Source organism: uncultured Bacteroides sp. (assembly GCF_937912035.1).
Classification (GTDB): domain Bacteria; phylum Bacteroidota; class Bacteroidia; order Bacteroidales; family Bacteroidaceae; genus Phocaeicola.
Window position 1 is genome coordinate 1 of record NZ_CALDPF010000036.1, and the last position, 115,343, is coordinate 115,343.

Annotated in this window: 94 protein-coding genes and 1 pseudogene (1 of these 95 running past the window's edge); 35 read left to right on the forward strand and 60 right to left on the reverse strand. The window is 40.2% G+C overall.

The annotated features are described in order from the left end of the window. Positions 1-242: 242 nt before the first annotated feature. The 14 genes from nspC to galB form a co-directional block, all read right to left on the reverse strand. Entirely contained in the window at positions 243-1,406 is a 1,164-nt protein-coding gene (gene nspC, locus Q0486_RS10190; protein WP_299233053.1) for a carboxynorspermidine decarboxylase, read from the reverse strand. A 5-nt stretch (positions 1,407-1,411) separates the two neighbouring features. After that, positions 1,412-3,781, reverse strand: coding sequence for a UvrD-helicase domain-containing protein (locus Q0486_RS10195; RefSeq protein WP_299232645.1), 2,370 nt, complete (start codon positions 3,779-3,781; stop codon positions 1,412-1,414). 76 nt (positions 3,782-3,857) lie between these two features. Further along, on the reverse strand, positions 3,858-4,565 hold the full coding sequence (locus tag Q0486_RS10200; RefSeq protein ID WP_299232648.1) for a response regulator transcription factor: 708 nt from the start codon (positions 4,563-4,565) through the stop codon (positions 3,858-3,860). A gap of 4 nt (positions 4,566-4,569) precedes the next feature. Then, complete coding sequence (locus Q0486_RS10205; protein WP_299232651.1) at positions 4,570-5,892, reverse strand: HAMP domain-containing sensor histidine kinase; 1,323 nt, start codon at positions 5,890-5,892, stop codon at positions 4,570-4,572. A gap of 52 nt (positions 5,893-5,944) precedes the next feature. Further along, a complete protein-coding gene (locus Q0486_RS10210) occupies positions 5,945-8,488 on the reverse strand; it encodes a carboxypeptidase-like regulatory domain-containing protein (RefSeq protein ID WP_299232654.1) in 2,544 nt (847 codons plus the stop codon). A 32-nt stretch (positions 8,489-8,520) separates the two neighbouring features. Beyond that, entirely contained in the window at positions 8,521-9,330 is an 810-nt protein-coding gene (locus Q0486_RS10215) for a GLPGLI family protein (protein ID WP_299232657.1), read from the reverse strand. Positions 9,331-9,433: 103 nt separating this feature from the next. Beyond that, on the reverse strand, positions 9,434-10,999 hold the full coding sequence (locus Q0486_RS10220; protein WP_299232660.1) for an ATP-binding protein: 1,566 nt from the start codon (positions 10,997-10,999) through the stop codon (positions 9,434-9,436). Positions 11,000-11,297: 298 nt separating this feature from the next. Continuing rightward, positions 11,298-12,662 (reverse strand): PFL family protein, encoded by a 1,365-nt coding sequence (locus tag Q0486_RS10225; protein WP_299232663.1) that lies wholly within the window; start codon positions 12,660-12,662, stop codon positions 11,298-11,300. A 27-nt stretch (positions 12,663-12,689) separates the two neighbouring features. Continuing rightward, positions 12,690-12,962: an ACT domain-containing protein gene (locus Q0486_RS10230; protein ID WP_299232666.1), complete on the reverse strand. Its 273-nt coding sequence runs from the start codon at positions 12,960-12,962 to the stop codon at positions 12,690-12,692. An 89-nt stretch (positions 12,963-13,051) separates the two neighbouring features. Further along, the gene (gene mazG / locus Q0486_RS10235; protein WP_299233055.1) at positions 13,052-13,840 is read right to left on the reverse strand and encodes a nucleoside triphosphate pyrophosphohydrolase; all 789 of its coding nucleotides are present in this window, start codon (positions 13,838-13,840) and stop codon (positions 13,052-13,054) included. A 14-nt stretch (positions 13,841-13,854) separates the two neighbouring features. Continuing rightward, entirely contained in the window at positions 13,855-14,757 is a 903-nt protein-coding gene (locus Q0486_RS10240) for a LysR substrate-binding domain-containing protein (protein WP_299232669.1), read from the reverse strand. A gap of 193 nt (positions 14,758-14,950) precedes the next feature. Beyond that, a complete protein-coding gene (locus Q0486_RS10245) occupies positions 14,951-15,532 on the reverse strand; it encodes a DUF6621 family protein (protein WP_299232671.1) in 582 nt (193 codons plus the stop codon). Positions 15,533-15,646: 114 nt separating this feature from the next. After that, positions 15,647-17,236 carry a sulfatase gene (locus Q0486_RS10250; protein ID WP_299232674.1) on the reverse strand — a complete coding sequence of 530 codons (1,590 nt, stop codon included), beginning with the start codon at positions 17,234-17,236 and terminating at the stop codon, positions 15,647-15,649. 31 nt (positions 17,237-17,267) lie between these two features. Continuing rightward, the gene (gene galB, locus Q0486_RS10255) at positions 17,268-19,709 is read right to left on the reverse strand and encodes a beta-galactosidase GalB (protein WP_299232677.1); all 2,442 of its coding nucleotides are present in this window, start codon (positions 19,707-19,709) and stop codon (positions 17,268-17,270) included. 365 nt (positions 19,710-20,074) lie between these two features. Here galB and clpB point away from each other — a divergent pair, with 365 nt between their 5' ends. Beyond that, positions 20,075-22,663: an ATP-dependent chaperone ClpB gene (gene clpB, locus Q0486_RS10260; RefSeq protein WP_154043005.1), complete on the forward strand. Its 2,589-nt coding sequence runs from the start codon at positions 20,075-20,077 to the stop codon at positions 22,661-22,663. 36 nt (positions 22,664-22,699) lie between these two features. Here clpB and Q0486_RS10265 read toward each other — a convergent pair whose 3' ends face one another. The 5 genes from Q0486_RS10265 to Q0486_RS10285 are packed head-to-tail and all read right to left on the reverse strand — an operon-like array spanning position 22,700 to position 27,561. Then, complete coding sequence (locus Q0486_RS10265; protein ID WP_299232683.1) at positions 22,700-24,346, reverse strand: C69 family dipeptidase; 1,647 nt, start codon at positions 24,344-24,346, stop codon at positions 22,700-22,702. 24 nt (positions 24,347-24,370) lie between these two features. Then, entirely contained in the window at positions 24,371-26,005 is a 1,635-nt protein-coding gene (locus Q0486_RS10270) for a M23 family metallopeptidase (protein WP_299232686.1), read from the reverse strand. Positions 26,006-26,027: 22 nt separating this feature from the next. Then, positions 26,028-26,828 (reverse strand): twin-arginine translocase subunit TatC, encoded by an 801-nt coding sequence (gene tatC, locus Q0486_RS10275; protein WP_299232689.1) that lies wholly within the window; start codon positions 26,826-26,828, stop codon positions 26,028-26,030. Positions 26,829-26,830: 2 nt separating this feature from the next. Beyond that, positions 26,831-27,037 carry a twin-arginine translocase TatA/TatE family subunit gene (gene tatA / locus Q0486_RS10280; protein WP_299232692.1) on the reverse strand — a complete coding sequence of 69 codons (207 nt, stop codon included), beginning with the start codon at positions 27,035-27,037 and terminating at the stop codon, positions 26,831-26,833. 14 nt (positions 27,038-27,051) lie between these two features. Next, positions 27,052-27,561, reverse strand: coding sequence for an ECF transporter S component (locus Q0486_RS10285; RefSeq protein WP_299232695.1), 510 nt, complete (start codon positions 27,559-27,561; stop codon positions 27,052-27,054). Between the two features lie 384 nt (positions 27,562-27,945). Between Q0486_RS10285 and Q0486_RS10290 the strand changes: the two genes are divergently transcribed. The 7 genes from Q0486_RS10290 to Q0486_RS10320 all read left to right on the forward strand — a co-directional run bounded on the left by Q0486_RS10290 (position 27,946) and on the right by Q0486_RS10320 (position 33,493). Beyond that, positions 27,946-28,230 carry a LysO family transporter gene (locus tag Q0486_RS10290; RefSeq protein WP_154043010.1) on the forward strand — a complete coding sequence of 95 codons (285 nt, stop codon included), beginning with the start codon at positions 27,946-27,948 and terminating at the stop codon, positions 28,228-28,230. Then, on the forward strand, positions 28,220-28,846 hold the full coding sequence (locus tag Q0486_RS10295) for a lysine exporter LysO family protein (RefSeq protein ID WP_299232701.1): 627 nt from the start codon (positions 28,220-28,222) through the stop codon (positions 28,844-28,846). The genes Q0486_RS10290 and Q0486_RS10295 overlap by 11 nt, the downstream gene beginning before the upstream one ends. A 103-nt stretch (positions 28,847-28,949) precedes the next feature. Next, positions 28,950-29,978 carry a PhoH family protein gene (locus Q0486_RS10300; RefSeq protein ID WP_299232703.1) on the forward strand — a complete coding sequence of 343 codons (1,029 nt, stop codon included), beginning with the start codon at positions 28,950-28,952 and terminating at the stop codon, positions 29,976-29,978. Between the two features lie 39 nt (positions 29,979-30,017). Continuing rightward, positions 30,018-30,962, forward strand: coding sequence for a phosphoribosylaminoimidazolesuccinocarboxamide synthase (locus tag Q0486_RS10305; protein ID WP_204391103.1), 945 nt, complete (start codon positions 30,018-30,020; stop codon positions 30,960-30,962). 68 nt (positions 30,963-31,030) lie between these two features. After that, the gene (gene ubiE / locus Q0486_RS10310; protein WP_299233058.1) at positions 31,031-31,771 is read left to right on the forward strand and encodes a bifunctional demethylmenaquinone methyltransferase/2-methoxy-6-polyprenyl-1,4-benzoquinol methylase UbiE; all 741 of its coding nucleotides are present in this window, start codon (positions 31,031-31,033) and stop codon (positions 31,769-31,771) included. 18 nt (positions 31,772-31,789) lie between these two features. Next, positions 31,790-32,533, forward strand: coding sequence for a shikimate dehydrogenase (locus Q0486_RS10315; RefSeq protein ID WP_299232707.1), 744 nt, complete (start codon positions 31,790-31,792; stop codon positions 32,531-32,533). 9 nt (positions 32,534-32,542) lie between these two features. Then, entirely contained in the window at positions 32,543-33,493 is a 951-nt protein-coding gene (locus Q0486_RS10320) for an alpha/beta hydrolase (RefSeq protein ID WP_299232710.1), read from the forward strand. A gap of 166 nt (positions 33,494-33,659) precedes the next feature. Here the strand turns inward: Q0486_RS10320 and Q0486_RS10325 are convergent, their stop codons facing one another. Continuing rightward, positions 33,660-35,597 (reverse strand): NAD(+) synthase, encoded by a 1,938-nt coding sequence (locus tag Q0486_RS10325; protein WP_299232713.1) that lies wholly within the window; start codon positions 35,595-35,597, stop codon positions 33,660-33,662. Between the two features lie 176 nt (positions 35,598-35,773). On the opposite strand from Q0486_RS10325, the gene Q0486_RS10330 reads away from it, so the two are divergent. Then, a complete protein-coding gene (locus Q0486_RS10330) occupies positions 35,774-36,196 on the forward strand; it encodes a transcriptional repressor (protein ID WP_299232716.1) in 423 nt (140 codons plus the stop codon). Positions 36,197-36,244: 48 nt separating this feature from the next. Further along, positions 36,245-36,796, forward strand: coding sequence for an NADH peroxidase (locus tag Q0486_RS10335; protein WP_287677722.1), 552 nt, complete (start codon positions 36,245-36,247; stop codon positions 36,794-36,796). A gap of 91 nt (positions 36,797-36,887) precedes the next feature. On the opposite strand, the gene Q0486_RS10340 is transcribed toward Q0486_RS10335, so the two are convergent. Beyond that, positions 36,888-37,628 (reverse strand): UDP-2,3-diacylglucosamine diphosphatase, encoded by a 741-nt coding sequence (locus Q0486_RS10340; RefSeq protein ID WP_299232720.1) that lies wholly within the window; start codon positions 37,626-37,628, stop codon positions 36,888-36,890. A gap of 131 nt (positions 37,629-37,759) precedes the next feature. Continuing rightward, positions 37,760-39,541, reverse strand: a complete 1,782-nt coding sequence (gene lepA, locus Q0486_RS10345) for a translation elongation factor 4 (protein ID WP_299232723.1) — start codon at positions 39,539-39,541, stop codon at positions 37,760-37,762. A 227-nt stretch (positions 39,542-39,768) separates the two neighbouring features. Between lepA and Q0486_RS10350 the strand changes: the two genes are divergently transcribed. Both Q0486_RS10350 and Q0486_RS10355 read left to right on the forward strand, forming a co-directional pair. After that, positions 39,769-40,230: a hypothetical protein gene (locus Q0486_RS10350; RefSeq protein WP_299232725.1), complete on the forward strand. Its 462-nt coding sequence runs from the start codon at positions 39,769-39,771 to the stop codon at positions 40,228-40,230. A gap of 5 nt (positions 40,231-40,235) precedes the next feature. After that, complete coding sequence (locus Q0486_RS10355; RefSeq protein ID WP_299232728.1) at positions 40,236-41,222, forward strand: DNA/RNA non-specific endonuclease; 987 nt, start codon at positions 40,236-40,238, stop codon at positions 41,220-41,222. 71 nt (positions 41,223-41,293) lie between these two features. On the opposite strand, the gene Q0486_RS10360 is transcribed toward Q0486_RS10355, so the two are convergent. Both Q0486_RS10360 and Q0486_RS10365 read right to left on the reverse strand, forming a co-directional pair. Then, complete coding sequence (locus tag Q0486_RS10360; RefSeq protein ID WP_299232730.1) at positions 41,294-43,366, reverse strand: fimbrillin family protein; 2,073 nt, start codon at positions 43,364-43,366, stop codon at positions 41,294-41,296. 15 nt (positions 43,367-43,381) lie between these two features. Then, on the reverse strand, positions 43,382-43,540 hold the full coding sequence (locus Q0486_RS10365; RefSeq protein WP_299232732.1) for a hypothetical protein: 159 nt from the start codon (positions 43,538-43,540) through the stop codon (positions 43,382-43,384). A gap of 272 nt (positions 43,541-43,812) precedes the next feature. On the opposite strand from Q0486_RS10365, the gene hisH reads away from it, so the two are divergent. The 8 genes from hisH to Q0486_RS10405 all read left to right on the forward strand — a co-directional run bounded on the left by hisH (position 43,813) and on the right by Q0486_RS10405 (position 51,224). After that, positions 43,813-44,403 (forward strand): imidazole glycerol phosphate synthase subunit HisH, encoded by a 591-nt coding sequence (hisH, locus tag Q0486_RS10370; protein ID WP_299232734.1) that lies wholly within the window; start codon positions 43,813-43,815, stop codon positions 44,401-44,403. A 15-nt stretch (positions 44,404-44,418) separates the two neighbouring features. Further along, complete coding sequence (gene hisA, locus Q0486_RS10375; protein ID WP_299232737.1) at positions 44,419-45,156, forward strand: 1-(5-phosphoribosyl)-5-[(5-phosphoribosylamino)methylideneamino]imidazole-4-carboxamide isomerase; 738 nt, start codon at positions 44,419-44,421, stop codon at positions 45,154-45,156. 2 nt (positions 45,157-45,158) lie between these two features. Continuing rightward, positions 45,159-45,914 (forward strand): imidazole glycerol phosphate synthase subunit HisF, encoded by a 756-nt coding sequence (gene hisF / locus Q0486_RS10380; RefSeq protein WP_299232740.1) that lies wholly within the window; start codon positions 45,159-45,161, stop codon positions 45,912-45,914. 38 nt (positions 45,915-45,952) lie between these two features. Then, the gene (gene hisIE / locus Q0486_RS10385) at positions 45,953-46,564 is read left to right on the forward strand and encodes a bifunctional phosphoribosyl-AMP cyclohydrolase/phosphoribosyl-ATP diphosphatase HisIE (RefSeq protein ID WP_299232743.1); all 612 of its coding nucleotides are present in this window, start codon (positions 45,953-45,955) and stop codon (positions 46,562-46,564) included. A gap of 3 nt (positions 46,565-46,567) precedes the next feature. Further along, complete coding sequence (locus tag Q0486_RS10390; RefSeq protein ID WP_299232746.1) at positions 46,568-47,248, forward strand: ATP-binding cassette domain-containing protein; 681 nt, start codon at positions 46,568-46,570, stop codon at positions 47,246-47,248. A gap of 115 nt (positions 47,249-47,363) precedes the next feature. Further along, on the forward strand, positions 47,364-48,683 hold the full coding sequence (locus Q0486_RS10395; RefSeq protein ID WP_204507957.1) for an aspartate kinase: 1,320 nt from the start codon (positions 47,364-47,366) through the stop codon (positions 48,681-48,683). 103 nt (positions 48,684-48,786) lie between these two features. Beyond that, on the forward strand, positions 48,787-49,947 hold the full coding sequence (gene lysA, locus Q0486_RS10400) for a diaminopimelate decarboxylase (RefSeq protein WP_154043034.1): 1,161 nt from the start codon (positions 48,787-48,789) through the stop codon (positions 49,945-49,947). Between the two features lie 116 nt (positions 49,948-50,063). Next, a complete protein-coding gene (locus tag Q0486_RS10405) occupies positions 50,064-51,224 on the forward strand; it encodes a glycosyltransferase (RefSeq protein ID WP_299232754.1) in 1,161 nt (386 codons plus the stop codon). A gap of 17 nt (positions 51,225-51,241) precedes the next feature. Here the strand turns inward: Q0486_RS10405 and Q0486_RS10410 are convergent, their stop codons facing one another. Beyond that, entirely contained in the window at positions 51,242-53,377 is a 2,136-nt protein-coding gene (locus tag Q0486_RS10410) for a DUF5686 family protein (RefSeq protein ID WP_299232757.1), read from the reverse strand. A 181-nt stretch (positions 53,378-53,558) separates the two neighbouring features. Between Q0486_RS10410 and Q0486_RS10415 the strand changes: the two genes are divergently transcribed. Continuing rightward, positions 53,559-54,260: a Crp/Fnr family transcriptional regulator gene (locus Q0486_RS10415; protein WP_299232760.1), complete on the forward strand. Its 702-nt coding sequence runs from the start codon at positions 53,559-53,561 to the stop codon at positions 54,258-54,260. 295 nt (positions 54,261-54,555) lie between these two features. On the opposite strand, the gene Q0486_RS10420 is transcribed toward Q0486_RS10415, so the two are convergent. Both Q0486_RS10420 and Q0486_RS10425 read right to left on the reverse strand, forming a co-directional pair. Next, on the reverse strand, positions 54,556-55,800 hold the full coding sequence (locus Q0486_RS10420; RefSeq protein ID WP_299232763.1) for an ABC transporter permease: 1,245 nt from the start codon (positions 55,798-55,800) through the stop codon (positions 54,556-54,558). Positions 55,801-55,803: 3 nt separating this feature from the next. Next, the gene (locus Q0486_RS10425) at positions 55,804-57,006 is read right to left on the reverse strand and encodes a pyridoxal phosphate-dependent aminotransferase (protein ID WP_299232766.1); all 1,203 of its coding nucleotides are present in this window, start codon (positions 57,004-57,006) and stop codon (positions 55,804-55,806) included. Between the two features lie 168 nt (positions 57,007-57,174). On the opposite strand from Q0486_RS10425, the gene Q0486_RS10430 reads away from it, so the two are divergent. From Q0486_RS10430 to Q0486_RS10450, 5 genes are all read left to right on the forward strand, one after another. Then, positions 57,175-57,654 carry a DUF4494 domain-containing protein gene (locus Q0486_RS10430; RefSeq protein ID WP_299232769.1) on the forward strand — a complete coding sequence of 160 codons (480 nt, stop codon included), beginning with the start codon at positions 57,175-57,177 and terminating at the stop codon, positions 57,652-57,654. Between the two features lie 14 nt (positions 57,655-57,668). After that, a complete protein-coding gene (locus Q0486_RS10435) occupies positions 57,669-58,337 on the forward strand; it encodes a YggS family pyridoxal phosphate-dependent enzyme (RefSeq protein WP_299232772.1) in 669 nt (222 codons plus the stop codon). Positions 58,338-58,350: 13 nt separating this feature from the next. Next, on the forward strand, positions 58,351-59,325 hold the full coding sequence (locus Q0486_RS10440) for a dihydroorotate dehydrogenase-like protein (protein ID WP_299232775.1): 975 nt from the start codon (positions 58,351-58,353) through the stop codon (positions 59,323-59,325). 188 nt (positions 59,326-59,513) lie between these two features. Next, positions 59,514-61,172, forward strand: a complete 1,659-nt coding sequence (locus Q0486_RS10445) for an AMP-binding protein (RefSeq protein WP_299232778.1) — start codon at positions 59,514-59,516, stop codon at positions 61,170-61,172. Between the two features lie 3 nt (positions 61,173-61,175). Next, positions 61,176-62,426: a hypothetical protein gene (locus Q0486_RS10450; RefSeq protein WP_299232780.1), complete on the forward strand. Its 1,251-nt coding sequence runs from the start codon at positions 61,176-61,178 to the stop codon at positions 62,424-62,426. Positions 62,427-62,553: 127 nt separating this feature from the next. Here Q0486_RS10450 and Q0486_RS10455 read toward each other — a convergent pair whose 3' ends face one another. The 7 genes from Q0486_RS10455 to Q0486_RS10485 form a co-directional block, all read right to left on the reverse strand. Continuing rightward, positions 62,554-64,797: a glycoside hydrolase family 3 N-terminal domain-containing protein gene (locus Q0486_RS10455; RefSeq protein ID WP_299232783.1), complete on the reverse strand. Its 2,244-nt coding sequence runs from the start codon at positions 64,795-64,797 to the stop codon at positions 62,554-62,556. 36 nt (positions 64,798-64,833) lie between these two features. Next, positions 64,834-65,946, reverse strand: a complete 1,113-nt coding sequence (locus Q0486_RS10460; protein ID WP_299232786.1) for a family 16 glycosylhydrolase — start codon at positions 65,944-65,946, stop codon at positions 64,834-64,836. An 8-nt stretch (positions 65,947-65,954) separates the two neighbouring features. After that, positions 65,955-67,319 (reverse strand): hypothetical protein, encoded by a 1,365-nt coding sequence (locus tag Q0486_RS10465; protein WP_299232789.1) that lies wholly within the window; start codon positions 67,317-67,319, stop codon positions 65,955-65,957. A 17-nt stretch (positions 67,320-67,336) separates the two neighbouring features. After that, the gene (locus tag Q0486_RS10470) at positions 67,337-68,854 is read right to left on the reverse strand and encodes a RagB/SusD family nutrient uptake outer membrane protein (protein ID WP_299232792.1); all 1,518 of its coding nucleotides are present in this window, start codon (positions 68,852-68,854) and stop codon (positions 67,337-67,339) included. 26 nt (positions 68,855-68,880) lie between these two features. Beyond that, positions 68,881-71,991 (reverse strand): TonB-dependent receptor, encoded by a 3,111-nt coding sequence (locus tag Q0486_RS10475; RefSeq protein ID WP_299233061.1) that lies wholly within the window; start codon positions 71,989-71,991, stop codon positions 68,881-68,883. A gap of 242 nt (positions 71,992-72,233) precedes the next feature. Beyond that, the gene (locus Q0486_RS10480; RefSeq protein ID WP_299232795.1) at positions 72,234-73,937 is read right to left on the reverse strand and encodes a DUF6377 domain-containing protein; all 1,704 of its coding nucleotides are present in this window, start codon (positions 73,935-73,937) and stop codon (positions 72,234-72,236) included. Between the two features lie 100 nt (positions 73,938-74,037). Next, positions 74,038-74,889, reverse strand: coding sequence for a patatin family protein (locus Q0486_RS10485; RefSeq protein ID WP_154045015.1), 852 nt, complete (start codon positions 74,887-74,889; stop codon positions 74,038-74,040). Between the two features lie 139 nt (positions 74,890-75,028). Here Q0486_RS10485 and Q0486_RS10490 point away from each other — a divergent pair, with 139 nt between their 5' ends. The 7 genes from Q0486_RS10490 to dnaK all read left to right on the forward strand — a co-directional run bounded on the left by Q0486_RS10490 (position 75,029) and on the right by dnaK (position 86,209). Then, on the forward strand, positions 75,029-76,420 hold the full coding sequence (locus tag Q0486_RS10490) for an aminopeptidase P family protein (protein WP_299232798.1): 1,392 nt from the start codon (positions 75,029-75,031) through the stop codon (positions 76,418-76,420). A 23-nt stretch (positions 76,421-76,443) separates the two neighbouring features. Continuing rightward, complete coding sequence (locus tag Q0486_RS10495; RefSeq protein WP_299232801.1) at positions 76,444-77,643, forward strand: C1 family peptidase; 1,200 nt, start codon at positions 76,444-76,446, stop codon at positions 77,641-77,643. 195 nt (positions 77,644-77,838) lie between these two features. After that, on the forward strand, positions 77,839-79,560 hold the full coding sequence (recJ, locus tag Q0486_RS10500) for a single-stranded-DNA-specific exonuclease RecJ (RefSeq protein WP_299232804.1): 1,722 nt from the start codon (positions 77,839-77,841) through the stop codon (positions 79,558-79,560). Next, on the forward strand, positions 79,561-81,468 hold the full coding sequence (locus Q0486_RS10505) for an ATP-dependent DNA helicase RecQ (RefSeq protein ID WP_299232807.1): 1,908 nt from the start codon (positions 79,561-79,563) through the stop codon (positions 81,466-81,468). Positions 81,469-81,573: 105 nt separating this feature from the next. Next, positions 81,574-82,152, forward strand: a complete 579-nt coding sequence (locus Q0486_RS10510) for an XRE family transcriptional regulator (protein ID WP_299232810.1) — start codon at positions 81,574-81,576, stop codon at positions 82,150-82,152. Positions 82,153-82,168: 16 nt separating this feature from the next. After that, the gene (locus Q0486_RS10515) at positions 82,169-83,821 is read left to right on the forward strand and encodes an AMP-binding protein (protein ID WP_258321948.1); all 1,653 of its coding nucleotides are present in this window, start codon (positions 82,169-82,171) and stop codon (positions 83,819-83,821) included. A gap of 474 nt (positions 83,822-84,295) precedes the next feature. Further along, complete coding sequence (gene dnaK / locus Q0486_RS10520) at positions 84,296-86,209, forward strand: molecular chaperone DnaK (protein WP_299232818.1); 1,914 nt, start codon at positions 84,296-84,298, stop codon at positions 86,207-86,209. A 108-nt stretch (positions 86,210-86,317) separates the two neighbouring features. On the opposite strand, the gene Q0486_RS10525 is transcribed toward dnaK, so the two are convergent. The 17 genes from Q0486_RS10525 to Q0486_RS10605 all read right to left on the reverse strand — a co-directional run bounded on the left by Q0486_RS10525 (position 86,318) and on the right by Q0486_RS10605 (position 103,422). Further along, positions 86,318-87,010, reverse strand: coding sequence for a DUF3307 domain-containing protein (locus tag Q0486_RS10525; RefSeq protein WP_299232821.1), 693 nt, complete (start codon positions 87,008-87,010; stop codon positions 86,318-86,320). Continuing rightward, positions 87,003-87,662: an RNA polymerase subunit sigma-70 gene (locus tag Q0486_RS10530; protein ID WP_130085042.1), complete on the reverse strand. Its 660-nt coding sequence runs from the start codon at positions 87,660-87,662 to the stop codon at positions 87,003-87,005. Before Q0486_RS10530 ends, Q0486_RS10525 begins: the two co-directional genes overlap by 8 nt. Before the next feature lie 178 nt (positions 87,663-87,840). Next, on the reverse strand, positions 87,841-90,945 hold the full coding sequence (locus Q0486_RS10535) for a DUF3427 domain-containing protein (protein WP_299232832.1): 3,105 nt from the start codon (positions 90,943-90,945) through the stop codon (positions 87,841-87,843). Positions 90,946-91,313: 368 nt separating this feature from the next. Then, the gene (locus Q0486_RS10540; protein WP_299232835.1) at positions 91,314-91,748 is read right to left on the reverse strand and encodes a hypothetical protein; all 435 of its coding nucleotides are present in this window, start codon (positions 91,746-91,748) and stop codon (positions 91,314-91,316) included. Positions 91,749-91,938: 190 nt separating this feature from the next. After that, positions 91,939-92,823: a F0F1 ATP synthase subunit gamma gene (locus Q0486_RS10545; RefSeq protein WP_299232838.1), complete on the reverse strand. Its 885-nt coding sequence runs from the start codon at positions 92,821-92,823 to the stop codon at positions 91,939-91,941. Positions 92,824-92,830: 7 nt separating this feature from the next. Continuing rightward, positions 92,831-94,420 carry a F0F1 ATP synthase subunit alpha gene (atpA, locus tag Q0486_RS10550; protein ID WP_299232841.1) on the reverse strand — a complete coding sequence of 530 codons (1,590 nt, stop codon included), beginning with the start codon at positions 94,418-94,420 and terminating at the stop codon, positions 92,831-92,833. A 19-nt stretch (positions 94,421-94,439) separates the two neighbouring features. After that, a complete protein-coding gene (locus tag Q0486_RS10555; protein ID WP_299232844.1) occupies positions 94,440-94,994 on the reverse strand; it encodes a F0F1 ATP synthase subunit delta in 555 nt (184 codons plus the stop codon). A 6-nt stretch (positions 94,995-95,000) separates the two neighbouring features. Then, on the reverse strand, positions 95,001-95,501 hold the full coding sequence (gene atpF, locus Q0486_RS10560) for a F0F1 ATP synthase subunit B (RefSeq protein ID WP_154044669.1): 501 nt from the start codon (positions 95,499-95,501) through the stop codon (positions 95,001-95,003). A 10-nt stretch (positions 95,502-95,511) separates the two neighbouring features. Continuing rightward, a complete protein-coding gene (gene atpE, locus Q0486_RS10565) occupies positions 95,512-95,766 on the reverse strand; it encodes an ATP synthase F0 subunit C (RefSeq protein WP_299232848.1) in 255 nt (84 codons plus the stop codon). 36 nt (positions 95,767-95,802) lie between these two features. Next, entirely contained in the window at positions 95,803-96,873 is a 1,071-nt protein-coding gene (atpB, locus tag Q0486_RS10570) for a F0F1 ATP synthase subunit A (protein WP_299232851.1), read from the reverse strand. Beyond that, positions 96,870-97,250, reverse strand: coding sequence for a hypothetical protein (locus Q0486_RS10575; RefSeq protein WP_299232854.1), 381 nt, complete (start codon positions 97,248-97,250; stop codon positions 96,870-96,872). Before Q0486_RS10575 ends, atpB begins: the two co-directional genes overlap by 4 nt. A gap of 58 nt (positions 97,251-97,308) precedes the next feature. Next, positions 97,309-97,581 carry a hypothetical protein gene (locus Q0486_RS10580; RefSeq protein ID WP_154044673.1) on the reverse strand — a complete coding sequence of 91 codons (273 nt, stop codon included), beginning with the start codon at positions 97,579-97,581 and terminating at the stop codon, positions 97,309-97,311. A gap of 5 nt (positions 97,582-97,586) precedes the next feature. Continuing rightward, entirely contained in the window at positions 97,587-99,113 is a 1,527-nt protein-coding gene (atpD, locus tag Q0486_RS10585; protein WP_204400919.1) for a F0F1 ATP synthase subunit beta, read from the reverse strand. 190 nt (positions 99,114-99,303) lie between these two features. Beyond that, on the reverse strand, positions 99,304-100,488 hold the full coding sequence (locus Q0486_RS10590; protein ID WP_299233064.1) for an ABC transporter permease: 1,185 nt from the start codon (positions 100,486-100,488) through the stop codon (positions 99,304-99,306). A gap of 14 nt (positions 100,489-100,502) precedes the next feature. Continuing rightward, positions 100,503-101,147 (reverse strand): ATP-binding cassette domain-containing protein, encoded by a 645-nt coding sequence (locus Q0486_RS10595; RefSeq protein ID WP_299232859.1) that lies wholly within the window; start codon positions 101,145-101,147, stop codon positions 100,503-100,505. 12 nt (positions 101,148-101,159) lie between these two features. Next, positions 101,160-102,686, reverse strand: a complete 1,527-nt coding sequence (locus Q0486_RS10600) for a DUF4836 family protein (protein WP_299232862.1) — start codon at positions 102,684-102,686, stop codon at positions 101,160-101,162. Positions 102,687-102,720: 34 nt separating this feature from the next. Then, positions 102,721-103,422: a 16S rRNA (uracil(1498)-N(3))-methyltransferase gene (locus Q0486_RS10605; RefSeq protein WP_299232865.1), complete on the reverse strand. Its 702-nt coding sequence runs from the start codon at positions 103,420-103,422 to the stop codon at positions 102,721-102,723. 113 nt (positions 103,423-103,535) lie between these two features. On the opposite strand from Q0486_RS10605, the gene Q0486_RS10610 reads away from it, so the two are divergent. Further along, positions 103,536-104,552 carry a DUF4468 domain-containing protein gene (locus tag Q0486_RS10610; RefSeq protein ID WP_299232868.1) on the forward strand — a complete coding sequence of 339 codons (1,017 nt, stop codon included), beginning with the start codon at positions 103,536-103,538 and terminating at the stop codon, positions 104,550-104,552. A gap of 151 nt (positions 104,553-104,703) precedes the next feature. Here the strand turns inward: Q0486_RS10610 and Q0486_RS10615 are convergent, their stop codons facing one another. The 7 genes from Q0486_RS10615 to Q0486_RS10645 form a co-directional block, all read right to left on the reverse strand. Next, positions 104,704-105,078 (reverse strand): hypothetical protein, encoded by a 375-nt coding sequence (locus Q0486_RS10615; RefSeq protein WP_299232871.1) that lies wholly within the window; start codon positions 105,076-105,078, stop codon positions 104,704-104,706. Between the two features lie 69 nt (positions 105,079-105,147). Then, positions 105,148-105,468, reverse strand: a complete 321-nt coding sequence (locus Q0486_RS10620; RefSeq protein WP_299232874.1) for a hypothetical protein — start codon at positions 105,466-105,468, stop codon at positions 105,148-105,150. A 195-nt stretch (positions 105,469-105,663) separates the two neighbouring features. Then, complete coding sequence (locus Q0486_RS10625; protein WP_299232877.1) at positions 105,664-107,250, reverse strand: hypothetical protein; 1,587 nt, start codon at positions 107,248-107,250, stop codon at positions 105,664-105,666. A 20-nt stretch (positions 107,251-107,270) separates the two neighbouring features. Beyond that, positions 107,271-107,780: a hypothetical protein gene (locus tag Q0486_RS10630; RefSeq protein WP_299232880.1), complete on the reverse strand. Its 510-nt coding sequence runs from the start codon at positions 107,778-107,780 to the stop codon at positions 107,271-107,273. Positions 107,781-107,971: 191 nt separating this feature from the next. Further along, entirely contained in the window at positions 107,972-108,694 is a 723-nt protein-coding gene (locus tag Q0486_RS10635; RefSeq protein ID WP_299232883.1) for an ATP-binding cassette domain-containing protein, read from the reverse strand. Between the two features lie 118 nt (positions 108,695-108,812). After that, positions 108,813-109,439, reverse strand: coding sequence for an EcsC family protein (locus tag Q0486_RS10640; RefSeq protein WP_299232886.1), 627 nt, complete (start codon positions 109,437-109,439; stop codon positions 108,813-108,815). A gap of 260 nt (positions 109,440-109,699) precedes the next feature. After that, entirely contained in the window at positions 109,700-109,921 is a 222-nt protein-coding gene (locus tag Q0486_RS10645; RefSeq protein WP_299232888.1) for a DUF6140 family protein, read from the reverse strand. A gap of 1,027 nt (positions 109,922-110,948) precedes the next feature. On the opposite strand from Q0486_RS10645, the gene Q0486_RS10650 reads away from it, so the two are divergent. Further along, positions 110,949-112,400, forward strand: coding sequence for a hypothetical protein (locus Q0486_RS10650; protein WP_299232892.1), 1,452 nt, complete (start codon positions 110,949-110,951; stop codon positions 112,398-112,400). A 176-nt stretch (positions 112,401-112,576) separates the two neighbouring features. Here Q0486_RS10650 and Q0486_RS10655 read toward each other — a convergent pair. Then, positions 112,577-113,137, reverse strand: a pseudogene (locus Q0486_RS10655) (DUF4143 domain-containing protein); the annotation flags it as partial. Positions 113,138-113,523: 386 nt separating this feature from the next. After that, positions 113,524-115,343: the 3' portion of a DPP IV N-terminal domain-containing protein gene (locus tag Q0486_RS10660; RefSeq protein WP_299232895.1), read on the reverse strand. The gene runs 601 nt beyond the window's last position; only the last 1,820 of its 2,421 coding nucleotides appear in the window; its start codon lies beyond the right edge, outside the window — the gene reads right to left on this strand; the stop codon is at positions 113,524-113,526.

The window sequence follows — 115,343 nt, forward strand, 5'->3', positions numbered from 1 at the left end:
TCGCGACCCTAACCTTGGCAAGGTTATGCTCTACCAACTGAGCTATTTCCGCATTGTTTATTCAATCGTTAGTTGTTTTCCCGATTGCGAGTGCAAAGGTATAGCTTTTTCTGAAACTACCAAAACATTTGAGCACTTTTTTTGAAACTTTTTTCTCAAAAAGTCGCAAGTAGCTGATTTTCAATATATGTAAAAAAACATGGTTTGCAACATTTTTTGAAGCATGTTGCAAACCATTCCTATCAACACATTCTGTCTCTATAATCCTCGTATCTGAAAGTTCTGTATATTTCCAGATTTCCGTCTGTATGAAGTATAGCAATCGAAGGATGATGAATACCGTTGAACATACTTGTCTTCACCATTGTATAGTGAATCATATCCTCAAATACTATTCTTTCGCCCACTGACAATTCATGATCAAACTTCCAGCTGCCCATATAGTCACCGCTCAGACAACTGTTACCTCCCAGCCTATAGACATGCTCTTCCGGAGATGCAGTTTTTACAGCATCCGCAGGAAGCGACTCTGCTCCACGCACTGCAGGCTGATAAGGCATCTCCAGACAGTCAGGCATGTGACATGTAAAACTAACATCCAGTATTGCAGTACGAATTCCCCTGCTTTCCACAACATCAACCACCGAAGCTACAAGCGGACCTGTCTGCCATGCAAAAGCCGATCCTGGTTCAAGGATAATCTGCAGATTAGGATAACGCTGTCTCAATCCCTTCAGAAGACCGATAAGATGATTCACGTCATAATCCTTTCTTGTCATCAGATGGCCACCACCCAGGTTCAACCATTTCAACTGAGGAAACCACTTTGAAAATTTCTTCTCAATATGCTCAAGAGTCCTTTCCAGCTCGTATGAACTTGATTCGCAATGACAGTGACAGTGGAATCCTTCGATACCTTCAGGAAGAACATCAGGAAGCAGATCTGCAGTCACCCCGAAACGTGTACCAGGCGCACATGGATTATAAAGTTCCACCTCCACCTCCGAATACTCCGGATTAACACGTATTCCCAACGAAACATCCTCACCCGATTCTTTCGCCACAGGATAAAAGCGGTTGAACTGCGAAAGCGAGTTAAACGTGATATGACTGCTGTATTTCAGAAAAGCAGGAAAGTTTTCTTCAGTATACGCAGGCGAATACGTATGAGCACGGCTTCCGAACTTCTCAAAAGCCAGACGAGCCTCATATTCAGAACTTGCAGTAGTATAATTGATATACTCTCTGAAGATAGGAAACGACTTCCACATGGCAAAAGCCTTGAAAGCCAGAATAATTTCCACCCCTGCCGATTCAGCTACATTCTTTATCAGACTCAGATTCTTTCTGAGCAATTCCTCTTCCATTACATAGCATGGAGAAGGTACTTTAGTCAAATCCATAATTTTAATTATCCAATAATTTTAAAACGTGCAAATTTCAATAACAGCTGCTTGTCGCCGGCATTCTCAAACTTTACGGTAGCCTTGCAGTTATCGCCACTGCCTTCCAGGCGTACTACCTCTCCCCTGCCGAAACGTTCGTGTTCTATCAGTCGACCTACTTCCACGCCATGCGTATCAGCCTTTCCTGATGAAACGCCCTGACTTATTGAAGAAGCAGAAGATGCAGGAACAATCCTTTTCAGATTCCTTGGCGGCACAGGTTTTACAAACCTTACAGGCTCCTGAGGGATATCGCCACCATCGAACATAGAAGGTCCGTTGCTCCTGTACGAATCAGTCCTCTCATAGTTTCTTTCATAATTACGTTTGGTAAACCCGTCGTCACTGCGCACAGCCGTAAATCCACTATCGGCAGGCATCTTCAGGAACGCCGGATTAATATCCTTAAGGAAACGGCTCGGATTGCAAAACTCAGGCTTGCCATACTTATATCTGTTCTTGGCATAAGAAATGAAACAATTCTCCTCGGCACGGGTTATTGCTACATAAAACAGTCGCCTTTCCTCCTCCAAAGCCCTTGGCGAATCAGAAGACATAGGTCCGGGAAACAAATTCTCTTCCATACCTACTATAAAAACATTCCTGAACTCAAGCCCCTTGGCAGAATGAATAGTCATCAGAGTGACCTTAGGTACACTGTCGTCCTTTTCTCCATCCTGGTCTGTAAGCAACGATACCTCAGAAAGATAATCGGTCAGGAACATCCTTTCGTTACCCTCCTGACGGCGTATGTCACAGAAATCGTACATACCGTTCACCAGTTCGTCTATATTCTCACGCCTGCTCATACCTTCGGGCGAAGTATCCTGTATGATATCCGCCATAATGCCTGACGCTCCTACTATCTCCTTACCCAAATCGTAAGCGTTAGTAGTCTCAACCTTATTTACAAATCCCGCTATTATATCCTTAAAGACCTGCAGTTTTGCATGAGTACCTTTATTTATATTCAGTCCGTAATCAAGAGGCGACGAAATAACCGTCCAAAGACTCACCCCCTCCTGTGCAGCTGTAGCTATAATCTTATTCAGAGTTGTATCGCCTATACCCCTGGCAGGATAGTTTATAACCCTCTTCAGAGCCTCACCGTCATGAGGATTTACCGCCAGACGGAAATATGCTATAACATCTTTTATTTCCTTTCGCTGATAGAAAGACAGACCACCATATATTCTGTATGCCACCGCACGCTTGCGAAGAGCCTCTTCAAAGATTCTACTCTGAGCATTGGTTCTGTACAGAATGGCAAAATCGCTGTATGGCTGTCCGTTCTTTACGTGCATGGAAGTAATCTTGTTTGCAACAATCTCGCCTTCCTCCACATCACTATAGGCACAGGTCACCGTAATAGGTTCTCCCTCAGAATTTTCCGAAAAGACCTCCTTCCTTATCTGCTCGCGGTTCTTCTCTATCAGGCTGTTGGCCGCCTTAACAATCAATTGTGTTGAACGGTAATTCTGTTCCAGTTTGAACAGACGTGCATCGTTATACAACCTCGTAAACTTCAGTATATTGTCAATGTTTGCACCACGGAAAGAATAAATACTCTGTGCGTCGTCACCCACCACACAAACACGCTGATACTTGCTTGTGAGCTGAAGAACTATGCTATGCTGCGCAAAGTTAGTGTCCTGATACTCATCCACCAGAACATACCTGAACCTTTCGGCATACTTGTCGCATATATCCGGATTATTTTTAAACAGAAGATACGTATTCACCAACAGGTCATCGAAATCCATCGCGTCGCTCTGCTTGCAACGTTCGCAATACCTTATATATATATCCCTCATAGCAGGAATCTTCGCCTCCGAGTCACTTCTGAAAAACTCACCGCTGGCAGCGTATGCCTGAGCTGAAATAAGATGATTCTTGGCATTGCTTATCCGCGACTGTATCAATCCCGGTTTATATACCTTCTCGTCAAGGTTCAGTTCTTTCAGAAGGGATTTTATCAGACTCTTTGAGTCAGACGAATCATATATTGTAAAATTCGAAGAATATCCCAACGCATCAGCCTCAGTACGCAATATTCGTGCAAAAACAGAATGGAAAGTACCCATCCACAAATACTTTGCCTTTTCCGTACCAACAGCACGCGCTATACGTTCCTTCATCTCACGTGCCGCCTTGTTAGTAAACGTAAGCGCCAAGATGGACCACGGTTCATAACCATTGTCCAGCAGATATGCTATCTTATACGTAAGCACCCTCGTCTTTCCAGAGCCTGCCCCGGCTATAACCAGCGAAGGCCCGTCATTGTAAAGCACGGCAGCACGCTGGCTTTCGTTGAGTTCATCCAAATAATCTGTCATCTTTTATATAAATGTATAGATAAATCAATAGGAAATTTCAGGTTACAAAGTTATATAAAAGATACGACATTCATAATCATATTTCCATACATTCATCTATAGCAAGTTTATATCCATTCCCCCTTATATTAATAATCTGTACACGTTTATCCTTCGACAAGCGGTGCCGTATCCGCGTTATCAGAACCTGCATACTTCTGGTACAGAAAAAATCATCGTTTCCCCATAATTCCAGCAATACATTCTGCATTGGAACTATAGAACCGAAATTCTGACAGAATCTTTTCAGGACCTCTGTCTCTCTATTTGGAAGTTGCTCTGTTTCACCAGTAGGTATATATAAAAGAATCCCCTTGTCAGCATCAAACTCATAATCTCCAATATTAAATATCCACTGTTCCGATTCTTCTTTTGAAGAAACACGTCCAGAAAGAGCTTTTATGCGTACTATAAGTTCTTTCATGGCAAACGGCTTACGGATATAGTCGTTGGCACCTGTTTCAAATCCTGCCACTACATCGTCCACCTCTGTTTTTGCCGTCAGAAAGATTACAGGTGTAGTCTGGTCTGTTTTTCGTATTCTTTGTACCACTTCCAGTCCCGATATTTTCGGCATCATTATATCCGAAATCAGGACATCGGGTTTTGATTCAAAGAAAAGTTTCAGTCCCTCCTCACCATCGTATGCAAGACAGACGTCGAATCCAACACTTTCCAGTGTATCTTTTATTATCTTCGCCAAAGTTATTTCATCTTCAATAAGCAATACTTTTATCTTTCCCATACCATTAAATTTCAATTGTAAATGTACTTCCCTCTCCCGGAGTACTCGTTAATGAAATCCGTCCTCCATGTCTTTCCACAATCGTTTTTGCAAAATAAAGGCCTATACCATATCCTTTCACTTCATGTACATCACCATGAGGAACACGATAGAATTTCTCAAATACATGTTTCTGTTGTTCCGGAGCTATTCCAATCCCGTTGTCCGATACTGAAATAAATAACTTATCTGATTTTCTGATTGCCTTGAGCAATATCCTCACCGGTTCACCTGAATACTTTACCGCATTATCGACTAAAGTAGAAACCACGCTCGACATCAGTTTTGCATCGAATACAGCAGTCAGATTTTCATCGGCCTCTATCTGTATATCACAGGCTTTTGTAGTACGTAACCTGGTTTCCTGTGCTATTTTCCCAAACATATCTCTAATATTTGTCTCCGATACGTCCAGCCGGAAATTACCTCTTTCCTTCATTGACATCGACAGGATACGTTCCACAAGGGCACTCAGTTTTTCCAGCTGTTCCTTTGTGTCAAGCAGGTATTCCTCCCTTTTTACAGGATTGTCTCCCAAGCCATAATTCAGCAATGCATCATTTGCCGCGTATGCCACTGCAATAGGAGTCTTCAGTTCGTGAGTGATATTGCTTGTAAAACTGCTTTTCATCCCGTCCAGTTCCATCTGCTTTTTCAGAGTACTTATGAAAAACCAGAAAGAGAATATCACTATGACGACAACCATCAACGAAGTGATTATAATGCCGGACATATTCAACAGTATATATCCGGTCATCAGCCCAGTATCAAATGAATAAGGTGTTTTACCAAAAGTTGATTTAACTATGATATATCCATTTCGAACAACAGAATCGGGATTTACATTAGATACAAACTCCTGTGTATCCAGCGGACGGAAGATTTCATCTATACCAGCCTCCTTAAAATTCTGAAAAAGTATGGAATCCATCATTTCATTAAATTCCGGAGAAGTCACTGAAGATGCCACCTGTTTATTAAAGTCGTCACGCCTATATACACTTATTGACCTTATTTTATTATCAAAAGAAGAGTCTCTTTTTATTGATACAATCTTCGACAAATTATCAGGACTCAAAAATGCTATGGAGTCTGCCAGTTGCTCTCGTTTTAACTGAAACGAATAAGCTGTTAGCTCAGACTTGGAAATCAATGAACTGATTTGTACCTCCAAAGATTTTCGTTGAGACTTGTAAAGCCCCGAAAGCCAATACCCCTCATAAGCAGTAATCATGACAACTGAAATTACCGTAATAATCAGGAATCTATGTTTATTGTCAATCTTCATACCAAATAAATCCGTTTAACAGAACAAAAGTAATAGTTTTAAGGCAATATAATCACAAATCCACACTCAACTTCATGAGATATTCACGTGGTCTGAGTCGGGTCATAGAGTAAAAACGGGTGATTGAACTTACATTAACCTGCTCATAAACAGAATTGCCGATAATATTGTCTGCCACAAGCGACAATTCCCACTTCTTTGATTTATACCCTATTGAAATATCACAGAAACAGTTCACACCAAAAGATTTTTCATTGCTGTGATATATTTCATTATTCAGCGAAAACATCCATCCGCCTGCGGGATTGAAATTTATCCCAAGCGAGTGTGACCAGTCAATTACACCACTTTCATTGTATGGAGCTGTTTTTTCCAATCTATTGCATATCATCATTTTTGACTTACCCTGTATTGATATACCTTTCACAGGATTCAATGAATAATCAAACGACGCATTATACACATTCATCCTGTTTTTAGCCAACACTCCGGAAACCAACATCTGCGATTCGGATGAGTTTACTCCCACTCCAATCCCAAGAGAGGTATTTGCCCAAAAGAAATTCTTGGCTATACGTCCGTCAACTATATATGCATCAGTACTATAACGCCCGGATGTAGCCACCATATTATACACTCCGGAATCCAGCTCTCCACTATACAGAATGTTACCTTTATTATGAATATACACAGGTCGCAGATAGGCGAACAGACCGTAAAGAGGATTACGATAAGTAAACGAAGCGCTCAGAGAATGTGCAAATTGGGTTTCAGGCTCTCCTATTCCTACAGTACATTGAGCATACGAAATGAAAAGAGGTTCTGTAACAAGTTTCTTTGCATCATACGGATCAGCCGTCAGACGGTAATCAAGAATAAGTTTCGATGTGGGAGACATTTCCCATCTCCAGTTCAGATTAGGCTCAATCCAGAAGTCTGAAGAACGAAGCTTATCAGTACCCTCATTCCCCGAATTATCCAATAACTGATTCACATAGCTTACCTTGGCTTTTGCCGTTATCTCATGCCCCTTATGTTTCAGACTCACAGACGGACTCCAATATAGCTGTTGAAGTTTCCAGTCAGTACTGTTTATCTTCTGATAACGGCTGTCAAAGCCCATCATATTATCAAAATACAATGCTCCGAACTTCTTTTTATACTGCATATAATTTTTCGAAGAGAATAAATCCATATCAAGCAACTGCCTGCTACCGTTTATCGTGAGCAACTGTCCCGGCAAACGGGTATAACCGGTAGAAGAATTAAACAGAATGACATTGCCCCCTGCCGTAGTATGCGACAACATTAAATCTTCCGAAACCATACGTTTATAAGGTTTGACCGAAAGAGCGGTAAGCCTGTCGTTATAAAGCATATTGCCCTGACTTACATTCCAGTCGGAATACACTTTTGAAATGCTTTTCAGATATGTCCTTTCCTTATTCAGCGTATATGTTATTTCTCCCTTTGCCTCCTTTCGTCTGCTTTCCACATTCCAATCCTCCGTAATTACCGGCGAACCGTCCAAATCCAGATATGTAGTAGTACTCTTTCTCAGTTGTTCCTCACTGTCAAACAGTCCGCTTGCCTGTATTCTCAGGTCTGAATCTTTTCCAGTCCTCCACAGCCAGTTACCGGAAAGAAGATGACTTTTATTGAATGTATATCTTTCGGCATCAAAGGCAGGACCGCCCAAATCGAGCAAACTGATAATATTCGACTCTCCACGATATTCCAACAAGTCGGAAAGGCTTAAAATCTCATCTGCAATATTCGTCCCTGTATTTGCATTTTTATAAAGCAATAATGTCTGGAAATTCTTCTTGAAATTCATCCCCATCAGACGGTTCTCGTAAAGGAAGCCATCACTCTTTTCCGCCAATCCCAATCCTATATCAGCCAAACCCGTCCAGACAGACTTGGTATCATCTTTAAGAACTATATTCAAGGCTGCTTTATCACTGAACTCAATATCACGCAATGACCTTACAGCCTGATGATTTTCCAAGACCTGAACACTCTCCACCTTGTCTGCCGATATATTATTGCTGGCCTGGGCATATTGGCTTCCCATCAGATCAAGCCCCTCGATGTAAAAATGATTTATCGACTTTCCCTGATAGGATATACTGCCGTTAGGCTTTACTTCCAGACCTGGCATTTTCCTTATCACATCGGCTATACTGCGGTCCTGTATCTGCTTGAAGCCTGCCACGGAATATGTCAGAGTATCCCCACTCTCACTTATACGTTCGGCTTTCACAGAAACCTCACACAGCTGAAAGCTTGTCTCTTTCATCCTGACAACAACCTTATTTACCGCAGGATTATACTTCACTGTCTTTGTTTCATACCCCAGAAAGCTGAATCTGATATATGCAATTCCACCTACGGGTTTAAGAGTAAAGTAACCCTCAGCATCCGAAATGGCATAACAAAGTTGCTTGCCGGATTCATTATAAGCCACAATATTCACTCCATACATTCCTTTTTCGGATGTATCAACCACCCTACCAGAGAAAATGGCAGAAGATTGCGCAGGCAGAAATAAAGAAACAGCAAGAGAGAAACACAATAGAATGATTCTTACCATAACCATACGAACTATGTATTTTTCAAATCATATTATTCCAAGTCAAGATAATTACTTGTTGGCTTGACTGTATTAGTAATATCTTTACCGTTGATATCAACAGCCTTTACCAGGTTGATACCCAATTCTTTTACCGCTTCTCCATAAGTCTTCCCTTCCTCGGATTTTCTCAGTTTCAGAAATTTCGAACGTGAACACTTCAGAGCCTTGTCCTTTTCGAACAACTCTATTCTGGCATCAGAAACATTCTGTTCCAGACCTACCGCAACAAAATGAAAAAGATTGTCAGCATCGCATGCCTCAAGAATAACACCAGGCAAACCTTTCAGAACATAAGGACCTGCCGAAACAGGGATATCGGGTGTGTACCACACAGTCCATGTTCTGCCATAAACTGTCGCTACGGCCTTCTTGCACTGATAATAACAAATCGTTTTGGTACTGTCTGATAATTCCCACTCCATTTGCGGAAGTTTCTCTGTGTATATAAACTTATTTGTCTTGATATACCTCATATAGGTATATTCATCAGACGATGGCGCACCCGTAAGAACTTCAAGAGAGTTCTTGTTTCCATACTTTTTATTTGCATTCTGTGCCCTCACCAAGGCTGTTGCAATATCCGTTTCTTTGGATATATTATCATATTCCGACGCCCATGCCCTGTTATTCGGGTTGTAGAAAACGGATTGGGTTTTGCCTACATCAAGAAACCATCTGTAGGTCTTGCGTGTTTTACTGTACAAAGCATCACAATCGTATGTGACGCGAAACAAGGCTGTTTCCTGCGCATTCAGCACAACAGCCGAAAGAAATAGAATAAAGGTAATAATCTTTCTCATAAATACATTCATTTAATGTTTATATGACAAAGATCGTATGTTGGAATCAGATTTGCGGTTAACTCATAGCTAACACTCGGTTAACTAGAGTTAACTGAATCCTCTACTCTACCTTCCACTCCTCTATAGTCCCTGTCTCTGACGAGAACACAGCACCTATCTTATATACTCTACGGCAGTCAGACTCATATTCACGGACATAACCCTTCTCGTCTATCTGACGCATAGCCTCATCGGCAGTTCCGTCAAGCTTGAATTCAAAAATATATACATAACCCGTAGTTTCCACGATACAGTCCACACGGCCATGGCTCTGTACCTTCTCTGTATAGACTGTATAGACACTGATAAGGCGCATTATAAGATAGAATGTATAGTGGAAATATCTTTCCTTTTCACGCTCGTTCTCTTTGCGTCGCATTGTATAGGGAATACTTGCAAGGAAAGCAGTCATACCGGTACGGAAATCGTCTATCTCACCTTTTTTCAATTGTGAGACCGCTTTCCTTATCCATGATGCAGTCTCCATTTTATCGCCAAAATAGGATGAAGCCACCATCGTAAGAAACCCACGTTTTACCTCATTGTTTGGGAAATCAAGCAGGAAAGTCATTTCTTCCAAATCGAATTTCTTTATAGTGAGATAGCCGCTCTGATATATCATAGGCAATGGCTGCTCAACATTTGCTTTGTAGTCTATAAATTCTTCAGGAAAATAATACTTCCCTGTTATCTCGTTCATATTCTCATCTGAATGCGACAACAGGCGGATAAGATATGTCGGAGTACCACTCTTGAACCAATAATCATTCATTTCACCTGAATCGAATGCATTAAGCAGACTGAAAGGATTATACACATCTGTCATTCTTTTACTGAAATGATAACCGTCATACTGCGATTTCAGTTTATTCATCATTTCATCATACGAACAACTGTATTCATCAGCCATCTGTTCTATAGGCTCTCTGAAATAACTCTCAAGTTCCTCCTGAGATATACCGCAAAGTGTCTCATACTTTGCATGCATACTTATATCCTTAGGCTGATTGAATCCGCTGAAAACACTCACCTGCGAGAACTTGGTTACCCCTGTCAGGAATACGAACTGAAGGTATTCATCGGCTCCCTTGAAAGTGGAATAAAAACCTTTCAGGATGTTGCGATGTTCTTCCTCCAAATCTTTGTCATAATCCAGAACATCAAGAACAGGCTTGTCATACTCGTCAATAAGTACCACTGCACGGAGACCGTTTTTTTTATAGGCTGCCTCGAGTATTCTCTTGAACCTGAAACCCAGATTAAGTTCTTCTTCGCCATTTTCTATTTCGTACAGTTTCTCCCAATCTGTGATATAGCTTAGGATAGCACTTCTCAATGCGCCTTTGATTGTATATTCCCCACCATTGAAATCAATATGAAATACCGGATATACCTTCCAGTCCTTCTCCAGCGCATCAATCTTCAATCCCCTGAAAAGCTCCATTCTGCCAAGGAAATAGTTCTTCAGTGTCGATACAAGAAGACTCTTACCGAAACGGCGCGGACGGCTTAGGAAATATATTGAACCTTCCTGCACTAAGCTATATACCATATCAGTCTTATCGACATAAACATAATTGTCCTCTATTATACGGTCAAAACTCTGTATTCCTATAGGGTATTTCATGCAATTCAATTAATAATTAATAATTAAAAATGGACAAAGGCAATTTTGTGAGTGTCGCACGTCTTTTACAAAGATAGTGAAAGTTGAGAGCAGAGACAAATGAAAAATAAAGTTTTTCAAATTCAGACTATGCAGAAAGGCATCGTAGCTTATCAAAAGATAGCGCAAACAGAGTGAAGTACAAAGCGAAAACGAGGTTTTCAGACTTTTAAATCCGAGGTGAAGCCTGAATATAAAAAAAATAACGAGTCATCCTCTTAAAGAGAAAGACTCGTCATATATAAAAAACAATTTCTTTTTAATTCTTGAAACTATGTATCGGAGCAGGAATTCTTCCTCCTCTGTTTACGAAAGCATCGCAACTGAAACGGTTGACAGGCATAACCGGAGCATAACCCAAAAGACCTCCGAACTCTACTGTTTCGCCCACTGTCTTTCCCACTACAGGAATGACACGTACCGCTGTTGTCTTCTGGTTTATCATTCCTATGGCAGCCTCATCGGCTATCATACCTGCAATAGATGTAGCCGGTGTATCACCTGGAATTGCTATCATGTCAAGTCCCACAGAGCATACACATGTCATGGCTTCCAGTTTCTCTATTGTAAGGGCTCCTGCCACTACAGCATCAATCATTCCCTGGTCTTCACTGACTGGAATAAATGCTCCACTAAGACCTCCTACGTATGATGACGCCATCACACCGCCTTTCTTAACCTGATCGTTAAGCAATGCAAGGGCTGCTGTAGTTCCCGGTGCACCCGGATACTCAAGACCGATCTCCTGAAGGATTTCAGCAACACTGTCGCCAACAGCCGGTGTAGGTGCCAGCGAAAGGTCGATAATACCGAAAGGAATACCAAGACGATGAGACGCCTCCTGTGCTACAAGCTGACCTACACGTGTAATCTTGAATGCTGTACGCTTGATTGTCTCGCAAAGGACTTCGAAACTTGCTCCACGTATCTGCTCGAGTGCATATTTCACTACTCCCGGGCCACTTACTCCCACGTTTATAACGGCATCGTCTTCAGATACTCCGTGGAATGCACCTGCCATGAACGGATTATCGTCAGGAGCATTGCAGAGAACTACCAGTTTGGCACAACCCAGAGAGTCACGGTCTTTTGTCATCTCTGCAGTTTCCTTTATGATATCACCCATAAGACGCACAGCATCCATATTGAGTCCAGTCTTTGTAGAACCTACATTAACGGAACTGCATATTCTCTCAGTACATGCCAGTGCCTTAGGAATAGAACGGATGAACAGTTCATCGCTATGGCTCATACCCTTCGATACGATAGCTGAGTAACCTCCTATGAAGTTCACTCCCAATTCGGCAGCCACACGGTCCAGAGTCTGAGCTATCTTTACATAATCATCGGAAGTCTTGCATGCTGCTCCCCCTACAAGGGCTATAGGAGTGATGGAAATACGTTTGTTCACGATAGGAATACCGAATTCCTTTGATATTTCCTCGCCTGTACTTACCAGCTTACCGGCAAGACGTGTTATCTTGTTGTATATATTCTGACAAAGGACATCAAGATTGCCGTCGGCACAATCAAGAAGGTTGATACCCATAGTGATGGTGCGGACATCAAGATTTTCCTTTTCAATCATTTTGTTGGTTTCAATAACCTCGGATATATTTATCATGAGTTTGTAAGTTTTTGAGTTTATGAGTTAGATACGATGCATCTTATCAAAAATTTCCTCTCTCTGACATTTCACCTGCACTCCCATTGTCTCTCCAAGACTTGACATTTCTGTAGCAATCTGTTCGAAAGGTTTTTCAATAGATGACATATCAACAATCATCATCATATTGAAATATTCCTGAACGATAGTCTGTGAAATGTCGAGTATGTTTACATTGTTTTCTGCCAGATATGTACACACTTTGGCAATGATACCTATAGTATCTTTTCCCACTACTGTGATAATTGATTTATTCATCTTTAATTGATTTTAATAACTAATTTGTCGGCAAAGATAGTTAATTGATTTCAAAATGAAAGAGTTTCAATCTAAAATATCACAAAAATCTACAAGCCTTTACTTTTGGCCTCATTCCATAACTCGTCCATCTCATTGAGTGTCATATCATTGAGGTTTCTTCCGGCCTTGATAGTGTGTTCCTCCAGATAGTTGAATCGGCGGATGAATTTCTGGTTGGTATGCTCCAGGGCATTATCGGGATTTATCTTGTATAATCTGGCTGCATTAATCAGACTGAACATCACATCACCAAATTCGGCTTCGGCTTTCTCCTTATCCATATTGCCGACCTCAGACTCAAACTCGGTGATTTCTTCCTTCACCTTTTTCCATACATCTTCCCTGTCTTCCCAGTCGAAACCTACATTGCGTGCCTTATCCTGTATGCGGTATGCCTTGATCAGTGAAGGAAGGGCAGCAGGCACTCCGCTCAATACGGATTTGTTTCCATCCTTTTCCTTAAGCTTTATCTGTTCCCAGTTTTCTGAAACTTTCTCGGCTGTATCCGCTTTAACCTCTCCAAACACGTGCGGATGACGGAATATTAGTTTGTCGCATAGTTTGTCGCACACATCCTTTATATCGAAATCGCCGGTCTCACTACCTATCTTTGCATAGAACACGACATGAAGCAGTACATCACCCAGTTCCTTACAAATGTTCTTCTTATCATTCTGAATCAAAGCGTCGCAAAGTTCATAAACTTCTTCTATTGTATTGGGGCGAAGACTTTCGTTTGTCTGCTTTCGGTCCCACGGACATTTTTCACGCAATTCGTCCAGCACATCAAGCAGACGGCCGAACGATTTCATCTGTTCTTCTCTTGTACTCATTATTATATATTGTATTGTTATTTGTTTTCTTTACCAAGACTGCTGCGTACAAAACGCATAAACAACTGTGCAGCCTCAATCTCCTGACCTTGTGCTGACACAAAGCAGAAATGACGTGTAAACTGAAGTCCTGACACGTCAATCACCCGGAACACTCCTTCTCCCAACTCCTTCACCAAGGCAGCTATCGAAATTATTCCCATGCAATCGCTGCATGCCAGAAAAGACTTGATACTTTCAGTACTTCCCAAATGCATTCTCACATTGAGCGACGATAGTTTCAGACCTTCCTCGGCAAGGACTGTCTCGATTGCATCAAGTGTACCCGAACCTCTTTCTCTCAGGACAAGTGGGATCTTGCAGAACTCTTCAAGGGTTATTTCCTCTACATCGGCAGGAAATGCTGACGAACGTACAACCGGAACAAGTTCATCACAGAGAAACGCTTCGTATTTCAGATTTGGAGTACGGAACACTCCTTCCACCATACCAAGATCTATAGTATGTTCCGACACGGCATTCTCCACATTACGTGAATTGGTATCTATAAGCGACACTTTTATCTGAGGATATTTCTCAGTAAACTTAGCAAGTATCGGAGGAAGGATATATTGGGCTATTGTAGTACTTGCCCCAAGACGGAGTTCTCCCGCATATTCGTTATTAAGCAGATGCATGTCGTATTCCATCTTGCGATACTCCGTAAGGATACGCTCACAATGCTCCATCATCACCTTTCCTGCTTCGGTCAGGGTTATCTTATTGTTCATGCGATTGAACAAACGAACATGATACATGCTTTCCAGTTCGTGCACATGTTTTGTAACTGCCGGCTGACTGACAAACAGCTCCTGCGAAGCCTTCGTGAAACTAAGGTTCTTCGCCACACTATAAAATACTTTTAGACGGAAATCGGACATGGCTATTATATTGATCTACGGCATTAAATGGTGTTTAAATACCGTTTAAACGATATTAAAATGCTGTTTAAATATTCATATATTTTCTGATGTCGACTGTAGTGAGCAGAGCTGCCGACTATAGTGGGCAAAGGTGTCGACTATGGTCAGCAGTGCTGTCGACTATAGTCAGCACCAAAAAAATACATAGACGTTACAGTTCTTCCGCTTTTATACCTAATGACTGAAGAACAGCAAAACCTAACATCTCAAATGAATATGAAGCCTCATCCTTGGGAGGATTCATTCCGAAAAGTGTAACGCTGTCTTTTCCTTTTATCTTGTTGAGTGTAGAATGAGTTTTCTGCTGATAAGAGTCTTCATCAGCAACCGCTATAACACGCTTCACATCCTTGGATTCTCCTGCAAGCATCAGGGCCTCGTTGAACAATTCCTCACATGTCGCCATATCCGACGGCTGGAAAGAATAGATGGAAAATTCGCCAAGCTGACTCTTGAAGGCTACATTATTTAATTCTTTATCCAAATCGGAAGGGGTGCAGAACGACATACGAGGTTCTGCAGAATCATATATAAAAATAACCTGAACGGCATTATCTCCTAACACTACTCCTGCATCAAGCGCCAGGCATTCAAGCAATGCGGCAAGATCTGCCTTGGGCAATTCTCTATTCAATATAGGCGAAAAATGTTCAGCCATATCACGACCTACCCTATCAAGATATGATGCGTCGATGAGCATCACGTTTGGTGCAAATTCTATTTTCTTTTCCATAATAATCAAATTGTCGGGTAAAGATACGAAAACTTTAAAGACAAAAGAAATCACCCTTAACACTTTTTAGTATCAAGGGTGATTTCTAGCTCTATGGGAATTAATAAACTATATTTAATCCACCGTTGTCATACTTTTCCACCAGTCCGCATTTGGCTGCCAATCTTTCTGAAGCATTTTTTTTCTATTCTTCTCTTGTACATCCAATGTCTTTGTTCGCCAATTTTTCTTGACTTCAGCCTCTTTTTGTGGGTCGTACAATGGATCTGCAACCGGTTTACGCGCATCCACCTCGTCAAGCCATGCCATAAGTTCACCTTCCAGTTCTTTTACCTTATCTGGATACTGAATATTTAAAGGTTCACTCTCTGACAAATCCATAACTAGATTATACAATTCGCTATGATTACTTTCATAATAATAAATCAGTTTCCAGTCACCTTTACGGATAATAGACGAAGGCTCACCTCCCTGATTTCCATAATGAGGGTAATGCCAGAATAAGGAACGTTCAGGTTTTACACCACTTTTCAGAACTGGCATTATACTGATACCGTCCTTATGCTGCTCAGGATGCATTTTTAAACCTGCATAGTCCAATATTGTTGGATAAAAATCTGTACCAATAATAGGTACATCACATACACTGCCCGCATTACAGCCTTTAAAATACATCAGGGCAGGTACACGTATTCCTCCTTCCCACTGGCGTCCTTTGCCGCCACGCAAAGGAAGTTGCGACGAAGAATATGCGTCACCCGAAGTCACACCACCATTATCGCTGGTAAAAATCACCAGTGTATTTTCCTCAAGGCCAAGTTTCTTCAATTCATCCAACACTATGCCAATGGCATCGTCCATCTCTTTGATTACACCGGCATAAACCGGATTATCTTGAACCTGACGTACCGGTAATGTACGATCTACCTCGAATGCCTTGTACGCAATACCCATTTTTTCTGCTTTGTCTCTGAAATAAGACCAGTTTTCTTTTGTTGTCTGAAGTGGGGCATGAACAGCATAGAAAGACAAATATGCAAAGAACGGTTTATCCTTATGCTTCTTATTGTGTTCACGGATGAAATTCACAGTCTCATTACCCAACCTGATAGAAAGATTCTCCCCTGCAGGACCGTCTTCAAGTTTAGGATTCTTATAAGGTGAAAAATACCCTCCGGTAGGACTTCCGGCACTCCACCCACCTTTATTAATCATAAAACCATGATCTTCAGGCCATGAGCCCTCTTCTCCAATATGCCATTTGCCTGCAATAAAAGTTGTATATCCGTTATCACGAAGACATTCGGCTATTGTATATTCTTCAGCAGGCAATTTCCACGCATAATCAGCCGGCAGTAACTTACTGTGGCGGTTCATTTTACGCCAGTCCTCGCCAGACATCTCTCCTATCCAGTTTGTCACTCCATGACGTGGAGTATATTTTCCTGTCATTATGCTTGCACGTGAAGGACTGGAGACCTGGCACGCCGAATAAGCATTCGTAAACTTTACTCCTTCCGAAGCCAACCGATCCAAATTTGGTGTCTCGTAATATTTACTACCCATACATCCCAAATCCATCCAACCATAATCATCAGCCAAGATAAAAAGCACATTAGGATGTTTCGGCTTTTTAGCCTCAACTTGTGATGATGCAGCCAATAATGCCGCAGTCATCAATACTCCATTGACAATTCTTTCCATGATATTTTTTATTTAAGTTACTTAATCAAGCTTATTTTATAATACTTATTTCCTGTACGGCAGGTCTGAGATGACCTCCATAAACCTTGAGTTTGGCCTTTCCGGCTTTAGTCGTAGATTGCAATACAACTACCAGTTTCCCATTAAAGACACGCATATAATCGGATGCGAAAGAGGTCTGGTCTGTAGGATCGCCATTACATACGGCTTTCAGTGTGGCATCGCCTTCGACATCGAAAAACAACAGGTTATCGGCCCTGGGACAAAGATTTCCATCTTTATCAAGTACCTCTACGGTAACGAATGCCAAATCCTTTCCATCTGCAGATATTTCCTTACGGTCAACCGTAGTTTTTATCCTGAACGTGCATCCCGCAGTCTTTATGGTTTCAGTATCGGCAATACTACCATCTTCATGATAAGCCACTACCTTGATTTCACCTGGTTGATATACCACATCATTCCACATGAGCCTATAGCGTTCGTACTTACTGTTTTTGTTTTTCTCACGAATTCCCATACTTGTCCCGTTTACAAACAATTCCGCTTTCGGATAATTGGTATAACAATAAACAGGGACATTCTGTCCGATACGTTCTTCCCAGTTCCAATGAGGCAATACATGAAGGACAGGCTTATCGCTCCATTTGCTCTGGTAGAGATAGAAACGATCTTTCTTCAAACCTGCCAAGTCCACAATGCCGAAATATGAGCTGCGTGCTGGTGTACCTTCATTGTAGGGAGTAGGCTCGCCCAAATAATCGAATCCTGTCCAAACAAATTCACCGGCAATGAATTCACAATCGTCCTGCTGTTCAAATTCAGTATCAGGAGTAGATGCCCAACCTGGATATTCCAAATCGTAGGAAGAAACGTGATAGTCATCATAATAAGCACTACGCCATTCCTTTACAGGAAACTTATATTCACCACGTGAGCTGACGGTAGACGCAGTCTCACTGCCATAAATAGTAAATTCAGGGTATTCCTCATGTTTCTTTTTATAATCACGGGCTTTATAGTTGAATCCCACCAAATCAACTTCTGCAGCCAATCCGTTCCTGATAGCATCATTATGAACATTGAATCCTGCTGTAACGGGGCGTGTAGGATCTTCCCTATGACAGATTCCGGTCAGGAAACGTGCCACTTCTGCTCCGTTTACATCCTTCTGTTCCCTGATTTCATTTCCTATACTCCACATAATGACACAAGGATGATTACGGTCACGATGAATCATGGCCATAAGGTCACGTTCTGCCCACTTGTCGAAAAGTGTATTATATCCGTTGACATTCTTTCCTATACGCCATTCATCGAAAGCCTCAACTTGAACCAGAAATCCCATTCTGTCGCAAAGTTCCAGTAGTTCAGGTGTAGGAGGATTATGCGAAGTACGGATAGCGTTACATCCCATATCCTGCATTATCTGAAGCTGACGTTCCAAAGCACGATAGTTAACAGCAGCGCCCAAAGGTCCCAGGTCGTGATGAAGACACACGCCTTTAAGTTTTACATGTTTGCCATTCAGGAAGAATCCTTTTTCTTTATCGAATTTTATGGTACGGAAACCTACCGGAGTATCGTATGTGTCAACTAATCTGTTATCCATATATACATTAGAGACCAACTTATACATATACGGATTCTCAACACTCCACAATTCAGGATTACTAATAGTAAACTTATGAGTGAATGTGAGTTCCTGAGATGAAATGTTTTTTACTGAAGATACCTTCTTTACCGTTTTTCCATCGGCATCCAACAATAATGATTCAAGTTTCACCTTGACACTCTTTTCTGTGGCATTGGCAACCCTCGTCCGAATATCCATACTTGCCTTTCTGGATGAGACGCTTGGAGTAGTTACATAAGTTCCCCAATGGTCTACGCTTACAGGGTCTGTAATAACAAGACGCACATTACGATAAAGTCCCGCACCAGGATACCAGCGTGATGACTCCGGCTTGTTTTCCAATCTTACAGCGATAATATTTTCACCGGCATAATTCCATTTGTCAGTAATATCAAAAGCAAACGAAGAATATCCATATGGCCATTCACCTACAAACTCGCCGTTAAGATAGACCTTAGCGAGGCTCATTGCACCATCAAACTCTATCCGTATCCTTTTTCCGGTCATATCTGCATGAGACTTAAAGACAGTACGATAATATCCGATACCAAAAGCAGGCAAAGCACCTGTCCTTCCTGTACGAATTTTCGGAACCTCATCGCCATCTTCCAGTACTTGTACGGATTGCATATCGATACGCATATCGAATGGCTTGTCAATTGCCCAATCATGAGGAACAGTTACATTCTCCCAACCTGTATCATTAAAATCACTTTCAACAGCTCCGGCAATTTCACCAAAATGAAATTTCCATTTTTCCAACGGCTTGATTTCCCGCGCTAAGGCAGAGAGAGAGAACAAAACAGAAAACAATAATATATTAAACTTATTTTTCATAGGTAAAACATTTTTATTTTATGATACAAAAATACCTATTATATCCACAATGAACAAAAAATTCTATTCATTATAGTTTATTCTTTATTGCTAACCGTTTTCGTATAATATTTTCATCTAATTATCTCTCATATAAAATCATGACAAATTGTTCACGAAAAGGACAAAATTGCAGTCTTAAACGCTAAGTATCTGACATTTAGACATATAATCATAGAAAAAATTATTTTGGCAAGAATTTTGGAGTAATATAAGCGTAATAAAAAAACGAAAGGTAAAAACAAGGATAACAACAAGGTATTGGAACAATAGGTAAAAAGATTCTTGGATAACAATAAAGTATAAAATAAGAAAGGAGAATATATATGAATTTCAACAACTTTACAATCAAATCGCAAGAGGCTGTTCAGGAGGCTGTGAACTTGACACAAAGCCGAGGACAGCAGGCCATAGAGCCGGAACATATACTTGCGGGCGTATTGAAGGTGGGCGAAAACGTAACCAACTTCATATTCCAGAAGCTTGGAATAAACGGCCAGCAGGTAGCTACAGTTCTTGACCGTCAGATTGCATCTCTGCCTAAGGTTTCAGGTGGTGAAGCTTATCTGAGCCGCGATACGAACAATGTATTGCAGAAGGCAGTTGAGTACTCAAAAGAACTTGGCGACGAGTTCGTTTCACTTGAAGCTATACTTCTGGCTTTGCTCAATGTGAAGAGTACAGTGGCAACTATTCTGAAAGATGCCGGAATGACCGATAAGGAATTGCGTGCCGCAATCAACGAACTGAGACAGGGACAGAAAGTTACTTCGCAGTCAAGCGAGGACACTTATCAGTCACTTTCAAAGTATGCGATAAACCTGATTGAGGCTGCACGTACAGGAAAGCTGGACCCGGTAATCGGTCGTGATGAGGAAATCAGACGTGTACTTCAGATTTTGAGCCGCCGTACAAAGAACAACCCTATCCTGATAGGTGAGCCAGGTACAGGTAAGACAGCTATCGTGGAAGGTCTGGCACAGCGTATCCTGCGTGGCGACGTGCCTGAAAACCTGAAGAACAAACAGTTGTTCTCACTCGATATGGGTGCATTGGTTGCAGGTGCCAAATATAAAGGTGAGTTCGAGGAAAGACTTAAATCCGTAATCAACGAGGTAACAAAATCAGACGGTAACATAATATTGTTCATCGATGAAATACATACCCTGGTAGGTGCTGGTAAAGGCGAAGGTGCGATGGATGCCGCAAACATTCTGAAACCGGCATTGGCCCGTGGCGAACTGAGAAGTATCGGTGCTACCACACTTGACGAATATCAGAAGTATTTCGAAAAGGATAAGGCCCTTGAACGTCGTTTCCAGACTGTAATGGTGGACGAGCCTGATACTCAGAGTTCTATTTCAATCCTTCGTGGTCTGAAGGAAAGATACGAGAACCATCATCAGGTACGTATCAAAGACGAAGCTATCATAGCAGCAGTTGAATTGAGTAACAGGTATATCACAGAACGTTTCTTGCCGGATAAGGCTATCGACCTTATGGATGAGGCAGCAGCAAAACTGCGTATGGAACGTGACTCTTTGCCTGAGGAACTTGACGAGATTGAACGCCGATTGAAACAGCTTGAAATCGAGCGTGAGGCTATCAAACGTGAAAAGGATGAAGCAAAACTTGCACAGCTTAACAAGGAGATTGCCGAACTGAAAGAACAGGAGACTTCTTACAAAGCCAAATGGCAAAGTGAGAAAGAACTTGTAAATAAAATTCAGCAGAACAAAAAGGAAATAGAACAACTCAAGTTCGAAGCCGACAAGGCTGAACGTGAGGGTGACTATGGACGTGTAGCTGAAATACGTTACGGCAAGTTACAGGCTTTGGAAGCTGAAATCAAGAATATTCAGGAAGATCTGAAACACAAGCAGGGCGACAGCGCCATGATTAAGGAAGAGGTTACTGCAGAAGACATTGCTGATGTGGTATCACGCTGGACCGGAATACCGGTAAGCAAAATGCTGCAAAGCGAACGTGAGAAACTTCTTCATCTGGAAGACGAACTGCATAAGCGTGTAATAGGTCAGGACGAGGCTATTCAGGCTGTATCCGATGCCGTAAGACGTAGCCGTGCAGGATTGCAGGACCCTAAACGTCCAATAGGCTCATTCATCTTCCTCGGTACAACCGGTGTAGGTAAGACTGAGTTGGCCAAGGCACTGGCAGAATATCTGTTCGATGACGAATCACTGATGACGCGTATAGATATGAGTGAGTATCAGGAGAAACACTCTGTGTCAAGACTTATCGGAGCGCCTCCGGGATACGTTGGTTACGATGAAGGCGGACAGTTGACTGAGGCAGTAAGACGTAAACCTTACTCTGTAGTATTGTTCGACGAAATCGAGAAAGCTCATCCTGACGTGTTCAACATCCTGCTTCAGGTATTGGACGATGGTCGTCTGACAGACAACAAGGGACGTACGGTGAACTTCAAGAATACTATCATAATCATGACTTCAAACTTGGGAAGCTCATACATACAAAGCCAGTTTGAGAAAATCACTCCGATGAATCATGACACGATAGTAGAGGAAACCAAGAACGAAGTGATGAATATGTTGAAAAAGACTATCCGTCCTGAGTTCCTGAACCGTATAGATGAGACTATCATGTTCTTGCCATTGAACAAGAATGAGATAGAACAGATTGTACGTCTGCAGATAAACGGCATTAGAAAGATGCTTGAAGAGAACGGTGTACAACTCCAGATGACTGACCAGGCTGTAGATTTCATAGCTACAGCAGGTTATGACCCTGAATTCGGTGCCCGTCCTGTGAAACGTGCAATACAGCGTTATCTGCTCAACGACTTGTCTAAGAAACTTCTTTCACAGGAAGTTGACCGCACAAAACCAATCATAGTGGAACGTGGTGGAGACGGATTAAGTTTCCGCAACTGATAATAAACAGAAAAAGAGGCCCTCGGGCCTCTTTTTTTATTTCAATTCTTTAGATTTATATCTGTCTCCTGTAGCCTTAACTACTTCCTTCAAGAATTCTTCAGGATAACCCGGACGTTCCAATGGAGCGCAGTTTCCAGTTTCAGGAGCAACCATCTTGCCGTTCTTGACTTTCTTTCTTGCACCGTCATTATAACGCACGATAAGGAACTCGGCAAGTTTTTTCCAGCGGTCAACTGTTGTACGGGCAGTCATGTCAGTATAGTTTGTAAGGAAATCCTTAGCCTTTGCAGGGTCTTCCTGATACAACTTAAGTGCAGCGGATTCTATTCCTGACTGGGCAGATTCGAAAGTATCTTCAAGTTCTTTCTGTACGGCACGCATATCGTCTATCATCAGGCTGTAACGAGGACGGATCATATCTGCCACCCAGTTGTAAATCCAGAAAGCAGAATCCCATGAAAATGTGATGCAGTCACCGTTTCCTTCAGCGTATGGAACAGGAATTCTGTCTGTGCAGCAGTAAACCGGAGTAAAGACAGTCATGTTTGCATCATCAAGTCCGAACCACAACACACCGCCTACAGGGTCTGGCAGGTTTGCACGCATCTGTGCCACGAAAGAGAATGCACTCTGCTGTGTAGAGATAGGGCGTTCGTTAAAATATTCCACTCCGTCAACCTTGAATGTAAGAGGAGAAAGACGATAAGGAGTCTCGAAAGGACCTGCACCCATATCCTTAGTGATGTCAAGCGGTGTACCTTCGTAATGGTCGCGCATTGCTCTCTGAACATCGCGTACAGAAAGTTTTGAATCAGCCTTTATATAAAGTGGCATAGGCTCTTTGCTTTCGCCAAGGATATATGGAAGATAAGCATCGCCTGTTGTCTTGCTGAACATATTGTAGAAACTCCATACACGTGCCTCGCAGAAACGGAGACCGCTGAAATCAAGCGGACAATATGCATCGGCAAAACTGAAATCAGAGTTCTTGCCATTAAAATATCCTTTTTCACGAGCGAACGAAATTACGTCCGGAGAATAAAGGCAGTTGTCCTTGTCATTAAGATTGAATTTGTGGATACGGCTCTGGTTGGCATGGGCAGCAATACAGTCGTCCGGAATGCGGACTGCCACCCATACTGCACCTTTGATGCCTGGACCCTTACCAATCATCTCCATAATCCATGCCTCATTAGGATCGGCAATAGAGAATGATTCACCGCTACTGTAATAGCCGTATTCCTTAACAAGGTCAGTCATAACCTTGATGGCTTCCTTGGCAGTGCGCGAACGCTGTAGAGCTACATAAATCAGGCTTCCGTAGTCCATGATACCTGTAGTATCGACCAGTTCAGGACGACCGCCGAATGTAGTCTCGCCGATAGTAACCTGATATTCGTTCATATTACCCACTACATTGTATGTCTGCTTTGCTTCCTTGATCTGTCCGAGATACTTGCCTGTATCCCAGTCGTGAATATCACGCATGGCACCATCAGGATGTGTAGCTGCAGGATAGTGATACAGCCATCCGAACATACCGTAAGAGTCGGCAGAATAAGACACTATTACTGAACCGTCGGCAGACGCTTTCTTACCGACAATAAAGTTGGTACAAGCCCAACCGTTTACTACAAAGGCTGTAAGCAACACCACAGCCATCAACAATCTGTTTGTCATAAGCGTTTGTGATTGAATAGTTATTTAGAAATTTAATTGTTTACGTGTTTCGTTTCCGCAATTGTCGGTTACCACGACTTCCAGCTTGTGAGGAACTCCCCTCTTTACTTTTTCCTTATCCTGAATGACAAGAATACCTTTCTTCAGACCGAAGAGAACAAACTTTCCGTCGATATATACTTTGTAACTTTTTATACCGGTAGCCCAATCATAAATCTTGAAGCGTATATTCGAGGTAGAACGCCATTTCGCCTTATCAAGAGGAACTACTTTTGGAGGAACTGTATCTATAGCCACGGAATATTTTCCAAAGTTACGCACCTTAGCCCTCATCCAGCCATTGTCGTATTCGCCTCCTACATAATATGATCTTTTACCTTCAGTCTGCCTGATATAATATTTATCGGGAGATACAGTATTCAGTTTTCTTACTCCTATAGCCAAAGGACAATAACCGTGAAGCGGAGTGTTACCTGCGTCAATGTCATATTCAAGCGAAACGGCTGTTGTGTCTTCGGCTGTAATGCCAACACTTACCTCCGTATCATCGTAAAGCATACCTTTCGGTATAATGAATTCCATACCGGGACGCTGGATAATGGCCGTATGAGAAGACTGCAACAGTTCCTCTCCTTTCATACGGTATTGCGGAATATCCTGCCTTTTCCCTCTCACGGTAAAACGGTATTTACTCTTATTTCCGAAATTATCCTCGAGGACATAAACGAACTTATAATCCCTTTCGCTGTCTATATTCACAACACCCCTATCCTGGCCTACATAATGCAGACGCAGCTTGTTTCCGGGCGACTTATACGAACGCATCATCAATCTGCGCGAACGTATAAGTTCGTCATAATCGGTAAAGGTATTTATCATTCTGTTTTCATCGGGAAGAACCCTGTCCGTCTTACTGTTGAACACTTCTACTGAATCAACATACAGAGTGACGGAATGTACACCATAGAAATTGGACGTACCGTCCATATAATCCTTGGCACTGATGGCAGCATATATCTGCCCCCAAGCTGTGACAGGAGATTTTATTGATGCTGCCGGATAAATCTTTTTATTGGTAGAGCCTTCCACAACTCCCTTACCCTTTACAGGATAAAGTCCTATAAAGCTTGCCTTCGGAGCCCTGGTATCCTTTATCCTACTACTAAAATACGGCATAGGGTCAAGATATTCATCTGTACCGGTTTTTCTGATTTCAAGATGAAGATGAGGACCGGCAGAAGAGCCTTCATTACCGCTCAACGCTATGATGTCGCCCTTCTTGAACTTGAAACGTCCCGGTTCAGGATAGAGGTAGCAGACGAAAGTCTCGTTGGCATACTGATATTCCCTTACGTATTTCTCTACTTCTGGAGCAAACGATATGACATGACCATAGACGGATGTATGTCCGTCTGGGTGAGTGATATATATAGCCTGTCCGTATCCTCCATGCTGGACAGCAACACGCGACACATATCCGTCGGCAATACATCTTACAGGATGCCCTACAGTTCCTTTTGTCTTGAAATCAAGGCCGTTATGAAAATGGTTTGGTCTCAGTTCGCCGAAATTGGCGCTGAGTAATAGAGGAAAATCCAATGGCGCACAATACTTTATTGTATCACCGGCATATGAAGCCGAGGCAACACAACAAAGCATGACAAAAAAAGTTTTTCTTAAATCAATCATCGACATTCTTATCAACCTTTCTAACTATAAGAATACTTGCTTCGTATAATACAAATATAGGTACTGAAACAAGCAACAATGTAAATACATCAGATGTAGGAGTAATCACAGCCGCCACTATAAGTGCCACAACGTATGCATGCTTTCTGTATTTCTGCATGAACGAAGAATGCAAAACCCCTATCTTGGCAAGGAACCAGCAAACTACAGGTATCTCGAAAACTATTCCCATTAACAGGCTCAGAAGCATCAGCGTATCGATATACGACGAAAGCATTATTGTGTTCTGAACATCAAGGCTAACCTGATAAGATGCCAAAAAACGGAATGTAAGCGGGAATATGATAAAATAGTTTACCAATACACCGATAATAAACAACAGATACCCACTCGTTATCACACGAACTGAATATTTGCGTTCATTCTCATATAACGCAGGCGAAATAAAATGAAACAGTTTGTATATAATATATGGTGAAGCCACTATCAGACCTGCATATACGGACACCATGGCATGCATCATAAACTGACCGGCCAACTGGGTATTGATGAGCGTGGAACTGAATTCGCCAGGACACAGACCCGGCATACCAAGCAACTCTGACAAACGACATAGAAACCTATAAAAAATGAAATCGGATTCCTTAGGTGCCAGTACAACAGCAAAAAGCTGGTCCTTAAAACAAAAGCCTACTATGGTGAACAACGTTACCACACCAACTATACGGAAAAGCACACCTCGCAGCTCCTCCAAGTGGTCCCAGAATGTCATCACTTTATCGTCCTGTTCCACCTTTACTGCGCTTTCTTATCCTTGTTTTCTTTATCGGACATCTCGATATCGTCCTCGATACCTTTCATTCCGTCCTTGAAACTCTTTACTCCTTTACCTAATCCTTTCATCAATTCAGGTATCTTCTTTCCTCCAAACAAAAGCAAAATGATAAGTCCGATAAGAAGAACTTCCTGCATACCAACTCCCAACAATAATAATGTTGTCATAATTTTTTATGAATTTAAATTTTTGAAATCGATTTTAAAAGCCAATATCCTCCGAATATCTGAAGAAGCATTCCCGGAACACCAATTCTGAAATCCTGAAGAGCAGCATCAAGACTACCACTGATGGCCCATTCTGCCATTCCGCCTATTATCTGATAAAACAAGACGACACCTATAAGAGACAATATTGAAAGTTTACCTGTGCGTCCTGCCAAAAATCCTGCTGCCACCGCAAGCAGTACAGACTTACATATTATAGCCGGAAGCAAAGCCGGTACAGGCATTCCGAAGAAAAATGAATTTACAAGAGGGGAAAGAATCGCAACAAGCAAGCCTAACTTCATACCATATTTATATGCTCCCACCAAAGTAAAAAAATAAATAGGCAACATTGTAGGACCACCAAGATGTACCAGATGGCATAACTGAGGCAAAAGAATATTTCCCAGAATGAAAAATACAGAAAACAGATATGTCCTGCTCTGTCTGTAGGATAAAGAAACAAAGTTAAATGCTGTATTCATATCAAATATAAATGTTTACATTATTAATATTTGCAAAGTTATTACTTTCATACAATTATCAATCATATAATGAATGAAATAATTTCTGTGAGGAAGGAAAAACTTATAAATATTTGGAAAATATGCATTTTAATCTTACCTTTGCATCGCAAAACAAAATAAACTGACTACCGATGAACAAACTTCTGACATACATACAGCCTCACACTCCACTCCGAATTTATTTTACATTCGGACATCGTAGTGCGTCCGTTCATTGGTTCAGCGGATTCGAATAAACATAACTGTTACACAATCATTTCATTTTCAAATTCTAATCCAGAGGTATATCATTATATATCTCAAGGCAATCATATTCTCTCATTTTTTTAATATAGTACAGTTATGTTTACAATAATAGGAACAATGTTTACAGGAATTATCCTGGGTTATATTTTCAGAAACTTGGATTTTCTGAAAAAGACTGAAAAGACTATCTCTTACACTATCATATTGCTTTTGTTCATAATGGGACTGTCCGTAGGCTCGAACGACAGAATAATCGAAAACCTCGGAAGTTTCGGATGGCAGGCGGCAATAATAGCATTCTCGGCTACTTGCGGAAGCATCATCGCAGCATGGCTGGTACTGACTCTGTTTTTCAAGAAAGGAGAAAGCCATGAAGGGTAGTCTGATTGTTCTTCTGTTTTTTATGGCAGGGTGCATATTGGGAGTACTGGACATAATACCTCTCGACTTGCATAAGAGCAATCTGTCTATGTATATACTGTATGCACTTATGCTGCAGGTGGGACTGAGCATAGGTTCGAGCAAGGATCTGAAGTCTATAGTAAAGGATATACGTCCTAAATATCTGCTCATACCTCTTGCCACTATTATCGGCACACTGCTGTTTTCGGCATTTGCCAGTCTGCTTCTTTCGCAATGGAGCATTTTCGACTGTCTGGCTGTGGGTAGCGGATTTGCCTATTACTCGCTGTCATCAATACTGATCACACAGTTCAAGGAAGCATCGCTCGGCATTCAGCTTGCTACGGAATTGGGAACCATAGCCCTTCTGTCGAATATTTTCCGAGAAATGATGGCTCTGCTGGGAACACCGCTGCTGGTGAAATATTTCGGCAAACTGGCACCTATATCAGCTGCCGGAGTAAATTCCATGGATGTAGTACTACCTATTATAACAAGGTATTCAGGAAAAGACATGATTCCCGTAGCAATTTTCCACGGGATATTGATAGACCTTACGGTACCGTTTTTCGTATCATTTTTTTGCCGGCTTTAGTCATAAGCCGGCATTTTTTATACCTGTTTGTACATAACAATCAAAAGGATTCATTAAATTTGCAGAAAAATATACAAAACTAAAGGATATTGAATTTGACTGAATGATAGAAAAACATATTGTACTTGAAGATATCGATCCGGTTATCTTCTATGGCGTGAACAACGTCAACATGCAAATGATTAAAGCTCTGTTTCCCAAACTGAGGATAGTGGCTAGAGGAAATGTCATAAAGATAATGGGAGACGAGGAGGAAATGTGTGCCTTTGAAGAAGCTGTGACAGCACTGGAAAAACACTGCTCGATATACAATTCGCTAAACGAGGAGGTTATTCTGGACATTGTAAAAGGCAAAAACACAAAAATAGAAAAGAACAGCGAGGCAATCGTGTTCAGCGTCACCGGAAAACCTATCATTCCGAGAAGTCCTAATCAGCTGAAACTGGTAAAGGATTTCGAAAAAAACGATATGATATTCGCCATAGGACCGGCCGGTTCGGGCAAGACTTATACCGCAATAGCTCTGGCCGTGAGAGCTCTCAAAAACAAGGAAATCAAAAAAATCATATTAAGCCGTCCGGCTGTAGAAGCAGGAGAAAAACTGGGATTCCTGCCGGGAGATATGAAGGACAAGATCGACCCGTATCTGCAACCGCTGTACGATGCTCTGCAAGACATGATTCCGGCTGCCAAACTGAAGGAGTACATGGAACTGAACATCATACAGATAGCTCCACTGGCTTTCATGCGCGGACGTACGCTGAACGACGCGGTAGTAATCCTTGACGAGGCTCAGAACACTACTACCCAGCAGATAAAGATGTTCCTCACCCGTATGGGTATGAACACCAAGATGATTATCACAGGCGATATGACGCAGATAGACCTTCCTTCATCGCAGACATCCGGCCTGGTGCAGGCTATGAAAATCCTGAAGGGAGTGAAAGGCATCAGTTTCATAGAGCTAAACAAGAAAGATATCGTAAGACATAAACTTGTGACAAGAATTGTGGAGGCTTACGAGAAATTCGAGGAGAAAGTAAAATCTGAGAAAGCGGAGAAAGCAAAAGCAGAAAAAGAAGAAAAGGACAAGGTTGAAAAAGCAGAAAAGAAAGCAGCGTCAAAACAATAATATAACTAACATATTTACTTCCTAAAATATATAGAAAAGATGAGTAAAGCATTAACAAAAACAGACTTCAACTTTCCTGGTCAGAAGAGTGTTTACCACGGAAAAGTTCGCGATGTTTACAACATCAACGGTGAAAAATTAGTCATGGTTGCAACAGACCGTATCTCGGCATTCGACGTTGTATTGCCTGAAGGTATTCCTTACAAAGGCCAGATGTTGAACCAGATTGCAGCCAAATTCCTTGATGCTACAACTGACATCTGTCCAAACTGGAAACTCGCTACTCCGGACCCAATGGTCACTGTAGGTGTAATGTGCGAAGGTTTCCCTGTAGAAATGATTGTTCGCGGTTACTTGTGCGGTAGCGCATGGCGTGCCTACAAGAGTGGTGTTCGCGAAATCTGCGGTGTGAAACTTCCTGAAGGTATGCGCGAAAACCAGAAATTCCCTACACCAATCATCACTCCTACTACTAAGGCTGAAATGGGTATGCACGACGAAGATATCTCTAAAGAAGAAATCCTCGCTAAAGGTCTTGCTACTCCTGAAGAATATGCTACACTGGAGAAATATACTCTGGCTCTGTTCGAACGCGGTACAAAAATGGCAGCAGAACGTGGTCTTATCCTCGTTGACACTAAATACGAATTCGGTAAGCACAACGGTCAGATTTACTTGATGGACGAAATCCACACTCCAGATTCAAGCCGCTACTTCTACTCAGAAGGTTACGAAGAACGCTTCGAAAAAGGCGAACCTCAGAAACAGCTTTCTAAGGAATTCGTACGTGAATGGCTGATGGCTAACGGTTTCCAGGGCAAGGAAGGACAGACTGTTCCTGAAATGACTCCGGAAATAGTAAACTCTATCAGCGAACGTTACATCGAACTTTACGAACACATCACTGGTGAAACATTCGTAAAGGCTGATACAGCCGAACTCGCATCACGCATCGAAAAGAACGTTACTGAATACTTGAAATAATTATGACCGGGCGGGCTCCTTCCCGCCCATCATATATTCTATCCACAAATCCTACACTAACTCACAACATGTCAAACTATCCTCAAGAAAACATTAAACCCTATAATCAGGACGAAAGCAAAGCTGCACAGGTAGAAAAAATGTTCGATAATATCGCTCCTACTTACGATAATCTGAACCACGTCCTTTCGCTTGGTATAGACAAGAGCTGGAGACGTAAAGCTATCAATATGCTCAAGCCATACAGCCCGAAACACATGATGGACGTAGCTACAGGTACAGGCGATTTTGCCATACAGGCTTGCCGCGTGCTTCAGCCTGACGAACTTATAGGTACAGACATCTCGGAGGGTATGATGAATGTAGGACGTGAGAAAGTGAAACTGTCGGGACTGGACAAACAGATTTCCTTCGCCAAGGAAGACTGTACTTCTCTCTCATTCCCTGACAGCAGATTCGATGCCATAACAGTGGCATTCGGAGTACGCAACTTCGAGAATCTTGACAAAGGTCTGACAGAAATGCACCGCGTTCTGAAAGCCGGGGGCCATCTGGTCATACTTGAACTGTCGGAGCCGGAAACATTCCCAATGAAACAGCTTTATGCCATATACTCGAAAGTCGTAATTCCTACAATAGGAAAATTACTATCGAAAGACAACAGTGCATACACATACCTGCCACAATCAATTAAAGCTTTCCCACAGGGAGAAGTGATGCAACAGATTCTATACAAGGCAGGATTCAGCAAAGTGACATTCAAAAGACTCACACTGGGGATTTGCACACTCTACTTTGCAACAAAATAACTTAAAATTTTTACTACGATGAAGAAATTCGGTTTAATCGGCTACCCTTTGGGACATTCGTTCTCAAAAAACTTTTTCAACGAGAAGTTTCATTCGGAAAATATTGATGCAGAATATGTAAACTTCGAAATACCTTCCATAGAGGAATTCAACAAGATAATCAAGGCTAATCCTACCCTCTGCGGATTGAATGTGACCATTCCTTACAAGGAACAAGTGATAGGATATCTTGACGAACTTGACAAAGACGCGGCTGCTATAGGAGCCGTAAACGTGATAAAAATAGAAAGGAATAAGGGAAAACTGAAACTGACTGGCTATAACTCTGATGTTATGGGATTTACACAGTCTATAGAATCGCTGCTTGAACCACACCACAAGAAGGCTCTTATATTAGGCACAGGAGGGGCATCGAAAGCCATCAATTATGGACTTCACAAACTGGGACTTGAAACAAAGTTCGTATCCAGAGCTAAAAGAAACGAAAATACAATTACATACGATGACATTACTCCGGAAATAATGAAGGAATATAAGGTGATAGTGAACTGTACACCTACAGGCATGTATCCCAAGGCAGACGAATGCCCTAATATTCCATACGATTGTCTCACTCCGGAACACTTGCTCTACGACCTGCTATACAATCCGGACACCACGCTATTTATGAAAAATGGTTCGGACAGAGGAGCAACAGTCAAAAACGGACTTGAAATGCTTCTGTTGCAGGCTTTCGGCGCATGGGATATCTGGAACAAATAATATCAAAACATGAAACGCAAAAGATTAATAATCATCCTTGCTGTAATAATCATTGTAATAGCAGGCGGATTGGTGGGCGGAAGTCTCTACATGATAGACTATTCTCTTCGCCCCGAAAACAGAGGCAAGGACCTTGCAGGTTCGGAAACTTATATGCGAGACACCTATCCTCAGATAAACGGTTGGCTGGACAGTCTTCAGGGAAACCAATTGCTGAAAGATACTTTCATCACAGCACCGGACGGAATCAGACTGCATGCTTACTATGCATACGCATCTCGTCCTACGAAAAAGACAGCGGTTATAGTACATGGCTATACAGACAGTGCCATAAGAATGTTCCACATCGGGTATATGTACAATCAGTCTTTAGACTACAACATCATAATCCCTGACCTGAGATACACAGGACTGAGCGGAGGAGATGCAATACAGATGGGTTGGCTGGACCGTCTTGATGTAAAGGAATGGATAAATCTGACTCCGGGAATCTTCGGTGACTCTATCCAGGCTGTTGTGCACGGAATATCAATGGGGGCAGCAACTACTATGATGACCTCGGGTGAAGTCTTACCTGAATATATCAGATGTTTTGTAGAGGACTGCGGATATACCAGCGTTTGGGAACAGTTCAAAAAGGAACTTAAAGAGCAGTTCAATCTGCCGGCATTCCCATTGCTATACACCGCCAGCTGGATTTGCGAACTTCAGAACGGATGGAATTTCCATGAAGCTTCTGCTATAGAACAAGTAAAGAAATGCAAGAAACCGATGTTCTTCATACATGGCGACAAGGATGATTTTGTTCCTACATATATGGTAAACGAAGTATATGCCGCGAAATCAGAGCCGAAAGAAATATGGATTGTGCCTGAGACTGACCATGCCACATCGTATAAAAACTATCCTGAAGAATATACAAAGAGGGTAAAAGCGTTTACTGATAAGTATATCAACTGATACAAAATCATTGAATCTATAAAAAGAAAGCGTAACACGTACGTGTAACGCGTGAAACACGAACGTGCAACGACCGTAACACGAACGTGTAACGCGCGTAACACGTACGTGTTACGATAATTATATCAAAGCATTCTACAGTAAATTTCAAAGAATCCAATCATTTTTATCCTACAAGTTCCTCACATTCCTTGAGCCACATTGCCGCACTGGCATCACTAGGCATACGCCAGTCGCCTCTAGGGCTGAGTGATACGGAACCTACCTTAGGCCCGTCAGGAAGACATGAGCGCTTGAACTGCTGGTTGAAGAAACGGCGACAGAAGTTGGTTAGCCATTTCTTTATTGTAGTACTGTCGTATGTTCCTCTGAAAGCAATCTCTGCAAGATAGAAAATCTTTGCAGGACGCATACCGAATCTGAGGAAATAATACAGGAAGAAGTCATGAAGTTCATACGGGCCAACCAAGTCTTCAGTCTTCTGCTTGATATTTCCGTTTTCGTCGGCAGGAATAAGTTCCGGACTGATAGGAGTATCTATAATGTCAAGCAGAGTGTTACGGGAAATTACATCTACACCGGTCTGAGCCACCCAGTTTACAAGATAGCGTACCAACGTCTTAGGGATGCTGGCATTCACACCGTACATAGACATATGGTCGCCATTATAAGTAGCCCAACCAAGAGCAAGTTCAGACAAGTCACCGGTACCAATCACCAGACCGCCAATCTTGTTGGCATAGTCCATAAGGATTTGTGTACGTTCGCGTGCCTGGCCGTTTTCGTATGTAACATCATGGATAGACATGTCGTGCTCAATATCCTTGAAGTGCTGTATGCAGGCATCCTTGATGCTGATTTCCTTGGTAGTAACCTGAAGAGAACTCATCAGTGTAAGGGCATTGTTGTATGTACGGTCTGTTGTTCCGAATCCCGGCATTGTGATACCTACTATACCCTTACGCGGCAATCCCAGCTTGTCGAAAGTCTTTACACATACAAGAAGAGCGAGCGTAGAATCCAGACCTCCGGATATTCCCACTACCACAGTCTTGCAGTTTGTGTGTACAAGTCGTTTTGCGAGCCCTGCCACCTGAATAGAAAATATCTCTTCACATCTTTCGTCAAGAATCTTTCCGCCTGCAGGTATGAACGGATGAGGATCTACATATCTTGTAAGCGACAAATCACGGCTGTTTACAAGCTCAGACTGAATATGCTGTAGCTCTCCTGAAGCGTATGCCCTGACACTTGCAGCAAATGTGGTATTTACAAGACGTTCCCCACGCAGACGTTCCACATCTATTTCACTGACAACCAACTGCTCGTTGAATGAAAAACGTTCAGCCTCCGCAAGCAGGGTTCCATTCTCATAAATAAGTGCATTGCCGGCAAACACCACGTCTGTTGTAGATTCTCCAAAACCGCTTGAAGCGAAAACATATCCTGCCAGACAGCGTGCAGACTGCTGTGCCAGCAACGAACGCAGATATTGATGTTTTGCGATGTTCTCAGTATCAGCAGACATATTGAATATTATCTCTGCTCCTTTTAGTACCAGTTCGGAACTTGGAGGAACCGGAGCCCATACGTCCTCGCATATTTCTATTCCAAAACATGTATCCGACGTATCGAAAAGCAGATTCTTGCCAAACGGCACAACCTGTCCGCATAATCTTATTGAAGAAACTCCGGTATATGTAAGTGATGATGCGAACCATCTCTGCTCATAGAATTCCTTATAATTGGGAAGATAAGTTTTAGGCACTACTCCAAGAATCTTTCCTTTCTGAAAGACTACGGCACAATTAGCCAAAGTAGAATTAACAACTACCGGCATGCCTACTATAGATATAATATCCAGTTGGCGTGTATTATTCATAACCTGCATCAAAGCCATTTCAGCCTGTTCTATCAGCAGTTTATGCGAAAACAGATCGCCACATGAATATCCCGTGAGGTTCAATTCAGGAAAAATAACTATCTGCACACCCTTACCGTCAGCCACCATAATCTGTGTCTCAGTCTGTTGCGCATTGAATTTACAGTCGGCCACTCTTACCGCCGGTATAGCAGCCGCCACTTTTACAAAACCAAATTTCATATAATTTGTTATATATAATGTATAGTCTGTGCAAAAATACAAATTATTCCTTTGCACAGCGGTTAAGTTAAAAGTAAAAAAAACAAAAAAGTAAGTTTGGAACTTGTAGTTTAGAAAAAAGTTTGTATCTTTGCCATTGAAATAAAATTGTAATAATTACAGAATTGAAAGAGAGTATGAACGTTTACGAATATTTGCTTAGTTATGACATCAAGCCATCCGTACAACGCATCGCAATTATGGACTATCTCCTGAAGCATCATACTCATCCGTGTATTGATGAGATTTATATGGCTTTGCATGATGATATTCCTACCCTTTCAAAAACAACTGTATATAACACTTTGAAGTTGTTTGTTGAACATGGAGCCGCAAAGATGCTTACGATAGACGAGCGTAACGCTTGTTTCGATGGCGATACATCTGCCCATGCACACTTCCAGTGCAAATGCTGCGGTAGGATTTTCGATATGCCAATGCATATAAACGAAAATGAGATGAATGAAATGACAGAAAAAGGATTTAGCGTGGAAGAAGTCCACAGCTATTACAAAGGTGTCTGTCCTGAATGTAGAAATAACAATTCCGACAAAAACTAAAGTCGGACTGAAAATATTAATTTAACAACTAACTAACTTATTACTATTATGAAGAAATTTATCTGTACAGTATGTGGTTACATCCACGAAGGTGATTCAGCTCCTGAAAAGTGTCCATTGTGTAAGGCTCCAGCTTCTAAGTTCAACGAAATGGTTGAATCAGAAGGCGGTCTTGAATTCGTTGACGAACACGTTATCGGTGTAGCTAAAGGTTGCGATGAAGAAATGATTAAAGACCTTAACAACCACTTCATGGGCGAATGTACAGAAGTAGGTATGTACTTGGCTATGAGCCGCCAGGCTGACCGCGAAGGCTATCCAGAAGTAGCTGAAGCTTTCAAACGTTACGCTTGGGAAGAAGCTGAACACGCTGCTAAGTTCGCTGAACTTCTTGGCGACTGCGTATGGGATACTAAGACTAACCTTGAAAAGCGTATGAACGCTGAAAGCGGTGCTTGCGCTGACAAGAAACGTATCGCTACTCGCGCTAAAGCTCTTAACCTTGACGCTATCCACGATACAGTTCACGAAATGGCTAAGGACGAAGCTCGTCACGGAAAAGGTTTCGAAGGTTTGTACAACAGATACTTCAAGAAATAATTTACTATTACAGAATAGGTTTATGCCAGGCATATCTAAAGATATGTCTGGTATTTTTTATTATCACATCAAAAAAAGGAATAAGTCAGAATTATGCCATCAGGACTTTCCAGTTCTGTTCTTCATCTTCTATCAGAACAGATTTATTCTCAATCCAGTCGCCCGAATTAAGATAGCGGATATTTCCAAGATGAGTATCTTCAGGGTGATGTATATGCCCGCATATAATGCCGTCGTAATTATTTTTTACGGCAAAATCTGTTATCTGTTTCTCAAAATTAGTAAAGTTTGAGACAAGTTTTTTTGTCCATCGCTTAATTACCTGAGCGAAAGAAAACGGCTGCTTATGGCGAAAAGCTCTGTATTTATTATAGAACTCATTCAAGAAAAGAAGGAACTCATAGCATGAAGCTCCAACCTTGGAGAGCCATGTAGCTTTACGGTTAACGGTATCGAAACAATCACCATGAGTGACGAAGAATTTCTTGCCTCCACTAATCAGTGTAAAATCTCTTAATACTTTTATACCTACTATCACTTTATCTACATACCTCTGCATGAAGTCATCATGATTGCCGTATGTATAAATAACATCAGACGTGCTGTTTTTCATCATCTCCGATATGGTACGGAACAGACGCATAAGGTCACTTCTCCAAGCGCACTTTGGATGCTTGTGTATGTACCACCCGTCAATAATATCACCGTTCAGAATCAACCGTTCGCACGATACCGAACGAAGAAACTGAATAAGTTCATTTACCTTGGCATGAGGCATTCCCAAATGAAGGTCTGATAATATTATTGTCTTGTAATGTTTTTTTAACTGCATTGCCGTTTCTTTATAGTGATACAAACTTACAAAAAAAATACTTATATAGTAAGTTTATAGCAAGAAAAAAAACGAACCCACAACAGTATAAATCATACGTCATGGGTTCGTTTTACTATTCTGTAAATATATTAGTCAAGTTTCAACACTGCAAGGAACGCTTTCTGCGGCACTTCCACAGTACCAATCTGCTTCATACGTTTCTTACCCTTCTTCTGTTTTTCAAGAAGTTTACGCTTACGGCTCACGTCACCACCATAACACTTGGCAGTTACGTCCTTACGTACAGCCTTGATAGTTTCGCGGGCAATAATCTTAGCACCGATTGCAGCCTGAATTGCGATTTCAAACTGCTGGCGTGGGATAAGTTCTTTCAGTTTCTCACACATACGTCTTCCAAGGTCGTATGCATTGTCGAAGTGTGTAAGAGTAGAAAGAGCATCTACAGACTCACCGTTCAAAAGAATATCTAGTTTGACTAGTTTTGAAGGACGGAAGCCTGACTGGTGATAATCGAACGAAGCATATCCCTTGGAAATACTCTTCAACTTATCATAGAAGTCTATCACGATTTCTCCAAGCGGCATCTTGTAATGCAATTCCACACGATTACCTGATATATAATCCTGACGAACCAGTTCACCACGCTTGCCAAGACACAGAGTCATGATAGGACCGATATAATCGGTAGTGGTAATTATGGAAGCATCAATATATGGTTCCTCAATATGGTCAATCAATGTTGGATCAGGCATACCGCCAGGATTGTGCACTTCCTGTACCCCGCCCTGCTTGTCATATATCATATACGATACGTTAGGCACAGTAGTAATGACATTCATATCGAACTCGCGGTCCAGACGTTCCTGAACAATTTCCATGTGAAGCAATCCTAGGAATCCGCAACGGAAACCGAATCCCAAAGCCAATGATGATTCAGGCTGGAATGTCAACGAAGCATCGTTAAGCTGCAGCTTTTCCAATGATGCTCTAAGGTTCTCGTAATCTTCGGCCTCGATAGGATAAACACCTGCGAAGACCATAGGCTTGACTTCCTCAAAACCTTCGATTGCTTTTTCGCATGGTTTGGCTATATGAGTAATAGTATCACCTACCTTTACTTCTCTGGATGTCTTGATACCAGAAATGATATAACCCACATCGCCTGTACGAAGTTCCTTGCGTGGAACCATGTCCATCTTCAATACACCAATCTCGTCAGCATCGTATTCCTTTCCTGTATTAAAGAATTTTACCTTATCACCTGTACGCAATACTCCATTCTCAATCTTGAAATAAGCAATAATTCCACGGAAAGAATTGAACACAGAGTCAAAGATAAGAGCTTGAAGAGGAGCATCTTCGTCACCTACCGGATGAGGGATGCGCTCTACTACAGCCTTAAGTATTTCCTCAACACCCATACCTGTTTTACCAGACGCACGGATAATCTCTTCACGCTTGCATCCTAAAAGATCGATAATTTCATCTTCCACTTCCTCAGGCATAGCGCTAGCCATATCACACTTGTTCAGAACCGGAATAATCTCCAAGTCATGTTCAAGTGCCATATAAAGATTAGATATAGTCTGAGCCTGCACTCCCTGAGAAGCATCTACTATAAGCAGAGCTCCTTCGCATGCAGCAATTGAACGTGAAACCTCATATGAGAAGTCCACATGTCCCGGAGTGTCAATAAGATTAAGGATGTATTTTTCACCGTTGTAGGTATATTCCATCTGGATGGCGTGGCTCTTGATTGTTATACCACGCTCACGTTCCAGATCCATGTCGTCAAGCATCTGTCCTTCAGTGACCTTGATTGTCTGTGTGTATTCCAGCAATCGGTCAGCCAAAGTAGATTTTCCATGGTCGATATGTGCGATGATACAGAAATTGCGTATATTCTTCATTCGTTTTTAATGCGTAAAATTAATTTTGAGTGCAAAGATAGCAAAAAATCACCTATTTTCAATGTATGGGAAAAGACATTTAAACACTAAACGCCTGATATTTCTCTAATTTATCACTAAATATTTATATCATCATAATAATGAAAAAACATAATGAAGGATGACAATTCTATCAGAGTAATTAATATTTTTAGTTAATTTGCAGAACAAACAATAATGTAGTTAATATGAACCAATCAACTCAGCTTAATGCACATAACAAGCAGGAATTTCCTCCAATGCATACCTGCGAACACATAGTAAACCGAACAATGATAAACCTTTTCGGATGCGGAAGGGCTGTTTCTGCACATATTGAGAAGAAGAAAAGCAAACTTGACTATGCTATTCCGCAACCTTTAAGTGATGAAGACATTGCTAAAATAGAAGAAACTGTAAACAGTGTTATTACACGACATCTTGATGTTACCACAGAATTCATAACACAAAAAGAAGCTGCAGACAGATTTGACTTGAAACGCTTGCCGGAAAATGCCTCAGACACTGTGAGAATAGTAAAAGTAGGAGACTACGACGAATGCCTCTGCATAGGACTTCATGTCAATAACACATCAGAAATAGGAACATTCAAGATTATCAGCCACGACTATAACGATGGCATTTTAAGAATAAGATTCAAACTTATTTAAATAATATGGCAAAAAAGAAAAAAACAAAAAACGGTATCAAGTGGAAACCGTTGCTGCTAATCATACTTATCGGATTATGCGCCGGAGGTTACTATGTTTATTCAGAAAATAAAAACATAAATCTACCGGAACTTCCTGACAATAAAGAAATACAGAAAACATTTAAAAAGACTGTTCAGGAAGCCGACAAGATTAAGGATGAAATACTAGCGCAGGCAGAAAACCTGAAACCGGTAATTGAAAAGATAAGATCAGGAAACAAGGAAGAGACAACCACATCTGCCGAAGCCCCTAAACTTAATCTGGAAATACCAGTTTATACATATCCGGGGAGATATGAAAAGGAAATCATCATAAACAGAATAGGATATACCCTATCATATAACCAGTATTATAAAAACCCTAATTGGGTGGCATGGGAATTAACCCGGGAAGAAACCAAAGGAGAAGCCGACAGATACAACAAGTTCATGCCCGATCCGGATCTACCAGAACCAAGAGTAGTACATAAAGATTATACAAAAAGCGGATACGACAGAGGGCACATGGCTCCGGCTGCAGATATGAAATGGAACAAAAAGGCTATGATAGAATCTTTCTATATGAGCAATATATGCCCTCAAGTTGGCAATCTAAATCGTGGTGACTGGAACGATCTAGAGGAACTTTGCAGAAACTGGGCTGACAAATACGGAAGGATATACATTACATGCGGGCCTATTTTCGATTCAAAATCACCAAAGAGAATTGGTGGACATAAGGTAGCAGTACCTGACAGATTCTTTAAAGTTATACTTATATATAATAGAAAAAATCCTATAGCCATGGGATTTATTTTCAAAAACACCGCCCATTCACAAGATATCAAGAAATACATGGTGACTGTGGATAGTGTGGAAAATGTTACTGGAATGGATTTCTTCTCAAAACTACCGGATGAGGTAGAAAACAGGATAGAAAGCATTGTACCTAAACTACCCAACTGGGATTGACAAAAATAAAACTAGTGATACGACATCAAGAAATCAATCGTATCACTAGTTTTATTCCAGAACAGAAAATATTAATTTGATGAAACTTCACCAATATAATCTGCATTTACGGAAGGGAAACCACCTGCTGTTATTTCCCAAATTTCGGCTGCTTTCCAAATTGTGCCATCAGTAACTTTAAGATTTTCAGCTTTTTCAAGATCATTATAATTTTCTTCTCCTACTTCTACGCAGTGGTCTATTCCATTAACTGCATTATTAATGCCAACCAATTTAATACCTGATACATTATCAGGCAATACAGCATAACATGAAGTTACATGTCCGTTATTATATCCCGCAATAGCACCGATATTATTACCTGCATTACCAAGCAATGATACATGTGTTGAATAGCATCCATAAATATAAGCCGGTGACGATGTAGAATTCAGATTATAACCAACAATACCACCTATAGCCTCTGAGGTTAAATTACCTGCACCCACAATAGAATTTGCTGAATAGCTTGCAACCACTTCACCACGAGCATTATATCCTACTACTCCACCAAGATTTGCACTATTACCTGTTGAATTATGGATAACAGTACATTTATCTACTACACATTGCGCTACTGTTCCAAAGCCATTTTCTCCAGCTATACCTCCTGCCCTATTACCAGATATTGTAATTTCGTACACAGCACATTTTAAAATACGACCACTCGTCTTAGTGCCACCTTCCTCTGAATTAGAACCTACAATTCCACCAGCACTTTGACCAGTAGATGTAATTTTAGTATTATTGCCTGATGCTGTACAATATTCAATCTTTCCATAATTAACACCAGCTACTCCACCTGCACTGTTTCCACTTACTGTCACGTTCTGTACATTACAGTTATTAACTTGTAGGCTATTGTTACCTGTTACTGTACCGGCATAAATTCCACCTGCAACTTCCGAATCGCGAACATTACATTTGTCTATCATCCCTAAACTTTCTCCAGCAATAACTCCTACAGAGGATGAACCTGTTATCTTAGCACCTGAAAATTTAACATCATGAACCTTTCCACTAGCTGCAAGTCCACCAAAGAAACCGGCATTACCGTTGGTTACATTCACATTTAAATTATGTATATATTTACCATTCCCATCAAAATTTCCTGAATACCCTTCTGTAATATCATTTCCTATAGGATTCCATGATTTCCCGTTCATATCAATATCTGCCTCAAGAATGACATTTGAACTTAAATGGTCTTCTTGAGAGGCCCATGTTAACAATCCGTCGGCATTATATACATGATATACTCCATCAATTATTTTATATCCTTGTGACGGAACAAAATTTCCTGGAGTTACTTCATTTAAATTCAAGATTTTACCGGCTGTCAATATTACAGAAGTATTACCTACTTTCTGCCATTCATTATTGTTATCATCGTAAAAAACAAGAGTCAAACCATTGCTTAATGTAGCAGGAGCGGTTACAAAATAGTAAGTTGCCCCAGATGAAAATTCACCACTAAGTGTCACCTCTGTTTCAGCAAAATCTGCTTCCACTGTTGCAGAATGAGTAACAGATGAAGCATCAATATGTATTGTTCCAGCCAATGCTTCTCCATTATTTCCACGAAACTTTACTTTTGTAATGTTATTGTTCCCAGTATATTGTAAAGTAAACTTCACCAAAGCACAAGCATTTTTGAAAGCTAAAGTTTTATCACTGACGGACTTTGCCACTGACGGATTCAGCATATTAGCAAAACTACCTTCAAATGCAACTTGTTCGGCAGGCAACGTAGTAGTAATCACACTACCGGAAAGAACAGCATTCGCATCATACGGATATAATGCATAATATGTCTCCAAATTATTTTGTGCTGACCCGGTAAATATAACTGAAGATCCACCAGTCGAGGTTGTAAATTTATTATTACTATTGGAATCAAATAAAGATATGGCATCATCTTCCTTCCATTCGACAACATTGTTTGTAGTTAAAACAGTACGCGAAATAGCATCAATACCTGCCTTGAACTCCATTTTAACTTTTTCAGTACTTGAAGAATTTGTATCCGAAATAATTTCTTCTTTAGTACATGAATACAACATTGATGTTCCTAAAATAAGAAACGGTATAAAATATTTTTTCATACATAAAATCTTAATTCACCAACTATATTCACTTTCTTCAAATCCTTCATGCGTTGACGAACCGAAATTAGTTCCACTACCAACAAGAATCGCATATTCACATTCCAAGTTTATCACTTGACATTCCGGAGATTCATAAGTCTCCACTTCCATAATAACATTGTTCGTTTTCATATTTTCCACTTGTTTAATATTGTTTGAACATTGTAAAGATATATATAATTTTTGTAATTGTATTAATTCATTCCAATTAAATTACATAAAATTCTTTTATTTATCACAACATATAATCATAAAAAACTTTATTCAGAAATATATTATAATAGGATCATATCATGCAATAAAATATGCCATAAAGCAAACTTTTTGACATAAAAGTTAGGAATTAAATATTATTTAGTTACTTTTGCAAAAACGAATAAGGAAGGCAGAAATAAGACAAATATATGAATGTAGCAATCATAAAATATAATGCCGGAAACATATTCTCTGTAGATTATGCTTTAAAGCGTATTGGAGTGACACCTGTCATAACATCCGACAAGGAGACTATTCTTAAAGCTGACAAAGTGATATTTCCAGGTGTAGGTGAGGCTGAAACAACAATGAAATATCTGAAAGAACAAAATTTGGATATATTGATAAAGGACTTAAAGCAGCCGGTTTTAGGAATATGCTTGGGCATGCAGCTTATGTGTAAATATTCCGAAGAAGGAAATACAGAATGTCTCGGGATTTTTGATACAGATGTAAAGAGATTCTGTCCGGAAAGACACATTGACAAGGTGCCACACATGGGATGGAACACCATCGAAAATACCGTAAGCCCTCTGTTTAAAGGATTCGACAAGGATGAGTATGTTTATTTCGTCCACAGCTATTATGTTCCGCTGAACGATTTCACAGCCGCACGTACCAACTACATTCTTCCTTACAGTTCTGCGCTGCACAAAGACAACTTCTATGCCACACAGTTCCATCCTGAAAAGAGTGGAAAAACGGGAGAAAGAATCTTAAGAAATTTCTTAGAACTATAAACACATAATAATATTATGATAGAAATAATTCCAGCCATAGACATAATAGACGGAAAATGTGTCCGCCTCTCAAAAGGAGACTATGACTCTAAAAAGATATACAATGAAAATCCTGTTGAAGTAGCAAAAGAATTTGAGGCATACGGTATAAGACGATTGCACGTAGTTGACTTGGACGGAGCCAAATCAAAACATATTGTCAACTACAGGATTTTGGAGCAACTGGCCGGAAGAACCTCTCTTATTATCGACTTCGGAGGAGGTATAAAGTCGGATGAAGACCTTATTATAGCTTTCGATAATGGCGCACAAATGGTTACCGTAGGAAGTATAGCGGTCAAAAATCCTCAATTGTTCGAAAAATGGCTGAACAAATATGGTCACGAACAGATAATCCTTGGTGCCGACGTAAAAGACAACAAAATAGCTATTAACGGCTGGAAAGAAGAAAGCGACATTATGCTTGAAGATTTTCTGAACGATTATACAGCCAAAGGAGTATCTAAAGTTCTTTGTACAGACATAAGCAAGGACGGAATGCTGGAAGGCCCGTCAATAGAACTTTACAAAAAAATAATGGTAAACCATCCGGACATGCACTTGATAGCCAGTGGAGGAGTAAGCTGCCTTGATGATATATACAGACTGGATGAAGCAGGTATTCCTGCAGTGGTATTCGGGAAAGCCATATATGAAGGTAAAATCAAACTAAAGGACTTGTCCGATTTATCAAACTCTGACAAACAAGACTGATTATGCTTGCAAAAAGAATTATACCATGCCTTGACATAAAAGACGGACAGACAGTAAAAGGTACAAACTTCGTAAATCTGCGTCAGGCAGGCGACCCTGTGGAACTGGGAAAAGCTTATAGCGAACAGGGCGCAGACGAGCTTGTTTATCTTGACATCACAGCCAGCCACGAAGGAAGAAAAACATTTACAGATCTTGTGAAGCGAATAGCCGCACATATTAATATTCCTTTCACCGTAGGCGGCGGAATAAACGAGCTGAAAGATGTTGACAGATTACTCAATGCCGGAGCTGATAAGGTATCTATAAACTCCGCAGCCATAAGGAATCCGATGCTTGTGGATGAAATAGCAAAACACTTCGGATCACAAGTTTGCGTTGTAGCCATTGATGCCAGACAGACAGCCAATGGCTGGAAATGTTATCTAAACGGCGGAAGAGTGGAAACCCAGAGATACCTGTACGAATGGGCTAAGGAAGTCAATGACCGTGGCGCAGGAGAAATCCTGTTCACAAGTATGGACCATGACGGAGTGAAAACCGGATATGCCAACGAAGCATTGGCGCATCTGAGCGAGACACTGGACATTCCTGTTATCGCCTCAGGGGGTGCCGGAAAAATGGAGCATTTCAGAGATGCATTTACTTTGGGTAAGGCAGACGCCGCACTCGCAGCAAGTGTGTTCCACTTTGGAGAGATACCTATAATGAAACTGAAAGAGTATCTTCATGAAGAAGGTATTTCCGTAAGACTTTAAATACATATACATATTAACCGAAAAAAGATTATAGAATTATGGAATTGAATTTTGACAAAATGAACGGACTGGTTCCTGCCATCATACAAGACAACTACACTCAGAAAGTACTTATGCTGGGCTTCATGAACGAAGAGGCATATCAGAAAACAATAGAAACAGGCAAGGTTACTTTCTTCAGCCGCACAAAGAACAGACTTTGGACCAAAGGCGAGGAAAGCGGAAACTTCCTGAACGTGGTATCTATAAAGGCCGACTGTGATAACGATACTCTCCTCATAATGGTGAACCCTGTAGGACCTGTCTGCCACCTTGGCACAGATACTTGCTGGGGAGACAAAAACGAGCAAGACATAATGTTCCTTAAAGAGCTTCAGGACTTCATCTGCAAACGACATGAAGAAATGCCTGAAAAATCATATACAACAAGTCTCTTCCAGTCGGGAGTGAACAAAATGGCACAGAAAGTGGGTGAAGAAGCCGTTGAAACTGTGATCGAAGCATGCAACGGTACTGACGAAAGACTTATTTATGAAGGAGCAGACCTACTCTATCACCTTATAGTATTGCTTACTTCGAAAGGTTACCGTATAGAAGATCTGGCAAGAGAACTGAAAGAACGCCACAGTGAAACATGGAAAAAACATTAATAGATGAGCGAAGCACCACTTATATCATACAGCAATGTAAGCATCTGGCAACAGGAACAGGAGATTCTGGAAAATATCAGTTTCAGCATCAATCCCGGAGAGTTTGTCTATCTTATAGGTAAGGTAGGAAGCGGAAAATCCACTTTCCTGAAATCCATATATGGCGAACTTGACATAAAGGACGGTAGTGCAACAGTGCTGGGTTATGACATGAAAAGTATAAAAAGAAAACATATCCCTGCACTAAGAAGAAGAATAGGTATCGTTTTTCAGGACTTCCAGCTACTTACAGACCGTACAGTAAAAGAAAATCTGGAATTTGTGCTGAAAGCAACCGGATGGAAAAACAATAACGACATCCAGGCCAGAATAACAGAAGTTCTTACGCAGGTAGGAATGGAAACCAAAGGATACAAGATGCCTAACGAACTGTCAGGAGGCGAACAGCAGCGAATTGTAATAGCCCGGGCAATTCTGAACAAGCCTGAACTTATTCTGGCAGACGAACCGACAGGTAATCTAGATGTGGAAACCGGTCATCGTATTGTTGAGCTCCTCAGGGAAATATGTTCTCAAGGATCGGCAATAATAATGACTACTCACAATATAAACTTACTTTCGGAATATCCCGGCAAAGTATATAAATGTGAGGCCCATAAGCTGGAAGAGCAGCAGAATTCATAAAAAAATCAAACATGAACGTAAAATTGGCATAAAAACAAAAAGAAATTGATTATTATTGCTAATTTTGCATTCTGATATTTAATTATTAACAATCCATTAAAATTCGAAACGTAAAATGAAGGTTTTAAAGTTTGGAGGAACATCGGTAGGCTCTGCACAGAGAATGAAAGATGTTGCCAAATTGATTTCTGACGGCGAGCAGAAAATAGTAGTACTCTCCGCAATGTCGGGTACAACTAACACATTAGTTGAAATTTCGGATTATCTGTACAAGAAAAATCCTGAAGGTGCGAATGAAATCATCAATAAGCTGGAAGCAAAGTATAAACAGCATATAGATGAACTTTATTCTACTGAAGAATATAAACAGAAGACATTGGAATTCGTAAAGTCAGTATTTGACTATATCCGTTCATATACAAAAGACATTTTCACTTTGTTCGAAGAAAAAGTTATCCTGGCTCAGGGAGAAATCATTTCTACAAACATGGTGACAAACTACCTTTGCGAACAAGGAATCAACGCAGTTCTTCTGCCAGCATTGGAATATATGCGTACAGACAAGAACAGCGAACCTGACCTGACTTACATCCGTGAGAAACTGGCTCTCCAACTTGAAGCAAATCCAGGATATGAAATCTATATCACTCAGGGTTATATCTGCCGCAACGCTTACGGCGAGATAGACAACCTGCAGAGAGGCGGTAGCGACTACACAGCATCTCTTATCGGTGCGGCAGTCAACGCTTCTGAAATACAGATATGGACAGATATCGACGGTATGCACGACAATGACCCTCGTATCGTTGAGAAGACTTCTCCTGTACGTCAGTTACACTTCGAAGAAGCTGCAGAACTGGCTTACTTCGGCGCAAAGATTCTTCACCCTACATGCGTACAGCCTGCCAAATATGCAAATATCCCGGTAAGACTGCTCAACACTATGGAGCCAAGCGCACCAGGTACTCTTATCTCTAACGAAACAGAGAAAGGCAAGATTAAGGCAGTAGCAGCAAAAGACAATATCACTGCTATCAAGATCAAGTCAAGCCGTATGCTGCTTACCCACGGATTCCTCCGCAAGGTATTCGAAATATTCGAAAGCTACCAGACTGCAATAGATATGGTTTGTACTTCGGAAGTTGGAGTATCGATGTCTATCGACAATACAAAGCACCTCAACGAAATTGTTGACGACCTAAAGAAGTACGGTACAGTTACTGTTGATCAGGACATGTGTATCGTATGTGTGGTAGGTGACTTGGAATGGGAAAACGTAGGTTTCGAATCAAAAGCTCTTCAGGCAATGAAAGAAGTTCCTGTTCGTATGATTTCATACGGAGGAAGTAACTACAACATTTCTTTCCTTATCCGTGAAGAAGACAAGAAACGTGCACTGCAGTCTCTGAGCGATGTTTTATTCAACAATAAATAAAACTCTATAATACAAAGGCGAATGGCTGTGGATTGATATATCCAGACCATTCGCTTTTTTTGTAAAAACAGCTACAAACGAAAATAAAAAAACAGAACACTTTATGAAAGGTACATTCCCTATCGGAAAATTCCGCGAAATGGAAACTCCATTCTATTATTATGATGCAAATCTGCTTCGCGAAACTCTTCAGACTATAAAGGATGAAAGTGGCAAATACAATAAATTCTGCGTTCATTATGCTGTTAAGGCAAATGCCAATCCTAAGGTTCTCAGTATTATCCGCGAAAGCGGTCTTGGTGCCGACTGTGTAAGCGGCGGCGAAATCAAAGCGGCTATCAAAGCCGGATTTCCTCCAAGCAAGATAGTATATGCAGGAGTAGGTAAAACAGACTGGGAGATCAATCTCGGACTGGACTACGATATTTTCTGCTTCAATGTAGAATCTGTTCCAGAACTTGAAGTCATCAACGAACTTGCAGCAGCCAAAGGCAAGATTGCAAGAGTGGCTTTCCGTATCAATCCTGATGTAGGAGCACATACTCACGCCAACATCACAACAGGTCTTGCAGAAAACAAGTTCGGTATCAGCATGAACGATATGGACTATGTTATTGACCGTGCATTAGAGATGAATAATGTGAAGTTTGTAGGACTTCATTTCCACATTGGTTCTCAGATTCTTGATATGGGCGATTTCGTTGCTCTCTGCAACAGAGTGAACGAACTGCAGGAAAAACTGTTCGCACGCCAGATTATCGTTGAACACATCAACGTAGGTGGCGGACTCGGTATAGACTATGCTCATCCTAACCGTCAGCCGATACCTGATTTTGCAGAATACTTCAAGACATACCACAAACATCTGCGCCTTCGTCCGCAGCAGACACTGCATTTCGAACTGGGACGTGCAGTAGTTGGGCAGTGCGGTAGCCTCATCACAAAGGTTACTTACGTAAAACAGGGAACAAACAAACAGTTTGCAATCGTTGACGCAGGTATGACAGACCTTATACGTCCGGCTCTGTATCAGGCATATCACAAAATAGAAAACATAACTTCAGATGAGGCAATGGAAACATACGATGTAGTTGGCCCTATCTGCGAATCATCAGATGTTTTCGGAAAAGCTATCGACCTGAACAAAACTAAGAGAGGCGACTTGATAGCCCTTCGTTCGGCAGGAGCATACGGTGAAATAATGGCATCGGCATACAACTGCAGAACACTTCCGCAAGGATATACATCCGATGAACTTATTTAAAGAGACAAAACACACAAGGTAAGGCTCCTTAATGGCTAAATAAAAACCATTGAAGGAGCCTTTTTTCTGAAATTTTGAACTACTTTTGCATGACTTTTCAGAAAACAAAATAAGATATGATAAACATAGACTATAATTCGGCTATTCTATTTTTGCAGATATTCTGCGGACTGACGTTTTTAATACAGTTATACTATTTTCTTGTTCCGTACAGCAGATTATTCAAAAGCAACAAAATACAGAACAACCTTCCGGAAAACACCAACTGTCCTCCCCTATCTGTCATTATAGTTACCAAAGACTCTGCCAGCATGCTTAAAGAGAACCTACCGGCAATCCTAGAACAGGACTATCCGGAATTCGAAGTGATTGTGGTAAACGACGAATCGGCAGGTGAAGACGAAGATATACTCAAGATTCTTGGCAGCAGATACCATCATCTATACCGCACATTTATTCCCAAATCTGCACGATACGTCAGCAGAAAGAAACTTGGGGTGGCAATGGGCATCAAAGCCAGCAAATACGACTGGATTGTTGTGACAGAACCTTATTGCAAACCTGAAAGCAAGGACTGGTTAAGAAGTTTGTCAAGAAACTTTGTACCGGGAACAGACATTGTCCTGGGCTACTGCAATTACAGCTACAGTAAAGGAATATTTGCAAAAAGAATAATAGCAGACATGCTGCTGGTTTCAATGCGTTTCCTCGGAAAGGCTCTCGGAGGAAAGCCATATATGGGAATAGGAAGAAACATGGCATACCGTAAAGATATATACGTGAAACACAAAGGTTTCTACAACCAGCTCACATTGTCAAGAGGTGACGATGATTTGTTCATCAACGAAATTGCAGATAAAGGAAACACAAAAGTTTGTGTAGATTCAAACAGCATAGTGCGTATGCCTTTACCTAAGTACAGGAAGACATGGAAAGACGACAAAATAGGATATGAAGTAACCGGGAATCATTACAAAGGAATGTCCCGAATATCAAATGGTCTGGAAACATGGTCCGCATCGTTGTTTAATATATCGGTAATAACAGCTTTGTGTATCAGCATATTGAATAAAGAATGGATTTTCACCTCATGTATCTTCGTTGCCTGGCTGATAAGAACAATAACAGCTATGACAGTTTTCTGCAGGACAGCAAAAGCCATGGGAGAAAAAGTTTCTGCATATTTTTTTATATACGACTTCATGCGTCCACTATACAGTTTCAGTCTGAAAATAGGATATATAACCCGACACAAGAGTGACTATATGAGAAAATAGTCACACATATATATACATTATTTATTGAACAACTCGAACGTAAACTTACATCCGACTGAAGTAAATTTTCCACGTTCATTCCCGATAAACACACCGGCATCAAACACATGTGTACCTATACCATATCCTATTTCGAAATAAGGATTAAGGTGAGGCATAAACAATATTCCGGCATATATTCTTTCCTTCTGTACGAAGGAAAGAAGTTTGCTGACAGGATAAAGCAAAATGAATGGCGACTCGTAAGTCATATTACCACGTACATAATGACTTGAAGCATTATACCACCTTCCATCGAGCATCTGAAACGTTCCTCCTATATCATCATTCCAGCCCTGAGGAAGATTCCTGTTCGCAAAGTTCACATAATCCACGAAATACATATCCTCCTGATTCAGAAAGAATCCGCATCCCACATGATATGCGATGTGATGAATGTCCCTAACCTTGATAACCTGTTCAGCAGACAATTCAAGACGCTCATATTCACCTGAACTTTTAAATGCTTTTATACCACGCTCGTAATCAGCAATAAAAGTTGGGTAATACGAACCTACATTAACCTTTCTGTTACCATTCATATAATAATACATACCCGGAGTCCATTCTATTCTCACACGTGGAGCAAAGCTGTTATATCTGGAGCGTACTCTTGTGTCCAATTCCGGAGTACTTTTCGTATATCTCCAATGCATGGAAATACCTGTCCAAAGATTCAATCCGTTTACTATCTCTACATTGTGTGACAGATTTACATAAATATCCTTGAAATAATCTAGGTTCAATCCGTCAAAAGAGAATGTACTGTCAGGCATAGCTGCAAGCTGATCAAGCACAACACTACTATAAATTCTGTTACCGTTTCCAACATGCAATTCCAAAGCGCCATGCTTCCTTGGGTTATAAACATACTCTACATCTGCCTTGGCATATAGCTCCTTCTTGGTAAAATTAAAACCAATCTGTGGAGCTATCCTCAACAAACGCCCGTCATAAAACAATTTGTTATATTTATAAACCTGCCTGTATGATATACCATTGCGATGACTGTAACTAAGCAACAGCGGATTAATTATAGGCGAACAATTAATACTTCCCACTTTGGGCAAGTCAATATCATACGAGTTTATCAAAGCATCACCCACTTGTCCCAGGAAGACCTGACTTTTCGGCTTCTTCAAGTTCTCAATAGAATCTTTAACCCATTTTTGCCTGTCAATCATCTTCCTGTCCATTTTATCCTTATAGAGCATCTCTTCTTCATAAGTAAGCGGGAAAGGCCTTATTTTTGAAAACGAATCAATGTCGGTAACCAGACGTGTGGTATCACAAGTCAACGTATATGAATTCGACAGATTATATTTACTTCTGTCTTTCTTCAAATATATTATCTCTCCAAGTTCTGTGAATTTCACCTCTGAATAATCCAGCCATCCATAGTACCTCATCTGCAAATGATTCTTAAGGAATTTGAAATTCATATCAATATCCATATAGCACGGAAGAAATTTCGTCTGCGGAGTATTACCCATGTTGGCCTTTATCCTGAAATCTATCAAATCATACTCACCTTCAAAATCAAAACTGTGTACTGACCAATCGTCAGCATACAACCACATATAACCATCAACCAACTTCGTACTCTTATACTTAGGCTGAACACGTATCTTACAGCAAGGCTTATTATCTATTACCGACAGACTGTCCAGCATATATCTATAATGTACCTTAGACTGGCTGTTTAATGGCGACAACACCTTATCGCCCATTAATGACGACGAATAAACATTAAACTTCATATAGTCCATGATATCAAAGATCTGCCCTCTCTGGCTCCTGAAAGTAGATACCATAGCCTTTATCTTTCTGTCATAAATGGAAGGAGCAGTATATTGAAGTTCACTTATTGACTCATGCATATAATTACGGATACTATCCTCAAGCTTGAACATCGAAGGAATATACTTTATAATCCTATTTCGATGATGTACGGTGATAGTTCCTTTCAGATACATATTTGCCTTGTAACCCTTTATTTGGTTAGAATAAATTGATGCCGATGAATACATCTTACTCAAAATAGAGTCAGGAACGACACGGTCCTTGGGAAATAGTGAAACAATATTCTCCGATTTCCCAATCAACGGCATCATTATACAAAAGCATATAAAAAACAGACGCACAAAAATCAACCTTGTATATTCTTGTAAATACGACATATCAGAAACAAAAATAATCAAAACCCCTTTAAACTGTTATTTTTAATCGTAAAAAAACAGTTTTTTAATTTTTTATTCTTACCTTTGTGCTATATAACACGTTTTTATAACATCTATGGTAAAAAAAGAATTATCTGAGACCGAGATTGCCGAAAGCATTCCCGATCTATGGCAACCATTAACAGAAGCTCAAAGAGAATATCTAGCACAGAACTTTACAATTCAGAAGTATAAGAAAAACGAAACAATCTATTGTGAAGGGGAAACTCCTAAGCACTTGATGTGCCTGCTGAAAGGAAAAGTGAAAATCTATAAAGACGGGGTCGGCGGAAGAAGCCAGATAATAAGAGTCATCAAAGACAAAGAATACTTCGCCTACAGGGCATATTTCGCAAATGAAAACTTCGTTACTGCCGCAGCCGCATTCGAACCATGCACAATATGTCTCATACCTATGACGTGTATAGTAAGACTGCTGGAAGAAAATGCACAGTTGGGGTTATTCTTTATCCGCCAGCTTTCTATTGATTTGGGTATTTCAGACGAAAGAACCGTCAGTCTCACCCAAAAGCATATCCGCGGACGTCTGGCAGAATCTCTACTATTCCTCAAAGATACATACGGAGTGGAAGAGGATGACTGCACTCTGAGCATTTACCTTTCGCGCGAAGACCTGGCAAACCTGTCGAACATGACAACATCGAATGCCATACGCACACTTTCAAATTTTGCCGCCGAAAAACTGATAATAATTGACGGTAGAAAGATTAAACTTATAGACGAAGAAAAGCTCAAGAAAATAAGTAAGATAGGTTGATATTGCCAAAGATGATATATAAAAAACGAAATGTCCGATACCAGGAAGCTCCCTTGTATCGGACATTTCGTTTTATTCTTTTACTTAGATAACGTTACGTTCTGAAATTTTTTGCGTACACTTCACTAGAAATATCCCAATAAAGATAGCGTTACACGCTCGTGTAACGCGTGTAACACATTCGTGCAACGAGCGTAACACGGACGTGTAACGCGCGTGACACGTCCGTGTTACGGTTTCCATAATTTGATGTTTTGTCTGATACTGGAGTGCGCATCATTATTGACAACAAACATTATTCATAACGGATTGAGCGTGCCGGATGAATCCTGCTTATAAGATAGGATGGTCCCACGAGCATCAGCACAGAAACTACCAACGTAAACACATTGAGTAGAATATAAATCAGAACATTCAATTCTATAGGAACAGAACTGACATAATATACGGTAGGGTCCAGCTTTATCGGCTCGAAGAAATACTGTATCAGACAAAGTGAAAGTCCTATCACATTTCCCCACAGCATCCCCCTGCCTATCAGAAACACAGAGAATGAAAGGAAGATTTTCCTTATGGAATTATTGTTGGCCCCCATAGCCTTCAGCACACCAATCATGTTGGTACGTTCCAGTATTATAATCAGCAGACCGGAAATCATGGTAAAGCCCGCTACTCCTGTCATCAGTATAAGAATTACCCAAACATTAAGGTCGAGCAAATCCAACCATGCAAAAATCTGCGGATTGGCCTCAACTATGGTACGCGAGAAATAACTCTGACCGTATTTGTCAGAGGCTTCAAACAACCCTGTGCGGATATCATCATTCACGGCGTCAATGCGCGAGTAATCATCTACATCTATCTCAATTCCGCTCACCTGATCAGATTTCCATTTGTTAAGGCGGTTTACCGTATAAATATCTGTCAGCAGAAAATAGTCATCGAAAGCCGAGAAATTTGTCTGATAGATAGCGGCTACGGTCAGTCTGCGCGCTCGCACATTGTCATCTACGTAGTAAGTATAGATTCTGTCGCCGGTCTTAAGTTTCAGTTTGTCGGCCATAGACCTCGAAATCAACACTTTGTTTGTGGATGCCGTATCGGTAAACTCCGGGATTTCGCCTTCCGTTATATGTTCGCGTATATAACTGAAATCATACTCCTGCCCCACTCCTTTCACCACCATGCCTTGGAAACTATCATCAGTCATGATCATACCAGGCTTGACGGAATATCGCTGCACGTGACTGATATCCGGTTTCTGTGAAAGAGCCTCCAACAGACTGTCGCTAGCCTGTATGGGAGCCGTCATATAAAGCTGCGCATCGTCAAGGCTGGTCACTATAACCTCGGAAGCTAGTCCCACCACCTTGTCACGCACCTGATTCTTGAAGCCGATAACCACTGCCACCGAGACAATCATCACGGCAAGACCAATAGAAATGCCGGCCATGGCAATGCGCACAGCCGGCTTTGATACCTCTTTGTTTCCGTCGTTATTCTTGTAGATACGACGGGCAATGAACAATTTCCAATTCATATTTTATTCGTCAACTCTTCCCGGATATGCCTCCAGTGCCTTTCTCAGAACGAAAAGCGAACGAACCAAATCTTCTTTCTTCAACACATAAGCCAGTCGGACTTCATTCTTTCCGGCTCCCGGTGTAGTATAGAAACCGCTTGCAGGGGCAAGCATAACTGTTTCACCCTCATATTCGAACTCAGAGAGACACCATGCGCAGAACTTCTCACTGTCATCGACAGGCAGTTTTGCCACAGTATAGAAAGCCCCCATAGGTATAGGTGAATATACACCTGGGATTCTGTTCAGTCCGTCTATCAGACATTTTCTGCGTTCCACATACTCGTCGTAAGTCTCACGTGAGTATTCTTCCGGCTCGTCAAGTGAAGCCTCGGCAGCAATCTGACCTATCAATGGAGGACTTAGCCTTGCCTGACAGAATTTCATCACAGCCTTACGTACCTCCGGATTCTTGGTAATCAGGGCTCCGATACGGATACCGCATTCAGAATATCTCTTCGATACAGAGTCTATAAGAACCACATTCTGTTCAATACCTTCAAGATGACATGCAGATATATAAGGTGAACCTGTATAGATGAATTCTCTGTACACTTCGTCCGAGAACAGGAACAGATCGTACTTCTTCACTAAATCGCGTATCTGGTTCATCTCCCTGCGTGTATAAAGATATCCGGTCGGATTGTTAGGATTACAGATAAGGATACCCTTGGTACGTTCGTTTATGAGTTCCTCGAACTTTTCCACCTTAGGCAATGAGAATCCTTCCTCAATGGTAGTCGTTACAGTTCGGATTATTGCACCGGCTGAAATTGCAAAAGCCATATAGTTGGCGTATGCAGGTTCAGGAACTATAATTTCGTCACCCGGATTAAGGCAACTCATGAAAGCGAACAACACGGCTTCCGATCCACCTGTGGTGATGATGATGTCGTCAGCAGTAAGATTTATGTCGTATTTTTTATAATAACCTACCAGTTTTTCACGATAGCTCCTATATCCCTGGCTCGGACTGTATTCCAGAACAGTACGGTCTATGTTACGAATTGCCTCAAGGGCCGCTCGTGGAGTAGGCAGGTCAGGCTGACCTATATTCAAGTGATACACATGAATACCTCTTCCTTTCGCAGCTTCGGCCAATGGTGCCAATTTTCTGATTGGCGATTCTGGCATTTCGTTTCCTCTTATGGATATTTGTGGCATAATTTATTATGTTATATAAAATTTTGACTGCAAATATAAACTGATTAGCCAAATAAAACAACTAACCGACAAGAAAGTTTTGTCCGTTTTCGTACACCGTTAACAAATAAATACTATCTTTGTCGAATTAAATTATATGTATTATTTAATATAAAAAAGTGAAACGACATGATGCATAATTGGTTTGAATGCAAAATCAGATACGAAAAAGTAGCGGAAAACGGAATGAACAAGAAGGTGACCGAGCCATATCTCGTAGATGCCTTAAGCTTTACTGAAGCTGAATCAAGAATAATTGAAGAAATAACCCCATTCATAAGCGGTGAATTCACCGTATCGAACATCAAGAGAGCCAACTACAGCGAACTCTTTTTCTGCGAAGACGATGAAGCTGACAAATGGTATAAATGCAAGCTTTACTTCATTACACTGGATGAAAAGAGCGGCGCCGAAAAGAAAACAGCCACAAACGTACTTGTACAGGCCGCTGACCTTAAGGATGCAATCAAGAAACTGGACGAAGGCATGAAAGGAACAATGGCCGATTATGTAATAGCATCCGTAACAGAAACAGCCATAATGGATGTTTATCCATACTCGGCCGAACCGGACGTAAAGCCGGAATTCCCGGATGCAGCAAACAGATAAGGAGAGAATAAATCATGGATATAAAAGCGATATTGAGTGAGATAAAAGCAGAGTTGCCACAAAGCACACGTCTTGTAGCCGTATCTAAATTCCATCCTGCAGAAGCTATAAAAGAAGCATACGATGCAGGACAGAGAATTTTCGGCGAAAGCAAGGTTCAGGAACTGGAAGATAAACATACAGTTCTTCCGCAAGATATAGAATGGCATTTCATTGGTCACTTACAGACCAACAAAGTGAAATACATTGCTCCATATATATCTATGATTCATGCCGTGGATTCATATAAATTGTTGGCTGAAATAAACAAACAGGCAGCTAAAGCAGACAGAATTATACCTTGCCTGCTTGAAATACACATAGCACAGGAAGAAACAAAATTCGGTTTCACTCCCGAGGAATGCACAGCCATGCTGAACGAATGCAGCTGGAAAGAGCTGAAGAACGTACAGATATGTGGTATCATGGGAATGGCAACCAACACTGACGATGATGCATTGATAGAAGATGAGTTCTGTAAGCTGGAGACATATTTCAATGAGCTCAAGTCTACCATTTTCAAAGATTGCGATTCATTCAGAGAGCTGTCAATGGGAATGTCGGACGATTATCATTTGGCTATCAGACACGGGAGTACATTTGTAAGAATTGGAAGTAAAATATTTGGAATTAGAAACTATTAAAATCATATCTATTATGACACAATTATCAACAACTTTTGCAGGATTAAAACTTAAAAATCCTGTTATCATAAGCAGTTCGGGCTTGACAAACAGTGTAGAGAAAATCAAGAAACTGGAAGCTGCAGGTGCCGGCGCCGTAGTTTTGAAATCTGTTTTTGAGGAACAGATAAACATACACGCAGGACAGATGAGCGGATACGGAGCCCCTGAAGCTGACGATTATCTGAGTGCATACGTACGTTCTAATGCTCTTAGCGAACACATTGAGCTTATCAAAGAGGCGAAAAAAGCTTGCAGCATACCGGTTATTGCAAGTATCAACTGTTACTCTACAAGTGAATGGACAGACTTTGCAAAACACATGGAAGAAGCAGGTGCGGACGCGCTTGAAATAAATATCCTTTCATTGCAGTCAGAAAAAGACTATACATACGGAAGCTTCGAACAGATGCATATCGATGTATTGAAAAACATCAAGAAAGCTGTAAACATTCCAGTGATAATGAAACTGGGCAGCAACCTTACCAACCCTGTGGCACTCATCAATCAGCTTTATGCAAACGGAGCAGCAGCGGTAGTACTGTTCAACCGTTTCTACCAGCCGGATATCAATATCGACACAATGACTTTCACAAGTACAAACGTGATGAGTGAATCTAATGAACTTGCTGAAAAAATCAGATGGACAGCTATAGCTTCTGCGGAAGTTCATCAGATTGACTATGCAATTTCAGGAGGTGTTCACTGTGGTAAAGGTGTAATCAAATCAATTCTTGCCGGAGCAAGCGCCGTAGAAGTATGTAGCGCAATCTACAAGTACGGCGAAAAGGAAATAGCTGAAATGCTTAAAGAGCTTACTTCATGGATGGAATCAAAAGGCTACGAAAATATCGAAAGCATGAAAGGTATCATGAACGCTAAAGCTGCAGGAAGCGTAAATCCTTTCGAAAGAACACAGTTCATGAAATACTACAGCAACCACGAATAATGTAAATATACAAGTTCGATATAACACGAAAAGGTGTTCCCGATAATAGTTAAAAAACATTATAAAAACTATTATTCGAGAACACCTTTCATTTTATTACGTTTTATTGACAAATAATTGGAATAGTAATAACTAAATTGTATATTTGCACTACACACTGATTTTTGTGCACATTCAAAACATCAATTATGGAAAAAAGTTTCATAGCTTTCATAGAAGAAAGTATCAAGAAGAATTGGGATCTTGACGCTTTGACAGACTACAAAGGTGCTACACTCCAATATAAGGATGTGGCCAGAAAAATAGAAAAACTTCATATCCTTTTAGAAGAAAGCGGAGTAAAACCAGGCGATAAAGTTGCCTTATGTGGCCGAAACAGTTCGCACTGGGGGGTAGCCTTTCTGGCAATCCTTACGTATGGTGCAGTAGCTGTGCCTATTCTTCATGAATTCAAGCCTGACAATGTACATAACATAGTAAACCACTCCGACGCACGCATACTATTCGTAGGAGATATGGCATGGGAAAACCTAAACGAGGCCGAAATGCCTGCACTTGAAGGTATCATCCTAATGACAGACTTCACCTTGCTGGTATGCCGAAGCGAAAAACTTCTCTATGCAAGAGAACATCTGAACGAAATGTTCGGAAAGAAATATCCTAAAAATTTCAGACGTGAGCACGTAACTTACCGCCGCGATACACCTGAAGAGCTTGCTATCATAAACTATACTTCAGGTACAACAAGTTTCTCTAAAGGAGTAATGCTTCCATACAGATCTTTGTGGTCAAACACACAGTTTGCATTCGAAGTGCTATCACTCAAACCGGGAGACAAAGTAATTTCCATACTTCCTATGGCACACATGTACGGTCTGGCATTTGAATTCATATATGAGATGTGTACAGGATGTCACATTTACTTCCTCACCCGCATGCCAAGTCCAAAAATCATATTCCAGGCCTTTGCAGAAGTAAAACCTAATATAGTCATATCAGTACCTTTGATTATCGAGAAGATAATCAAGAAAAATGTCCTTCCGAAACTGGAAACGCTAAAGATGAAGATACTGCTCAAGGTGCCTATAATCAACGACAAGATTAAGGCTGCCGTGAAAGAACACATGGTACAAGCTTTCGGAGGCAACTTCTACGAAGTCATTATTGGTGGCGCAGCATTCAATCAGGATGTAGAGAAACTGCTCAAGAGTATAGAATTTCCGTACACAGTAGGTTACGGTATGACAGAATGCGGTCCGATTATATGTTATGAAGACTGGAAACGCTTCAAACCGGGTTCTTGCGGCAAGGCGGCACCACGAATGGAAGTAAAGATAGACAGTCCGGATCCTGCAAATATTGTAGGCGAAATCATAACCAGAGGCGATAATGTGATGCTTGGATACTACAAAAACCCTGAAGCTACAGCACAGGCTATTGACAAGGACGGATGGCTCCACACCGGCGATTTAGGTATAATGGATGAAGAAGGAAACATAACAATCAAGGGACGCAGCAAGAATATGCTGCTCGGACCTTCAGGACAGAATATTTATCCTGAGGAGATTGAAGACAAACTGAACAATCTTCCTTTCGTATGTGAAAGTATAGTCATCCAACAGGAGGACCATAAACTGGCAGCCTTGATATATCCTGATTTCGATGATGCTTACGCTCACGGAATGAGTACAGCCGACATAGAAAAAGCGATGGAAGAAAACCGTGTTACTCTGAATTCAGAGCTTCCGGCATATTCTCAGATTACCCGTGTGAAAATCTATCCGGAAGAATTCGAAAAAACACCTAAAAAGAGTATTAAACGCTTCTTGTACCAAGACGTCAAATAATAGATGAAAAAACACTCTACTGATATAAGAATGTTCCTGTCAGCCATATTTCTGGCAGGAACAATATTCTTCCCTGTACATGCTCAGGAATACGGCCTGAAAAAGGGAAGAAATATTTCTTTGAGCATTAAAGGACCTCAAAACGACAATCGGAAAACTTACTTTAATCTTGGTCTGCTAAGCAATTATCAGAACTTGAACGGAGCCAGTATAAATGCCATATCAGATGTAGTACATCAAAAGACATCAGGTTTCCAATTGTCCGGATTCGTAAACATCGTGGGCAACAGAAGTTCCGGTATGCAAGTTGCTGGTCTGGCCAATATCTCAGGAATCAGATCACATGGCTTGCGGATAGGAGGTCTATTCAATATTAGTGGAAAATCCACATACGGAGCCCAATTTTCAGGTATAGGAAATCTGGCTGGGAACAATCAGAAGGGTCTTATGGTAACCGGACTCATAAATATGGGATCTGTTGACATGAAAGGTTTTTTGGTTTCAGGTTTGGCCAATATAGCCGGCAATGAACAAAAAGGATTAGCCATAAGCGGCATGACAAATGTCAGCGGAGGTAACATGCATGGAGCACAGATTTCATCACTGATGAATATAGCAGGCGGCATAAACAAAGGATTACAGCTTACAGCACTCAGTAACGTAAGCGTAACAAACAAAGGGCTGCAGCTGAGCGGTGTAGCAAACTATGCTGGAGACAACAAAGGTCTTCAGGTTGGACTAGCCAACGTAAGCAATAAATGTAGCAAAGGAGTACAAATAGGAATATTTAATCTGAATGGTGACAGTTGTGCCAGACAAATAGGCATAGTCAACATGAAACCACAGACACACACACAGATTATAGTGTCAGGAGGTAATCTGAATAAGGCGAACATAGCCGTAAGATTCAAGAACAGACTGATATATACACAACTCGGTGCATCAATGATTTTAGGTGAACTTACCGACAAAGCTTCTGTGGCCGGCATATACAGAACCGGACTTGCATTTCCAATAATAAAAGACAGACTGCACCTGAATACTGATATTGGATATTGCCATATAGAGACTTTAGGCAATTCAGACGTTCCAAACAGATTATATGCCATACAGCCAAGAATCGGACTGGAATATAACCCAATGAAAAAGATAGGAATATTCATAGCCGGAGGTTACTCATGGGAAAGAACATACAAAAACAATCTGGCATATTCCAGACATCCTATAGTAGAAGCGGGACTTGTATTCTTCTAAATAAAAAACATTTGTAATTTTAATCAGAAGTTTTACAATCACCCCAAAAAAGATAAATATTTAATGGCATTTAAGCAGTGTTTAAACGCTGTTTAAATGCCATTAAAATAATAATATAATCGAGATTTTAATTCAAAACAGAGAATTCTGCCGACAAACCTTCAGCACTGTTAGTACCGACCCACAGTTTGAAGTCACCAGGTTCAACACCGTAAGTCATATCGTAACGCCAGAAAGACAAATCTGAAACAGGAAGAGTGAATGTTACAGTCTTGCTTTCTCCAGCCTTAAGTTCCACTCTCTGGAAAGCCTTAAGTTCTTTAACCGGACGAGTGACAGTACCAACCTTATCCTGTACATATAACTGTACAACTTCAGTACCGTCATACTTGCCAGAATTCTTAATGTTTACACTTACGTTAACCTCTCCGTCAACTGTAAGCTTATCCGAAACTAATTTCATGTCACTGTACTCAAATTTAGTGTACGACAGACCGTATCCGAACGGGAACAAAGGAGAATTTCCCGCATCAAGATAGAACGAACGGCATCCTACCGAAGTCTGTCCAGCCTCAACCGGGATTTCATCGATAAGCATCTCTGTAGGATTTGCAGGACGTCCTGTGTTGTTATGAGCATAATAGATTGGGGCCTGACCTGTCATACGAGGAAATGTAACAGGAGTCTTTCCACTAGGATTAACCTTTCCGAAAAGGATGTCTGCAATGGCAGGACCACCCATTGTTCCCGGATGGAACGAGTAAAGAACAGCATCCGAAGCCTCAACCTCATCAGAAATAGTAAGCTGACGACCTGCCATAACTACAGTTACCACAGGTTTGCCAGTTGATGCAAGCGATTTGATTAACTGACTCTGTGCTCCTTGCAAATCAAGATTTGCCAAAGAATGAGCCTCACCTGAAAGTATTGATTCTTCACCCACGAAACATACCACAACGTCTGCACGGCGTGCCGCATTTACAGCCTTTGCAATGCCTGCAACATTCTTGTCGCGGCTGTATGCCAATCCTTGTTCGAAGATTACGTTCACCTTGTCGCCATACATTTCCCTGATAGCCTTCAGAGGTGTCTGTGTATGTTCCTTTTCACCATCGAACACCCATGTACCCATCTGCTCGTATGGAGCATCAGCCATAGGGCCAACCACTGCAACAGTCTTAACCTTGTCAGTAAGCGGCAATGTCTGTGCATCATTCTTCAGAAGGATAACCGACTGCTCTGCCGCTGTCTTTGCTATTTGCAAATGTGCATCGGCATATTTCACAGTCTGAGGAGTGACAACATAAGGATTTTCAAACAATCCCAAACGGAATTTCAGACGAAGGATGTTTCTCACCGCATTGTCTATAGTCTCCATTGAAACCTTCTTCTCTGCAACAGACTGTTTCAGATTTTTGATGAAAGTTTCGCTCACCATTTCCATATCCACTCCGGCATTTACAGACTTCTCTGCAGCATCCTTTCCATCAGTGCAAAAACCATGATTAATCATTTCTGCAGCAGAAGCCCAGTCTGTTACCACCATACCATCGTATTTCCATTCGTCACGAAGAACATCTTTCAGGACAAACTTGTTGGCTGTAGAAGGTACACCGTCATTATCATTGAATGATGTCATAAAAGTTGCACATCCGGCTTCAACGGCAGCCTTGAAAGGAGGAAGATATACATTACGAAGCACACGTTCAGGAATAAAAGTCGAATTATAGTCTTTACCACCTTCGGCAGCACCGTATGCCACAAAGTGTTTTGCACAGGCTGCAATAGATGTAGGATCATTCAAAGAATCTCCCTGATATCCCTTTACCATTGCTGCACCCATTACTGAACTAAGATAAGGATCCTCACCACAGCTTTCGGCAATACGTCCCCAGCGTGAATCGCGAGATATGTCTATCATAGGTGCAAATGTCCAGCGAATACCATCTGAAGAAGCTTCAACAGCTGCTACACGAGCTCCTTTTTCTGCTATTTCCGGATTGAAAGTTGCAGCCTGCCCCAATGGTATAGGAAAAATAGTCTTATAGCCATGAATGACATCGCGCGAAACAAGAATAGGAATACCTAAACGAGATTCTTCTACAGCAATTTTCTGGATTTTATTTACTTCTTCCGGATTTACGACATTAAGGATTGAACCAACCTCACCTTTGCGTACACGTTCTGCCAATTCATCAAAATCCCATGGACTGAGCTGATTCATCTGACCTAGTTTCTCTTCAATTGTCATCTGACCAAGTAATGCTTCTACTCTTGATTCGATATAAGAATCTTTATTGATATTGCCTTTCTCTGAGCAAGCAAACAATGACATTGCCAGAAAGGCTGATGTAATAAATCTCATTTTCATAATGCAATTAACTATTACAGTTTATTTTAATTTCAATTATTTCTTTTGGAAAACTCTAACATAATCTATCTGATAAGTAGCCGGTAGACAAGATTCATCAACACCTTGAGCCCCTCCCCAGAATCCGCCCCATGCGAGGTTTAATTTCAGATAAAATGGTACATTGAACGGCCAAGTATCTTTATCGCCTTTTTTATCATTAGGATAATAAAACAACTCCTTACCATCCACAAAAGTCTTTATGTAATCTTCTGTCCATTCCAGAGCATACACGTGAAACTCTGTCTGGCTTCCTTCTACCAATACTTCTTTTGTCTTCTGTGTTCCTATGCTATGGTTATATGCCTTGGTATGAATGGATGATGACACATACTCTGGATTATATCCAACTTCTTCCATGATATCTATCTCTCCATCATCAGGCCATGTATTGAACTCCTTAGGCATCATCCAAAAAGCAGGCCATGTACCCTTACCCTTCGGCAGTTTTAGTCTGGCTTCGAAATAACCATACTTCCAACTCTCTTTAGAATTAATTCGTATAGAGTAAACTTCATCTCCGGCTTTTTTAGCTATAATACTGAAAATACCCTCACTGACTTCTGCGCATGTCACGCCATTCTTCGAACCTGGGATATAATTCTGGATTTCGTTATTTCCCCATCCGTTATCACCAGTTTCGTAATACCAAAGCGATTCATCCGGTGCATCAAATTTAGAATCATTAAATTCATCATGCCATACCAAACGATATCCTTCGGGTACAGATATATCAGATGTATCCAATTCTGGGGCAGCTTCCTGAACAACAGATATTCCTTTTCTTGTTGTACCTGACTTAACAGTTATATCAGCTGTACGCACCTCAAAATCTTTATTTTCATCTACTATAATATCTACTGTCCCATTCTTTTCTGTACTTCCATTGACATTACACACTATCCAATCGGCATCAGAATAAGCGGTCCATTCACTACCTGCCTCAACGGAAACAGTTTGTTTGCCTCCGGTATAAGGAATTTCAATTTCCGTGACAGACAGTTCAAGCAATGTTTCGGCAGCAGCACTTTCACTACTGCCTCCACATCCGCTTATAAGAATAATACCTATAGAAACCAGTGATTTATGTAATACACTTTTTATTTCCATATTAAAAATTATTCTCTATGAGTTTGAAGTATAATATCTTTTATCACAACATCTGTAGATGCCGGGTTACCTCCAAAGTCGAATACCAACTTGGCTTTTGTAATATCTACTCCAGGAACATTTATAGCTTTTACCACTACATCTTCACCAGCCAGCAATTGAGCGTTTTTCTGGAATAAGAACAAATCATCATTGTCTGTCTGTGCCAGTTTTACTGTTGCAGAAGCTATTTCATTAGTAGAATTAAGAACTACCTTAAAATCATATTCCTGTTCAGGATCAAGAGCCAATGCCTCTGTTGTAAATATTACCTGATTTTGCCATTGTTCGCTTGTAGCTTCAGGGAAACTAAGTGAATATTCATTTCCGTTAGTCTGCATTTCAGGGTTGTCAATCTGTGCCCATCCCGGTGCATAATAGAATGAAGCGGTAAAGTTTGCACTATTCCACATATTATCTTCACTGTCAACATCCACCCAGGCAGGTTCCGGAGTATCATCAACTTCAGGGACTACTGTTCCGTCATCATTTGCATGATCTTTAAGAACGATACTTTCAACTGTAATATCCGTTGAAGCCTGATTGCCACCAAAATCCAAAACCAACTGTAAATTACTAATGTCCTTACCCTGCATATCACTCTTCCAGTAGCACAAAGGCTCATTGGCTGTAAGTGATACTCTCTCTGCAAAATAATAAGATTCCGCATCATTCGGATCGGTCAGTTTAACAGTAACCCCAGGATGATCTGTTGTAGAACTGATAATTACAGAGAAATCATAATTTGAAGAAGAAACTGTAGCCATGTCAGTATTAATGAACATCTGAGCCTGCCACTGTTCTGATGTAGCCTCTGTCAGACTGACAGTAAAACCACCTTCTATTGCTGTATATGACGGATCTCCTATTTGCGTCCATCCCGGTGCATAGTAGAAAGTAGGTTCATTAACAGCAGCCGTTTTCCACATATTGAAATCAGAGTCATAAACGAAACCTCCGAAACCGTTCATGATTGTCTTGTCTATATGAAATGTTTTTACAACAGAGCCATCGCTTACGCCATTATAATTTGACACCTTTACTTCTATACTGTAGTCACCGGCCTTGCGATAATATTTTGTAAATGACTGAAGGGTAGAATATTGCTTACCGTCAATAATCCACACGGGCATTGCACCTTTTCCTGTAAACGAGAAAGTTACATTATTCGTTTCCTGATCTACAGTAATAACAATATTGTCTTCATAATCTGCAATCAAAGGCAGACCAGCTTCTGTAGGTGCTTCAATTTTGTCGGATGTACATGATGACATGCCACAAGAAAGAGTAGCCGCAAGCACCATGCAATTCAAAAATCCATATATATTTTTCATACTTATAATTTTAAGAATTAATAATTATTTTGAGTCAATGTACCTTGTGCCGCATCTATTTCACTCTGTGGTATAGGCAGATATTTTTTACTCTCTGTCCATGTATTTGTACGATAGCCATAACTGTCAGGAACAAGAACAGTTGAAGCTTTGCCTGTACGTATCAAATCCCAATAACGTTTTCCTTCGCCTACGAATTCCAGATGACGTTCATTGATAATATTATCAATAGTAGGTTCCAGTTCTGTCTGAAGACCTGCACGCTTACGAACATCATTCAGATATTTCTTTGCATCTGTCAGGTTTCCGTTTGTTCTTACCAACAGTTCAGCAGCATTAAGCAATGTTTCCGAATATCTGTAAATACGTAGATTGTTATTCCAGTTCAACTGAGCATCAGCTTTCTGATCCTTGTTATTGCCAGAAATTGCAGCATATTTTTCGAGGAACAAACCTGTGTCCTGATAACGCTTGTTGTAAGTTACTCCTGTAGCTCCAGCATTGAAACAAGTTGCATCGCGACGTGTGTCGTTGTTGGCATACATATCGTAAGTTTCCTGTCTTACAGGGCAGAATCCCCAACCCTGGTCATGTCCTTCTGTTCCGTCAGGCCATGTATGAGGACTAATCAATGTCGGTAAAACCGTTCCTCCTGCAACCAATGGAGAACTCCATGAACGTACGGCGTTATCGTCCTTATAAATAACTTCAAATATTGATTCCTTACTCCATTCACCTTCTTCTTTAAAAATAGAAGTATAATCTTCTACCAGATCATAATCCGGAGAAGCAATTATCTCCTGCATATATTTTAGAGCTTTGGCAAAACGCGATTCATCATTCTGATACATTACTATTTCTGCATAAAGCATATAAACCATAGCTTTTGTAACTCTACCATAATTTTCTGAAGTTTCCTTCATAGGCAGAACGTCCATGTCAATAACAGTTTCAAGATCTGTAATGATATTGTTGTAAACATCATCAGCCTTCAGCTGTTCTGCCAAATATGGAGAAGTCAGATTATCTGTATAATATGGTATATTCCCCCAGAACTTCCACAACCAATTATAATAGAATACTCTCAAAGTCAATGCCTGTGCTTTATAGTAATTTGCATTCTCTTCTGTTACATCCTCAGCCCATGTAAGATAAAGCATAACATCATTACAGCGTTTCACTCCACTATACGCATCAGTCCACAATCCTGCCATTACATAAGTAGGAATAGCCTCATAGTTCATCATCAGATGCCATGTTCTGTTGTCTGTCTTATCCTGTCCTCCTACCCATATATCATCTGCCATAATATCACTCATGATATTTACCGGGTTATATTCGTTCATAGCCCAATCTGGCCAGTGTAAAGGATCGTATGCTGCAACTACAGCTTCCTGTATATGTTCGTCTGTAGTAAAATAAGACTCTATTGTTTCATTTACCGGTGATTCTACTTCAAGGAATGAATCAGAACATCCGGAATTTATTAAAGCTAGTGACAATGCGCCTGCCAAAAGGATATTATATTGTTTCATATTACTTCGATATAGATAATTAAACATTAGAAACTAAGATTTGCTCCGATTGTAAATACTCTGGCCTGTGGATAAACTCCATAGTCAATACCAAGTGATGTACCACCTGAAGAAATTTCAGGATCAAATCCGTGATATTTTGTAAATGTCAGAAGGTTTTCAGCTGCCACATATACTCTCAATGAAGAGATGAATACCTTGCTGGTCAGACTCTTAGGAAGAGTGTATCCCAACTGGATATTTTTCAGGCGAATGTAGCTGCCATCGTAAACATACAAATCGGAAGACTGCCAGTTAACATTATCACCTACCACAAATCTAGGAATTCTATTCGATGTTCCTTCACCAGTCCATCTTCCAAGCATCCATGAAGGTAGATTACTTGCTGAAATATCAGTACGGCGTGTTGCATCGAAAATATCATTTCCTGCTGTACCCTGCCACATCATAGAGAAATCAAAATTCTTCCATGAAGCATTAAAATTCAATCCAAATGTCCAGTCAGGCATACCTTTACCTATATATGTTCTGTCATCTTCATTTATAACTCCATTGCCATCAACATCAACAAATCTTACATCACCAGGAACAGCATCAGGCTGAAGCAATTCTCCATCAGAATTTGTATATGAATTTACTTCTGAATAATTCTGGAAAATACCGTCTGTCTTATATCCATAAAAATATGGGAAAGGCATTCCATTTTGAGCACGGCTTATAGTACCTGCTCCCTGGAAAGAATCAAGATTTGCCCAACCGGAATCATTGCCATATTCAATAAGTTTATTCTTCAGATATGTAGCATTTCCTGCTATTCTGAAATTCCAGTCAGAAACATTAAACTTATAAGATAATTCCATTTCAAGACCACTGTTTTCCATCTTACCAACGTTTCCTATTGGCTTAGTTTCACCCACATATGAAGGGATATTCATAGTCATCAACATACCGTTGGTAGTTTTCTTATAATAATCGGCTGTAAAAGTCAACGCATTATTGAAGAAACCGAAATCAAGACCGAAGTCAATCTGTTCAGATTCTTCCCATCTTAAATCAGGATTGGCAAGGCCACTTGCCTTAACACCATTAACAACAGATTCTGACGCTCCAAATATAGCATTGTTGCCTGTAGATGTAAGTACTGTATAACGGAAATTACCGATATTCTCGTTACCGTTCTTACCCCAAGAAAGACGTACTTTAGTAGAAGACAACCAGTCCGGACGTTTCTGCATAAACTCTTCATTAGTAAGATTCCATCCTAATGAGAATGACGGGAACACAGCATAGTGATTATTCGAACCGAAACGAGATGAACCGTCACGACGTACTGTAACCTGCAACATATAACGTTCATCATAGTTGTAGCTTGCTCGTGCAAAAAGAGATGCCAAAGCTGACGGTTCTGTTGGAGCACCTGCCGAATCACGGTCTCCATTTTCAGCAAGACCACTACTTGCATCTATATACGGACGATCATAATTGATGATGTCGTTTCTTGAGCCCCACAAATATGAACCTGTAGTTTTTTTGGCTGATTGTCCCAATATCACAGAGAAACTATGTTTATCAAGTGTCTTATCATACATCAACACATTTTCCAACTGCCAAACCAAACCGTCATATTTATCAGAATATGCAGTAGAACGTGTTGAATAGCCTCCATTTCTCAAATAATATTTAGGAGTATATCCGTCATTTCCCCAAAATGAAAGGTCTGCACCAAAAGAAGATTTAAACTTCAAATTATCCCATATCTGCAATTCAGCAGAGAAATTAGCTACAAATTTATGACTCCACCCTTTACTTCCAGGCAAAGACAAGTTTGCCAAAGGATTTGTCATTTCACCATACTCTGAACCAGGAATACTAAATAACTTGCCATTATTTGGATCGTACATCGGAGTATAGCCTTCTGTATTTGCATATTTGTCCAACTGTGCTTGCGCTGCATCGCCTTCGTCGTAAACTGTCAATATAGGAGAAAGAGCCAACGCAGAACCCAAAGGAGAACCCCATGTAGAATTGGCATCTATAGAAGTACTCTCGATATGAGCATATGAAAGATTTGATGTAACTTTCAGGCTGTTCAGCCAATTTCTATTTTTACTTTCATCAAATAAAGTATAAATAGTATTACTTCTAAGAGTAAGTCTATCATAATTTGAACGACCGTAATTACCTCCGACAATACCATCCTGAGTGTAATAACCAGCAGAGAACAGATAACTTACTTTTTCATTTGCACCGCTTACACTCAACTGATGATTCATTACAGGAGCATTGCTATTGAATACTGCATCCTGCCAGTCTGTACCTTCACCGTATGAATAAGGATCATTATATTTAGGAGCCAACCCTGCATTCATATATCCCTCGTTAATCATCATGGCATATTCGGATGCATTGAGAACATCACGTTTCTTCCAGGCATTCTGCCAACCGTATGAGAAATCATAGTTTACCTTAGTAGCTCCAACTTTACCTGTCTTTGTCGTTACCAAGATTACTCCGTTCGCTGCACGGGCACCATATACAGCACCAGAAGCAGCATCCTTCAATACTTCTATAGAAGCGATATCATTAGGGTTCAGATAATCCAATCCACCTTCAATCGGCATTCCGTCAACAATGTACAACGGATCTGAGTTGTTGATTGTTCCGATACCACGAACTCGTATCTGTGCAGCAGCACCAGGCTGACCGGATGATGAAGTGACTGTGACACCAGCTGCCAAACCTTTCAAAGCATTATCCATACGTACAGGAGCTGCTGCCGCCAAATCGTCTGATGAAACTTTGGCTATTGAAGCGGTTACAACACTTTTTTTCTGAACGCCATAACCTACAACCACCACCTCTTCCAGAGTTTCAGAATCTTCTTTCAATACAACATTAATAGGAGTCTCATCGTTTACTGTCACCGATTGTGTCACATATCCTATATAAGATATTTCCAATACAGCACCTTTATCTACACCATTAATAATAAAATTACCGTCTATATCGGTAATAGTACCGACTGTAGTACCTTTTACCAATACACTTGCTCCTATTACATATTCACCAAGAGCATCCTTTACATTACCTGTAACATTAATCTGTTGTGCGAAAACACCCAACGAGAAGAATAACATCAGGCAACAGAGAATGAACTTCCGTCCATTTGCCTGCATAAAATTTACTTTTTGTCTCATAAATAAATTTTAAAAGTTAACACTAAATGAATTAATTTCTCTGACAGCAAAGGTAGGTCCTAATTTAATAGTCTGTATATATGAGTAAACAGCAGAAGTAAACCAAAAAGGATATTACATCTCTGATTTTCAGAGATATAATATCCTCATAAAGTAAACTATAGGTAATATATTGTTATGCTCTATTTCTGCATTTTACCTAATGAGCGTACAGTATCTGCAAAGTTTTCTTTAGGTATATTGGCCTTGTTACGTGTTTTCAGACGGTTATTATAAACTGTCTGTGGAGAACAATGCAGGAACTCAGCAATCTTTACGCTATCACTTATACCCAACCGCACCAATGCATATATTCTAAGTTCAGTATTTAGCAATTCTCCTTCTTTAAGCACTACCCTTTCTTCCGGTCTTAACAGAGAGTTGAAATCTTCTACAAAGTCAGGATATACATGAAGAAAAATTGCATCAAAACTATGATAGAATTCTTTAAGTTCACTCTGAACTATTGTTGTATTTGAAGTCAATGATTTTATATCATCTATCTGTCCAGCTTTCAACTTTCTGTTAATATTTTTTCTATATTCTTCCAATTTACTGATGTAACTTGAACATATCGAAAAGACATATCCTATATACTCCTCTTTCACATAGTTTGATTCCTGAAGCTGACTATTGCTTACCTTCAGTTTATCGTTAACTTCACTCAACTCTTTATTAACCTCCGCAAGCATTTGATGAGCTTCGGAAAGTTCATCTACATGACGGTTAAGCAAACGGTTACTTTCATCCAATTCCTTACGTGACCTGACAAGCCTTCTATATTGAACATATATAAACAATATTGAAATCAACAAAACTACCGACATTATACTCATAGCATAAAGTGATGAGCGTAACTTACTTTCCTGCTCAGCATTCCTTTGTTGGTAAGCATGACGTAATTTATCCATTACTGATGAAATATTTGCAAACCTTACCCTACTTGGATACAATAATGCAGCTTTAAGACAATATCCAATATATGTATATCCCCTGTCTATATCATTATATAAATATAGTATATTAGATAATTCTTCCAAAGAGGCTATATCTCTATTACTTATTTTTATATCCGCTATTGCCGAGTATATCAAATATTTTATATAGTTGTAATCATCCCCTTCATTATAAAACATTATAGCCAGATTGTAGGAATTTATTGCATCTGTTCGCGTTGATAAGCTTGATCTATCCACTATACCCTGAAGCTTGACCTTAATACTGTCTCCAAATGCCGATCTTGGAAAGTCCCTATGCAAAGATGCATAAAAGCTATAATATGAAGGATGGTCAGGAGTTATAAATTCCTGTGCCTCACGTTTTAATTCCGCTTCACGTTCATAATAAGCTTTAGTAAGTTCCGGACGTTCTCCAATATATTGACCCAGATGAGAATACAAGTATATCTTACTGTCATAATATCTGAACATCAAGTCTTTATTCAAGTTTTTAATATCTATATCATCAATAACACCCTTAGCCTCACTAAGTAATCCTGTAGCTGTAAGTAAAAATACTTTATTTAAAAGCCATTCCTGTTCCCAATCTTTTCTTCCAAGCTCGTGAGAAATACTGATATTGTCAGTCACATAGACCATTGCAGAATCAACATTGTAAACATAATATTCGTCATAAAACATCTTGTTAATCCACAATCTTTCTTCCGGTTTTAAAGCTGACGACTTCCTCTTCCTTAATTCCTGTATTTTGGCTTCCTTCTCAGCAATGAATTTATCACTACAGGCCAATACTGAATCAAGCCGTATCAATAATTGTTCCAATTCAGAATTAATAGAATAGGTCTCAACCGAAACTAACAACAATAGCAACATCAAGATATTTCTCATCACATTTTTTATCTTATAAGTTAACAAACTCAATATATAATATAACAGCATTTAAAAACAATTTAAATGCTGTTTAATTAAAGGTGAATGTCCTTCAGAATTAATCCTGCATCAAAGGTTTAAGCACCTTTTCTGCGCACAAATAACCTTCCTCATAAAGTTCCGTCAGTTTCTTTATATCCTTCTCGATACGGTTTACAACAACTTTCTTTTCCGGACGGATCGCTATAATCTTTCCCTCATCTTCCATTTTTTCTACCATCTCCAGCTGTTCATTATATACACGACAACGGTTACTCAATAGTACACGCAAACGAGGATATCTGGTATATATGAAATGAGGAACCTTTATGTCTTTCTCCGTCTTACGGTAACCACGATTACGGGTAAGAACGACAACATTCTTCTCATATCCCTGCTCTATGGCTCTCAACACAGGAATGGAATCTATTATTCCTCCATCAAGCATTGGACGTCCATCCACATAAACTATCGGACATACATAAGGCAAACTACTTGAGGCCTTGGCTATACGCAACAGTCGTTCCTTATCATGCTTTTCTTCGAGATAACAAGCCCTACCGGTTACGCAATTCGTTGTGACCATCTCAAACCGATTAGGATTCTTCATATAAGCATCGTAATCGTACGGAAGAATTTCTTCCGGAAACAGTTCATACAGAAGCTTCTGATCTAAAATACTGCGCTGATGAAAAAGATATTTAAAGCTTATATAGTTATACTTTTCAAGCATATCTATATTACTGTATTTGGCACGACCTCGCTGATGCGACATATACGAAAGTCCGTTGCAAGCACCGGCTGACACTCCTACCGCATAAGGGAATTCGATATTGTTATCCATCATAAAATCAAGCACGCCACAGGTAAATACACCACGCATGCCACCACCTTCAAGCACTAAGCCCATTTTACTAAAATCTACTTTCATAACATATTTCTTTTAAAACAGACACGCCAAATGCAAATATATGTTTTTTAAATACATTCAGATAGAAAATAAGACATTTTTTTCTTACTTTTGCAACATAAATATCATATTCTATAAATTACTGTATAATATTACTGTTATGTTTGAAACCTTAACATATCAAAAAAGACGCCAAGCCTTGAGGGAAAGAATGAGCAACGGTCTTATCCTTATCCTTGGAAACAACGAGGCTCCGGCAAACTATCCTGACAATACATACAAATTCAGACAGGACAGTTCGTTCCTATATTTTTTCGGACATTCACACCCGGGATATGCAGGAGTTATTGACATAGACAATAACGAAGAGTATTTTTTCGGCAATGATGTCGATATGGACGACATTATCTGGATGGGGCCTCAGCCTAGTATAAAAGAACTGGCAGCAAGAGTAGGCGTGAGCAAAAGCTTCCCATTCGACAAGCTTAAAGATGTTATAGGAAAAGCTTTATCACAACGCAGAAAAATCCATTTCCTGCCTCCATACCGTTATGACAACATGATGCTTCTGGAAGACCTGACAGGTATTAAGGCATCTATGGTTAAAACTCATGCTTCTGTAGAATTAATCAAGGCTGTTGTGTCATTAAGGGCTGTAAAGGAGCAATGCGAGATTGAAGAAATTGACAAAGCGTGCAACATTGGTTATGAAATGCACACCACAGCTATGCGTCTGTGCAAGCCGGGAGTATCAGAACAATACATAGCAGGTATCCTGGAAGGTATTGCAGCTTCATACGGAAGCATGACTTCATTCGCCACTATCCTAACTCAGAACGGACAGACATTGCATAACCACGACCACAGCCACATTCTGCAGGAAGGAAGACTGATGCTTACAGATGCCGGTGCTGAGAATATTAATAACTATTGTTCTGACCATACGCGTACAGTCCCTGTAGGAGGAAAATTCACTCAGCGTCAGAAAGACATTTATAACATTGTTTATGCATGTCATGAGAAAGCTTTGGAACTGGCAAAACCTGGAATAACATACAAATCTGTGCATCTTGACGTATGCAAGGTTCTGGCTCAGGGACTTAAAGATCTAGGACTGATGAAGGGGGATGTAGACGAAGCTGTCGCAGCAGGAGCACACGCTCTGTTCATGCCCCACGGACTTGGACATATGATGGGACTTGACGTCCACGACATGGAAGACCTTGGACAGATATATGTGGGATATGATGATGAAGTCCGTCCATCCGACCAGTTCGGATTGGCATCTCTGCGTATGGGACGCCGTCTGCAACCGGGATTTGTCATGACTGATGAACCGGGATGCTATTTTATCCCAGCACTGATTGACAAATGGAAAGCTGAAGGTATGCACACAGATTTCCTTAACTACGACGTTATAGAGAAGTATAAAGACTTTGGAGGTATCCGCCTGGAAGACGATATCCTTATTACTCCTGACGGATCAAGATTTACAGGAGAAAAGCGTATTCCTATAAAGGTGGAAGACGTTGAAGAAATTATGAAAAATTAAATACTATAAATCCAATTAATAACATGAACAAATTTATCACACTGGCTGCACTTGGACTTTGTTTCAGCAGCATCAACGCTCAGGAAGCGAAAGAGGACAAAAAAGCTGAAGAAGGCTTTGTGTTTACAACTATCAAGGAAAATCCTATCACATCTATCAAGAACCAGAACCGTTCGAGCACTTGCTGGTCATTCTCATCTGTAGCATTCTTCGAATCAGAATTGCTTCGTCAGGGTAAAGGAGAATTCGACCTTTCAGAAATGTTCATCGTACACCATACTATGGAAGAACGCGCTGTAAACTATGTACGTTATCACGGCGACGCTTCATTCTCTCCTGGGGGTAGCTTTGAAGATATAGTAGCTTGCTATAGACAGCACGGTCTCGTTCCACAAGATGCTATGCCTGGTATCATGTACGGCGATTCACTCCCGGTACACAACGAACTTGACGCTGTAGCAGGAGCATACGTACAAGCTATCGGAAAAGGTAAATTCTCAAAACTTACTCCAGTATGGAAAAACGGCTTGCGTTCTATTTATGACACTTACCTTGGCGAATGTCCGAAAGAATTCACTTATAATGGAAAGACTTACACTCCAAGAACATTTGCTGATGAAGTTCTGAAACTGAACATGGATGATTACATCTCATTGACTTCTTATACTCATCATCCTTTCTATACTCAGTTCAATGTAGAAGTACAGGACAACTGGCGTAACGCTCTTTCATACAACCTTCCTATCGAAGAGTTGATGGAAGTTATGGACAATGCCGTAAGAAAAGGATATACATTCGCCTGGGGCTCTGACGTAAGCGAACAGGGATTCACACGTGACGGTATCGCCGTATTCCCTGATGCTTCTAAGGGCGCAGAGCTTACAGGTTCAGACATGGCTCACTGGTTGGGACTTAGCGCTGCAGACAAGCGTAAGGAACTCACAAGCAAACCTCTTCCTGAAGTAAATGTAACACAGGAAATGCGTCAGACAGCGTTCGACAACTGGGAAACTACTGACGACCACGGTATGCTTATCTACGGTTTGGCTAAAGACCAGAACGGAAAAGAATACTTCATGGTGAAAAACTCTTGGGGTGAAGCTGGAAAATACAAAGGTATATGGTATGCTTCGAAGGCATTCGTTGCTTACAAAACTATGAACATCCTTGTACACAAAGATGCAATCCCTTCAAAAATTGCCAAGAAATTAGGTCTGAAATAATCGTAATATAGACTGATTACAAATAAATATAATGCCGGTTTAGTTAATTTTTATACTAAACCGGCATTTTTATTCTTTCTTTTTCCTAACTTTACAAATTGAATTAAACAGGCATACAAAGTAATGCCACGCTAAAATAACGGAACATTATGTTCCAACCCAATCATACTCAGGAAAAAGAAAAAAAATAATATAATGAGATACAAATGGAATTATCAACCTCCTACTCTAGAGCAAAGAGAAGAAGCCAGGGCTTTGGCCAAAGAAATAGGGATTAGCCCTATTCTCTGCCACTTGTTGCGACAGAGGGGCATAAAAACAGCCGATGCGGTAAAAAAGTTTTTCCGACCGCAACTGCATGACCTGCACGATCCGTTCCTGATGAACGACATGGAGGCGGCTGTAAAAAGGCTCAACAAAGCAATGGGCAGGAAAGAACGCATCCTTATTTATGGCGACTACGATGTAGACGGTACTACTGCCGTGGCATTGGTATACAAGTTTCTTCAGCAATTCTACTCTAACATAGATTATTATATCCCTGACAGATACAACGAGGGATATGGAGTAACAACAAAAGGAGTAGACTACGCATACGAAACAGGAGTAAAACTTGTGATTGTTCTCGACTGCGGAATAAAGGCTGTGGAAGAAATCGCTTACGCAAAAGAGAAAGGAATAGACTTCATTATCTGCGACCATCATGTGCCGGACGATGTTCTGCCAGATGCAGCCGCAATACTAAATCCTAAAAGAGCAGACTCTACATACCCATACGAACACCTTTCAGGATGTGGTGTGGGCTTCAAGTTCATGCAAGCCTTTGCCATGAACAATGGAATAGAGTTTCATCAACTAACCCCATTGCTTGACCTTGTTGCAGTAAGTATAGCTTCGGATATAGTTCCAATCATGGGTGAAAACAGAATCCTTGCCTACCACGGGTTAAGACAGCTGAATGCCAATCCTTGTATGGGACTGAAAGCAATTATAGACGTATGCGGACTCACTGACAAGGAAATAAACATGAGTGACATCGTGTTCAAGATAGGTCCGAGAATCAATGCGTCAGGAAGAATTCAAAAAGGTAAAGAAGCTGTTGATCTGCTTATAGAGAAGGACTATAAACAGGCACACGAGAAAGGTAATCTCATAAACAGTTACAACGAACAGCGTAAGGACTTGGACAAGACTATGACAGAAGAGGCTAACAAGATTGTCGATTCCCTTGAAAATCTTTCTGAAAGAAGAAGCATTGTGATATACAACGAGGAATGGCACAAGGGAGTGATAGGAATAGTCGCTTCACGTCTGACAGAGATTTACTATCGCCCTGCTGTGGTACTCACACGTACCGAAGGACTTGCCACAGGCTCGGCACGTTCGGTCTCAGGTTTCGATGTCTATAGTGCGATAGAAAATTGCCGTGATCTTCTCGAAAATTTCGGAGGACATACATACGCTGCCGGACTGTCGATGAAGGTGGAGAATGTAGAGGAGTTCACAAGACGTTTCGAGGAATATGTGACAAATCATATTTTACCGGAACAGACAAGTGCAACAATAGATATCGACGCACAGCTTGACTTCCGCGACATCACACCTAAATTCTTCTTCGACCTGAAGAAGTTCAACCCGTTCGGACCGGAAAACCATAAACCGGTATTCGCCACACTGAATGTGTACGACTACGGTACAAGCAAGGTTGTAGGCCGTGAACAGGAACATATCAAAATGGAGCTTGTAGACAATAAATCGAACAATGTGATGAACGGAATTGCTTTCGGACAAAGCTCACAGGTGAGATACATCAAGACGAAGCAATCGTTCAACATCTGCTACACGATAGAGGAAAACTCACACAAGCGTGGTGACATTCAGTTACAGATAGAAGACATTAAGCCAAGCGGATTTTAAATGACAGACGATTACCGTAAAATACTTAAAGACTATTGGGGATATGACAATTTCCGTGGAATACAGGAGGATATTATCCGAAGCATAGGAAGCGGACGCGACACACTTGGACTGATGCCTACGGGAGGTGGAAAATCCATTACATTCCAGGTTCCCGCCATGGCGAAAGACGGACTGTGTATTGTCATAACTCCACTGATAGCCTTGATGAAAGATCAGGTGAGAAACCTTCGCGACCGCGGCATTAAAGCCGTTGCCATATATTCCGGCATGACTCGAGAGGAGATTATCATATCACTTGAAAACTGTATTTTCGGCAATTACAAATTCCTTTATATCTCGCCTGAAAGACTTGACACGGAGATTTTCCGCATCAAGCTCCGCAGTATGAAAGTCAGCATGATAACTGTTGACGAATCGCACTGTATCTCTCAATGGGGTTATGACTTCCGCCCCGCATATCTCAAAATTTCAGAAATAAGAAACCTGCTGCCCGGCGTTCCCGTTCTGGCACTGACAGCCACAGCCACTCCCGAAGTGGTAAAGGACATACAGCAGCGTCTTGCCTTTAAAGAGGAGAATGTGTTCCGAATGAGTTTCGAGCGCAAGAACCTTGCATACATTGTCCGCAGAACAGAGAGCAAGCAGGAAGAACTCCTTCATATTCTGAAACACGTAGATGGTTCAGCCATAGTATATGCCCACAACCGCAAACGTACAAAAGAGTACGCCCAGCTATTGAACGAAAACGGAATTACGGCTACTTTCTATCATGCCGGACTCAACAACGATACAAAAGACCAGCGACAGAAATCGTGGGTGAAAGGAGAAACCAGAGTTATGGTTGCCACCAACGCATTCGGTATGGGTATTGACAAGCCTGATGTACGACTAGTAGTGCACGTTGATATACCTGATTCTCCGGAAGCATATTTCCAGGAGGCAGGTCGTGGCGGACGAGACGGTAAAAAAGCGTATGCAGTATTGCTTTATGCAAGAAGCGACAAAGCCACCCTGAAGAAAAGAATAACAGACACATTCCCCGAGAAAGACTATATCCGCACAGTTTACGAGCATCTGAACTATTACTATCAGATGGCAATGGGCGACGGACTTGGTTGCACCAGAGAGTTCAACATTGATGAGTTCTGCCGTAATTTCAAGCACTTCCCTATCCAGGTGGACAGCGCATTGAAAATACTTACCCGTGCGGGATACCTGGAATACACAGACGAGCAGGACAACAATTCTCGCCTGATGTTTACTCTGACAAAAGAAGAGCTTTACCGCATACATGAGACAAGCCCCGAAACCGAAAAACTGATAAACATAATACTCCGTTCATACACAGGAGTATTCACCGAATATGCCTATATAAACGAAGAGACTCTGTCACTGCGCACCGGCATGACACGCCAGCAGGTATATGACACACTTATCTCACTCACCCGCCGACGCATTCTCCATTATATACCGGGAAAGAAGACTCCTTATATTATATATACGCGCGAAAGGCAGGAAGCCGACCGTCTGATATTCACAAAAGAAGTATATGAAGACAGAAAGGAAAGCTTCATCCGCCGCATTGAGGCCATGACTGAATATGCCGAAACTGAAGACAAATGCCGAAGCCGTATGCTCTTGCTGTATTTTGGAGAGAAAAACGAACATAACTGCGGACAGTGCGATGTATGCCTTTCGTCACATTCATCAGGAATCAAGCAGGGAGTGTTCGACGAGATATCAAGAGCCATAGAAGAAACTCTCAAAGAAAAGGACATGACAACATCCGCAGTCATGGAAAAACTTGAATCATACGACAAAGAGAATGTTACAAAAGTATTGTCATATCTTCTTGCTGAAGAAATCATACATCAGAAAAACGGTATGCTTTCATTGCCAAAATAATCTTATCTAACATATTCAAGCTACAAAAAGTAAGAAAAAACCATTGTGTTATAAAATTTTGATTATATTTGCGCTTACAAACATATAAATCAAAACTTTTTTACCATGGATTACACTAATATCATCGGCGAAAAAATCAAATCGCTCAGAAACATAAAAGAGATCAGTATAGAAGAATTGGCAGAAAATACAGGCTTGACTACTGAACAAATCACACGCATTGAAGAAAATATCGATATTCCGTCGCTGGCACCGCTAATCAAGATAGCACGTGCCCTTGGTGTACGCTTGGGTACATTCCTTGACGACCAGGACAGCGAATCCGGTCCGGTGGTATGCCGCAGAGGGGAAGCCGACGACACTATCAGTTTCTCAAACAATGCTACCGACTCACGCCAGCACATGCACTATCATTCACTTTCGCGCAGCAAGACTGACCGCCACATGGAACCTTTCATCATTGATATTGATGAGAATAAGGAAACCGTGTTCAACCAGTCGGCTCACGAGGGCGAAGAATTCATAATGGTAGTGAAAGGTATGGTGGAAATCACTTACGGAAAGAACACATACGTTCTTGAAGAAGGCGACACCATCTATTACGATTCTATCGTGCCTCACCATGTTCATGCCTACGAAGGTCAGGCAGCACGTATTCTTGCAGTAATATATACACCAATCTAATTTAAAGCCGGAAACCATGTTACAGTTATCAGAAAGAACACTTGGCGACTGGCTCGAACATTGGGCCGAAGTCACCCCCGACAAAGAATATATAGTCTATTCCGACCGTAATCTGCGCTTCACATGGAGCCAGTTCAACAAGCGCGTGGACAATATGGCAAAGGGTCTGCTCGCCATCGGAGTGGAAAAAGGAACTCACGTAGGTATATGGGCAGGAAATGTTCCCGACTGGCTGACATTCCTGTATGCCTGTGCCAAGATTGGTGCAGTGGCAGTCACAGTAAACACCAACTACAAACAGGCAGAGCTTGAATATCTGTGCCAGAACTCTGACATGCACACCCTATGTATCGTAAATGGAGAGAAAGACAGCGATTTCGTCCAGATGACATACAATATGCTCCCTGAACTGAAAACCTTCAGCCGCGGACACATGAAGAGCAAACGTTTCCCATGTATGCGTAATGTTGTCTATATCGGTCAGGAGAAATTCAGAGGAATGTACAACACTCCGGAAATTCTCCTTCTAGGAAACAACATAGACGATGAGGTTCTTGAAAACGCAAAAAAGCAGGTAAGCTGTCACGACACGGTAAATATGCAATACACATCAGGTACAACAGGATTTCCGAAAGGAGTTATGTTGAGCCATTATAACATCACAAACAACGGCTTCCTGACAGGTGAACACATGAAGTTTACATCAGACGACAAACTGTGTGTATGCGTACCGCTGTTCCACTGTTTCGGCGTAGTGCTTGCCACAATGAACTGCCTCACTCACGGATGTACACAGGTAATGCTGGAACGCTTCGACCCGCTGCTCGTCCTTGCATCAGTGCATAAAGAACGCTGTACGGCACTATACGGTGTACCGACAATGTTCATCGCCGAACTCCACCACCCTATGTTCGATATGTTCGACCTCAGCAGTCTGCGCACCGGTATCATGGCAGGTTCTCTCTGCCCTGTGGAACTGATGCGTCAGGTTGAAGAAAAGATGTTTATGCGCGTCACCAGCGTTTACGGTCTGACGGAAGCATCGCCTGGTATGACACACACACGCATAGACGACCCGTTTGAAGTGCGCTGTACAACAGTAGGACGTGATTTCGAATTCACCGAAGTGAAAGTTCTTGACCCGGAAACAGGTGAAGAATGTCCTGTAGGTGTTCAGGGAGAAATGTGTAACCGCGGATATAATACCATGCAGGGTTACTACAAGAACCCTGAAGCCACAGCTGAAGTAATCGACAAGAATGGTTTCCTTCATTCAGGCGACCTTGGTGTGAAAGACGAAAACGGCAACTATCGCATAACAGGACGTATCAAGGATATGATAATCCGTGGTGGTGAGAATATCTATCCGCGCGAAATAGAGGAATTCCTCTATCAGATGCCTGGCATAAAGGACGTGCAGGTAGCTGGAATTCCGTCGAAGAAATATGGAGAGGCAGTAGGTGCATTCATCATCCTGCACGAAGGATGCGAAATGAACGAATTCGACGTTCGCGAATTCTGTCAGGGTAAGATTGCAAGATACAAAATACCGAAATATATCTTCTTCGTAGACGGTTTCCCTCTGACAGGAAGCGGAAAGATTCAGAAATTCAAACTGAAAGATATAGGTTTGGAACTCTGCAAACAGAAAGGTATAGAAATAATCTGACATTATACATTATTATATAGTATATGGAGCCACGGTGGCATAGTCACCACATTGGCTCCATTTTTTTGTTTCTACCGAAACAATAGCTCGTTCTTCCTCATAAAAAGATGTTTTCGTGCTGACATTTTCTATAAATATAACTTGTATTTATAGAATTTACAGTGTAATTTTTACAAACCACAGTGTCGTTTATAAAAATACAAGTTGTATTTACAGATTTATTACTGATAAAATACTTTTATCTCCAGCAAAAGAGCCTCTTCTATCCTATATATTTTATCAATGTATATAGTTTAAAAGATGACAGAAATCATGTTTTGTCAGTAACATTAAGATAAATTTCAGCCAAAATGTCAGTTTTTGTCTGTGCCAAAACATTTTTATGCCGTGGCACACGGTTTGTTTATAATACAGCGTAACGCAAAAGTTACAGAAATAACTTAATTAGATAATAATAAAAAAACAGATAAAATTATGGGAAAGATTATTGGTATTGACTTAGGTACAACAAACTCATGTGTAGCAGTGTTCGAAGGTAACGAACCAGTTGTAATCGCTAACAGCGAAGGTAAGCGTACTACTCCATCAGTAGTAGGTTTCGTTGACGGCGGCGAACGTAAAATCGGTGACCCTGCAAAACGTCAGGCTATCACAAACCCAACTCGTACAGTTTACTCAATCAAACGTTTCATGGGTGAAACTTACGATCAGGTATCAAAAGAAGTTGAACGTGTTCCATATAAAGTAGTTCGTGGCGAAAACAACACTCCACGTGTTGATATCGACGGACGTCTTTACACTCCACAGGAAATCTCTGCAATGATTCTTCAGAAAATGAAGAAGACTGCTGAAGACTATCTTGGACAGGAAGTTACAGAAGCTGTCATCACAGTTCCGGCATACTTCTCAGACTCACAGCGTCAGGCTACAAAAGAAGCTGGTCAGATTGCAGGTCTTGAAGTAAAACGTATCGTAAACGAACCGACAGCAGCAGCACTTGCATACGGTGTTGACAAATCAAACAAGGATATGAAGGTTGCAGTGTTCGACCTTGGTGGTGGTACATTCGATATCTCAATCCTTGAATTCGGTGGCGGTGTGTTCGAAGTACTTTCTACAAACGGTGATACTCACCTTGGTGGTGATGACTTCGACCAGGTAATCATCGACTGGTTGGTTCAGGAATTCAAGAACGACGAAGGTGCTGACTTGACTCAGGACCCAATGGCAATGCAGCGTTTGAAAGAAGCAGCAGAAAAGGCAAAAATCGAATTGTCTTCTTCTACTTCTACAGAAATCAACTTGCCTTACATCATGCCGGTAGCTGGTGTTCCAAAGCACTTGGTTAAGACATTGAGCCGTGCTAAATTCGAACAGTTGGCACACAACTTGATCCAGGCTTGTCTTGAACCATGTAAGAAAGCTATGAGCGATGCAGGTTTGAGCAACTCAGATATCGACGAAGTAATCCTTGTAGGTGGTTCTTCACGTATCCCTGCAGTTCAGAAACTTGTAGAAGACTTCTTCGGTAAAGTTCCTTCTAAGGGTGTTAACCCAGACGAAGTTGTTGCAGTAGGTGCAGCAGTTCAGGGTGCCGTATTGACAGACGAAATCAAGGGCGTTGTTCTTCTTGACGTAACTCCATTGTCAATGGGTATCGAAACAATGGGTGGTGTGATGACAAAACTTATCGACGCCAACACTACTATCCCTTGCAAGAAGAGTGAAGTGTTCTCCACAGCAGCCGACAACCAGACAGAAGTTACAATCCACGTACTTCAGGGTGAACGTCCTATGGCAGCACAGAACAAATCAATCGGTCAGTTCAACCTGACAGGTATCGCTCCAGCTCGTCGTGGTGTTCCTCAGATTGAAGTAACATTCGATATCGATGCTAACGGTATCTTGAAAGTATCTGCTAAGGATAAGGCTACAGGTAAGGAACAGGCTATCCGTATCGAAGCTTCATCAGGTTTGAGCAAGGAAGAAATCGAACGTATGAAAGCTGAAGCTGAAGCAAACGCAGAAGCTGATAAGAAAGAAAAGGAACGTATCGACAAATTGAACCAGGCTGACAGCTTGATTTTCTCTACAGAAAATCAGTTGAAAGACCTTGGCGATAAGATCCCTGCAGACAAGAAAGCTCCTATCGAAGCTGCTCTTCAGAAACTGAAAGACGCTCACAAGGCACAGGATTTGGCTGGTATCGACGCTGCAAGTGCAGAACTCCAGTCAGCTTTCCAGGCAGCAAGCGCTGAAATGTATGCTCAGTCAGGCGCACAGGGCGGTGCTCAGGCAGGTCCTAACGCTGGTCAGGCAAACAATGGCGGTACTAATGACAAGCATGGCGACAATGTTCAGGATGCTGATTTTGAGGAAGTCAAGTAAGCTAGAGATAAATAAACATAATTTTTCATAAGTAAAGGCGTGAAACCGCTTGAGTTTCACGCCTTTTTTGTTTTTCTTTATAATGGTGGTTTGAAAACTGTCCATCTGTTATTTTGTTACCATTAAACCACACAGCAATGCAATTCCAAAACTCAGAAACGTTCCGGCAAGGACATATTCTGTTTTTGCTGTATCCGTGTCTTTGAATCGAAGGATGGATTTTGCCGCTATGATAAAACCGATTGCTTCATATTGTCCAATGATAACGAATATGATTGTAAGAATACGCTCTAAATTACCAATTAACGCTCCTGCATTTTTGATATTTTCACAAGACTGTGTCTCTCCAACTTGATATTTCTTTAATACCAGCTTGATCAGGATGTTTGCAGGCTTGATGCACAATAGTAACGCCAATATGAACAGAGGTATAGAGTAGCTGCCATTGCAATCCATCGATTGGATTGGCAACTTTGTTGTAGTGTCAAAGGAAAATGTCACTATAATCAATATCGCCAAATGAGCAACCTGATCAATCACAAAATTCCATAATCCTTTTGGGCTATATGTTTTGATAACATCTATCACCAGATGGGAAAAAGCAATGGCAAGGGCATAAAATCTGAATTCATAAACAGGAACAACTACCCATGATACCACACCGATAATAAGCGAATGCACATACAGGAACCAGCTTTTGAATTTCCTTTCCTCTTTCTGTGCACAGTATTTATCATTCTGAAGGTAAAAATCACCTATAACATGTGCCAATATCAGACTTAAAAACAACCAACTATTCATATCCTTCAAAATTTATCTGTTCAAAATATTTTATGGATTCTTCTATACAATACCATTTTGTAGCTGTAGAAGCATTATTTACACTGGCTTGAGATATACCCAGTTTTTTGGCAATGTCTGCCTCTTTGAAACCAAGCAGTTTATAATAAACGACTTCACTTTGGCGCACAGTCATATCATTTAATATGGCATCGGTCAATAGGGCTATAGTTTGTAAAGGGGCAGATAATTGCTTTTTACTTGTATGAACAGACATTGTTCCCTTATTCAGGGAACTCATTTCCTCAAGCGCACGTCCTGACAGATATATGGCCTCACCATCCCAAATACCTTGTTCGGTATTCACTATTCTCATACCTCCAATACCAATGGCCATACGTATTCCGTATGTATGGAAATTTTTTGTCTTTTCATTCTTAGCTGTGGAAAAAGATTTGATACAGGATTTGATTATAAAGGCTATCCGGAATACGTTTGATACATTTTGCATTACACACTCTATATAGTCCCCTTTTATTTGGCGACCTTCAAAATCAGGATAACTCACTTTTAGCAAGCCAAATAATGATTCTATCCTTTGCTTTAATCCTATAGTTTCATTCACAGACAAGGAAGTGGATGCTACTATATCCGCTGAAATTGTTGCAAACATATTATTGTCCATTAATTTGATAACAAAGATATGAATTTTCTTTTACCTCACCAATAATTATAGATTAAATAGTCTATAATCACAAGATATAGACAAATAAATCTATAATAGAAACTTATATATAATATAACCTATAATTGAGAATCTCAAATAAACTTTGAGATGGCCTTTTTTGTTTTTATATTGCTTTTACATAATATGGCATAACTGGTTCTTCTAATTTCCATGTTACATTCATTGGAAAATCACCATGAGACGAAACATAATTGACTAAACCAAAACAGTGAAAAGGACTAGTATTACCATAGCCGTCTTTCTTATTTTCACGAACAAATAATAAAATCTTACGTTGTGTTTCCATTTGCTGGGTATATCGTTTCCCTCCATCGTTCTGATGAGAGTCAAAATTCCAAGATTGCCAATGAAACAAATTCTCATTTATTACATAATCATCGTATTGTGTGGTCGGAGAAAAATCTTTATCAGATTTATTCAAAGTAACGAATAACAAAGAAGCATTATGTTCCGGTAAATGAAAAGCTCCTGTTGCTGTACCTTGCATTTTCTTTATAGCAGTCTGACGTCCAACCAACATAAAAACCTCTTCACGTGTATAACAGCCATATACCTCCATTTGTGGACAGAATAAGTTCTGCAACGGAATAGTCTTTATTTGCAAATGTTCCAGCAAATAAGATGCTATTTCTTTTATCTCCTGATTGAAGTACTTGTATTTATCTGTTTGGAGTAAAGAAAGTGCTTCATATATGCTATTAAAGCCTGATTTTTCCAACTTATCAGAAAATAAAGCATAATATAACATTAAAGCATAAGTTTCATTTTCTTGTTTAAGAAATTCGCTGTTGCCATTTACGAATCTTTGAACAAAATGCAAGAAGTTAACCGTATTATGATGTATCAAATTTGAAACTCCTTTCTCCAAGCGTTTAGTTATATGATCATCAATATAGTTAATCTTTCCAGCAGCACGTTTTAATGATGTCCAACAATTTGAACCTTGATATAATATACGAATATCCTGGCCATTATTATCAAGAAATTGTGAGATTGTCGGTATGATTTCGCTATAACTGTTTATTTCACGTATTATTCTCGTCTTATTGTAAATTGCACTTTGAATATTATCCAAAATATATTGACGAGCCAATTTCTCCATAATAATGCTACATCCATTAGGCAGCATTGTAAAACCATCTTCTATCTGCTTCCTTATGTTTTTATCAGAATTAAGTGTCAAAGCTCTGAAGCGACTGGCAAAATCATATTTACGATTTACCTGTGCGACAAAGTCCAATACCGTAAGCTCTGTTTTGCCTACAGACAGACGGAGTCCTCGTCCTAACTGTTGTAAGAATATTGTTAAACTATCCGTAGGGCGCAAGAATAGTACAGTATCCACTTCTGGAATATCAATACCTTCATTGAAAACATCAACAACACATAAATAGTGAATATTACCCTCACGTAAATCTTTCGTCAGTTTTCTACGTACATCATTGGGAGTATCAGAAGTAAGACTATGTGCGTTAAAACCATATAGAGATAATTGCTTAGCCATAAATTCTGCATGTCTTTTGTTTACACAAAAACAAAGTGCACGACATGCGTATTCATCAGCCAGATATTTATGTAATGCATCTACTATTCTTCCTACACGCTCTTTATTACATAACCTGTCAGACAATCTTTCAACATTATATTTATTTCCACTCCACAATGAATCATCTGAAAGATCCGTATTGTCTGTTATACATAAATATTGGAATGGAGTCAACAATCCTGCTTGCAAAGCTTGGGGAAGACGTATTTCAGCGCTGATATGTCCTCCGAAATCAGGACGCAAATCACGGCCATCCATACGTTCAGGAGTAGCTGTAAGGCCGATTAATATTTTCGGACTAAAATGAGTTAATAATTTTCTATAACTATCAGCCTGACTATGATGAGCTTCATCAATAACTATGTAATCGTAATAATCTTTATCAAGTAAAGAGAAAAATTCATCATATTTTGAGTTAAACATTGAAATGGAGACAAATAAATTCTCATATTCATCCTCATTTTGCGGACGATATCCTCCAACCCACAAAGAACCAAAGTTTGTATCTCTCAAAACACTCCTGTAAGTATTCAGTGCCTGACAAAGGATTTCCTCTCTATGTGCTGTAAATAAAATACGGCTACACGAATGTGTCCTTATAAAATTTTGATAATCAAAGGCTGAGATGACTGTTTTTCCAGTACCAGTAGCTGCGACTATAAGATTTCTATAGTTATGATTCTCGTCTCTTTCTACACTAAGCTTATCTAGAATCTGTTTCTGATGTGGAAGTAATGTATAACGGTGATATACGTTCTCTTCGCTACGGTTTATAAATAAATTACGATTTATCTCTTTATTAAATTTGTCTATACCTCCAATTCTAATATCTTCAAAATTTGGACTATTCCAATACATATCAAAAGTAGCTAAAGCCGTCTTGATTATGTGTGGATTTTCTATATTTGTTACACGAATGTTCCATTCCAAACCATCAGTCTGAGCTGATTTAGATAAGTTTGATGAACCTATATATGCCGTATTCATGCCAGAATTTCTTAAAAATATATATGACTTAGCATGAAGACGTTCTATATCTGTATTATAAGAAATACGAATCTCTGTATTGGGAAGTTCTAACAGTTGTTCAATAGCTTTAGACTGAGTAACTCCGCAGTAAGTAGTAGTGATAATTCTTAAACGACTTCCTTCTTTTTGAGTAAATTTCTTCAAGTCGTCCATTAAAATACGTATTCCTGAAACCTTCAAAAAAGAAACTATAAAACAGATTTCATCAGCACTAGCTATCTCACGACGAATTTCTTCTCCCAATGATAATGCACTTCCGCCACCAGTAAATAGATTACTCACACGAAAACCACTTATCGGTCTAATTGTTTGTGTTCTACTTTGGCTTTGAAATAGATATTGCTGATGTGTCATAACTTCTGTCAATAGATTCTCATAATCTACTATCTGCATTTCATCCAATAAACCGGCTTCCGATAAAATTCTATTTATCATATTTACTCGGTCTTGTTGCTCCTCTATTTCTTCCAATTTATTGCGAATCACTTTTGCCAGATAATCAGCCAATATCTGAGGAGATTCTGCAGTATCAATATTATTTTTTACACAAACAAGATTTTTAGCCTCTGTCTGTTCTATCTCTCCCCTAGTCTCTTGATTAATAATATGTTCGTATATACCTTTTTTCAGCATATTAATTTTATATTTCAAATTATATTAACCTATTAGGTTTTTACAATATGGTATCAGTAATAGATATAATTTATTAATTATCGTATATAAATATTGTAACTTGAGTTAAGACAAAGTTAATCAAAAATTTTAATGGAGTCAATTATACCAATATAATAGAATTATGTGTTTATCAAATTATTTTTCTCAAGTAAATAACAAAATTGATATAAAGTACCTAACAAAAAAACTGTACCTGCATTATCCTGAAAACAATGAGGTACAGCTACACGAATAAACTAAAAAATTAATTATCTTAAATGCTATGAGTTATCTTGCAAGCTTTTAAATATATAACAAAGTTAAGTCGATTTTGTTCATCAGTTTCATTAATTTCCATAGAAACGAGCCGGATATCCATCAAGGAGGCATTCCAAACGATTGTTACCCATAAATATATTATTCATATACGAATAATCATTCGCACCGTATTTCAGACGCAGTGTAGTATAATTGGCATCATACCAATCCCAAAGAAACGAATACGAAGATTCCTGACGAAATCCGCGATTATCTATAGTCAGAATATAATCTTCCCCTCTATTATTATCATAAAAACGTAACTCCTGACGATGAAAATCGCCATTATTGTCAGTCCATTCCTCTACCCATGTCCTGCTACATAAATAATATGTGGCTTCGCGGTAATTATTGGTTCCGTTCCCTAATTCTATGCCTATACCTACATACTCGCATGATGAGAATAAAATAGGGAATGTGGAGATTAGTGCCAAAAAAGCAATAACCTTACTTAAATTCTTCATGGTTTCCTCCTGTTCTTCTTAACTTCCTTGATACAAAAGTACACACATCTATTCACTTACTATAAAGTAAATTCCTATATTTTAAGGGGAATTTCCCTAAATGTGATAGGGATACAAGAAAGGCATTATGCCATGCTAATAAAAACAACATATCATAATGCCTTAATGTTATAGAAATTGAATGTAAATATCAGGCCATTGTTCCGCCAACAATATCAAGCAATTCGTTCGTAATAGCCTGCTGACGGCTCTTGTTATATACCAAAGTCAGCTCCTGAATCAAATCGTTGGCATTGTCGGTAGCTATCTGCATTGCCATCGTACGGGCTGCATGTTCCGATGCTGCAGCGTCAAGCAATACCGTATAAATCTTCATCCTCAGAACCTTAGGAACAAGTGATTTCATTATAGTTTCAGCCGAAGGTTCAATAATATAGTCTGAAGACTGTTCTTTTACCTCAGAGTTTTCTGTATTGCCAACCTGTCCGTTTACATCAACAGGAAGATATGTTTCATGAGTCAGAATCTGGGATGATGTTGACTTGAAGTGATTATACAGCAAATCTACTTTCTGTATCTCACCTTTCAGGAATTTACTCATGAGTTCAGAAGCCAAATCAGAAGCATCCTGATAATTTGGTTTTCCACTCATGTGCTGATAATCTCCTGCCACTTCCATTCCCATCTTCTTTACCGCCTCAGCAATTTTCCTTCCTACAGGATAAATCAGGATATTCTCCTTTCCTACTTTAGCAGAATACTCATCAACCAGAGCTGACAAATGTCTGATAACATTTGCATTATATCCGCCACAAAGACTGCTGTTCGAAGCAAAAGCCACTATCGCCACCTTCTTTACCTGTTTATTGACAGAGAAAGGTGTCTGAACAGAAACGCCGGACGCCAAGAAATCTCTCAGAATTCCATGCAGCTTGTTCTCGTATGGAAGCATATTTTCTATAGCCTCCTGAGCCTTGTGCAGTTTTGCCGACGCCACCATCTTCATGGCCGAAGTAATCTTCAGCGTACCGTTTATAGAGTTTATTCTACTTTTAACTTCTTTCAGCGATGCCATAATATAATTACTGTTTATATTGAACTGCAGTTTCTGCTGCTACTTTTTCTATAATAGCCGTTACAGCATCATTTATCTGTCCGCTGGCCAAAACATCTATCACATCTTCCTTATAGTTCACACGAAGAGTTGAAAGGAATGTATCCTGGAAGCTACGTACCTTGTCAAGTGGAACTTCACGCATCAAACCGTGTGTACCGCAATAAAGGATTGCAATCTGCTCGCCAACCGGCATAGGTGAGTACTGAGGCTGAATAAGCAACTGGTTATTCTTACGTCCACGGTCGATAGCCATAGCTGTAACTGGGTCCATATCGCTGCTGAACTTAGAGAAAGCTTCAAGTTCACGATACTGTGCCTGGTCAATCTTCAGTGTACCGGCAACCTTCTTCATACTCTTGATCTGCGCACTACCACCCACACGTGATACAGAAATACCCACGTTGATAGCAGGACGGAAACCTTGGTTAAAGAGGTCTGTTTCAAGGAATATCTGTCCGTCAGTGATTGAAATCACATTTGTAGGAATATATGCTGATACGTCACCAGCCTGAGTTTCAATAATAGGCAATGCAGTGAGCGAACCACCAGCCTTAACTTTTCCTTTCAGGCTTTCAGGCAGGTCATTCATCTGTTCTGCCACTTCCTGTTGGCTTATTATCTTAGCCGCACGTTCAAGCAAACGTGAATGCAGGTAGAAGATATCACCAGGATAAGCTTCACGTCCTGAAGGACGACGAAGGATAAGTGATACCTCACGATAAGCTACTGCCTGTTTTGACAAGTCATCATATACTACCAAGGCATGACGACCGGTGTCACGGAAATATTCTCCGATTGCAGCACCGGCAAACGGAGCGAAGTACTGCATTGCCGCAGGATCAGAGGCTGTAGCTGCAACTATCACTGTATAATCCATAGCACCACGTTCACGGAGTGCATTGACTATACTTGCCACAGTAGAACCTTTCTGACCTATCGCTACATAAATACAGTAAACCGGATTTCCTGCCTCATAATTAGAGCGCTGATTGATAATTGTATCAATAGCAATAGCTGTCTTTCCTGTCTGACGGTCGCCGATAATCAACTCACGCTGTCCGCGTCCTATAGGAATCATGGCATCAATAGCCTTCAGACCAGTCTGCAACGGTTCTGTTACAGGCTGACGGAAAATAACTCCCGGAGCCTTACGTTCAAGCGGCATCTCGAATGTCTCGCCTAAGATGTCGCCACGTCCATCCAATGGAACACCCAGAGGGTCGATTACACGTCCCAACATACCCTCACCAACATTGATGGAAGCGATGTGTTTGGTACGTTTCACTATCATTCCTTCTTTAATCTGGTCTGTAGGACCTAGCAGGACTGCACCCACATTGTCCTCTTCCAGATTCATTACCGTACCCATGATACCGTTCTCGAATTTCAGAAGCTCGTTTGCTTCAGCATTACGCAAGCCATATATACGAGCCACACCATCACTCACCTGCAACACGGTACCTACCTCATCGAATTTAAGAGAGGTATCTATACCTTCAAGTTGCTGGAGCAATACTTCCGAGACTTCGCTGGGTTTTATAGTATTATCTGCCATTCTTAGTCAATTCAAATAATTAAACTATTCTTCTGTTCTTCTCAATAAACTGACGCTTAACTTTTTTAAGCTGGTAATCGACGCTGGCATCAAGACGATATCCATCTATTTCCATAATGTAACCGCCTATAATAGAAGGATCTATCTTAGAAGTTATTTCTATCTTGGAATTAGTTCTCTGGCTACCAATTTTTTCAAGATGCTTTACCAATTCCGGAGCTTCGATTGCAGTTGTCAGTTTACCCATCAATATATGCTTCCTTTCCCTATACAGGTCAATATATGACCATGTCATGAATTGCAAGAATTTCTCCCTCTTACCATTAAGTACCAGCAAGAGGAAACGTTTCATTTCTTCAGTGACATCTTTACCTCCCGCTGCCTCAACAAGTAAATTCAATTTTTCCTGTTTCGTAACAACCGGATTATCAATAGTCCTTCTCAAATCAGGAACATTAGCAAAATGTCTGGCCAGCGTTTTTACCTCTTCATATATCTTGTCTTCATTGCCTCTGTCCATTGCAAAGTCCAACAAAGCCTTGGCATAACGCCTTGAAACAACTCCTGTATTCATACTAGGTTATTTAGAAGATTCAACCATTTCGTCCACCAACCGACTGATAAGTTCAGTCTGTTCCTTCTCATCGGCCAATTTTGTACGCATTACTTTTTCAGCAATACCTACAGAGAGTAAAGCCACCTGACGCCGGATATCGCGGATTGCACTTTCTTTTTCGGTTTCAATCTGCTTTTTCATTTCCTCCATCAAACGGTCACCTTCCAGACGAGCCTTTTCCTGGGCTTCTCTAATGATACGGTCACGCGTTTCTGTTGCCGATTTCAGGATTCGGGCTTGTTCCTCATGGGCCTGAGCCAGGATTTTCTCGCCTTCAATCTTCACGTTGGCCAATTGTTCGTTGGCTTCACGCGCTGCTTTAAGCGAGTTGTCAATATACGCCTTCCGATCGTCAACCATTTTGATGATAACAGGGAATCCGAATTTTGCCAACAAAAAGAAGACAATACCGAATACCACTACCATCCAAAACAGTAACCCCGGATCCGGAGTCAACAATCCCATAAGCTGTATATTATAAGAACAAAGTCAATAGACAAACTATAATAGCGATAAGTGCCACACCTTCTACCAAGGCAGCAACGATAATCATATTCATACGAATATCACCTGATGCCTCAGGCTGACGTGCGATAGCTTCCATAGCAGAGCTACCTATCTTACCAATACCAATACCTGCACCAATTACTGCGATTGCTGCACCAAGAGCAGCACCAAATTTACCTAAACCTGCACCAGCGGCAGCCTGTAATAAAATTGAAAGTAACATAATTATAAGTTTTAAATTTGTTTGTTTTTTAATTCATTAATTTTCTTCTTTTTTCTCTTCTTTTACACGAGAAAGGCCGATAAATACAGCCGAAAGCATAGTAAACACATAAGCCTGGATAAATGCCACCAAAACTTCAAGTGCCGTCATGAATACTCCGAAGGCAACTGATACGAATGTCATTGTGCCATTGATGAGAGGACCAATCTTCACTGTTATGAAAATTATAGCCAACAAGCTTAATATGGCTGCATGTCCTGCCATTATATTGGCAAAAAGACGTATCATCAATGCAAACGGCTTGGTGAACAATCCGAAAAATTCTATAACCGGCATCATAGGTACCGGAGCTTTAAGCCAAACCGGAACTTCCGGCCAAAACACCTCTTTCCAATATTCCTTGGTAGCAAAAGCGTTCGTAAAAAAGAAAGTAACCAATGCCAGAACAAGCGTTATGGCTATATTACCGGTAACATTAGCTCCTCCAGGGAAGAAAGGTATAAGTCCCATAAGGTTATTAACCAAAATAAAGAAGAAAGCTGTAAGCAAATATGGAGCATACCTTTGGTAATCAGGACCTATACATGCCTTTATTACATCATTATACACCATTAGCACCACAGATTCTATCATTCCTACTCCACCTTTAGGAGCACCGTTTTCTACAGGATGTTTCTTATACCATCTGGCACATCCCAATACTATCCATACCAATATGGCACTGTTTATCATAAGTGCCAAAACATTTTTTGTAATGGATATGTCCAAAGGACGTACTTCCTCGCCCGCAGCATTGCGTTCAACTATTTTTCCGTCGTATGTTCCACCTTCGGCAATGTAAAGTCCCTCATACTCACCTTCTTCAAGTCTTTCTGACGAAAACACATGCCATCCAGTACTGCTTTTCACTATTACCGGAAGCGGTATTGTGATATGAGCATCTCCTATGCTGACAATATGCCAAGAGTAGGCATCGTTGATATGTCCGAACACCAGTTCATTGACATCCACATCACCACCCTCTTCATGAGAGCTGTCTGTTGATGCAAATCCCGATGTAAAAACCATCAGTAACACCAAAGTCCATATGTAACGTACTTTTTTCATTGTTTCTGTTTTAGTTTTTTCTTCTTTTTAAGTCTCAGTTCGATATTTGTAAAATATACAGTTTCAAATATGAGAAAAGATATGTAGAACGCCATAAAGGTTGCTATAAAAGGCAAAACTTCATGTCGCACAGCAAAACAGTATATAGCTACTATCAGTACACTGACAAGAAACTTTGTTCCTTTACAAACCAGAAACAGTGGAACCATCTTATCTTCTCCCAACCGATAAGCCAGAGAAAACATGTTAATGTAGAACAGACCGAAGAGGTAAAAAAACACAGGAATGGCAGGAAACCATGGGAAATACCTGTCTGGTATAAACAAATGGTAAATCAAACCTATCACAACAGACAATATCAAAGTCAATATTGTCATTTTTTTTATAAATATCCTCTTTGCCTTGAGCAAAAACATGTTTTTCAGATTTTTCGGTTTATAATTCTACGCACACTGAGACCAAATTATCTTTAACCTCAACGAATCCTCCTGTAATTTTCAATCTTTGCGTATCTCTCTGCACCCTGTAATGTGCCTCGCCACACTGATAGACCACTTCACCATCCTTTAATGAAGATATTATCGGAGCGTGGTTTACAAGCACCTGGAATTTTCCTAGTTCACCCGGAAGTTCCACCCAGTTGACAGGGCCATCGAAAAGAGTACGCTCCGGTGAAATAATCACCAGATGCAAATTCTTCCTGTCCATAGGCGTTATGCTTTAGCAGCCTCAAGCAGCTTCTTTCCTTTCTCTATGGCATCTTCTATAGTTCCTACATTAAGGAATGCCTGTTCCGGCAAGTAGTCAACCTCACCGTCAAGAATCATCTTGAATCCCTTAATTGTATCTTCTATTGAAACCATAGCACCAGGAACACCTGTAAACTGTTCTGCCACTGCAAACGGCTGTGAAAGGAATCTCTGTACCCTACGAGCACGGTTCACAGTCAGACGGTCTTCGTCAGAAAGCTCATCCATACCAAGGATAGAGATAATATCCTGAAGCTCTTTGTTACGCTGAAGAATCTGTTTAACCCTCTGTGCTGTCTCGTAATGTTCCTTGCCCACAATCAGCGGATCAAGGATACGCGATGTAGAATCCAGCGGGTCAACAGCAGGATAGATACCAAGTTCGGCTATCTTACGGCTCAACACAGTAGTAGCGTCAAGGTGAGTAAATGTAGTAGCCGGAGCAGGGTCTGTCAAGTCATCGGCAGGCACATATACAGCCTGAACTGATGTGATGGAACCATCCTTGGTAGAAGTAATACGTTCCTGCATTTTACCCATTTCAGTAGCCAGAGTAGGCTGGTAACCTACAGCCGAAGGCATACGTCCCAAAAGAGCTGAAACCTCGGAACCTGCCTGAGTAAAACGGAATATATTATCGATAAAGAACAAAATATCCTTAGGACTGTTTTCTTCAGTCTTGCGGTCACGGAAAGATTCGGCAAGTGTCAATCCTGACAGTGCAACTGACTGACGTGCACCAGGAGGCTCGTTCATCTGTCCGAACACCATCGCAACCTGCGATTTCTCTACTTCCTTATAGTCAACTTTCGACAAATCCCAGTTGCCTTCTTCCATACTCTTCTGGAATTCCTCTCCATAGCGGATAACGCCTGATTCAATCATTTCCCTAAGAAGGTCATTACCTTCACGGGTACGTTCGCCCACACCGGCAAAGACAGAGAAACCGTTATGTTTCTTTGCGATATTGTTGATTAACTCCTTGATGAGCACAGTCTTACCTACACCGGCACCACCAAACAATCCGATTTTACCACCTTTCAGATACGGTTCCAAAAGGTCAATAACCTTAATACCTGTAAAAAGTACTTCCTGAGTTGTTGCCAAATCCTCAAAACGTGGAGGCTCGCGGTGTATAGGGAAACCGTCCTTCTTGTCCAGTTCGGACATTCCGTCTATTGTCTCTCCCACTACGTTCATCACACGTCCTCTGATCTGTGCTCCCACCGGCATGGTTATAGGCTGTCCGGTAGGTACAACTTCCATTCCGCGTTTTAGTCCGTCTGTACTATCCATTGCTACTGTACGTACAGTATCCTCGCCTATATGCTGCTGCACCTCAATAACCAATGTACGACCGTCCTTACGGACTACAGTCATTGCATCGTGTATTTTCGGCAGTGCAACTTCGGCATCCAATCCCTCCAGATTGAAGTGGACATCCACAACCGGACCAATTACCTGCGAAATATGTCCAACGATTTTTGACATAAACTAATCTGTTAAATAATTATCTTAATTGTATATCGCAAATTTAATATATTATCCAGTAAAGATGTACCATAATGTAACATTTTTTAGCCTTAAGATAATGTTATAGGACATAATATATGAGAATTATCCCATAAAGATTTACATATAATCACACCACATAAAGACTTTTTAAACTCAAACAAGCCTTTTAAAGTATAGAATTGATCTTTCTCCTTATAGCAATAATATTATAAACTGATACTACCACAAACAAAAGTACACCACTGAAGCATGCGTACATAATATTTCCTCCACTTTCCACTGTAATAATGTCAGAAAGCGCATCCATATATATACCTCTTATAAATAGCAAAATAATTACAGACAGTACCAGAACCGAAAAATTCATAACTATTGTCAATATCTGGTATGGTCTTGCCACCCTCGAATTGCTATATCCTATAAGAATAAGATTTTCCAACTTGTCAGTATTCTTCTGTAATAACAGATATATACTCAATAATAATATGTAGAATGAAAGCAAGCTAATAACTATCCCTACAGTCATCACCACTCCTACAGCCAGTTTCAGAAACCACGTAATCTTTCCTGCATCCAGCTTGTTATCCTCAGTCTCGTAACCGTTGTCACTGAAATATTCCGCTATCCTCTCATCAGCAGGATTGTCCACCTCAATTATAAGCCTTGACGGTTCCCACGCCTTATTTCCGCCGTATGACGCATTGGCTGCACTCATAAATGCTTCCGGAACCAGTATAGTATTAAGTCTGTTGGAGAATCCCACAATGCGACCTTTCTTCACCTCCCGCATACCATTGCCTGATATATATAAATTGAGCGACACCAGTCCGACCATGCCTTCAGACAGTTGTGGCAAATTCCTGCTTCTGGCAAACCCGAAATTATAAAGATTGAGATAATTGCGAGGTATTATGATTGGAATTTCCTTCTGTCCTTCTGTGTATCTCCACGACTCAGCTTTCACGTCCACGAAATTATCAGGAACCGATTCAAGAAACATTGCCGTAGACATATCCATTCCTCCGAAAGAAATACCCGCCGACACCTTAAACTGAGCAGGCTGGAAGGCTCCGACTCCTACAGTAAATGGCTGCGATTCCAGTTCTTCCATTTCGTACGTAGAAAAAGTACCGCTCTTTCCGGCAAGACTTCCCAACGTGCTGACCTTCTTTGTCACTACTATATAATCTTTCTTAATAAAACTGTCCTCCTGCGTAAACACAGGCGATACATCATTATAGAACTGTATCCCCAACATCACTATCACCATGCCGCACAGGTTGGCAATAAAGAACCCCGCCAGCTGCGCCACACTGATATGTTGTTTTAATAATCTCCAAAGCATCTTGATATCCTCTATAAGTTTTAAAGTTTTATTTCGGCATCATAATTCATATCCAGACGACGGCCTATGGAAGTTACAACAACTCCCACTCCCCTTTCACGGATTTCACTGTCAAGAATTTTAGCCATAACACTTCCGTTGGCATCGTCCAGATGACTAACCGGCTCATCCATAAACAGGAAATCTGAAGGCTGACACAACATTCTGACGAAAGCCACCCTTTGCTGCTGCCCGAACGACATCCGTCCTACAGGTTCAGCCCACTTGTCATCTATTCCAAGCATAGAGAACCAACTTCTTATCTGTTCCTCATCCCTGAAATGCGTCAGATTATTTTTCAGAATTACATTCTCACCAGCCGTAAGCTCAGGAAACAGACGCAGTTCCTGAAACATCATTCCAAGGTTCCTCTGCCTCACATCAGTCCATCTGTCACCCGACAGACTTCTGACATCAGTGTCATCAAAGCGGATCGTACCTTCATAATCCTTTCTGTATCCATAAATAAAACTGCAAAGTGACGATTTACCCGTACCAGAAGCCGCTTCTATCAAATAAGACTTTCCTTTCTCAAGCTCCAGTTTCTTACGCCACACGCCAGAAACAAGATTCTCACGTCCGGCAAAAACATCCGGAAGCACATTATCCAATTCTATCCTATACACCTTTCAGTACATTTAATTATTTAATAATACAGACAGCGGATTTCTGTTCTTGTCCTTCATTATAATTTCAATATGAACATTACTGCCGTCAGCACTCTCCACTGTAAGATAATCCAGCCCACCAAAGAAAGCCAGCACCGAAGCCATACTTCCCTTAAGTTTACTTAAATCGAACAAACGGTCCAAAGAAGTCAGATCAGAAACCATAAAGAATCTTTGTCCTTTCACTCTTTCTCCCCATTCACGATTTCTGAGTGAAAGTCCCAACACACGCCTGTCTATCAGAGATTCCTTGTTGGTCACATAAAACTGTCCATCCTTAATTCCTATCCATAAAGCCAGATATCCGAGAGCTAGCCCTACCAGGCTTCCGTCCACGGTCTTGAATTCATACCCATTGTCGCCATGGTTTCTGAGTATTACCTGTCCTCCGGACAGTGCAGCCATAGACTTAAGAGTCTCAAAAGACTTGAGGAAGGCATCAGTAGTGACATCTGCAAAAGCTATAAATTCTCTTCCGTCAGGACCTGACATACCCAAAGCCACATCACCCTTAATTGCACTGAAGACAGAACCGAAATCAAGCGGTATCATAGACTTTTCGAAATACCTTCTGACAGAAGGATTCTCGCATATAAAATCATAGAATTCTCCTCCTTTAATATTTGCCGTCGCCCAAAACGGAGTATTTTGAGGGAATACATCCAAATAACTACCTTCAATATCCGATGTCACCATCTGTTTCTTTTCCAGAATACCCTTCATCACCTTGTCAGCGACCATCATCTCAACATCCATTACAGTCTTTCCGGTAGTAAAATCCACCGTAGAAACGGCCTTAACATCCTTCAGACGCATTTCTGCCGATACTCCCATTATAAGAGGATACACAGCTTCATGGGGCAACACATCAAGCGAACTCCATACTATTATGTCGCCTTTCTTCTGCTCCATAATTTTAAAATCGTCCGAAGCGGAGAAACCTTCACCGTTTTTCTGGCGCAACCACATAGACGCCTGCCTAACCAAAGACTTCGGATCCGAACCCTTATTATCTGCCACCAGCACCATTGCGCCATCATTATATGCCAATAACCAGTTGCCCACCACAGTCCATTCACATCCGTCAGTTTCTTTTACAGGCAAACAAATCTGTTGTTTTTTCAGAGCTTCAATAAGTTCTTCAAGCTTATCCCTGTCAGTCACTTTGACAAGCAATCCTCCCATTTTGGCCTGTTCACCCATGAAGAGATAAATTTTCTCTTTCAGTCCAAGTCCACTTTCTTCAGCATCACGGAAAATCTTCTCAACAAGAGCCTCCGAACCAACCAGTCCACTCTTCACCATATTCTCAAATCTGGAAACGACAGCTTTGTCGGCTTTATCACCACTCAGCCTACTTTTCTCCGACATTGAATTTGCATCAATGGCTACCACAGCCGCCGATTTTGCCGGTATTGCATTTCTATAATCCGATGTACTGCCACAAGCCGCCATAAATAGAGCCAACACCGGAACAGACAAATATTTCAATTTCATTTTTTCCTGTTTGATATTAGTTTTTAGATATATCCTATTCAGCATTCATAAGATTCATAGTATGAACAGCCACCAAAGCCGCAGTTTCAGTACGCAAACGAGATTTACCCAGACTTACAGGCTTGAAACCTTTCTTTATCGCCATTTCCACTTCCTCTTTACTGAAATCACCTTCCGGACCAATCAGCACCAGAGCATCATTGCCAGGCACTATAGCATCCTTAAGCAGAACTTTCTCTCCCTCATTACAGTGCGCAATAAACTTGTCACCATTAAAGTCCATTTTCATAAACTTATCGAAGTCAATCATCTCATTTACAACGGGCTTACGTGCCTTTAGCGACTGTTTCACAGCCGAAACAACGATTTTTTCAACCCTCTCTGTCTTTATCACCTTTCTTTCCGAGTAACGGCAATTAAGGAAAGTAATCTCGTCCACCCCTATTTCAGTTGCCTTTTCTGCAAACCACTCTATGCGGTCCATCATCTTTGTAGGCGCCATAGCTATATGCAGATGTCCTTTCCACAAAGGTTCCTGAAAAGTTTTTTCAATAATCCTTACCTGGCATCTCTTGCCCGAAGCAGCACTAATGGCAGCCTTATAGAAATACCCTTTACCATCGGTCAGAGAAATCTCATCTCCTATATTGAGTCTTAAAACTCTCAAACAGTGCCCCGCTTCTTCAGCCGGAAGCTCTGAATCAGTAAGTATGTCCGGTGTATAAAATACGTGCATAATAATATACTTGAAATTAAAAACGAACAAATGTAACTATTTTTCCGATACTTCAGAGACTGAAAAGATTTTTTTTGTAAGTTTGCTGCTGTTAACAACAAAACAACCCAAACATGAAAAATCTACTTTTACTAATCCTGGCATGTTTACCTTTTTTCGCCACAGCAAAAGACAATAAAAAGGAAGATAATTCAAATCCCAAATACCTAGTAGGAGCAATTACCATAAAGGACAACAGAATTGTTTTCGAAGATGAGATAAGTGTTCCGGCAATGAATAAAGAAGAGCTATACTCAACCATGATGCAATGGGCAGAGAAACGCTTCGTTCCAGATGGAAAACTTACCAGCCGTGTAGTGTACAAGGATGAGGAAAAAGGAGAGATTGTAGCATCAGCCGAAGAATATATGGTATTCAGTTCTACAGCCCTTTCGCTTGACAGAACAAGAATATACTATCATTTTTACATCAAGACCGATAATGGAAAATGCAATCTCAGCATGAGCCGTATCAGATACTGGTACGACGAGAACCGTGACGGAGGCGAACGCTATACTGCCGAAGAATGGATAACTGACGATATGGCGCTTAATAGAAAAAAGACAAAACTGGCTCCAATCTGTGGAAAGTTCCGTCGTGAAACTATTGACCTTAAAGATGCTCTTTTCGCCTCTGTAAAAGATTGTTTAGGCCAAAAATTTCTTGACAATAAGTCTACAAACACTAAAGTAGAACAAAAAACAGGCAAAGTATCAGTTTCCGAACTACCAAATAATCTTACACAAATAGCATCAAACGGAAAACTTACTATAAAAGCAAACAATAAAGAAATACAGCTTGATTCTAACTCATGGGGTGGATTTGGAAAACTTTTCAACAAAGATGTAGCATATATACTTATCGACAAAAAGCAGTCGGAAATATGCAGTAGTATGGAAAGTTCATCCACATACACAATATCATTCTATAAATCTACTCAATCATCAAAAGCCGAAGTAACAATTGAGTGCAAGAAGACTATGACTCAGGAACTTTCAGCCGAAGAGTTAAAATCACTTAATCAAGACATTGACACAGATAAAGAATACATAATGTATATCTGTGAAGTCACTTCAGCTATGATTAATTGATTATTTTTTCAGTATGCTATACTGAAAGACTTTAACCACATACATAAACTCCTATTTTTGTAGAATTCAGCAAAAGTAGGAGTTTATTTTTTGTGCAATATTGGTTATGGGCGCAAAAATATAAATAATCAAAATTGAGTTTTGACAGGGTTTAAGGAATGCTTACATCATAACTTACATATCCGCCACAATCATACACAGAGATTTCCATACTTGGGAAAACTTTTCTAAGCCTCCAATAATATATGATAATCTCACAATCGTCAAGTGTTCTGTCACGTTCTAATTCATGGTAAAACTGTGGAGAAAGAAACCTTATCCATTCCAATAAAGACGCGGTAGATTTCACGATACATTTCTCCCGTTTACGGTTTAACACTTTACGGACAAAAGCCTTTTGTTGATATGCCTTTGGAGGATATTTTATGAAGCCTTCCTCATTGCTGATTCTAAGAATTGCACGAAAACTTCCGCAAAGCTCTTCACCGCAAATACTTTTCAAGCTTTTTACCATCTCTACGTTCATACGCTCAAATCTTTTACGAGAGCAATGAAAAATCCTATTTTCTATCTCTTCCGTCCCCAAACGGTTGAATCATCCGTCTTGCAAAAGAAACCTTTCAGTACAATACCGCATTTCCCGAACGAACCAATGTCTGGCGACCTTATCCCTATCCAGTCCGTTAAGCATATCAAAATAATCATACATGCTTTCAACCTTGCACTGATCAAAAACATACGTGCTGCATCTCAAATAATCATAACCGTTCACTCTGACTGTATTACCACGCCCTTTATAATCCACCTCATAGACAGTCATATTATGCTCGTAAAAGTATATCCTGATTGAATAATTTTTGTTACTGAAACGTTTTCGTCCCAACAACATAGCTTTTTTAAAAACAACTTTCCTCATACTTGTAAATACCCAATCCTGAAGTACCACATTTCTGACGAATGTCCTCAAATGCTCGCCTAAAATGTACCAAACAAATTAACGATTTTATAATCTCCAACTGTTTACATGTCTCGATAAACGTCGTACTAAACACTACAGAGTTGCTCATTCCTCTAACGCTTCAAAAGAAATGTAGTATTGTTATTGTTAGTATTAAGCATAGAATAATAAACAGAATATTAGACCCAAAAATAAAACAACAGCTATTAACCAATAAAAGGACTTTGACTTTCCAGACTTTAAACTTTCAGTTATAAAGTTATTATTCTTATAAGCAGATAACGGATAAAAATCAACATTTAATTCAAAAGTATAATCACTATTTTCTTTAAACAACCTAGTCTTATCCATATCGACTTTTCCATTCCCTTTTGCCATAAGGGTCTTAAAATCTGCCTCTAATTGTTTTTTTTCATTTTCATTAACTAAAGTATTTTTCTGAATAGAGAGGTAATCATGATGATGTATCAATGTACCTTGACTCCTTTGTAAAGCCATTTGTTGCCAATCCGCTCTATGACTATACCAAACCAATCCTTCAGGTACACATGGAGGAATAGAAGATCTTTCAAACTCTTGATTACGAACAAACTCATTTTTAATTCTCAGATATTCTTCACTTTCCGAAAACATTGAACCTTTTACATTCGCTTCTGTAGTTTTGAAACCACCTCCTGCTTCAATATCCAACTTTCGTTTCTGATTTAAACTTTTTTCATTACCCCTACTATCAGTTATTGAAAGCTTCTTGGCTCCCAATGCCTGCAATAGTACACAAAGTTCTTTTACTTCGTCCCTAAACAATTCTAATTGATAATCTTCAACAGGAAGATACATCTTAGGCTTTAAAGGGTGACAAATATACATTTGTTTGTCAATCGGGTGTCCTACAGGAAATTGAAGTTCAGTAGGAATACTATTTATGGTCAAAACCTTAAAAGAGTCTGGCAAATAGTGAAGTTCGTTATCTATTACCAAAAACTTTCTTTGATTTTGTGGTATTTCCAGAAAATGTTCTGCATAATGTAAATTCTGCTCCTCCAACTTCATCAGATATTCCTGTTGAGTAAAGAAAAAAGAATCTCTTTTCTCAGACTCTTTACAATAAATCAATTCTTGCAATGCTTTATATTTATCATTAGGAGTACGTCCTTCACCCAAAATAATTCCACGCAAAGCATGAGTGTTAGGGTCGTCAAACAGTTTAAGTGATTCAGAAATCGCATTTAAAGCTTCATTTACATTTCCCAACAATTTGAACTGAGAAAAAGCAAGAGTATCAAACAGAGTAGCTCTTAAAACTTCTTCCGAGACTGAAGGTAAAGAAGCAGCCAATTCATTCACAAATTTAATCTTTTCGCTTTCAGGTGCATCAATCAATGTTATACTCTTATCCCTGTATTCTTTTACTATGCTGATTTGACGTTGCTCCTCTTTATAAATTACTGTTTCATCCTCGTAATCATTATCTGTTGACCATTCTTCTCCACAATTTGGACAGACAAAATGATATTTATCACCAAAAACAGAATCTGCAGCTCCTCTAACAATATCAGAAGGCAAACGTGCCGCTCTATCTATTGCTCTTCCCAATCCTTTAAAGCCAAACCAACCTCCAACTTTTTCCATTAATCCTCCATCAGATTCTAAAGCTTCATCTATTGGATGTATAGCTCTATCAAACATATCTCTTTTCTCGGCTTCAACCCATTCTCCACATTTTTTACAACGTTGTATCATAACAAAATTTTTATTTAAGATTAAATTATTTTACACCTGCCATGATAATTTGATAAACTTTCTTTAAACTCATCCAGTAGTTCCTTTGATTCGAATGATAACTTCTGAGGCAAATTTGCAATTAAATACTCGTATTGTTCAGATGTTAAACCACCATATGATGTAATAACCCTTTTAGTATTAAATCGACACCACCAAGAAGACATATCAACATAGGTAACCAAACAACTATATATACCTGAATCCTTAATCTGCCTTTTTCTAATATTAACAGGTGCATCGTCATTCCAAACATACTCTTCTCCCTCAATAGAAGTTACATGAAAAGTTTTATGACATCTACTACATATGTAGTTAGTTGGTATATAATCTCTGACACATTTACTATTAATATGATTTATACCAGCCATACCAGCTAAAAAGCTTAATCCTCCACCAATAGCCATACCAATACTTTCCTCAATATAACCTTCGGTTGTCCTTTTCACTTTTGTACTATTACAGTATGGACATTTACTTACCTTTGCCATTTCTTTACTATTTTAAATCCTTATTACCTAATATCAAACAAATCTCTATTCTTATCAAACAATTCATAATAAGCACGTACATTTTCCAATTTATACCATTCATTTACACATACAAGAGTTGAATCCCAATCATATATTCTTGCTCCCGACATTGACAATATGAACGGCGAATGGGTAGCTATTATGAACTGTCAACCAAACTCACGTACGGCACCTCGCAAGAAATTCGACAATTCCATTTGCCATTGTGCCGACAGGCTGTTCTCTGGTTCATCGAACAATATCAAAGAATCATCCTTGACAGAATCAACAAAAAATCTAAAGACTGTTTCTACATTTGATTTTTCCTCATCCGCTTTTCTCAATTTTGAACTGACATAACGAGAAGTAATATTCCCAATACTGATTTTGTGATTCTTATAATAATCTTTCAATAATTGTTCCCTATCATTATCTTTCTCAAGATTATTCTTCCTATTTTCAAGTATATACTTAAAAACGTCATCACTAGTTATTATAACACCTCTCTTTAAATTAATAGCACCGTCATACAACTCATAATCACACACTTCAACATATTTATCCCAAAAAGAACTTCTATAAAAAAGGGAAGTTCTTGAAATCCGCAATTTTTCTGCAATAAGGTTAAGCAATGTTGTTTTACCTGAACCGTTTTCGCCATAAAGAATGGTTATATCATCAAATTCCAACGGACGTAAATCTTTTCCGTAAAAAGTTTTCCATGGATACCAACTGTTAAAACACGGGACCCTGCATGGAATAGACACATTACCAAAACCAGAAATTTCGTCAAGCAAATTTTCATATGTACTACCAATTTCATTCAATTCAAAAATATTCACCTTACTGAACCATGAATCCTTTGGAATTGCAAAATTTCTTAAGTAAGCCATAACACTAATTGCTTAATATTGATTCATAACCGTACAAATCGAATTAAGATATCGAGCCGTCACATACTAATTTTTTATTAAAGTATAAGATTAAACTTAGTTACAATGTATTCATATCTTAATCCAGTGTTGAAATAAAAACATCCCTTGCTATATTTCCGATTTTCTTTGTCGAGACCAAATCTACTCCACCTCCGATTATACCTCCCAACAAAGGAACAACCCTTCCAAGATTTACTAATCCCTTTTGACCGAACTTCGTCAATAATCTAAAACCTACAGCTTGATTAATTTTTGTTATAATTGCAACAGGTATTTGTTGTATGGCTTTAACCGCTACCTTTTGTCCTAATTTTATTCCAAAATTCTTTAAGACCTCTTTACAAGAAGATGCGACCAAACAAGTATATACTAATGATCTAACCCTATCATCTTTCACATCATACCCACCCATTATGGCAATTGCAGCAATCATTCTCACTTGTACAAATAATACAGATGTTATATTTGCAGGAAGTGTCACCGGTATTGTCAATAGTCCACCTATACCAGTTATAAAACCGCTAGTTGCAGCCTTACAACATTGCCAATTGATTAATGAATTTGCTTTACTCAAAAAAGAATTTTTCCCTTTCATATAATCATCTGCTAGTTCATAAGCAGAGTCTAAACCTACAACACCATTCACTGCCTTATCATAAGCAAAATCCAAACTTTTTCTTATAATGTCATAATCTAATTTCATATCGTAAAGTGTTATTTCCTTGATAATCTTATTAATAGCAACTTTTCGTCAATCTTATTTTACTTATTATCTCCATTTGCTCCCAAATCTCTTTATAGAAAGACTTATACATAAATCCCAATAATGGATATGTCCTTATACTTCCACAACGCTTACAAGGTTGAGGAACTGAATAAATTGTCGCACAAAATTCGATATCTGGTGCAAAAAAATATTTTTCCACATTTAGAATTCCTCTGGTCATAATGTTTTATAATATATCAACCTATCCTTTCCACATCCAGATAAACCATACTAAGTGCCCCAGCCTTTTTTATATCAACCCCATATATGCGATTGAAAGCATCTACTACAGGCTGGCCACCATTTGTTGAAACCGGATTACTGAATGAATTTGACACTACATCTACTGACATTCCTTTCTCAAGACGAACTCCATTGGAGACCTTCAACTGCTTTACTGTAATTCTGAAAAGTGGCATAGATACCTCCTTATGTTTTTCTTAAAAATACCCGCTATCCCCAGAAAAGGCATTATGTTTTCATTAGTATAATTTTAATATAATAAGAAAGGCGTGAGGACTTGTCTGCTTTAAACATCAAAATCAGGTATCGCCAAACAGCACATCGGAATGAATAAAGAAACAATCAAGCCACACCGTTTTTGTATGTAAAAAATCATGTGCCTATAAAATCTCACATGACATACATATACAAAAATCGTGAGCGTCATATTGTCTTAATCCTCCGATTAGAAACTGGCGATTTCGATTTTAGGATAAAGCAAAAAACGCTTTCTTATGTAAACACCGGACCATTTCCCCAGTCGGTGTATTGCAAAGATACATTTTTTGTTCAATATGACGCTCTTTTATGGGTTTATTTTTGAAAATAACTTAAAAACACTTTGCAAAGCATTTGCAAACTCTTTTCAAACACTATTTAAATACCATTTAAACGCTGTTTAAACACCATTTAAAGAATGGATACTCAACCAAAAAACATATTCTTTATTCATATCTGTAATATTTCTAAACCATAATAACGAAGTGTTTTTCCGCTTATAAGTCCTCCGAATTCAGCATTACACAAAAACAAAAAAGGCGTGAGGACTTGTTTTCACTCATCAAGAAACAGGCATCGCCAAACACCTTACAAGCAACAAGCGAAAACAGTAATCCCACGCCGTATGGTTATACAAACGGATACAGCATTGGCTGTACACGAGTATATATACAATACAGATGAGCGTCATGCTCTCCTATCCTGCTTGTTGTTGAAATTGGCGATTTCGTTTCTTAGGATAAAAGTTAAGTACGCATCGCAAAGATACGTTTTTTATAATACACGACACCCGTTCGTGGGATTTTTTTTGTTACATTTACTCTAAAGGCAATACAAATTTAAAGTTACCAGATTTAATCATATAAAATATCTCCGTATAAAAAAAGGAAAATGTATTTTTGTATCAGAACTATTGATTATTGATACAAAACAGTCATACATACTATGCCGGACAATAAAGAACTTCTTACCTATCTCATCGACAACAGGATCTTCGAATCTTCAGCATCCGCACTTGCAAGCCGCCTCGGATATAAAGGGAGAATGGCTTTCTCAAGACTGAAAGAAGGGAATATCCGGACTTCTACGGTAGACAATATCATTAATGATATCTGCACTCATTTCGATTTGGATTATTCGGACCTGGTTGACATCACTGATATGTTCAAGATAGGTCGGATTCTACATAATACAATAAATAACGGAAACGTTTACGGCAATGAAACTTCTAGTCCGGACAGGATTCTGACTGATTTCGTAACTCGTGATTTCAAAGATTATCCTGAAGATTTCAGTCCTTACATACCGCTACTTGACGAACTATACAGGGAGAGACCCTATGTATACTTCGGCTCGGTGATGGTACTGTATATAAAGATGAAAAAGATTGATCCGTATGCAGGAAACACAGCGCAATTCCACAATCTTCTGAAAGAATATACCTCGCACATCTGTTCCGTTCTCAAACTACATATCCCGGAAAATGCTATAGGGCATTCCACTTCATTGGCCTATCTTTCCGACAATATCATAAGGAGTGTTCCACAGTGCATTTGGGGACTTATGATGAACAATATTCATTTATTAAGATACTTTGCCGACCCGGATTATATAAACAGCATTCTTGAACTTGGAGCTGCCTTTCCCGAATGGGAGGATTTAAGCTACTGGCATGAAACTAATGTAGCTTATTCCAAAGGAGAAAAACTCTGGACTCTGTTCTTCCGCGAGTCTAACTCACCACTGCACGGCATGTATATCGGTCAGACTTTCGAAGCCGGAAAAGATAACGAGACTTTCATCCCTAAAGAAAATTTCTCACTGATTTTCTGGGATAAAGAAAATGATGATGATGAATTTGCCACTATTCAGGCATGTAATATTATTAATTCCGCAACCGAAAGCTATACCATATATTATGGACTGTATAAATACGACGATATCAGTAATGAGATAATAATTAAATGGAACAACGAGAATGAGAATTTCCTGAACATACCTTCAAGGCTAAAAAGAATTACGAGGGAGAAACCTGCCGAAAAAAACGAGCAGGTTTGGTGGAACATTATCCACAGGTTCGATGACAATGATTCTCTGGAATTATTTACAAAGACACTGCTCGACAGGCTTAACACGGAATACCTTGACGATGACTACGACATTCAGGACGTAACAATCAGCCGCAAGCTCTTTACTCTTACTATTGAGACAACCGACGGAATAAATGAATACTCAATCCCAATTGACGCATATCCTTTTCTCAGGAATTTAAGAGTATTCGATGAGGTTACTATCAAGAAAGATACGCGCACAGAAGAACTATTCGTCAGCTGGCCGTGGGCCGGGTATGAAATACCGTTGAGTGAGTTCAATACAAATATCAGTTCAGTAACCTAAATTGGTCGCTGAACTGAAATACATATTTTATTACAAATCCTTCTCCCTGCACCTGTTGAAGAAATAATCCAACATAAACCGGACTTTCTTCCTCATCAGTTCTTTTCCGAACATCTGCAAGACACCGATCTGCGAGATAATATATTCGAACCATATATACCAAATTCTAATTATATTCAAACCGCATACATAGGCACACATTCCAGTTGTCCCTGTTCCTTATAGGACAACATAGAAAATCTGACCGCCTTCAAATCCGGATTCTTGGCTAATAATGCGGTCAACGAATTTGCCCTTACATTTCCTTCTGCCTTTACCTCAATAGGTAATAATTTCGCATTATACTGTATTACAAAATCAAGTTCAAGCCTGGAATCATCTGTCTTATGATAATAAATCGGAGAGACACCATGACTTTTCATTTGCTGAAGCACATACTGTTCAGTCATTCCGCCTTTATATTCCACAAAAACATTGTTATTTATCAGCACTTGAACCGGTTCTGTATTAACCATCGCTCCTAACAGGCCAACGTCAAGAATGTATAACTTAAAACAACTTAAATCCTCATAAACATCAAGAGGCAAAGCCGGTTTTGTACACCTTGGAACCTTATAAACCAGACCTGAATCAACAAGCCACTGGATAGCAATCTCAAAATCGTTTGCTCTTGCACCTTTCCTTAATGCACCATATATGAATTTCTTGTTGTCTTTGAATAATTGCGACGGAATACTTTAACATACATTTTTTGTTTATACCATGACTGATATTTCCAGCTTATATTCTTTTAATGTATAATGCTTTCCAATTAAAAATTCTTCGACAAAGATAGCGTGACACGTCCGTGTGACGCGTGTAACACGAGCGTGTAACGAGCGTAACACGAACGTGCAACGCGCGTAACACTGGCGTATCACGGTAAATAAGACAAAAAGTTTCGATATAAAAAAGTATTCGCAAAAAGAATTATTGCAGTACGATAAAATCAATTAAATAGAAAGAGTACTACCTGACTTAATACATAAACTGCACCCCAAAAGCCTTATGTCTGACTTTTGGGGTGCAGTTCATACTTAAGACAATCCAGAATTTATATCTTAAAAAAATCTGAATTTAATCATTATCTCTTTGGTATATCAACAGATGTTTCCTTCTGTCCTTTCAGATGCTCTGAGAAATAATCTACAAGTCGCCAATAGAAATACTCGTTCATATTGCCAAAGCCATGGCGCTGCCCAGGAAGATAAAGCATATCAAAACGCTTACCAGCTCTGATGAGTGCGTTTACCACACGTGTCGTATTAGCCGGATGAACGTTGTTATCTATATCGCCATGCACAAGCATAAGATGTCCTTTTAACTGCTTCACGATTTCAGGATTAGTGGCAATCTTATATACGAAAGTTGTATCACCTTTCTCTGAAATGGTTTCTTTCACTCCATGATGTGTTTCACTCCACCAACGGTTATAGATACGGTTATCATGATTTCCTGCACATGATACTGCGGCTTTATAAAAATCAGGATACTGACATATTGCGGCTGTCGACATAAAACCACCACCGGAATGACCGTGAATACCTACCTTATTTATATCTATATATTTGTATCGTGCAGCCAGTTGTTCAACCGCAGCCTTGTGGTCAGCCAACGGATAATCGCGCATATTGCCGTAACCGTAATTGTGATACCATTTGGAACGGCTTGGATGTCCTCCTCTCTGTCCTACAGAAATGACAATAAATCCTGCCTGAGCCAGACGGTCGGTGCGGATACTCATGCGTGTAAAAGGATAATATACAGCCTCAACCTGTGGTCCCGGATATACATAGTCTATGATAGGATATACCTTTGTAGAGTCAAAGTCGTATGGCTTGTACATCACTCCATAAAGATCGGTCACTCCGTCGGCAGCCTTAACCTTGAACAGTTCAGGGAACTTATATCCTGCAGCCTTAAGATTTGAGAAATCACTTTCCTGGATAGTCATTACCTTATTTCCATTCCTGTCAATCAGGTCTGCACATGGCACTGTGTTTACACGAGAAAAATTATCTACTGCAAACTGTGCATCGTCCGACAATGAGATTTGGTGGAAATAATCACCTTCAGTCAACCTTGTAAGTCCACTGCCGTTTACATTTACCTTATACAAATGCTCGTAATATGGGTTCTCATCCTTTTCCTTACCGTTTGCCAGGAAATATACAGTACGTGTAGCCTCATCTATCTTCAAGACTTGTTCCACATGCCATGGTCCTTCGGTAATCCTGTTTTTCAGGTTTCCTTTATCATCGTAAAGATAAAGATGTGCCCAACCGTCGCGTTCGCTCCACTGTATAAATTCCTTGCCTCCGTTCAATACGTGTATAGGACGAGTTTCCTGATAAGTATTCATGCGTTCCTTCACTATTGGGACAATGGAGTCCTCTCCTACAGTATAAGTACAAACGTCAATACGGTGTAGATCTCTGCTATATCGGGTTACAAAGAAACGGTTATTGTCGCCCTGCCACACAGAAGGACGGAATTCCATATCTCTCTGTTTCTTTTCAACAGGTCTATACTCCAGCCCCAACCACTGGTTTTTCCACGCAGACACCTTGATTTCTTTTCTTGTGTTCGATGTCATATCGAAGATATACAGATGTTCCTCAGGTGCTTCCATTTCTCCCGGCATCTGATACTTGTAGGTCTCAAGTGTAGGACGTGGTTCAGCTATGGAATTTATTACCCACAAAGGTTTTACTGCTCTGTCGTCTGACACTATGGTTACGAAATGCTTTGAATCGGGCGACCAGCAACCCCATGCTCTACGGCGCTTGCCATTGCATAAAGTATCCGTATTCAGTATGCTGTAAGGAATACCATAACCGAAATCCGGCATACCGTCTGTGGTGAGCTGAATTTCCACTATTGTGCTGTCCTTTTCATCCTTCT

Coding starts and splice junctions, on each gene's coding strand:
- Q0486_RS10195 (WP_299232645.1), bottom strand. CDS start 3,781: ATGACAGATTATTTGGATGAACTCAACGAAAGCCAGCGTGCTGCCGTG.
- Q0486_RS10200 (WP_299232648.1), bottom strand. CDS start 4,565: ATGGGAAAGATAAAAGTATTGCTTATTGAAGATGAAATAACTTTGGCG.
- Q0486_RS10205 (WP_299232651.1), bottom strand. CDS start 5,892: ATGAAGATTGACAATAAACATAGATTCCTGATTATTACGGTAATTTCA.
- Q0486_RS10210 (WP_299232654.1), bottom strand. CDS start 8,488: ATGGTAAGAATCATTCTATTGTGTTTCTCTCTTGCTGTTTCTTTATTT.
- Q0486_RS10215 (WP_299232657.1), bottom strand. CDS start 9,330: ATGAGAAAGATTATTACCTTTATTCTATTTCTTTCGGCTGTTGTGCTG.
- Q0486_RS10220 (WP_299232660.1), bottom strand. CDS start 10,999: ATGAAATACCCTATAGGAATACAGAGTTTTGACCGTATAATAGAGGAC.
- Q0486_RS10225 (WP_299232663.1), bottom strand. CDS start 12,662: ATGATAAATATATCCGAGGTTATTGAAACCAACAAAATGATTGAAAAG.
- Q0486_RS10230 (WP_299232666.1), bottom strand. CDS start 12,962: ATGAATAAATCAATTATCACAGTAGTGGGAAAAGATACTATAGGTATC.
- Q0486_RS10240 (WP_299232669.1), bottom strand. CDS start 14,757: ATGTCCGATTTCCGTCTAAAAGTATTTTATAGTGTGGCGAAGAACCTT.
- Q0486_RS10245 (WP_299232671.1), bottom strand. CDS start 15,532: ATGGAAAAGAAAATAGAATTTGCACCAAACGTGATGCTCATCGACGCA.
- Q0486_RS10250 (WP_299232674.1), bottom strand. CDS start 17,236: ATGGAAAGAATTGTCAATGGAGTATTGATGACTGCGGCATTATTGGCT.
- galB (WP_299232677.1), bottom strand. CDS start 19,709: ATGAAAAATAAGTTTAATATATTATTGTTTTCTGTTTTGTTCTCTCTC.
- clpB (WP_154043005.1), top strand. CDS start 20,075: ATGAATTTCAACAACTTTACAATCAAATCGCAAGAGGCTGTTCAGGAG.
- Q0486_RS10265 (WP_299232683.1), bottom strand. CDS start 24,346: ATGACAAACAGATTGTTGATGGCTGTGGTGTTGCTTACAGCCTTTGTA.
- Q0486_RS10270 (WP_299232686.1), bottom strand. CDS start 26,005: ATGCTTTGTTGTGTTGCCTCGGCTTCATATGCCGGTGATACAATAAAG.
- tatA (WP_299232692.1), bottom strand. CDS start 27,037: ATGACAACATTATTATTGTTGGGAGTTGGTATGCAGGAAGTTCTTCTT.
- Q0486_RS10285 (WP_299232695.1), bottom strand. CDS start 27,561: ATGAATACAGCATTTAACTTTGTTTCTTTATCCTACAGACAGAGCAGG.
- Q0486_RS10290 (WP_154043010.1), top strand. CDS start 27,946: ATGTTTACAATAATAGGAACAATGTTTACAGGAATTATCCTGGGTTAT.
- Q0486_RS10295 (WP_299232701.1), top strand. CDS start 28,220: ATGAAGGGTAGTCTGATTGTTCTTCTGTTTTTTATGGCAGGGTGCATA.
- Q0486_RS10300 (WP_299232703.1), top strand. CDS start 28,950: ATGATAGAAAAACATATTGTACTTGAAGATATCGATCCGGTTATCTTC.
- Q0486_RS10305 (WP_204391103.1), top strand. CDS start 30,018: ATGAGTAAAGCATTAACAAAAACAGACTTCAACTTTCCTGGTCAGAAG.
- ubiE (WP_299233058.1), top strand. CDS start 31,031: ATGTCAAACTATCCTCAAGAAAACATTAAACCCTATAATCAGGACGAA.
- Q0486_RS10315 (WP_299232707.1), top strand. CDS start 31,790: ATGAAGAAATTCGGTTTAATCGGCTACCCTTTGGGACATTCGTTCTCA.
- Q0486_RS10320 (WP_299232710.1), top strand. CDS start 32,543: ATGAAACGCAAAAGATTAATAATCATCCTTGCTGTAATAATCATTGTA.
- Q0486_RS10325 (WP_299232713.1), bottom strand. CDS start 35,597: ATGAAATTTGGTTTTGTAAAAGTGGCGGCTGCTATACCGGCGGTAAGA.
- Q0486_RS10330 (WP_299232716.1), top strand. CDS start 35,774: ATGAACGTTTACGAATATTTGCTTAGTTATGACATCAAGCCATCCGTA.
- Q0486_RS10335 (WP_287677722.1), top strand. CDS start 36,245: ATGAAGAAATTTATCTGTACAGTATGTGGTTACATCCACGAAGGTGAT.
- Q0486_RS10340 (WP_299232720.1), bottom strand. CDS start 37,628: ATGCAGTTAAAAAAACATTACAAGACAATAATATTATCAGACCTTCAT.
- lepA (WP_299232723.1), bottom strand. CDS start 39,541: ATGAAGAATATACGCAATTTCTGTATCATCGCACATATCGACCATGGA.
- Q0486_RS10350 (WP_299232725.1), top strand. CDS start 39,769: ATGAACCAATCAACTCAGCTTAATGCACATAACAAGCAGGAATTTCCT.
- Q0486_RS10355 (WP_299232728.1), top strand. CDS start 40,236: ATGGCAAAAAAGAAAAAAACAAAAAACGGTATCAAGTGGAAACCGTTG.
- Q0486_RS10360 (WP_299232730.1), bottom strand. CDS start 43,366: ATGAAAAAATATTTTATACCGTTTCTTATTTTAGGAACATCAATGTTG.
- Q0486_RS10365 (WP_299232732.1), bottom strand. CDS start 43,540: ATGAAAACGAACAATGTTATTATGGAAGTGGAGACTTATGAATCTCCG.
- hisH (WP_299232734.1), top strand. CDS start 43,813: ATGAATGTAGCAATCATAAAATATAATGCCGGAAACATATTCTCTGTA.
- hisA (WP_299232737.1), top strand. CDS start 44,419: ATGATAGAAATAATTCCAGCCATAGACATAATAGACGGAAAATGTGTC.
- hisF (WP_299232740.1), top strand. CDS start 45,159: ATGCTTGCAAAAAGAATTATACCATGCCTTGACATAAAAGACGGACAG.
- hisIE (WP_299232743.1), top strand. CDS start 45,953: ATGGAATTGAATTTTGACAAAATGAACGGACTGGTTCCTGCCATCATA.
- Q0486_RS10390 (WP_299232746.1), top strand. CDS start 46,568: ATGAGCGAAGCACCACTTATATCATACAGCAATGTAAGCATCTGGCAA.
- Q0486_RS10395 (WP_204507957.1), top strand. CDS start 47,364: ATGAAGGTTTTAAAGTTTGGAGGAACATCGGTAGGCTCTGCACAGAGA.
- lysA (WP_154043034.1), top strand. CDS start 48,787: ATGAAAGGTACATTCCCTATCGGAAAATTCCGCGAAATGGAAACTCCA.
- Q0486_RS10405 (WP_299232754.1), top strand. CDS start 50,064: ATGATAAACATAGACTATAATTCGGCTATTCTATTTTTGCAGATATTC.
- Q0486_RS10410 (WP_299232757.1), bottom strand. CDS start 53,377: ATGATGCCGTTGATTGGGAAATCGGAGAATATTGTTTCACTATTTCCC.
- Q0486_RS10415 (WP_299232760.1), top strand. CDS start 53,559: ATGGTAAAAAAAGAATTATCTGAGACCGAGATTGCCGAAAGCATTCCC.
- Q0486_RS10420 (WP_299232763.1), bottom strand. CDS start 55,800: ATGAATTGGAAATTGTTCATTGCCCGTCGTATCTACAAGAATAACGAC.
- Q0486_RS10425 (WP_299232766.1), bottom strand. CDS start 57,006: ATGCCACAAATATCCATAAGAGGAAACGAAATGCCAGAATCGCCAATC.
- Q0486_RS10430 (WP_299232769.1), top strand. CDS start 57,175: ATGATGCATAATTGGTTTGAATGCAAAATCAGATACGAAAAAGTAGCG.
- Q0486_RS10435 (WP_299232772.1), top strand. CDS start 57,669: ATGGATATAAAAGCGATATTGAGTGAGATAAAAGCAGAGTTGCCACAA.
- Q0486_RS10440 (WP_299232775.1), top strand. CDS start 58,351: ATGACACAATTATCAACAACTTTTGCAGGATTAAAACTTAAAAATCCT.
- Q0486_RS10445 (WP_299232778.1), top strand. CDS start 59,514: ATGGAAAAAAGTTTCATAGCTTTCATAGAAGAAAGTATCAAGAAGAAT.
- Q0486_RS10450 (WP_299232780.1), top strand. CDS start 61,176: ATGAAAAAACACTCTACTGATATAAGAATGTTCCTGTCAGCCATATTT.
- Q0486_RS10455 (WP_299232783.1), bottom strand. CDS start 64,797: ATGAAAATGAGATTTATTACATCAGCCTTTCTGGCAATGTCATTGTTT.
- Q0486_RS10460 (WP_299232786.1), bottom strand. CDS start 65,946: ATGGAAATAAAAAGTGTATTACATAAATCACTGGTTTCTATAGGTATT.
- Q0486_RS10465 (WP_299232789.1), bottom strand. CDS start 67,319: ATGAAAAATATATATGGATTTTTGAATTGCATGGTGCTTGCGGCTACT.
- Q0486_RS10470 (WP_299232792.1), bottom strand. CDS start 68,854: ATGAAACAATATAATATCCTTTTGGCAGGCGCATTGTCACTAGCTTTA.
- Q0486_RS10475 (WP_299233061.1), bottom strand. CDS start 71,991: ATGTTATTCTTCTCGTTGGGTGTTTTCGCACAACAGATTAATGTTACA.
- Q0486_RS10480 (WP_299232795.1), bottom strand. CDS start 73,937: ATGAGAAATATCTTGATGTTGCTATTGTTGTTAGTTTCGGTTGAGACC.
- Q0486_RS10485 (WP_154045015.1), bottom strand. CDS start 74,889: ATGAAAGTAGATTTTAGTAAAATGGGCTTAGTGCTTGAAGGTGGTGGC.
- Q0486_RS10490 (WP_299232798.1), top strand. CDS start 75,029: ATGTTTGAAACCTTAACATATCAAAAAAGACGCCAAGCCTTGAGGGAA.
- Q0486_RS10495 (WP_299232801.1), top strand. CDS start 76,444: ATGAACAAATTTATCACACTGGCTGCACTTGGACTTTGTTTCAGCAGC.
- recJ (WP_299232804.1), top strand. CDS start 77,839: ATGAGATACAAATGGAATTATCAACCTCCTACTCTAGAGCAAAGAGAA.
- Q0486_RS10505 (WP_299232807.1), top strand. CDS start 79,561: ATGACAGACGATTACCGTAAAATACTTAAAGACTATTGGGGATATGAC.
- Q0486_RS10510 (WP_299232810.1), top strand. CDS start 81,574: ATGGATTACACTAATATCATCGGCGAAAAAATCAAATCGCTCAGAAAC.
- Q0486_RS10515 (WP_258321948.1), top strand. CDS start 82,169: ATGTTACAGTTATCAGAAAGAACACTTGGCGACTGGCTCGAACATTGG.
- dnaK (WP_299232818.1), top strand. CDS start 84,296: ATGGGAAAGATTATTGGTATTGACTTAGGTACAACAAACTCATGTGTA.
- Q0486_RS10525 (WP_299232821.1), bottom strand. CDS start 87,010: ATGAATAGTTGGTTGTTTTTAAGTCTGATATTGGCACATGTTATAGGT.
- Q0486_RS10530 (WP_130085042.1), bottom strand. CDS start 87,662: ATGTTTGCAACAATTTCAGCGGATATAGTAGCATCCACTTCCTTGTCT.
- Q0486_RS10535 (WP_299232832.1), bottom strand. CDS start 90,945: ATGCTGAAAAAAGGTATATACGAACATATTATTAATCAAGAGACTAGG.
- Q0486_RS10540 (WP_299232835.1), bottom strand. CDS start 91,748: ATGAAGAATTTAAGTAAGGTTATTGCTTTTTTGGCACTAATCTCCACA.
- Q0486_RS10545 (WP_299232838.1), bottom strand. CDS start 92,823: ATGGCATCGCTGAAAGAAGTTAAAAGTAGAATAAACTCTATAAACGGT.
- atpA (WP_299232841.1), bottom strand. CDS start 94,420: ATGGCAGATAATACTATAAAACCCAGCGAAGTCTCGGAAGTATTGCTC.
- Q0486_RS10555 (WP_299232844.1), bottom strand. CDS start 94,994: ATGAATACAGGAGTTGTTTCAAGGCGTTATGCCAAGGCTTTGTTGGAC.
- atpF (WP_154044669.1), bottom strand. CDS start 95,501: ATGGGATTGTTGACTCCGGATCCGGGGTTACTGTTTTGGATGGTAGTG.
- atpE (WP_299232848.1), bottom strand. CDS start 95,766: ATGTTACTTTCAATTTTATTACAGGCTGCCGCTGGTGCAGGTTTAGGT.
- atpB (WP_299232851.1), bottom strand. CDS start 96,873: ATGAAAAAAGTACGTTACATATGGACTTTGGTGTTACTGATGGTTTTT.
- Q0486_RS10575 (WP_299232854.1), bottom strand. CDS start 97,250: ATGACAATATTGACTTTGATATTGTCTGTTGTGATAGGTTTGATTTAC.
- Q0486_RS10580 (WP_154044673.1), bottom strand. CDS start 97,581: ATGGACAGGAAGAATTTGCATCTGGTGATTATTTCACCGGAGCGTACT.
- atpD (WP_204400919.1), bottom strand. CDS start 99,113: ATGTCAAAAATCGTTGGACATATTTCGCAGGTAATTGGTCCGGTTGTG.
- Q0486_RS10600 (WP_299232862.1), bottom strand. CDS start 102,686: ATGAAATTGAAATATTTGTCTGTTCCGGTGTTGGCTCTATTTATGGCG.
- Q0486_RS10605 (WP_299232865.1), bottom strand. CDS start 103,422: ATGCACGTATTTTATACACCGGACATACTTACTGATTCAGAGCTTCCG.
- Q0486_RS10610 (WP_299232868.1), top strand. CDS start 103,536: ATGAAAAATCTACTTTTACTAATCCTGGCATGTTTACCTTTTTTCGCC.
- Q0486_RS10615 (WP_299232871.1), bottom strand. CDS start 105,078: ATGAACGTAGAGATGGTAAAAAGCTTGAAAAGTATTTGCGGTGAAGAG.
- Q0486_RS10620 (WP_299232874.1), bottom strand. CDS start 105,468: ATGAGGAAAGTTGTTTTTAAAAAAGCTATGTTGTTGGGACGAAAACGT.
- Q0486_RS10625 (WP_299232877.1), bottom strand. CDS start 107,250: ATGATACAACGTTGTAAAAAATGTGGAGAATGGGTTGAAGCCGAGAAA.
- Q0486_RS10630 (WP_299232880.1), bottom strand. CDS start 107,780: ATGGCAAAGGTAAGTAAATGTCCATACTGTAATAGTACAAAAGTGAAA.
- Q0486_RS10635 (WP_299232883.1), bottom strand. CDS start 108,694: ATGGCTTACTTAAGAAATTTTGCAATTCCAAAGGATTCATGGTTCAGT.
- Q0486_RS10640 (WP_299232886.1), bottom strand. CDS start 109,439: ATGAAATTAGATTATGACATTATAAGAAAAAGTTTGGATTTTGCTTAT.
- Q0486_RS10645 (WP_299232888.1), bottom strand. CDS start 109,921: ATGCCACTTTTCAGAATTACAGTAAAGCAGTTGAAGGTCTCCAATGGA.
- Q0486_RS10650 (WP_299232892.1), top strand. CDS start 110,949: ATGCCGGACAATAAAGAACTTCTTACCTATCTCATCGACAACAGGATC.